Genomic DNA, 115,343 nt, shown 5'->3' on the forward strand with positions numbered 1-115,343 from the left:
CTTTCTCTGCCCCAATTCCTGCTGCTGAATTAGAGTTGGATGCGGCGTCCAAAAACTTTGTCTTTGACAATGGCTTAGCGATCAGCAATGTTCCACGGTTAAAAACAGGCTCCAAATCGACCTACATCGTGCCCGTTCCGACCCAAAAAGCTGGGACAACTTATTCATTAACTTATAAAGGCCAACCTGCCGGCACATTCACTGCGAGCACAGAGAAAATCGCCTTGAAATCGACTGCACAGGTGGCAAATGATCTGTTTGAAGTCGAATCCTTCTTGACTGATGGCGTTGCTGATTACGGCTATGTCATTGCGGCTTACAGCAAATCCCGTCCTGGCGCATTCAGCGTGGATGAAACGAATAGCTACAACGGCAAAACCTATCAAATTCTTTCCTCAATGCGGAATCGTCAAGTGCAAATCACCCCTGAGGGCGGCACACCGATGACAGCGAGCTACCTGCCTTTCACACAAGCGACCGATGGACGACAAGCACCTAAGTTTATTCTTCCTAATGGTGAAAAGTTCCAACCAGGCGTTAAATATACGGTTGCTGCTGATTGGGCTACACTAGCTAATCCAACATTTACAGCCAAGGAGATCGCGCCGCTTACAATCCAATCCGCTGCCGCGGTGGATAAGAAGACGATTGCTGTGACACTTTCGCAAGATCCAAAAGATGAGATTTTCGTATCACGCCGTGTTACGCTGACTGCAGCGGATGGTACTGCTCTGACAGCCGAATACACGTTAACTTCACGCAAAGGTACTGTAGGCACTTTCGCCTTGTTGAACAAAGCTGAACTTGTTCCAGGTACAGCCTACACAGTTGCACCTGTAGGTGCTTGGTCTACGGCTTCCGGCGTAAGTGTAACTTTAGCGAAATAATCATTAGCTGCTGCGAACTGCCGCATAGATTAAACACAGAAAGGAACCTCACTTCCACTGAACAAGGGAAATTGGGGTTCCTTTTTCAACTTGTTTAACAGCTCCATAACTCCATATATCCCGAGGTGAAGATAAGATGATAATTCCTAATAAAATCCGAGCTTGGTTAACTCCGATAACGCTGCTGCTTCTGTTGACAGGCTGCACTGCTCCATCCGTGCTGCAACCTCAGTCTGAGTCTGTAACGACATCAGTGCCTTCAGGAATTCCTGCACCGATTGCCAGTCCAAATCCGGCAACTCCTCCACCAATCGCCAATCCCAATCCGGCAGCACTTCCACCAATCACCAGCCCAAACCCAGCAGCACTTCCACCAATCACCAGCCCAAACCCAGCAAGTCCTGCGCCATCTGCCACCTCCGCTTCAACCATCTTGATGGTGACTCACTCCAAAAGTGACTATATGTCATTCCTAGATCCGGCTACAGGCAGCTTCGAGAAGCTAACCGTCGGCAAGGCTCCTTTTGCCATTGCTGAGGGCCCTCAGCATCGCGCTTATGTCTCTACTGCCGAAGGTGTTGCCGTAGTGGATACGCTGCAGCGCAAACGCTTGGCGTTGGTTCCGTATCAATCCGATGTCGGGAAACCTCAGTTCGGCGAGTACCGTCCAGGAGGCATGGGCATTGCGGCATCGCCTGACGGCAAGTTCGTCTATGTCGGCGTTAATCTGCCTGGCCGCAGCCAAAGCCAATTAGAAATTCTGGATACCGGCAAGCTTGCCATGATTGGCAGTGTTGCGGTAGGCATTCGGCCTTTCGATGTGGTGACCAGTTCGGACGGTCGGGAAGTATACAGCATTGATCACGATTCCTACTCCGTGACCGCCGTTGACCCAGCTGCTCGCAAGGCTCGCACCCTGGAAGCCGCCCCCTTTGGCCGTGGCGGCTTCGAGAAGCCTCATTATGCGGCAGTTCGCACGGACGGCCGGTTGCTCTTGCCTTACCAAGGCCGCGGCCTCGTCGTCCTAGACCCTGCCAGCGGCAACTATGAGACGCAGCCGCTCACAGGCAATACGCATCAGGAAGGCGTTACCCTGACTGCTGACGGCAAGCAGTTGCTCATCATCGGCATCGGGGCTGCCGGGAGCGCAACCGGCAAACCCAACCTGACGGTGCTTGACGTGAACAATTACGCAGAGAAGATTCTTCCAATGGAGCGGATGCACCAAATGGTCACGAGCAGCGCGGACGGCCGCTACGCCTTCCTAACCGGCGGCGTCACTTACGCGGATACCGGCTGGAATGGCATGTCGGTCGTGGATTTGCAGTCCGGCGCAGTCCGTGACTTCGCGCTGCCGGACTATCCTTTGGATGTCCAGCTTTTGGGCGGCAGCCATTCATAAGCCGGCTCCCTTGTACACAAATTAAGAGCCCCTAAAGACTTCTATCTGCGGCAAAAGAAACGATTTTAGCGCAATAGGAGCCTTTCGGGACTTCTATTTGTTCCTAAACCGCGAATGGCATACGCGTTCCACGAAATAAGAGTCCCTGGAGTCTTCTATCTGCGCGAAAAGCAACAACTTTAGCGCAATAAGAGCCTCCAGGGACTTCTATTTGTTCCTATTCCTGCTTCGCCATATACCCAACGCCAGGGTAGGTGACGATCAGTTCTTGCCCATCGGTCAAGCTCTTGAGCTTCTGCCGAATCCGTGCGATCGTGACGCGCAGATACTCGACTTCGTCGCGGTATTCGCTGCCCCAAACTTCGCTGAGCAATTGCTCATGCGTCATAACTTTGCCTGCATGCTGCAAGAGCAAAGCGAACAGATTATACTCGGTTTCCGTAAACTTAACCTCCGTATCCGCTACCCAAATGCGCCGCTGCGCCAAGTTGGCTGTCACGGGTCCAAGCGTGATTTCGCTTGTTGTGACGGGCGCGGCCATGCGGCCATCCATCCGGCGAAGCACAGCATTCACGCGGGCGAACAGCTCATCCAGCGAGAAAGGCTTCGTCAAGTAATCGTCGGCCCCTTGATTCAGCCCTTGCACTTTGTCCGTCGCATTGCTCCGCGCGGTTAACATGATGACGGGTACGCTCGAGTAAGTACGCAATCTTCTCAACACTTCGAAGCCATCCATGCCTGGCATCATTAGATCCAGTAAAATCAAATCCGGATCAAACCCTTCCATTTTATCCAAGGCTTCAGCGCCGCTCTGGCAGGTCAGCGTTTCGAAATCCAACGATTTGAGATTCGCCGCTACGAAACGAAGAATTTTCGGCTCATCATCTACGATCATAATCTTCTTCTTGTTCATATCAGCTCTTCTTCCCCTCTGAACCGCGGTATGGCCAAAATAAATGTGCTTCCTTCGCCCGGCTTGCTCCTCACGTGAATCTCTCCGCCATGCGCTTCCATGATGCCTTGGCAGATGGCAAGACCGAGTCCCGTCCCGCCAGTTTGGCGACTGGAGGAGACATCTACCCGGTAGAATCTATCGAACAATTTATCCACATGCTCAGCAGCAATGCCGATTCCGTTATCTTGCACTTCCAGATGAACAAACCGTTCATCCGCCCAAGCGCTAATTTGAATAATAGGATGCTGTTCATTGTACCTGACCGCATTCGTGAACAAGTTCACGAGCACCTGCTCCAGGCGCAGCTTATCCGCATAAACCAGCGGAAGGTTCCCAGCCAGCCTCACGTCGAATTGCGTATGCGCTTCGCTCGCTTGCTGCGGCAGCCTTCTCATTGCGCTTCCCACCATAACTTCCACTCGCAGCGCCTGCGGATTGATGCGCATAGCCCCGGATTCAATCTTGGAGATGTCGAGCCAATCATCAATGAGATCCTGAATTCGCCCGATATCTTCATGAATCCCTTCCAGCAGCTCCTGCTTGAAGCTTTCGTCCCACTGCGCATCGACACGCAAGAGCGTCTCGACGCCGCCTCTAATGCTCGTAATTGGCGTTTTGAACTCATGGGAGGCCAATGAGATCAGATCATTTTTGAGCGCATCGATTTCGTGCTCCTTGGTCATATCCCGCCACACGTAGCCGCGGCCAAAAACCCGACCATCCCTCGCCACTTGGAAGGCCGACACGATCATGAACCGCTCTTTGCCATGTTCCGTCTGCACGGTAAAAGCCTCCTGCACACTGGGTTCAGCGGTCAACTTGTGAAGTTCCTCTTGGCGTTCGGGCAGCAGAACGGCAATTCGTTCAAACAGCGTATTTTCATGCATCATCGTCAGTTCAGGCATCGGAATCCCAAAAATCTCTGCCATCCGATGATTCGCATAGACCACACTTTGATTCATATCGATCAAAACGATCGCGTCTGACATACTCTCAAGCACCGCATTCAGTGTCGCATGCTCGTCCTGAAGTCGCTGGGTGCGTTCCTCAACACGTTCCTCCAGTTCACTATTAAGCTGCAGCAAAGCCCCTTGATTCTCTTTGATTTGCTCGGCCATTCGAAAAAAATGTTCAGCAAGCAGCTGCAATTCAAGCGGAGCCCCGCGCGGAACTACTTTACTATCCAACGCAACGAAGCTTCCTCCGGCCAGACGCTGCGTGTACCCGACCAACGCATGAATGGTGCCATTTAGCCGTCTAGCCAGATAGCTTCCGAGCAGCACGGTCAAGATCAGAGTAATGACGAGCAGCAGCATTGTTATGCTGAGTGATTCGGTAAAAGCAGCATTCACGGCAGCATTAGACTTGCTGACCCAGACAATCCAATCGATTTCAGGAATGACTTTATAGGTGATCAGTTCTTTTTGTGCCGATGTGCTTAACGTATATTTGCCTTCGCCCTGTTTATGAAGGAAGGCATCCACGACAACCGGTTCTTTGGATAAATCAGCCAAGGTATCCGTCAATTTCGCGTTCGGATGGTAAATGGGCTTGCCTGCGTGATCCAGCACGACTGGATAAGCCTCTTTGCCGTAATCGTATTTCGTAACCAGAGCCTTGAGTGGAGCAAGGTCGAGGACGGCCAGCACGAAGCCATCTGTTTGTTTATTCCCATTATAAATCGGCACAGCAATAGCAACTGACGGCCGATTAGCTCCTTCGGGACCTTGAAAAAGTGAGGAAACGATCGTCTTTTGCATCGCTTGCACCCGCTTGGTGTAATCCCGGTCTTGCACGTTGACACCTATTAAAGTGTTATTGGCTGTTGTGTGCGCGGCCTTGATGCTGCCATTGGGATCAACGACATAAATGCCTGTGAAGCCTTCCAGGTTCTCCCGCAAGGATTGCAGCTTCAGTGTAAGGCTCTCGCGCGTTCGGAATGCCGCATCCGATGCGGTAATCGTCGCTGCCAAGGTTTCTACCGCATTCCGGTGGTAGTACATATAATCTTGCACCGCATCCCCGAGCCGGTAGGTGGTCATTTGCTGATTCCTATTGGACTCTTGGGTGATATACGTAATTTGTGAAACTTGGAAACTGCCAAGGATTAAGATTGGGATCATCGCCATAATTGCAAAAGTCAGCGTCAAATGGGATCGCATGGAATAGTGCTTCATAATGTACCTCCACTCTGCGCAACTACATAAGATGTAGATGCCTGCTAAGCTCTATTTTACCATTAGCAAAAATGTAATGAAAATGAAATATGATTTTCATCTTCTTTTAATGAACCAGGGCTATAATAAGTCTCAACCCCCCTTTAAAATATAAATACTTAGACCCGCGGCCCGTTGCTGTGGGTCTCTTTTTTTGCCCATCACCGTAATAAAAAGAAGAACCTGCCTCATCCCTTAGGATGAAAGCAGGGTTTTCGGGCTATGCTCACACAATTTCCCACAATGTTAAGATAGGACGTCCATAATCTTTCGGTAAAGTGAAGAAGTAAGGGAAACACATTCCCCAAATTACATAAACCGAGAGGAGTTTTCAAACATGAAAACACAATTTAAACGTTACACAAGTCGAGTAAGTCTCCTAGCAGTGGTAGCAACTATGGCCTTCGGAGCTATCAGCGCTTCTGCCGCTGAAACCAATTCCGACAGCAAGAATGTTACAACCACGATCCAAGCTACTCAAGCCGTAGCGACGACTAGCGCTTTCCAACTTCGAAGCAGCGCACCTAGCTTATTATTCCAACCTGCTCACCAAAGAAATTACTTGAAACTTCTTGCCAGCACCTACACACCTGAATCATTAACTGAGTGGAAAAAAGCTCTGGAAGATCGTAAACAAGCGGATAGCGAATTGCCGCAAATGGCTGCTTTCCAAAGAGTGCTTATCAAAGATAAAGACGGCGTGACTGTACCTTCCAATACAGAGACGGTAACCATTGATGGAGCTTCAATAACGAACATGGATACCGCTTTTGTAACGGGCCGCGCAGTTGCATCTGTACCTGCAACTAAGATTGGCGAACTGCCAGAAGGCGAGCTTACACCAGGCAAAAAGTTCTTCACGGAAAGACTTAGCGAAGATGGCGCTGTTCTCAAAGATACCGTCCAAGCTCTTCCACTTGAGGGTGTGGTAACTGGTGATATAATGAAAGGTGAGCTTCCGGAATCATTCAAACGTCAGCAGAAATTAGCTGATGCCGTTGAAGCCGACGATACAGCAACTATCAAAAGCTTGCTCCCTGAACTGTTGAAAGACTACAAAGCAGAAACAGAAAATATCCGTTCCTTGGCGAAAAAACTGAAAGAAACTGCTGATAAAGCCAAAGAAAACGCCACAGATAAATAAAGCAAATTCTCATTCCTACATGCAGTGGAACCGCGCGCAAAAATGGCGAGCGGCTCCACTTTTTTCCCATCGCAGATCATAAAAAGGAGATTATGTCATGTATCACATCTATTTAGTGGAAGACGAAGAACATTTAAGAGGTCTGTTAGCCGCTTATTTGGAGAAAGAGGGGTGGCAAGTGCGTTCGTTCGCAGACGGAACCTCGGCAAGATCCGCCATCGCCGAGCGGCCGGACTTGTGGGTCCTCGATATTATGCTTCCCGGCGTAGACGGCTATCAACTGATGCGGGAAATCAAAGCCGATCAGCCGACGCAGCCGGTCATCTTCATATCCGCGCGTGATGCCGATATCGACCGTATCATTGGTCTGGAGCTGGGCAGTGACGACTATTTGGCCAAGCCTTTTCTCCCGCGGGAACTTGTTATCCGTACACGAAAACTGTTGGAGCGAGTGTATAGCGGTCATCATGCAGGTGCCTTACCCGCTTCTCAGGAGCGGCGCACCAAGCTGAACTTAGCCTCGTATCTCATCGATGAGCAAGCGCGGACCGTGACAGATGAGCAGGGCGCCAAGTTGGAGTTGACTTCCAAGGAGTTCGAGCTGCTGCTGTATCTTGTTAACCATCACGGCCAAGTCCTGGAACGTGAACAAGTCCTCACTGCGGTATGGGGAATGGATTACTTCGGAACAGATCGCGTCGTGGATGATTTGGTGCGCAGGCTTCGCCGCAAACTGCCGGATCTGCGTTTAGAAACCGTATATGGGTACGGATACAGGATGGTGAAAGCATGAAAATCAACCTCGCTCAGTGGCCGCTCGCCCTTAAACTGTGGGGAGCCTTCGCGGCTTTAGCCTTACTAATTTTCACAATGCTTGCCCTGCTGCTGCCTTGGACGTTAAAAGGCTTTTTCACAGAGCAGCTTTATGATATTCTGCTGGATACGCAAAGCGGGCTCCAAGTAGAGACCGCCACATTAACGGCAGCACCGACCTATGCGATTCCAGCTCTCCCCCAATCCGTTCTGAGCAAGTCTTTAAACACGGAATGGGCGTTGACTGACGAGCAGCGAATTATGCTTGTGCCCAAAGTCGAAATCGGCCAAGTCGCGGCAGCAGTCGGCGTTCCTGCGGATACCACCCTGGCGACACGGATCATGGCGCCGTTAACAGGTACCTGGGGCGGGCCATCCATCCGCCATTTCATGATCAGCGGCTCAGAATTGCAACAGACGGTCAGTTCTACTGCCGTGGTCAGCGAACCTTTCATGCAAGCGGTGGAGAGAGATGCGCTTGCTCAAACCATGCCCGTAGAGAGATACACGCGCAGCATCGATAACAAAAGCATCTTCTATGTCATTCGCAAAGAGCTGCTGCAAGGACAGCCGAACTTCGTCGTCTCCTATGCCTGGGGAAATTATCGCAACGATCTGGTCATGACCATGTTCGGCAGGTTGATGCTGCTGATGGTCGGCCTTATCGTCATCAGCTGGCTCCCCTGCTTATTGCTGGCTCGCTACTTCACGCGCCCGCTCATTCAAATGGAACAGCATGTGGGACGCATGGCTGAGCGCGATTGGCATGAACCGATCGAAACCGGCCGCAAGGACGAAATCGGTCGATTAGCGAAAGCGATTGAAGCGATGCGCCAGCGCTTGGTGCGGCAGGATCATGCCCAGCAGTTCTTCCTGCAGCATACTTCCCATGAGCTGAAAACGCCGGTCATGGTCATTCGCAGCTATGCGCAGTCGATTCAAGATGGCGTCTTCCCCAAGGGAACCCTAAGCGACAGTGTTGGCGTGATCATGAAAGAAGGCGAGCGGCTCGAGAAGCGTATTCGCGACTTATTGCTGCTTAATAAATTGAACTATGTCACGGCGCGGGATAAACCATTTCAAGCCTTTGAAATTCATAAAGTGATCGAGGATGTTGTCGATCGCTTGCGGTATCGCAGACCAGAAATCGAATGGGAAATGGAGCTTGCTCCTTCTACCCAGTTGGTTGGAGATCAAGAACAATGGAAAATCGCTTTGGAAAACATGCTCGACAACCAGCTTCGCTATGCGAAGAGCCGCATTCACGTTACCGTTAAATCGCAGGAACAGCCAGTCAAAGGAAACATCCTGCTCTCTGAGCTTAGAATGAGCAATGACGGTCCGCTTCTGGATTCAGCCATTGCAGACAGCATGTTCGAGCCCTTCCGCTCCGGCGGAGACGGCCAGTTCGGCCTCGGCCTGGCCATTGTGAAACAAATTATGGATCACCACGGCATGTCCATTCGGGCAGAGAATGATCGGGATGGCGTTTCGTTCTATATCGCTCCGCTGAACCTGCACCACACGAGCAACGTTCAGAATGCATCTTAAACAAACGTGCTGCCTCCGCTGTTATGAAGCGGAGGCAGCACGTTTGTTTACTTCGAGACTCTTCCCAGATAACACCCGCCTAGTTTTCCATATTGCCTTAAATATTTTCCACTTTATCCGGAAGCAGAATAGACTACGAACGAATAATTTCCAGTTATTAGGAAAAGTTAGTAAACGTAGATCTATTCTAAGGAGGCGCGTTATTATTCATATCATCGTTTCCTTTTGGGTATTCGCGGCAGCCTGGCGATGGGGGGATTGGAAAGATTTCAAGGCGTATTACCCCACCATGCTGTATATTTCGTGCTTAAAACTCCTCTATGAGCTCTTTTCGCACGAGGTTCATTATGAGTGGCATTTGGAGCCTGATTTCTTCTTAAACTACACGGGGACAATAATGATCCATACTTTTCTCATCTATCCTTTGAGTGCGTTTATCTTCCTATCAACCTTCCCGAAACTTGCCAACCTATCCAAATGTATTCATATTCTGAAATGGACCCTTATTTATTTCATCGTTGAAGCCCTTGCTTACAAAACAGGTCGAATTACGTATCATGACGGCTGGAGCCTTTGGTGGTCACTTGCCTTTGACCTGAATATGTTTTTAATGCTTCGCTTGCACTATACGCACTTTATTTGGTCAATTCCGCTTAGCTGCTTGTGTACTTTTTTTTATCTATTTCACTTTGGCTATCTGTAGGAAAGCAGTCTTTATTTCACCAGTGCGGCAAGCACATCATCGATCTTTTTGCTGTCCGCAATTTGATAGACATGACCACGGGTTGGCCAGCAATTCCTTCGTTTTGTCCTCTGCCCCGTATCCGTCGTGATGAAAATATGATCAGCGTCCAGCTGTGGGATCACTTCCAGGGAAATCGGCACGACTTTGCCATTCCCATTTCGGGAGCAAAACTGCGAAATAGAGGAACAGAGTTCCGCGTGAGGTCCAATTAGCGCGGTTTTTGACAGAATAGAGGAACGACGTTCCCTCTGGAGTGGATTTGCTACTGGTGGTGGAGTTAGATAGAGGGTTGGGAGAACGCGGAGAGTAGCTATGTGGGAAAGTAGCTGATTAGTTGAACGGTTTGGCAGCCTGCAAGAGGAACTATGATCCGCTATATGTGGCAAATCGGCCGATGTGCGCATCCTTGCGGAACTACGATCCGTTATTTCGCGTGAATCCGCCCATTTCGAGGGCGAAACTGCGAAATAGAGGAACAGAGTTCCGCGTGAGGTCCAATTAGCGCGGTTTTTGTCAGAATAGAGGAACGATGTTCCCTCTGGAGTGGATTTGCTACTGGTGGTGGAGTTAGATAGAGGGTTGGGAGAACGAGGAGAGTAGTTGTGCGGGAAAGTAGCTGATTGGTTGAACGGTTTGGCAGCCGTCAAGAGGAACTATGATCCGCTATATGTGGCAAATCGGCCGATGTGAGCAGCCTTGCGGAACTACGGTCCGCTAATTGGCGTGGATCCGCCCATTTCCGGGGCGAAACTGCGAAATAGAGGAACAGAGTTCCGCGTGAGATCCAATTAGTGCGGTTTTTGCCAGAATAGAGGAACAGAGTTCCGCGTGAGGTCCAATTAGCGCGGTTTTTGCCAGAATAGAGGAACAGAGTTCCGCGTGAGGTCCAATTAGCGTGGTTTTTGACAGAATAGAGGAAAGATGTTCCCTCTGGAGTGGATTTGCTACTGGTGGTGGAGTTAGATAGAGGGTTGGGAGAACGAGGAGAGTAGTTGTGCGGGAAAGTAGCTGATTGGTTGAACGGTTTGGCAGCCGTCAAGAGGAACTATGATCCGCTATATGCGGCAAATTGGCCGATGTGAGCAGCCTTGCGGAACTACGATCCGTTATTTCGCGTGAATCCGCCCATTTCGAGGGCAAAACAGAGAAATAGAGGAACAGAGTTCCGCGTGAGGTCCAATTAGCGCGGTTTTTGCCAGAATAGAGGAACCACGTTCCCTCTGAAATGGATTTGCTACTGGTGGTGGAGTTAGATAGAGGGTTGGGAGAACGCGGAGAGTAGCTATGTGGGAAAGTAGCTGATTAGTTAAACGGTTTGGCAGCCGTCAAGAGGAACTATGGTCCGCTATATGTGGCAAATCGGCCGATGTGCGCAGCCTTGCGGAACTACGATCCGTTATTTCGCGTGAATCCGCCCATTTCGAGGGCGAAACAGAGAAATAGAGGAACAGAGTTCCGCGTGAGGCCCAAATAGCGCGGTTTTTGCCAGAATAGAGGAACGACGTTCCCTCTGGAGTGGATTTGCTACTGGTGGTGTTGCTGTGCCGAGCTTGGCTAGGCGCGCTTAACAAAAAAACCGCCATCGATTCGCATCGATAGCGGTTCCTATACACGATTAAGCTTTCACTTTTGGCTTAATTTCTTCAAGCGGTTGGTGCTTTCCGTATTTAGGATACTCACGTGTAGATGGAGCAGCCCAATGGACCGCATTGCTGATAACGCGGCGGATTTGCTCGTTGTAGTAGGTGCGGTATGTTTCATGTCCTGGACGGAAGTAGAAGATCTTCCCGTTACCACGATTGAACGTACAGCCGCTGCGGAAAACTTCGCCGCCTTCAAACCATGAAACCATAATCAGCTCATCCGGTTGCGGAATGTCGAAGTGCTCGCCGTACATCTCCTCAGCTTCGAGATCAATGTACTCCCCAATGCCTTCCACGATCGGATGGCCTGGCGCAACAACCCAAAGACGCTCTTTCTCGTCCGCTTCGCGCCATTTAAGATCGCAGGATGTCCCCATCAGCTTTTTGAATACTTTGGAGAAATGCCCGGAATGCAGCACGATTAGTCCCATACCTTGCCATACGCGCTTTTGAACGCGGTCAACGATAGCATCTTGTACTTCATCATGGGCTTTGTGTCCCCACCAAATCAGTACATCCGTGTTGTTCAAAACTTCTTCCGACAAGCCATGCTCGGCATCATCTAAAGTCGCATACGTGACATCAACAGCTCCGGCCAACCCTTCACCAATGGCTGTATGAATACCGTCCGGATAGGCTGCACGTACAATTTCACTCTCTTTTTCATGACGAAATTCGTTCCATACCGTAACTCTCAGCTTCTGACTCATCGTCTTATTCCCTCCAAAAAAAGCGTATTCATTCATACTTCTGAGTATAGTCAGTCCCCTGTCCAAAATAAAGGCAAGATCCTGCCTACTTCTTATTCAATAGTGTCCTTTCCTAGCAAACAATGATATACTCACTCTTGATAAACCTTATCCGACAGGACCTTTGGCATATTCAAAAATGTCCTTCCACGATTAGCGAGGTGTGCATAACCATGGAATCCATCCCAAGCTCCGGTCCATTGACCGAGATTATGAATGAAGAAATCATTTACCAGAATCCGCTGCTCTTTTTGAAAATCTGGGAGCTGGGTTATGATACCCCTCAATTTGGTCCTCCTGCCCATTGGGGCTGGCATTCCCATATGCAAGTTGAATTTCTGCTCTTGATGGAAGGTCAACTGGGCGTTCAAACCCAGCATGAATATACGGTCATGTCGCAAGGCGATATTATGGTCTTCGGCTCGTTTCAACCGCATCGCACGTACAAATACTCACCGGAGCTGTTGCGACAGATCGTTTTTCAGATTGATCTCAAGCAGCATTTCGACCTTAGCACCATGCCTTACTTGCACCGGTTCTCGGAGCTTACACATCCTCTCGAGGCGTTCAATGCGTTATTCCGCAGCAATGCCGACGTTAAACAGATGGCCTATGCACTTATCATGCAGATCTATGAAGAATCGCAGTCGCGAAAAATCGGCTATGAACTGGCTATCGGCGCAGCGATCAAAAATCTGCTGCTCCTCCTGCTGCGCAACGATAACCGCGACTTCTCCAGCTTGACCGAGGACATCGGCATTTCTCGCGTGCGCCCTGCGCTGGACTACATTGATAAGCATCTCCATGAGCGGATAACGGTGGAAGATGTTTGCAGCATTCTCAATTTAAGCTATCATTACTTTATTAAGTATTTCAAAAAGGTCATGGGGATATCCTTCGTCGACTACGTAAATTACAAAAGAATCAAAAAAGCTGAGCGTCTCCTTCTTACCGGGGACCTCAGCATTATGGATGTTAGCTATGAAGTAGGCATTCTGAACATGGCGCAGTTCTACAAGCTGTTCAAGCGGCATAATCAATGCTCGCCCAAAGAGTTCAAGCAGCGGATGCGCAGCCAATCCGCTCTGATTCCGCTTCTTGCACAAGCGGATTAAGGGCTGAAAGACTAGAGCCATCAAGGCAGGAAGCCTCGCTGGCTCACAAATACCTGCTCCTGCGGAAAATGCCGCAGGAGCTGTTCGTGCACGCGCTTATACGCATCCCGACTGTACCAGTCGGGCAGCCCCAGCGCGTCGTAGATCCCGCGCACGCCGATGCGTTCCGTGCGCCGGCCCCCACTGCCATCGCCCATGAAGTAATCGTCGATGCAAACCCGCTCTACGATGCCCGAGAGCCGCTCGGCGAACTGCTCCGAGCTCGGCAGCACGGGCGCTATCGTGGCCTGCACGGGAATGCCGCGAGCGCGCAGCTCGCGCAGAGCCTTGAGCCGCGCCGGAATCGGCGGCGCGGACGGGCTGAACGCGCGGCGGACATCCTCGCGGTCCGTCTCGACCGTGATGCTGACTCGGACGCGGTCGCCGAGCAGCTCGAGAAGGTCCGCATCCCGCGTCACCAGCGGGCTGCGGGTCTGCACGAAGACGAAGTCCGGCGGATTCGCGGACATCACTTCCAGGAGCGAGCGAGTGATTCGCTCCGTGTACTCAGCCGGCTGATATGGGTCCGTCGCCGAGGACATGAAGATCGTGACCGGGCCTTTGCTTAGCGCCCGGTTCAATTCCTTCGCGAGCAGCGCTGCCGCGTTCTCCTTCACATCGACGAAGCTGCCCCACGCTTCGTCGCGGAACAACGCGACCGGCATTTGCCTCACATAGCAGTAAGAACACGCAAATGCGCAGCCGGTATAAGGATTCAGTGTATGCGTGTAGCCTTCCAGAAAACCGCTGGCTTTGGTCAGAAGCTGCTTGGCGGTTTTATGAACAATCACAACCCTGCCCGCTCTAGTTGCAGGAGCTTCTCCTTATTCGCCAGTCCGCCACGATAACCAGTAAGCGTGCCATTCTTCCCTATTACACGGTGACAAGGCACGACAATCAGCACCGGATTAGCCCCAATAGCTGTACCTACCGCTCTTACAGCACTTGACTTGTCCAACCCTTCGGCTACTTGCGTATAACTGTGGGTTTGCCCGTGAGGAATCTCATTCAGCACACGCCATACCCCTTGCTGAAACTCCGTTCCGCGCAAGTCCAAAGGAAGCGCAAATACTGTGCGTAGTCCTTTTAAATACTCCTCTATTTGATGGACGTAGGGTTGAAGCGCAACGCCATCTTTCACCCAAGTGTAAGCAGGACAATGCCGCTGTCCCCATTTGAACAGCTCCGTCTGCCCGCGCTCATTCGACTCCCCTTCGTGAAATTGCACATAACAGAGACCTTCCTCTGTTGCAGCCAGAATGAGATTGCTCGCAACAATACTAGCTTCTCCCCAGTAAATCGTCTTTGCTGCTTCCATTTGCATCTTAGCCTCCTCCTCGGTTATCTTTAAACAGATCTATGTTGACGGAATTCCGTTGGTGTTAAGCCGGTCTTTTTCTGAAATAAGGTGGCAAAATGGGCCGCATTCGAAATCCCAACCTGACTGCCAATCGCATTCACAGCATAATCCGTTTCTTGCAGAAGCCGCTTGGCCGATTCAATTCTAATTTGTTGGAGATACGTTAGTGGTGTTACACCCATCACCCTTTTGAAGGTTCGTTGTAAATGATACACACTGGCGTAAAAATGCTCAGCTAAAACTATGAGCGTCAACGGCTCAGCAAATTTTTCCTCAATATGCGTTTTCATGAGCATCACCCATTCTTCATCGGGCAGTCTGATCCCATCAGGCCTGCATCTTTTGCAGGGACGATAATTTTCGGAGAATGCTGCTTGGCGATTCACAAAAATGCGAACATTCTCACGCTTAGGTACCCTTGATTTGCAGGAAGGCCTACAGAAGATTCCGGTGGTCATCACCGCATAATAAAACGTACCGTCATAAGCCGCATCATTCGTTACAATTGCTTGCCAATACCGTTCATGCATTTCCTTCCGCTCCTCTCTGTCGCCAACCCTCACATGCTTCAGTATACCCAAACCTTGCTGATCTTGTAAGGGACTTCAGATGAGAAAGCAAGATTACGAAAGCCGCTTTCAGCGATAATAGAGGAAGAAATTTGAACGGATAGAGGAGACTTGCTTATGCAGCAGCATCACCCTTTGGACCCATCCATGCTCCAATGGAACGAAGCGACGAGTTCGCTTGCACTGCCGATCCCCGAGCCTTATCGATATGAACAAAATCTAGGCTACTTGTCCCGCTCCACCAATGAGTGTCTATTCCGTGTGGATAACTCCGAGATTTTCAAGCTTATCCCGATTGGGGATAACCCTGTATTAATCGCTGTACACAGTGAGGAGAACCGCGAATTGCGCATTCGAGTGCTTACTCCTCATGAGCTGCCTTCAACAGTGCGGGAAGAAATCGCGAGGTATGTGTGGGAGTGGTTTGATTTGGGAACTGATCTTACGCCGTTCTATGCATTAGGTGCCGCTGACCCTATTCTACAAAGGGTTACGCAAGATTTCTATGGACTGCGCTTGATGGGGATTCCTGATCTTTTTGAAGCGATGAGTTGGGGGATTATCGGACAGCAGATCAACCTGACTTTTGCCTATACGCTCAAAAGGCGTCTTGTCGAAGCCTACGGCACCAGACTCGATTGGGAGGGGCATACTTATTGGGCTTTCCCTACACCCCAGCGGATTGCCGCGCTATTGCCGGAAGCGTTGACTGCCTTGCAATTCACAGGGAAAAAGGCGGAGTACTTGATCGGCGTTGCCAAACTGATGACCGACGGGCTTTTGGCCAAAGAGGCACTGCTGGCGCTTGGCGATTATGCCGAAATGGAAAAAAAGCTGCTGCTTATTCGCGGTATCGGCCCCTGGACGGCCAACTATGTCTTGATGCGCTGCCTGCGCAACCCCGCTGCGTTCCCGCTAGCGGATGTGGGGCTGCACAATGCACTCAAGCATGTGCTTGGCCTGGAGCAGAAGCCAACCCTCGCTCAAATTCAGGAGTTAGCCGCGGGGTGGAGAGGCTGGGAGGCTTACGCCACTTTCTATTTGTGGCGAGTGCTTTATTAGTGAATTTGTGCTTTGGGCTATGGAAAGAGGCTGCCTCCTAAGGTTGAAAACCTGGAGCGCAGCCTCTTATTTGTTCTTCACAAATCAAATGAATCGTTCGTCCGCCTCAGCCAGCTCTTCAGCTCCGCTTCCAAAGCCATCACCAGTTCATCCTCCTGCGCATCCTTGATGACGCGCGGATTCAGCTGGTATGGATCCTGCTCATGGTCATACAAAAGGCGCTCCACTTCGGCCCCCGGTACATAACCTTTGTGCACGATATACGTATATTGGCTGGTGCGGATACCTCTCCAGCCATATTGCCGATTGTCCAAACCGCTGGCTGTGAAGTTCTCAATGGCCTCTTTCCGTCCCGGAAAGGCGCAGATAAAGGCGGATGGAACTTCTGCGTTGCTGTTGCCGAGAATATGGCTTGATAAATCCAAGCCCTCCACCGTGTCAGGCACGGGAATCTCTGCAAGCCCCAGCAGTGTTGGCATGATATCCACACTGTTGAAGAGCAGATCCGTGCTGCCCTTCTGAATCGTGCCCGTCCAGTTCATCAGACACGGTATCCCAATCGACTCTTCGTGCCAGGAATGCTTGGCCATTAAACCGTGGGAGCCCATTAATTCCCCATGATCCGAGGTAAGAACAATCAGCGTATTTTCCGAGATGCCAAGCTGCTGCACTTCCTGCCAAATGCGGCCGAACTGCTCATCCATACCGGACACAGCGGCGAAATAATCACGTGTATACCGCTGAAGCGCTTCATCACCGCTCTCGAAAGGCTCACCCGTATGGGCTGCAAGCCGCTCCGAGCTTACATTCGGCCGCAAGCTCAGCTCCTTATCCTTGTAGATTTCCTTGTAAACATCAGGTACAAGCTCAAAAGGGCTATGCGGCGGGTTCCAAGAAACGAATAATGCGAATGGCTCGCTGTTGTCACTCTTGGAGCGGATGTATTCAAGTGCTATACCCGTTTCATGCTCAAGCGACCATTGATCCACTTGAATCATCTCAGGCGTGTCTCTCCAATAATGGGGTTCCATATGATGATCATAGGCGCCATAAGAATACCAGAAATCAAATCCGTGTCTCTTAGGGCCAGGCGGTGTAAAAGCATCCCAATCCCTCGCTCCCGATACAGGCTCATCACAGAGATTCACTTCCGGCAAATCCAGATGCCATTTCCCAATATAGCCTGTTTGATAGCCAGCAGATTTCAATGCATCACCCACACACACTTCATCTGGACTGAGCATCACATCCGCGCCGATTTTGCAGTTCGTATAGACCCCGTTCGACTGCGGATACTTGCCTGTCATGAGGGCCGCCCGATGCGGTGAACATAATGGCGTGCACGAAAGGGCATGGTTGAACACCAAACTCTGCTCGGCGAATAGATCCATATTCGGTGTGATCACAGGGTCTTCTCCCATGAAGCCAACGGCTTGTTTCCTCCACTGATCAGCGAAAATATAAATGATATTCGGCTTTTCACTAGGCTTTTTACTAGACTTTTTACTAGCTTTTATACTAGGCTTCACTCTTCGCTCACCCTTTGACCGCGCCTGCGGAAATCCCTTCTACGAAATGGTCTTGCGCCATGAAGTAGATGATAATGGTTGGAACAATCGCACAGACGGCTGCCGCCATCAAAGGCCCATACTCTGTTGCGTGCTCCGATTGGAAGTGCTGCATCCCCAACTGGAGCGTAAACAACCGATCGGAGTTCAAATAGATCAAAGGCCCAAGGAAATCGTTCCAGGCATGCATAAACGTAAAGATTGTTAGGCTGGCAATAGCTGGTCGAATCAATGGCAGAATAATGCGGGAGTAAATGCCGAATTCACTCAAGCCGTCTATTCGGGCCGCTTCCGAAAGCTCTTCCGGAATGGACATAAAAAACTGTCTGAACAAGAATACGCCAAACGGACTGAACGCCCCAAGTAAAATTAAAGCCCAATGCGAATCCATCAAGCCCAATGTTTTCATCAGCATAAACTGTGGAATCATCATCACCTGATACGGCACCATCATCGTCGCTACGTACAGGAAAAACAATTTATCCCGCTCCGGGAATTTCACTTTGGCAAACGCGTAGGCCGCTGTCGAGCAGGTCACGATTTGCAACAGTGTTGTAAGGACGGCGATTTTAATCGTGTTCAGGTAATAGGTGAAAAAAGGAAGCTCCGTCCAGACCTTTTTATAGTTGGACCAGAAGAACTCGCTCGGTATCCACTGAATCGGGAATCCGAATATCTCTGCTTCCGATTTCACGGATGCCGAGAGCATCCATAGGAACGGAACGATCATGGATAAGGACACAACGATGACAACTGCGTACAAAACCATTTTTCTAATCAAAGCCCCGGTAGGCACCCTTTTCGGCAAGAAGATTGTCGTCTTCCCCGTGTTTGTCCATGTGCTCAAGATGACTTCTCCCTTCTTCTTCCGCCAGACCCGTTAGGAGTAATTCACCCAACGCTTCTGTCCTCTAAATTGAATCAACGTGATAACGAGGATGATCGCGAACAGCACATAAGCCATCGCAGAGGCATATCCATATTCGAATCGTTGAAACGCTGTATAGTAAATATCATAAACGAGCATATGCGTAGACCGACCAGGTCCTCCTTTGGTCAGCACAAACACCAGATCGAACACTTTAAACGAATTAATAATTCCCATAATAATGGTAAAAAAGATAACTGGCGACAGCATCGGCAGTGTGATATTGCGGAATTGGGAAACCTTCCCTGCCCCATCGATTTCTGCTGCCTCGTACAAATCCTTAGGAATTCCCTGCAATCCCGCCAAATACAAGACCATGTAGTAGCCGATGGAATGCCAGATACTGACGATAATGACTGAGATCAGCGCCCATTGCGTGGAAGCGAGCCACATCGGCGGATGATCGATGCCCAGGCTTCGGAGCATGCCGTTAATCGGGCCCATCGTCGGGTTATACAGCAGCTGCCATACAACGGCGACCGCTATCGTAGCTGTAATATGGGGTAAAAAGATAGCCGTGCGGAATATTTTAACGCCTCTCAAACCTTTATTGAGGGCGACTGCTGCCAAGATTGCCAGTAACAAGGTCACTGGAACAGAAACACCTGTCATGATTAAGCTGTTAAGCAGCGAGATACGGAACGTTTCGTCGCTCCATAAACGGATATAATTTGATAACCCGGCGAATTCAATATCGCCAAAACCGTTCCATTCGGTAAAGCTCATCAGAAAAGAGGCGCCAACTGGGAAACAGATGAAAATTAGAAATCCGATAATATTAGGAAGCAAGAACGTATAACCTGTGATCCGATTGCGCCTTAATGCTCTGCTGGAATCTTTCATATGCTTCACCCCTATTGAAGCAGCCGAACTTCACCCTAGTTGATGAAGCCCGGCCGATTCATTCATGTCTCTTACTTCTTGCCAGCCTTGAAATCCTTCGCGTATTTGTCTGCCCATTCTTTCTCTACGCGTTGTCCAATTTTCTGAATGGCCTGGTCTACGGTTTCAGCATTCGTCAAGGCCATTTCGCCTTCTTGCTTGTACACGTTGTTGACCAGAATATTTTTCACGCCAGGAAGCAGCGGATATTCCGGATATTCCTTTTGTTCCACGAAGAAGTGAATGTTCTTAGGTTTCATGCTGCCATCGCCGACGTATATTTTACGAATCTCATCGTTCACATAGCCCGTTAGGAATCCTTTGGCCGAAAACTGCTTCGCGCCTTTGGCCCCTGTCATAAACTGCAGCACCTTGAAAGCTTCCTCTTTGTGCTTGGAGTTCTTATTCACCATCAGGGATACGGGTGTTGCTAAACTCGTGTTGGCTGCTACACCTTCTGGATGCGGAACCGGAACAACGTCCCAATCGAAGCTGATTTTCTTCTCCGTTTCTGCCTGTCTGAGCTGCGCCACGTGCCAGTCACCGATCAGGTTCATCGCAACATTCCCCTTCTGGAAGGCTGAATTATAATGTGCGGATGTCGTAATTTGCTCAGCCCAGCCCATAATCGAACCGTCTTTTTCCATATCCATGCGGAATTGAAGCCCTTTTTTGAATGGCGTCAAATCCTTGTCAATAATCGAGGCTCCGGTTTGAACGCCTTGCATATACCACGTTTGCGCCCATGGATGCAGGAACGCCCCGTACACCTTGTTGGCCCCCTCGCCTTTCGTCATTTTCTTCGCCAATTCACGGAATTCGTTCCATGTCATATCTGCTTTGGGGTAGGCGACATTCGCTTGATCAAACAGTGTTTTGTTGTAGAACAGCATCCAATTCGATTTCCGGTAAGGGAGACCGTATACTTTATCGTTCACCTTCAGTGAGTCGTACAGCGGACCATATCCGGATACGTCGATGTTTTCTTTTTTGATGTAATCATCCAGTGGCTCCAGGATACCTGTGTCCAGGAAAACATCCATGTTGCCCCCGACTAAGTCGATATCCTCTCCCGAAGACAGTTGAAGACGGAGCTTCTCATAATACTGCGCTTGTGGAATCGTTTCGAACTGCACCTGAATCGTTGGATTCTCTTTACTGAATTCTGCGTACGCTGATTTAAACGTTTCCAAATCGTCGGTTAACACAGTCGCTTTTAAATTGACCTGTGCCGTTTTCGCTGCGGGGGAAGCCGAATTCTTCTCTCCAGAAGTCTGTTGCGTAGAACCGCATCCAGCAAGCAAACCCATAGCCAATGTACCTGTCACCACAAGGTGCCAATTTTTTTTCATTTGACTCTCACCCTTTTTTTGATATGATTTGTTTGCGCTTTCTATGTTTTGAATTATACGTAGCTTAGGTGTTAGCCGACAGGTGAAAGTTTTATACCCCCTTATGAGGCAACGTATAGGAAGAGGTGACATTTATGCTTTTTATCACACTATTGCTGCTGATCTTCACGATTCTCTTCACGTATAAAAAGCTAAATAATGCCTCAACCCGCTTCATGTACGGCATCATTATCGGGTGGGTACTGTCGTTCGTTGCGTTCACACTGTACTTGAGCAAGTTCAATTACTACTTCAATGTCATACATAGCTTCTTTGATTTTAGCCCAGGTACCTGGAATTATCTTGTGCTGACCAAATTCAACCCGAATTGGCTTATTCGCCTGTTGAACGCGGGTGTCAGTCTCTTCTACTGCTCCCTGCTGTGCTTCGCCGTATCGTTCACACGCAGCCTTAACCACCGCAAACAACAAGTTGTGTACGGCGGTGTTCTGGTCTTTTTTATCGTGCAAAATGCATATTATGACCCTGCGATTCATATCGCATTAACCAATTGGCATGAGAGATTCCTATCTTTTACAATGATTGAACTGTTATTAAAAAGCTTGCGCTACTTCATTCTTTTTATTGCATTTGGTCTTTTATTCAACTATTATTTGAATTATCCGAAAATTAAGTTTATAAAAAAGCTAACCTTATACCATATCCTGCTCTTCATTCCACTGGTCATTATCCATCTCTTAATCTTCTCTTGGGCGCCGAAAGTGTTGGTAAAACCAACTTATTTAGAGGGCTATTACAACTATTTGCAGCCTCCGCTCGGCTCTCAACCTATCATTCTAGCAGTATTTCCTTACGCGATATATGTAACCTTGATTTTGATGATCTTGATCGTCTACAAGTTTAATTCGATTGAAAATTACCGCAAAAACCGCGATATTCAGATCAACAAAAGCATCGATACGGCAACGCTAGGCACCAGGGCTTTCACTCACGCCCTCAAAAATCATTTGATCGCGATTCAATCGGAAGCCGCCTATCTGAAGGACCGCCATCAGCAGGATACCGAATCCCTATATAGTCTTGAGCTTATTCTGAAATCATCGCATACGGCGCTTACAAGCATTAACGATGCGGCAGATAAGTTGAAGAATATTCAACTCAATCTCCAGCCCATGTTCGTCGACCTGCCTCTGCAACAAGCTATAGCCAATTTACGCGACCAATCGAATGGCTGCCAGCTCGACTATCGGGGAAGCGCAGTTCCGGCGCGTTGTTATCTCGATCATGAGCATTTCGCGGAAGCGGTTTACAATCTCCTGATTAATGCCAGTGAATCGCTGCAAAACCGGGATGACGGTCTCATTATTGTCGAAACCAGCCAGCAAAATGGCTGGTCCTTGATCCGTATTTCTGATAATGGTCCTGGCGTCGCCGAGGAAAATTTGGAGGCGATCTTCGACCCCTTTTTCACAACGAAATCTTCGGTAAACAATTGGGGGATCGGGTTGTCCTACTGCCACAAAATCGTGCTTGCCCACGACGGCAAAATTCTTGTGGAAAGCAAAGAAGGCACAGGGACGACGTTCACCCTATGCCTGCCTATGATTTAATGCTAATGGAATGATAAAGACGGAGGTTCATACCGATGACACAGCCTAGAATGCGGATCCTCATTGCCGACGATATGGAAGCCCACATTAGAAGACTAGAGAGAACCTTCTCCCAACATGCGGATTTTGAATGTGTCGCGCGCGCAACATCCGGTTATGAAACAGTGAGTCTGGCCGCTTCGCACCAGCCCGATGTGATTTTAATGGATATCGAGATGGAAAGTCAGTATGCCGGGATACACGCGGCCAAGCTGGTACACGAGAAACACCCGCAGATTAAGATTATCGTGCTGACCGTTCATAAGGATGAGAACTTCATCTTTGCCGCCTTTCAAACGGGAATTACCGATTATTTGCTCAAGGATGCGCCTGACTCAGAAGTCATCGAAGCTGTTCGGGCAGCTTTTAACAATGAATCTCCCATCCGTCCGATGATCGCCGAGAAAATTAGGGAAGAATTCGTTCGCGTGAAAAAAGCAGAGACCAGCCTGCTGAATATCATTCAAATCATCTCCGAACTTACCCCGAGCGAGCTTCAGGTGCTTCGCCTGCTGTGCGAAGGCAAGAAGCGGAAGCAAATTGCTGACGAGCGCTGCGTGGAGTATGAAACGATTAAGAAACAGATCAATTCGATTCTAAAAAAGTTTCAAATGCCCGATGCCGCCGGAGTCGTTCGGACGATCAACGATTTGCGCATATTTGAAGTGTTGAAGAAGCTGTGAGTGTTTGATTCCTATCAACCTTGGTAGTTGGTCGCTGTGTTTCTATTCCCAACTTTAACCGTAACATTCTTCGTCTGACCATCTCGTGAGATGGTTATTTTCAGTTCGTCTCCAACGGCCGCGGCTTGCACAGCTTTGGTAAGCTCATCCGTATTGGAAATGGCGGTGCCATTCACATCCAAAATAACGTCGTACTGACGAATGCCCGCCGCAAAAGCTGGTGTACCTTGCTGCACTTCAGCAACTATGGCACCTTTGGTACTGTTGATCTTCAAATCTTCGAGCATATCGGTCGAAATATTCTGCAGAGCTACACCGATGTAGGGTGCTGGCTCTTTGGGAATCGTTTCGTTATTTTTCAGTTTATCAACAACAGAACTAATCGTACTTGCCGGAATTGCAAAGCCCATGCCTTGTGCTTCAGAGTTCACTGCTGTATTGATGCCGATCACTTCCCCATTCAAATTCAACAGCGGACCGCCCGAGTTGCCTGGGTTGATTGCGGTGTCCGTTTGCAGCAAGTGCTTATAATTTCGCGTACCCTGCTCATCATCGATGCTGATCTGGCGTTCTTTGGCGCTTAAAACACCTGTCGTTACGGAGTAATCGAAGTCATACGGATTGCCAATCGCAACAAGCCAATCCCCTACTTGCGCAGTGTCGGAGTTGCCTAATTTCAGCGAAGGGAAAGCTTTATCCCCTTGAATTTGGAGCACAGCCAAATCTAGATCATAACTGCTTCCAAGCAGCTTTGCTGTAAATGGTGTGTCATAACCTTGCACGTAAACATCTATTTCGTCTGCGCCATCAATGACATGCTCATTCGTTAAAATATAACCGCTCGAATCGAAAATGAAGCCTGATCCAATCCCATTTTCAATGGTATCTCCGCTTTCAGCACCTTGTTGCTTTGTGTTTCTTCTATTCTGTCCCCTATTTGTCTGTTTTACTTTCGTCTCTATTTTCACAATGGCGGGACTCACTGTTTTCACAATGGCTGAGACACTGTTCGTCCCAGTAGGGGTTAATGATGCCGTTTGAACGTTAGCTGCCGCCGAGTTGGCTGCACCAGCAGCGACGCCTGATTGAACAGATTGAGCATCATACCCAAACAGATTCATCTTATCCGACGTGAACATCAACCCACCGACAACGACTGCGCCAGCCATAAAAGCTGCGAACATAGATTTCACTTTGGTGCCCTGCGTCTTGTTTTCATTCATGCTATTACCGCCTTTCGTCTACCATCTATTGGATTAGTGTTGATAGATAGAAGTATAGGGCACTAACCTGAAGTATTACTTAAGTTTGGCTGATAGGCATATGAAAGTTAACTGAAAGTATGCTGAAGGTGCCGCTGTAGAATAGCTTTAAAGTTGGAGAAGCGCCGCGCGAACGGCATTCCAGGCGGGATAAGGTTGAAATTCAGCGTTAATGCAGCGCTTGACGCAAAAGCTGGGACTTTAACGCTGTAAAACAGCGTTAAGGGCAGAGAAAGTGCCGCGCGAATGGCATTTCAGGCGGGTTAAGGTTGAAATTCAGCGTTAATGCGGGGGCTGGCGCAAAAGCAGGGACTTTAACGCTGTAAAACAGCGTTAAGTGTGGAGAAGCGCCGCGCGAACGGCATTTCAGGTGGGATAAGGTTGAAATTCAGCGTTAATGCGGCGCTTGACGTAAAAGCAGGGACTTTAACGCTGTAGAACAGCGTTAAGTGTGGAAAAGCGCCGCGCGAACGGCATTTCAGGTGGGATAAGGTTGAATTTCAGCGTTACTGCGGGGGCTGGCGCAAAAGCAGGGACCTTAACGCTGTAAAACAGCGTTAAGTGTGGAAAAGCGCCGCGCGAACGGCATTTCAGGTGTGATAAGGTTGAAAATCACCGCCGGGCCGCCACAAAATCAATCGTTTATTCGAACTGTAGGTAGGCACACGATCTTCATTATCCTACCCTAGCTCCATGAGAAAGTGAAAACAATACTGATTGCTCCCTGTCCATTCTCAAGCCTGTGACGGCGAATGTTTTAAAATCTATGCCTTCCATCGTGGCCCCTCTTACATCAGCGCCCTGCAATTTCGCTTTGGACAGTATGGCCATAGTCAGATCACAATCTCTTAAATCCGCTTTTTCAAGATCGGCTCCTGACAAGTCCGCTTCATGAAATTTAACCCCACGTAAATCCTGTCTAACTAATCTAGCATGTCGCAAATTTGTATATGACCAATCGCCTTGAAAAATAGTAATTCCATCCATATTGGAGCCAGAAAAATCCGAACCGGTCATCTTGCATGTTTCAAATTTGGAAACAAAGAGGTTGGCTCCGTTAAAGTTACAATTCTCAAAAGCGGATTCTTTATGATAAGAGCCATTCAAAGCAGCTCCACGAAAATCACACTCTATGAAACGGCAATTGCTGGATGTAATCTCCTCTAGTGAACCGTTAGTGAACGAACAACGATTAAAGGTACAACTTAATAGCTCGCCGTACCTTAGATCTTGTGTGCCAAAACTTAATCCTGCATAATTTTGTTTGCTATGCTGAAACATAAGAGGCCTCCTAATGATTAGTGTGGTATTTTCCCACTCTTTAATATAGCACATGGCTGTCAAGTACCCTTATGATCTCGTTCAAAAGTCAAGCGACTTATTTTTGCGGGAGGACCCACATAGCACGTAAAAAAGCTGCCAAACATTCGGCAGCCTTACCTTAACCTTTATGATATCTGCGATAAATCATTCCGCATGGCAAATCCATCCTGCAAAAATGCCAGTAGAATAAAACCGGGTGATATTTGCAAAGCCGGATTCTGCCAACAGCCCTTCAATTTGATTCTCAGAAATGAAAGAAATTTTCATAATGCCTTTGTTTACTAACTCATTCACTTTGAGTGCATCGGATCCGGCATCCAGCCAAAAGCTTTTCCATACGTTTAATCGGTCTCGAAGTTCAGCAGAATCACGCTCTCCGTAAGCACTAACGAGTACGAATGGGGCTCCCTCTTTCATATGATCCTTAATAGTTCTGAGCAGCTTCAACTTCTCTTGGATATCATCAATGAAATGAAGAACCAAGATGCAGCTTGCTGCGTCGAACTTCGAGTCAGGAAGCGGCAGGTCGTCAATTGTTCCGTGGATGAGTTTAACACGGCTTTCCAGGCCTAGTTGAACGGATTTATTTTTAGCAATCTTAAGCATCTCTTCAGAAATGTCGATTCCCGTGAACGTCCATTGTGGGTTAGACGGTCCCCATGCGGCAAGTTCATTGCCGCCACCGGCGCCGATCACGAGCAAAGAGGCTGCTTTGTCACTTAGTTGAGCTCGATAGTAAGATTGAACCATCGTGAATAACGTATCATAGGTGGGAATCGAGATTCGACTATTTTTCTCATAAATAAGAGCCCTTTCGGAGTTGAATGTTTGCTCTTCCTTCATTTGCTACATGCCTCCTTGTTCCAATCCTCCATAATTAGTTCGTTGTTTATGCTCACACCGGCCATTGCGCCTAAGGATGCGGCGGCTATTGCTTGATACATCTCGGATGCTGAATCTCCTGCACCGTAAACACCTGGTACATTCGTTTTACCAAATTTATCAACGACGACCGTTCCTGCTTCTGTCATCTCGCAACCTAGTGCTCGCGGCAGCTCTGATCCAGTTACAAGCTTAGGTCCAAAGAAAATACCCGTGCACGGAATTGCTGTCCCATCCTCCAGTTCAACTTGTTGAACCATCCCTTCATTGGATACAATGGATTGGATGGGCGAGTCAAAGATAGGAACGTTATGTTGAGCAAGCTCCTCTTTTTCTAGGCTTGACATTTCATCAGGGCCATGGGTACAAATGGTGAAATGGTTCGTCCATCCGGACATCATTTTGGCTAAGTGAAGCGCATTCGCTCCCTTAACAATTAAGACCAGCGGCTGGTCTCTTAATTCCCAGCCATCGCAATAAGGGCATACAAAGGCGCTTATGCCATATACATCAGCCAATCCGTTAATAGCCAACGGAACATCCTTCTTTCCTACTGCAAAAAGCACCTTCTTGCTCCCATAGATCGTACCCTGAGCAGTCGTAATTTGGAAATGACCATCGGTTCCCGCGATCGAAACTGCAGTATCCGCCGCAAAATGGACAGATGGATATATGCTAATCTGTTCCTTTGCAATTCTCCGAAACTCGCTTGGACTGATACCATCTCTCGTAAGATAACCGTGAGTTTCACGAGTAACCTGATTACGCGGACGCCCTTCATCAATGACGACCACATTTTTTCTTGCTCTGCCTAAGACAAGAGCCGCATTCAATCCCGCTGGTCCTCCGCCGATAATAACACAATCATAAGTCATTCTGATCTTCCTTTCCTTCCTGTTTCATCAAGGACTTAAAAGACACTTAATATCCTTAATTATCGTTTAAAAATGACGGAGTCTACTCCGCCTTAACTACATTCGCCAAATCGGCTATTTTCTTGCTTGCCAGATACTGCTCCAAATTTCGCTCTGCGTCCATGACCACCTGTTGGATCGGACATTCGTTTCCGTGATTAAAGCTGCATTCGAACAAGGAGGCGCTGCCTTCGATCGCACGAATGATATCGAGAAAAGAAATATCCTCCTGTTTATGCCGGAGTCGATATCCGCCGTTCGCGCCCGGTGAGGACTGAATCAGTCCCGCCTTGACAATCTTGGTCATCAACTTGGATAGATAGGTCTGTGAAACGCCCAGCTTCTCAGCCAGCAATTGCACGCCAACAGGCTTATCAGGTGCTGACTTTACCAGATAAAGCATCGCGTGAAGCGCATAGTCAGTCGCTTGAGAATACTTCATTCAGCACCTCCATTAAAGAGTATATGAGTCTATAATAGCTTTAATTGAAATGAAAAACAAGGACTTATTCCATTCGTCCAAGAGAGCAGCCATAAATTCCATTTTTCTAGAGCTCATTTTATATATTGACAGCAAACCACCTAGCCTATTTAGTTATCAAATACTTAAGCATATCTCCTTCCACTTTATCCATTTCATACCAGGTGTTATCTGCAGGAGAAAAAACAAAAATCGTCGTCTTATCTTCATGCTTTGCTGCTATATAGTGTTTTCCTTGAAACTCTTTTTCCACCAACACTTTATGTTGTCGTTCCTCTTTTTGAGTTGATCTATAAGTAAAAGAATCATGCTTGATCAGTGGGTTTTTAGATAAATAGATGGCATTCAGCTGAGGTGGGGGGAATCTACCTAATAAAAAAGCTTGTCCTATAATTACTCTTTGTTCTGAATAAACGGAGTATTTCCATTCAAACCAATCCAAAGGGAATAATGGTCGTATCAAGTTTTCTGCTGATGGAATCACCTCTATCGAAGCTTCCGGTGTCAAATTAAATTGATTCTTGATTTGATACAGAAGCATTTGCTTATCTACTTCGCGTACTCCTAGATATACTATTGCAAGAGTAAGAAAAACAGATACCACTCTCTTTTGAGTAGGTTGGAAAAACATTGTACCTAAACTAATGACTAAGGGAAACAAAAACCAAGGGTCTCCTAGAAGCAGAACATCAAAGCTAATCTCAGCATCATGAAATGGATAAAAGAAAGGAACCCCATGTTCTAAGGAATCGGGTACCAAATGAGCTCCCCAAATAATGGCTACGGCTATACCAAATTGCTTACTAAAAGTCTTTTTTCTCGTAATCATTGCAAAAACTAGCCCTAAAAATAGAGAAAACAGAATGGAATGACTTAAACTAATGAGACTAGAAAGAAAATACTTAAAAAAATCAGGAGATATCGCTATCATTGCCCCGTAAATCAGCATTGGAAAATTTTGCATACGTTTATTTTGAAAACCGTTATTCAATAGATATGCCAAAATGCTACCTAGAACCGCATGCGTTAATACGTGAGAAATTAATACATACATATTATTTACCCAAACCATCCTCTCTTTTCATCTAATCAGAAATTAGACGTTACTTTATGTGTAATTATACCATAAAATAACAATTTTAATATTATCATACACTCCCCAATTTCTCAGATCGATGCCTGCAACAAGCGCAAAAAAAAGCGAATCGCGCATCTCTGCGCAGCTCACTTTTTTCAATGATAAAACTATTTCAGGATTTCATCTCGATTGAAGCGAAGAATAAGCTTCGTATTTACCTTGTTTGTTCTAGTAACCATAAATATAGCTCTTGATTACTCAATGTTTCTTGCATTATGTCATGTCCCAAATCTGGATATATAGTAAGTCTAACGTTTCCTTGATGCTGTTCTATAGCGGATACCATTTCCGTCATTTGTTCTAGTGGGACGATATCATCTTTGGCACCATGAAAAGCCCAAATCGATATGTCTTTGAGCTTCTCTGCTTTTGATACTTGCCCCCCTGAACTCAAGGGTACAATTGCTGCAAACATTTCTGGATTATGTATAGCTAAATCCCAAACACCATATCCTCCTAAACTATATCCGATCAAATAAATACGTTTCCGATCAACATTATGATTAGCCGAAAGCTCATCTATTAAAGCAGTAACTGCGTCACGCTCCATATTCCAATAGGACTCAAACGGGCATTGGGGAACCGCAATTACGAAAGGCAGCGATAATTCACCTTCATTAACCGCTTCTAGCAATCCATAATTCGATAGTTGAGTTACGTTATCTCCTCTCATATCCATACCATGTAAAAAAACAATGAGTCCCCATTCTCGAGTTTCCTCTAAATATCCGTCAGGAAGACAAATTAGATAATCAATCTCTACTTTCTTGGTTATTTCCACGCTTAGTTTACTTCGTTTTATTGTCATCTAAATAATCCTTTCAAAGCCACTATTCGTTTCTTCGACTACTTCACTCGGTGAAGGAGGTTGAATTACTGTGGGAGGGATATATTCCCACAATGTCATCCAAGTACCCGCTACATTGTGCGGTCCTGCATCACTAAGGTCAGCAGGACATAACACGGGGACGCCCTTGGATTGGAGGTGACGTGATATACGCAACTCACGATCAAGTATTTTGTATGCGTACTCTGCATTTTCTTTGGAAATGACAGTAGCTATTCGGGCCACAATCGGGTGGGGAGCCAAGTGAATGATTAGGTTCCCACCATTACTGAGTTCAATAGGTGTAATGTCAGTTAAACCATTTTTTTCGGCAATTGATAATACTTGTGAAATAAGTCCGCCTTCTCCAATATTACAACAGCTCCTTATTTGTTTGAGTTAATCGAGATAGACCTCAATCCAGACAATTGGCAAAGCGTTCCGTTACTTGAATGCCTCTGTGCCAATCCGTTCCTCCGTCTTCAATCGTCCAGCAGGCCTCAAGCACGCCTCTCACTACACCCCACATCGCGATTCGGCGAGGGTCCAGTTTAAGGCGATCGGCCATAATCGCAATTCGTCCCCGCAGCACCTGCTCACAGTCACCACCTCGATCCTCGTAGTTAAGCAGATACTGGATCGTATCGAAATGGATGTCGCCGATGATGCCTTTTGGGTCAATGACAGCCCACTTCTCTTCGTCTTGTCGAAGGATATTATCATGATGCAGATCACCATGCAATAGGAAATTCTCAGGCGTGGTCGTGATAAGGTACTCCAGACATTCTTCCGCATTTTCCACCCAGCTCTCAGGTAGTGGTGCGGCTATGCTCATGTCGTCGAAACGCTTGCGGTATCGCTCGATTGCGGCGAAGTGCTGCTTCATGGACGGGTAGAATCTGCCCGTAGGTGCCAGTAGGTGAAGGCGGCGAAATACTTCGCAGAAGATATTCGTCGCACGAGCATCATCATCAATTATCGATAACGGCGTGCCAGGGTAGGCCCCCTCCAACAGGGCCACCCCCCACTCCTCATCTGCATCAAGCACTTGAATCGCCCCACGACCCTCAAAGGCGCGAAGCACACTAACTTCTCTAGAAAGCTCCTCCTTCATGAAAGATGCTTTAATAACGACTGGCTTCCCATCGCTGCGCGTTGCGCGGAGCACGAAGTTATAGGATAAATTGGAAAATGGAGCTTGAGGACTAAAGTCAAAGCGGCTTGCGCTGTCGGCGATCAGTTTAGGCAGCGCCTCCGACCATGCGACGCCTTGCTCACCGTGAAGCTCGTACATTCTTTCAATAAATGTATCAGGAATCACTATCATGCCGCCTTGCTCCTTTCAGCAATGTAGTCATAGAAAAAACAGTTACTCCCGTCTTTCTTCCCGCACTGGCTTCACATGCTGAGGAATGTCACGTTTAGCTATGGGCACGTACTCAATATCGAAGGACCCACGGTATCCAAAAAGTGTTCCAAAAATTTTGTTGTTCACCTGTACATCAATTTGAAACTTCCCTTTTTCATCATCGTACCACTCGCAGACATCCGCATAACCGGAAAAAATCATCGGAAACCGAAAACCTAGAATCCCCTCATAAAAAAATTGTTTCCCTGACCGCAGCCCCATACCGCCATTCTCCGCAACAAACATATCTATTTCAACGGCCAAATGCTGATGAGTGCCTAGATAATCTATAATTTTACGCCGTTTATCGCTGTAAATCATAGTAGCATCAAAACGTCTAATCCGGTCTGAGAATTGATAAGTCCGAATCCAAGTAACAGTCTCTCGCCCATAACTATCCCTGTATGCGTAATTCTCGATCGAGAATGGAATATGTTTTCCTCCTTGCGGAAAAAGGATGTTTCGCCACGCACCCAAGGCCAGGAAAGGAATGGTAAACCATTTGCCATACCAAACATGTTCCATAACCCCCTTGCCGATAGACGCTATTTGATTCTCGCTTCCGAAGCCAAATCGTTTTTGGATCTGGGGGTGGAGTTTGGAGAAGTCTTCACCGAGAACCTTTTCGTAGATTGAGGTCATGCTTGGTCCCTCCCTTCACCTGAACTTCGAAGACACCTTCTGGCACTCGGAAGCTCTGTTTCACCCAGTAGACTAATTATGGATAAGACTATCATTGCAACATTCAGAGTAATTGGATTGAAAGGCGCTACATAAGTCGCTGGATGTGAAGCAGCACTTAATCCAAGAAGAATCAAGACCAATATATTGATTTTATGCAGACTCCTTCGCTTCTTTCCGCTCAAAACGAGGAACAAGAGACCAAATCCGATTTCGCCTAATCCCATCAGAGTCAGGAGAGGCCTTCCATAATCAGCGAGGCCTGGTGTGCTCTGTATAATGTCCAACTCCCCCGAATCTGCTACTAACAGCTTCGGCACAAGCCCTTGATACATCCAGATAAAAAACAAGCTTATTTTCAATACAGCCTCTATAATAGAACGTCTGATCAATACATAGGGGGAAATCCCATGCTCTAGCCATAGACGCAAACAGTCAAAACTCCATGCTGTCGCCCACCCCATTATCGGCCGGAATATGAAACGGTCGATCCAAGTGCCGAATGGGCCATAACGGGTCCTATAATCATATCTAGTTAAGAAGCGAACACCTTCAACTGTAGGCACATAACGCCAAAATCCAGCTCCTTCTAAAATGAGCGAGATCGGATTAGGTGAGCTGAATTTCAGGCTAGAAGTCATAATGCCATCTCTCTCTTTGTTACCTACCGATTCGCCCTCTCCCGCAATATTAAGTCCAAAGCCGATATTGGTTTTATATACAAAGCGCTGCGGTTGTTCTTCATGGGATTTAGGAATATATGTAATCTCTGAGAACCTTAAGTCCCATTGTTGATGCAAATTAGGCGTCTGCGTGTATTTCCACAATGTTTCAATAGACACTTTCATAAGAATTTCTACATAAATGGGTTTTCTATTAATCATGGCAATTATCCTCTGAGTAAGTTGTCATTAATTACTTCACCACTCTTTACTAACTCTTTTCCAAATAATAACACAATTTTCCTGTTCCTGTGGAAGAAAGCTTATCAGAGTCCAATTATGGATTGAAATCGGGAACATCGATGTCAGCTCCACATGTCTCAGGAGTAGCGGCACTTGTTTTAGACCGAAATAAGCATTTAAGTCTTGCTGATTTAACAAAGTTATTGTTAGATACTTCAACTCCCCTTGGAAATGAGCTAGAATACGGACATGGGCTTGTTAATGCTGATGCAGCAATAAAAGCTCTGGAGGGATTAAATACAAACTAGCTTCTCTCATCATTTAGTTTATAAATGAAATAAGGCTCTAACAGCGTCACCCTCGGGAGCAAATAGATTATCTGCCAACTAGGTCGTATCCAGTGACATAGGTCTTTAAAAAGTCAAAAGCATTTGGATCGGATGGGTCGATGAATTGATCGATAACAATACCACTTTTGGGACTGATAACGAGATGTGATTTATCCTTTTTGAGTACTAGGGCTGGCAAGTAGGCCTCCTTCCCCTGTAAAGATACAAGAGTGCCGTCCAAGTACGTGTTATCTGGCAATTTGACGTTTTTATCAGCAATACAGATGTTTCTTAGTTTCTTAAGATCTGAACCTTCCTCAGGGATGCAAGCTTCCTCTGTATGTTTGCTTAATATGACATATTGATGCTCTGGGTCCCACTTGACCTCTTTTCCCATCATTTCGGCAACTGTCCGCAGCGGAACATATGTGGTTCCATTATTAATAAACGGAAGAGCATTCTCAGGAAAAACGATCTTTTGATTATTATTAAAAATGCCTTTTATTGTATAATATACCTCTATCATCGTTCCCACTGATGCATAGGCTTGAATCGATCCGAAGAATACCGCCCCACAGATAAAGCCAATTAGTATTTTCTTCATAGGTCAATCTCCTTTCTCGCAATTTTATCTATCATTGACATCAATCTCCATTGATTACACCACATTATGGAATAAAATACAAAATGAAGGTTATACCCTTCCGCGTTTAAAAGGAGATAACAAAAAGCCAAGGAGCTACGGGCTGCGCAAGAATAGGAACAGTGAAAAATAATCATCTGTTCCGTTTCATGGCTACCTTTGTGTCCTTGGCTTTATCAGTTGGCTGTGAACGCCCTATTATACTTTATGTTTGGCGACTATTTGGAAATCTCTCGTCAACGCGAGCGGCTGGCTCCCTTTCAGATAAAAGCCATCTTTCGCCCGCCAGGTGTGGCTTTGCTTATCTTTACGACGAATATACACGTAGTTGAAGGGTGTCGTTGCAAATGTTTTAAAGCCATTGTGGCTACATGCCCTGAGGAAAATCACGTCTTCTCCCAGTGAACGGTCAGGAAACCGCACCTTTCGAAGCACACGTCTGTGGAATAAAAGTGTACCCCCCTGCACAAACTGGGCCTCTTTGTTCCGCTCGTGGGGCGATCGAATGAGGAGCTGTTTGGTGGCCGCAAGAAAGACCAGGCATGCGTGCTTGCCAACAATATCGCTTTTCGTCCGGCGTATTGCTTTCATTTGCTCTTTTAAGTAGAAGGGCGAATAATAGTCATCATCATCGAATTTGGCGATATACAGGAACTTCGACTTGGAGATTCCGCAGTTGAGGCATTGACCTAACGAGGTCATCTCGTTAACTTGATACACACGGACATTGCCAACCTGTCGTGCTTTTCGGCGATAATCGTCGAGATTCATTCGGTCATGATTTAAAATAATGATGAGCTCTTTCTGCGGAAATTGCTGTCTTTGAAAATTGTACAGGATATTATCGAAAAATCTCGGGCGATTGGTACAAGTAATAATAGAAACGCCCTTTGCAGTCGCTTCTTTTCCCATTTCGCTACTCCCTTTCCTTTCAACTATTCAGCATATGCCTATAAAGGATAGTTGGTGCAGGCTAGAGACTATGGGCTGTTTTGGTTATGGCATACACCTCAAGATTGGCATACTCAGCGATTAGCGGGGCCATCTGGCGAAAGCCGATCTTCCCACCGCCAAGAGGCTTTCCGAACGATTTACCATCATCGACCCAATGAAAAATGGTCATGTCATTCACGGCGAATAAGATTTCACGCCCCCATTTAAATAATTTCATTCGGTAGGGGCCCCTGGCATCGCCAACAGAGGGGATTGGATCTCCGCCTTGCGAGACCAAATGAAAGCCATAGCTTTTGCGCAGATTGCAGGTGTGAAAGTTCCGCTCCTCTTCTTCCTTACGTCGGAAGTAGGAGACATGGAAAGCATCGATATCTCCATGGTGATATTGATCATACACGCCAGTTCTTGCGGAAAGCCGACTGTCAAACAAGTCTTCCCCATGGATTCCTCTAGCGGCAAAAAACAAGATACAAAGGCCCGGCTCACGAATCGGCCAAAAATCCCACGCAATCGCGATGTTGTCCGGAAATTCATCTGAACACCAATAGACGAAATTAGATTTCTGCCCCAGCTTGGGGTCGAGCTTGTTTTGCATTCGCATCCGATTCAGCGGAAAACTGACAACAGCCTCTCCTTCCATCTTGAAGTCACGCACATCATTCGCATCCGCCAAAGGGTTATGATAAATAAGCTCCTCCAGGGAGAATATTTCATGCCAATTCATCAACTACTTGCCTCCCCTCAATAAGCGGATAATTCCGCTCCAATCCCCGCCCATTTCCTTCCAAAACCAAGAACGTTGCTCTATAGAGAGCAACGAAGGTGGAACTCTGGAATCCCAAGGCATTCGCGAGAACGGTCTTGGATTAGATTTGGCTTCTTGCGGCCGAAACGGCATCACTTTCAATTTAGAACCCGTATCATCGAGTGCGATTTCAGGATTTCCATAGTTGATGACCCAACGAACAGCTGCCTTTTGAAGCTCATCTTTAACATCCTGAAAGTCGGGACTATCCGCCAAATCAACAAGTTCATGCGGATCATTCAGCAGATGGTACAGCTCTTCGCAGCCGCCGTTCTGATAAAAGAGATACTTCCACTCTTTGCTGCGAACATGGAGCATATAGTTAGGTGCCACATAGAATTCGGAACAGACGATCTCTCGCCTTACCGATGAAGGATCCGTAAGCAGTTCCAATAGATCCAAACCGGATCTGCCGTCAGGCTCGCGCTTCTCGCTTGTCCGATTGACAAGCGTCGGAAAAATATCAAGCAAGGTCGTCAATTCTTCACAGCGGGTCCCCGGTGCGATAACGCCAGGCCACCAGGCTAACATTGGAATGTGCAAACTACCCTCATGCCCTAGGTTTTTAAACCATAATCGGTGGTCGCCCAGCAGTTCACCATGATCCGATGTGAAAATAACGAGCGTATTGTCCGCCAGCCCCTCATCCTCCAACGTTTGCATAATCCGACCTATCTGTTCATCGATAAAAGTAATATTGGCATAATAATAGGCCCGGTTTGTACGTACGGCTTGCTCTGAGTATAGATCAGCTTCCATTGCTTGACGATGCGATGCGATATAAGGGTTTTTCGATGTTCCATCCTTATCGGACACCCAAGGCAGCGGCATGTCTTCCGGCGCATACAAATCCGTCAAGTGCGAAGGACAATCGAAAGGAGCATGTGGCTTGACGAACGATGTCCATAGGAAAAAGGGTTGGTCAGAGGGTCTTTCTTTTTGAAGCCACTCTACCGTTCGATCCCCGCACCATTGTGTGATATGAAGCTCTTTGGGCAGACCGTTCACGAGCGGCTTCAGTTCGTTATAACCAATCTCCGGAGGTTTCTCCCACCCCCAGGCATCATGCTCCATCAGGTAGCGGTCATAATCATCGAACCGGATCTCCTCTAAGCTTCCAGCCGTACGTACACCTCTCATTTCTTCTGATAAAATAAGATGGTCCATCCCATACGTTTGCTCGTCAGGTGTAAAATGCATCTTCCCGATCGCCTGAGTGTGATATCCGGCTTGGGACAAATAAGCTGCAATCGATTCATCCGCTCCAATAGCTGAGGCTGATTCGTTATTGAACACATGCGTCTTTCCCGCAGTAAACCCCGTCATGGTACAAGCTCTGGCAGGCGCACAAAGCGGATACGGAGTAATCGCGTTCTCGAAGACGGCCCCGTCCCGCCCCATGCGATCCAAATGTGGCGTTTGAATAATTTTATTTCCATAGACCCCTAACGTGTCCCATCGCTGCTGATCCGTAAAGATGAGAAGTAGATTCGGTCGGGTCTTCATGTTATTGGCATCTCGAGTAAAGATTCGAATTCTGGCATGTCGACCAGATACAAGTTGCCGTATCCCGACATATCACTAGTAAACAACACCTGTTTACCGTCCGGGCTTAGTCTTGGATGAACGTGAAGATTCTGCGTATGGAAACTGCCCCGGTGCTTGCATAATATACGCGGGCCTTGGAACCCAGTACCATCGTTCCGCCATACTTGCAGCGTATCTTGATATTGCTGCCCATGATAAGCGCTCGTTTGCTGACCGTCACCGATGACGAGCGATAGATCATTGGAATGAACATGCATATTCTGAAATGGAAATTCGTACTGCTCAATGTGACTATTATCAAAAAGGACAGATCCGATAATTTTTCCCGTATGATCCTCAAGAGAGTTCGTAAAACCGTGATAGCCGATGTGAATACCGTCTGACATCCAATATTCGTGACCGACATATTCATTGGTCATCTTATCCTTTACCTTCCAATTGCGTCCCGTTTCGATATCCAGCACCCAGATCCGATGATCAATCATTTCCCAAGGCCCTTCATGACAAAATGTTAACAGATGAGGCTGCGTTGGCGATGTATTGACGTGGCCGATCCAGAGCTGATCCTCATAAAGCTTTTTCACTTTTCCGCTCTCAGGCGATACCGCCATAATCATACTGTGCGGCTTCGCACGGAAATACTCCTCGAATCCCAAGTAACCATTCTTGGTATCCATCGCGATACTGTGCGTTAAATCCTGATTCAGACCAAAGCATAACCACTGCCCGTCTGCGGTGCAGCTCAAGCTGCCGAATTTATAATCCTGTGGAATCGTATAGAGAATCCTTTCTTCCATCGTTCCCAGGTTGATTGCCATGATTAAGTTGTCATAATAGAAATAGGCCTCATGTCCGTCTGGATGAAGAAAGGTCCCTTGAATCCGGGATTCACGGCCGCGTTCCAAATCCGTTAGTTGCGTCATACTGCCATTGTGCAAATCCATGCTGTATAGATTGGTAACATTCTCTCGATCCGATCCAAAGAGCAGCTTCCCATCCCCATAGAAGCCGTTATTCGTAAAATAGATATGGTGACTGTGCGAGCAGTGATTCGTTAGCTGAGTTACGGTTACACCCGTGATCAAATCTGTATAACTGCGCTGTTCCGAAGGCCAAACCGTACCTTTACCGCCTCTGGATCTTGCCATTGTCATCGCAATCGCTCCTTTGGGTCCAGTCCTATTGAGCGACTGGACCTATCCTCAAGTGTAGGTTCACTTACTTGCCTTACTTCCTTACTTAACCTTGCTTGCAGCGAAAGCTTCACTTATTTCTTTCGTATAGTCATCGCCACCGCTCTTTTTCCACAAATCCATGTCGGCTTTATAGCCGGCCTCATCCGTTTTGCCGACAATGAATTTAATTCTTGCATCTTCCACCATTTGATCCAATTGCGCGCCTTTTTGCGTGTAGGTTGTCGTTGTGAATGGCTCTCCTGGATTTGTGACAATGATCTTCTCATTTGCTTTTTGCACATCGACCGACTTCGTGCGAAGCGGTGTAGATGGTTTGAACATATCAGGTATAATGTACGGAATCGAAGATAAGATCTGGTTCATATTCTTGTTATTAATATCAGGAGCCATAGGGTCAGTCGGAACGATAAGAATAACCTGTTTGCCGTCCTCTACTTTATAGTGAACACCTTCAATACCAAAGTTGAGCAGCGCTTGCATGTCTTTATCATTGGTTTTATCCAAGAAAGTCAGCACTTTCTTCAGATCAGCTTCGGTTTTAACAGTGGATTTCGAGATCAGAAACATGCCGTTGTGTCCAGCTGTCGGTTGGTTATGAAGACCGGTAGGTCCGCTAACTGCTCCAATTAAATCAATACTGCCCTTCGGATTGACTTGCTTCATTTTCTCTTCAATTTGATAAGAGCGTTCTGTGACGTCAACCGCTACACCCGCTTGTCCGTTAATGATCGGATCATTCCATTTCGCGGAATCATAAACGGCAAAATCTTGATTGATTAGCTTCTCATCATACAGCTTTTTAAAAAACTTGAGAGCCTCCATATATTCTGGGGTCAAATGGGCAGGTATCAGCTTGCCGTCTTTCTCAGCCCACTTATTCGGAGCCCCGAACCAAGTTTGCATAATATCAAAAGGACCCGCATATTTGGTTACGACCATGCCGTACGTATCATTTTTGCCGTTCTTATCAGGATCGTTGGTGGTGAATGCCTTTAACATGGCATAAAATTCATCAATCGTCTGCGGTTCCTTCATGCCTAAATTATCAAGCCAGTCCTTACGATAGCTGATCCCCATCCGTCCGATCGGGCGGGATACGTAGAGGCCATAGAATTTGCCATTAACTGACGTGTTGTTAAGAACAGTTGGGTTTGCTTGTTTAAGATTCGGATAATCTTTGAGATAAGGACCGATTTCCCAGAATGCGCCTCCTTTAATAGCGTTGGCAACAGCCGGCAACTTCGCGTTATTTACAAATAGAAGCGAAGGAACGGAACCGGAAGCAAGCGTTATGTTCAGTTTATCGTTATAGCTTGCATCAGGAACAAATTGGAAATCGAGTTTCGTTTTCGTGTATTCTTCGACTTTTTTCCACACTTTACTTTCCGGGGTAGCCGTATCATTGTAGTAGCTCTTCAACATAATACTAATCGGGAAAGGCTTTTCATTGGCAACCGGCGTCGTCCCTGCAGTCGTCTTAGGTGTCGATTTAGATCCTCCAGTATCCGAGCTGCACCCCGCAATAACTGTAACTGCCAATATCACGCTGGTTGTTGCAAATAATGGTTTTTTCTTTTTATCCCAATTCATCGTCTATTTCCTCCCTTTGTCAATTCAAAATGTACTTGTTTATGATGAAGCAGCCCTCTGTCTTCAACCCTTTTCCGATCTAGGACGAATACTGCGACAATCCGAAAATAGTCACCGCTAACACGATAGCGTTTAACCTTTTACCGCACCGATTAAAACACCTTTGGCAAAATACTTTTGAATAAACGGGTATACCATCAAAATCGGCAATGTGCCCACGACGATGATCGCCATTTTAATCGATTGATCCGGTGGTTTTACGTAAGTAGGATCGTAAGTTCCCATTTCAAGCGCTCCCGTTGCCATAAGAACAATTTGCCGCAAGAGAACCTGCATCGGCCACTTCTTGGCGTCAGATAGATAAATCAAAGCATTGAAGAAATCATTCCAATGGGCAACGGCGTAGAAAAGAGCAAATGTTGCGATAACCGGTTTAGAGAGCGGCAGCACAATTCGCCACAGCACACCAATATCGTTGCACCCATCAATGCGGGCTGATTCAATCAGTTCGTTCGGGATTTCTTGAAAAAATGATTTCACGACAATTAAATTAAAGGCGTTGATCGCGACAGGCAGCATGACCGCCCAGTAGGTGTTCAATAGTCCTAAACTTTTTACAACCAGATAAGTAGGAATAATCCCGCCGCTAAACACCATCGTAAAGATGATCATATTCAAGACGATATTCCGGCCAATCATCTGCTTCCGCGATAACGCATAGGCCATCGTAAAGGTGAAAAATAGATTTACAAGGGTCCCTCCCACCGTTATAAATACGGATACGACCAAACTACGTGGCAGCGTATTATCTTTAAAAACAAATTTATAAGCATCAAATGTAATGTCCTTGGGGATGAGGAAAAAAGATCTGCTTCCGATCTCCAGATCGCTTGCGAACGATCCCGCCACGATATACATAACCGGAAGAATCATGGCAAGAGCAACAATCGCAAGAAACAAATAGTTGGCGATATCAAAGCATTTTTCGCCTACAGACATATGACGAGTGTTCATCGTGATCTCCTCCTTTCAATCAGAATATACCGGAATGCCCAGCCCTTTTGGCCAAATAATTGGTTGTGAACACGAGAATGACACTGATAATGGCTTTAAATAGCCCTACTGCGGCACTATAGCTGAAAGCGCCCTGAATGATCCCCGCCGTGTAAACATAGGTGTCAAATACTTCGGCAACCGGCCTATTTAGCGGGTTAATCATTAATAAAACCTGTTCAAATCCACGATCCATAAAGTGGCCCATACGCAAAATCAGCACGACAATGATAGTCCCCTGAATAGCTGGCAGCGTAATGTGCCAAAGCTGGCGAAATCGATTCGCTCCATCCACGATGGCGGCTTCATATTGCTCTTGATCCACCCCTGCAAGCGCTGCGAGGAAGATGATCGTTCCCCAGCCCATCTCTTTCCAAATACTCTGTGTAATGATCATGGGACGAAACCAGCTCTCACTAGTTAGAAAGTCGATTTTATGCCCGAATAGCTTCAGCACCCATTCATTGATGACCCCACCTTCGGTCGTTAGAAGAAGATAAGAAATACTGGCAACGATAACCATCGAAATAAAATGCGGAATATAAATCAGCGATTGAATAAACCGTTTGTAGAAAGATTTGCGGACTTCGTTTAGCAATATAGCCAGGATAATTGGCGCCGGGAAGAAAAACACCATGTCATACAAACCAAGCAAAAGCGTATTGCGTATCAATTGAAAAAAGACAGGATCTTGAAAAAATTGTTTGAAATTAGCTAGCCCGACCCACTCGCTCTCCAAAAAACCAACATAAGGCTGATAATTTTTGAAGGCTAACAGGACCCCCCACATCGGAACATATTTAAATAGTAGGAAGTAGGCCAATCCCGGCAGCAGCAGCAACAGCAAGTATTTATCTCTAACTACTTTGGCTATCCATGTGCTTCGCTTGGAAGTTCTTACGGTTGGGACAGGCACGATGTACTGTTCAGCTTCCGATGTTTTGATCATGTTCTCACTCCTTCGCAATTGCGATTTCAGCTTGTGGCTTTGTAGGTTAAACACTATAAGATTCGAAAATTTCTGACAATAACACTATTTCGAAAGCGCTTTAGCAAAAAAGTATGAATCTAGAAAAAAATGATTAGCATGAAATCCTTACTCCATCTGCGAGTTATCCGTTGCCCATTTGTACGTTAGAAGTGAAGATAGGAAGACTAATGCCAGACCCTGCCCCCAGCCTTGAATCCGCCCATGTGCCACCCCTTTATAGCCCTCGACACCCTTCATTACCGCTGTTCCAGCCGATACATCTAACACAGTACCGTTATGCGAAACTTTCGATACTATGGCAGGCACAGCCTTCTGAATATATTTATTGTACATCGGCGCGCCGATGGCTTCATTATACCGTATCAATCCCGCAGCAAGACCCGCGGAGCCCGATGTCTCCTCATAGGCCGTTGGATCGTTCAGTACCGTGTGCCAAAGTCCCTGATCGGATTGCAGCCGAACGATGCTGCTGAGTTGATCACGCAAGGAATCGTAAATTTTCATGTAGGATGGATGTGTAACTTCTACAAGATGCAGCGCTTCGGACATGGTATAAGCCGCCCATGAATTGCCCCTCGCCCAATAAACGCCGGACATGTTATTCTGGGCGATATGGTCCCAACCGTGTAGATACAAATTCGTTTCCCGATCCTGCAAGAAACGCTCATGGGCATGGTACTGGAGCAAGCCATCCTCCAGCCAATCGTTTCTGCGCAGCAGCGTTCCGATACGAATCAGAAAATAGCCGGCCATAAACATCGTATCCACCCAAGCTTGCTGCGGAAAATCGTAATTTTGGGAGACCGTATGCTGAAACACGCCATCAGCGAATCGAACAGCATCCGTTCTCAGGAATTCCGCCATCTGAACAGCCGTTTCCAGATAACGTTCGCATTGGGTTTGCTCGTAAAGGGTAAGCAAGGTATGACCGATGGATACCGCGTTAACCGTTAATGGCGGAATGCCATCCTCGAACTGCTCATCGATCCATGCCCGTAGTGGTTCCAAATACGTCGTTTCACCCGTAGCCAGAAATGCTTGTCCTACTCCATAGAAAGCGACACCGGCTGGCCAATCCCATGTCATATCCATCTGAAACGTTCTCGTAACGATCCGGTCGATCGCTTGTTTAATCTCCAATTCATTCATCGTTACGTATTTCAAAACCGTTCATCTCCCATCGGTAGTTCGTTCCCAATCAGCTCCAGGCATATAATTGCATTCAATGACCATTGCGATGTGACGTTCGTCGTGATGTTCGGCCGTTCATGAATAGGTCGCACATAGGCGAGCTCAGGCACTGGATACGTGCGTGTTGCGTCCTCGCTTTCACCCGGCAGACGATTCTCCATAAGGATACGCCATGTTTTCACTGCCAATTCCGTATTGCCGCGCCTATTGGCAGCGTAAGCAGCCATCCCTGCCGCAAACATCGGCCAGCTGAACTTGTCAGCATGCATAATACCATTCGTGCGAGCTAACCTCTCTTCAGGTTCCAGGTAATAGAATTCCCCAAATTCTACGAGCATGTCGTCCCATTCCGGATCGGAGAGCAGATGTGCAAGCTCGATCCACACTTGCGGAGCGCCGAAAGAAACGACCATGTGATAAGCGTAATTACCGTCGCTGATATGGGTAAGAATCCCGCTGTTGGGATCGTATCCGAATGTAGTCCCTGAGAGAAGCCGGAAGGGTGCAGCCTTCAAATTCTTAATCCCTTGCAGGATCTTATCGCGGTATTCGGAAGTCTCGAAGCGCTCCCATTGCGACATCCAATTGGAACTGAAGGCCGCCCAGTCCGGGCCGCTCCTGACGTGGGTTGGATGTTCATCCTTCGGGAAATAGGCTCGCATCGGGTCAATGACTACGGTCGCGAAGTCGGCGTCGGCCACTTCCGCCAAAATATCGCCAATTCGTTCATCTGCTGTCAAGAAGTAATAATACCGGTGCAGTCCTGCCATAGCGATACGCGCTTCCTTGCATCCGCAGCCCCAGTGAACGACGTTATGTCGAGAACCAAGCCCGGCATATTCGCCCAAATGATACATATCGACTTCACTCGTATGACGCGTCATAGCTTCAGCTATGCGGAACAAATCGGCTCGTCCCGACCGCAGGAAGGAAAGCCATAGCCAGATATTCGGCACAAGCTCCGTATTCTGCCAGGCAAATCCGCCTACGTCGTATCTCCATTCATGTCGTACGTCATCATACGTATGCATGAAATCTCCATAATCCCAGAAACCGTACCACCTTCGTTGTTCGATCTCCTGCTTGTAGAAGCTCAGGCAAGCGTCGAGTTGCTCTTCCATCCAAGCTTTAGCAGGCGTACTGCGGTCAGGCAGGCTCCAGATACCGAATACGTTCGTATCATGATAACGTGCTGGCTCGCAGATGAGCTGCGGCGGGGCTTGAACTTGTTCGGTCATATCGGCAAGTTCCGCAGCAGTCGGAGTCGCCTCGCAGCACCAAAGCATTAGCTCGTTCGTATTTCCGATTCCATAAGGTGTGCTGCCCAGCTCTTCCGCTCCTTCATAGGCGGATTCCACATGTGTTGCCGTATCATAATGACGCATATCCATAGCCGCCGCATCCGGCGACCAGAACCAGAGTGTTAGCTTGGCCTCATCTGTCGTCATCCCGTTTAATTCTAGAGATGCAGGGTGCTTCTGCCAAAAATTGCGCAGCCCGGCTGCAAGTCCGCCGTAAGCGTCTCCGGCATATACGAGCCCTCTCGAACGATTGCCGCTGACGGCTTTCACCCAACTGCATGCTTCATTGGTTTGTTTGACGACAGTATAGGAGTCGGCGGAAAGCTGATTTAACTTGTAATTGTCCCATGCAGCGGAATCATCCAGCAGCATCTTGAACTTGGCATCCTTCTCTTGATCGAAGGCAATCGGTTCACCGGCTTGCTGCTGCCGGAACATATCCATATAGACGCCCTTCGTTCGCCATGTTGACAAGTGACGGGGCGATTCACTGAAAAAGCCCGTATCGCCAGCAAAACGAACATACCTGTTATAAAGGGGCGCAGTCAGCGGCAAACCAAACGAGATGCCAAGCCCTTTCACGAAATCCTCCTGCGGATTTCCATTGAATAGGAAGGTATGAACGATCCGAATCGATGCTTGGTTGGCATAGAAATATAGACGCAGTCTGAAGGGGAGCCACGAACGATCGCCTGCCCTGGAGAGATGCTCGCCCTCCACCCTGAGTACGACGCGCGAAGGACCCATCTGTTCAATCGTTACGGATGTGACCTCGCCGGTGAATGATTCTTCCTGGTAAACACGGCCGCTCGCTGTCGTCCGTCGCTCCTCGCGCATACAAACGAGCGAACCTTCCGAGCTGATTAACTTCTCTCCATGATAGAGAGCGCGGATTAATGCCTTTCCCTGCTTAGCTACGATACATCGGATGACACCGGTATCGACGGTCACTTCATCAGCAGATTGTGTAACCTTCAGGTCTGAGCCTGTCTGCTTCGCTTTAGACTCTTCATCCGCAGCTTGCAGTAAATAGCCTTTACTTTCTGGCTTGTTGAACGACGTAGCGTGCGCTGTCCACTTCACACTCCCGTCAGGCCAATAGGCGGTTGGCCAACTCTGAAGCTTCAGCGGATCTCCTGATGGATTGATCAGGGTGAACGAACTGGCTTTCAGCCGATCCAATTCACCTTGAGGCCAAGGTACTCCCCATGTAACGCCGCAAGAATTCGGAAGCGCTTGTTCCAGCCAATGCACGCGGACTTGCTTTATCTGTTCCATTTCTCTTGTACCCCTTTCCCAATTTATTTGGTTCCTTGGTTCCAGATTAATATCTGGGGGAATTTCCATCAATGACACTTTCTAACGCCCTATAGGATGGGATATTTCACTTTTTTGCGGGATTAAGACTTTTTTTCAAACTCAAAAAAACCGCCTCTATGGGCGGTTTTGCAGGATGAAGCGATTAGTTTCTGTTTAACTCCCGATATCGGCTTGGCGTTATGCCTTCTTGTTTCTTGAAAATTCGGTTAAAATAGCTTGGCTGATAGCCAGCCATTTCGGCAATGTCATTGATTTTCATATCCGTATCACGTAAAAGCTCCTTCGCTTTTCCGATTCGAAGCTCGGTTAAATAGTCAATAAAATTTTTGCCGCTGACCTGCTTGAATACTTTGCTTAGCGCAACCGTATTCGTACCCGCGTAGTCGGCGCAGCTGTCCAGCGATATATCCTTCATGTAATTGGTCTGCAGATAGATCATTGTCATTTCTACTGTCTTCTTCATTTGTGCGTCAGATCGCGATTCCAGCTCCGCCATGATTGTGCTTATTACTTTATCGTGGAACCAGGCGATCATTTTCAGCGGGTCTCCGATTTGCATAAGTTGTTCGTATAAATTGACCGATTTAAATATTCGGTTTGGATCCAAGTTTGCAAGCCGAATCGCATGCAAGATACTCCCTAGCAATTGAAGATTGCCTTGCTGAATGTCGATCACCTTGGCTCCGCGTTCGAGCAATTCGTCCATAAAAGCCTGAATAAGCTGCTTCGCTTCTTCATTGTGACCGACCCGAATCGCTTGAATAATCTCTCTTTCGAGTGCGAATGGATAATGAATTTCATGGTTCTCTTTCTCGAGTTCATCCAGCGTTTCCAGGTCAATAATTTGGTTGCGGCTTTCGAAACGGCGTCTGCTGGATGCCTGCATCGCTTCCTCGAAACGGGAGGGCACATGGACGACAGACAAAGCAAGATTGCCGATGGTGACCGATACGTACATTTTCAGCGTGTTATGAATTCCTTGAGTCAGTTCTTGACTGAACGTTCTGATTACTTCTGGCTTCTCAATTCCTTCTGATAGAATGATGAGGATACCAATGGACAAATCGTGAAAATTCAACACTTCTGCTTGTTCGAAACGACTCGACGCCAGCTCCTTCGTAATATTGGCAGCAGCGAAAGTGACCAGCCCTTCATCGCCGGACGAGAAGCGCCCCTCCAAATTTTCAAACCCGCTCAGTTGAATATACAGCATGGCGTATTGCCGATTGTCCACTGACCAGCCAAAATTGCGCATTCGCTCCAGGAGAGCTTGCTCGGAGTATGAGTAGAGATACCCTTGAACAAGTTGCAGCAGGAAGCCTTCCTTCAGATGCGGGAGCTGCTCCTCCAGCTTATTCTGAAGCGTCATACTCTCTCGGGTTAAATTCAGCCATTCTTTCTCAATAATTTTAAAATCATCATTTTGTTCTTTCCGGAGCGCCGCTATGCCTGTCTTTCCCGTTAGCAAGTTGACTAACTGTGCGATAGGTGAATAGATACGCCGGGAAGCCAGCCAAGATAAAACGAACGCGAGCAGCAGCATCCCGATGCTTAGCGTCAAAACCAATTGAGAAATAAAAACGACCGGCTTGGTAATTGCGCTGATCGGCGATGCCGTGACATACGTCCAAGTGGTACCGACGCGGGACATGGTGCCGAACGCTACCGTATACGTCGCTTCGTTCCATTCAAACAGGAATGAGCCTGATTGGGTCTTCCTGGCCAGCACCTCACTCTTAATAGCTTCATCCAATTGCGATGCTGGCCCTCTCCCCGAGCTAGACAGCAATCGATCGCCATTTTCCTCCAATAGAAACGTCCCCCCGTCGGTATACGGGGCTAACGTTTGCAGCAATTTGGCGACCTTCTCGGTGTTGAGCCGAACCGCAATGACGCCAAATGGGTTCTCGTTGGTTTCAGGTATTTTCACCATTAACGACAGGGCGTTGTCACGTGGAAAACCGGATTCCGAAGTATGCTGAGACCAGAAAACCTTCTTATCAATCGCTAGCAAATCCCTATATCCTTCGATCTGTACAGCACTCGTTATTGCTTCGTACTGCGGATGAAACCGCACCGGGGCTGCCCCCTCCAAGAATAACTCGGTTTCCAAAGCCAGCGGATTCGCGCCTTTCATATTGGCTAGCGTCTGCGTCATGTTGCGAGCAATCTCGAAATCACGCGATAGAGTTAGACTTGCTAATGAGTAACTGAAACTTGGATCGAAGGCCCAATGCATAACCGACGTCTCCAAATAAGCGAACTGCTCGTCAATGTTAGCTGCTCTCAGCTGAATCTGTTTATTATGCATTTGGAGCAGCTCATTTTCCAGACGCCCTCCAGCCAGCCAATAAATGAAACCTCCGAAGATAAGCCCAGGAATACTGGAAATAAGGAGAATCATAATCCAATTATTTCGAAAGCGCTTACTTTTGAACACAAAATCACTTCCCCTGATATCCGTATGTCTGAACTTTACAATGTGTCTTTATCTGGCAGGTATGCTTAATATTTAATAATTCGCCTAATTCGATCATTTCCCTTTATTGTTTTAAATAAGCTGATCTTGGGATATGATCCAGACCGCTATAACGTTCACCCCCCTGCTTGTTACGAAGGTTGGTTCGGACGCTCTATCGGGTCCAGCCAAGGATAGCCACTGGCTTTGGGAATAGTGAGCGACTGAGTGAGTGAATGAGTGACTAAGTGGGAACTATGATCCTCTATTTCCCATAAAGTCGACACTTCCGCAGGCAATAGGAAACTATGATCCTCTATTTTACGCAATTCAGCCAAGATGGAAGCATTTAGGGGCAAATAAGACCCTGTAGTTCCCTCTCAAGTCAAAATCAGCTCATTTCGCTCAAATAGCGCCCTGTAGTTCCCCTTCACGATGGCTTCAATCTCGTTTTTGTTGCCAAGCAGCTTACCCAGCGCAATGAGGGATGAAACAGCCTTATTTCCTTCCATACTTGGAGATGAATAGGCAAGCTACATGATCGACTTTCCGCTAAATTGCTCCCTCTCGCTAACTGGAGTATTCCGAACAAATTCGCGCTTGGGAGTAGGCGTAGCTACGGATTAGAGCCTCCAAAGACCCCTATTCCCCAAAACGAGCCGATTTGGGCACGTATAAGAGCTTCCATGAGCTCTTAATTCTTGGGTTGGAGGAGTTTCGGGGGTTAAATCGGGATTTATTGGATGGTTGGCAATGAAAAAAAGGCTGCCCTTGAATAACCATTCTAGCCGCCAAATTAGTCACTTCTTTTTTCGCTCAGTGATCTTGAAAGTCTCCAAACGCGATGCGGTATGCAATCAGAAAAGTAGACGCTATTCGTCACATTATTTATTTGAGCCCAATATTCTCCCTCTATGCTCACAATCTTGGTTGGTACGTGCCGTAGGGTTCCGTCTGGGTCGATCACGACGGCTGTCGTGATTTGGCCTGCATCGGCTCGTAATTCCAGCACAGCATTCTTTTGCTCCATGCTTTTAACCATTTGCCCGGTCAGTTTACCAATAAACGCATCGGTTTTATCCGAAGTCGACAAAATAATAACACTGTTTCCTCCACCTGCGGATAAGCGTTGTTCCAGCTTTTGTGCATCCCCGGTATAGGTTGTTGTGGATTTGCCGCCTAGTTCATCCTTGGCTGTGGTACCAAATATTCGTTCGATTCATTATATCAACTCGTTCCTTTGGTTATAATGCGGTAAGATCCATTTCAAGGGCAGATTTTTATTGATCATGACGGGGACACAAAAAAAGCTGCCGCATACGATCTAGAAAGATCGCAATGCAGCAGCTTGTGGTTTAAGACTGTTGAGCTGGAGCTGAGGGTCCACCCGGCTTGTCATGGTGTTGTTTCGGCCCCTCATTATGTGGCGGCGCGCTTGGGCGTTCCCCGCCTTTGCGTTCGACGAAGCTTTTGAGCTCGTCGGTTAAGCTGTCTTTCAGCTTGGCTATCAGCTGATCTTCCGTTATCCCTTTGGCAGCGGCGATTTCGGCAATCGATTTCCCTGCTTTGCGCTCGCTGTTCAGTTCATCTTCGGTGATGCCCAGCATAGCTGCAAGCTGATGCGGATCTCCCCAGATGCCGCCAGGCATACTGCCCGGGCGAGGCCCCTGGTTCGGTTTCCCTTTGAAATCCATCACCCTAGGTTTGGCTTCAATGGCTTTCTTCAAGCGTTCAGCCAGACCAGACTTAAGCTTATCGGCCTGTTCCTGCTTAATTTTACCTGCGCTTAGCGCATCGTCAATCTTCTTCGTCTCGGATGCGGTCAACTTGCTGAGGAGCTCATCTTCCGTTAAATTGGCTTTCTCTTTGGCAATCTCAACGAGTGTCTTTCCCAGCTTGATTTGTTCTTTCAAAACAGACGGGTCGATGCCGAGAATGGCCGCGTAATCTTGCGGTCCTTTGCCAAATTCGAAGCCGCCTTTTACGGGTCCATGACCTTCGAAACCTTTATGATTGCGGTCTTGGAATGTATCTTTCTTAGGTGCAGATGTGGCTGTGCTCGTTTCATTAGCGAATACTTGATTATGCTGCAGCGCAAAGCCGCCGCCGACCAGCAAGCCGGCTGCGAGAGTACCGATCACCATTTTTTTATGAAGCTGCTTCATCTAGGATTCCACCTTTTTCATGAATTGGTCGTATTTTCTTCAGTATAGAGCTTAATTGTGAAGGAAATTAGAACACTTTCCAAATTCATAAAAAGATATGGCTACCGCTTCGAACGTGCTATTAGAACGAAACAAAGAATCGCGCCAACTTCCATCACAGCGATGATGATGCCTAGCGGAACCGCGGTTTGGCTGCCCCAAATCCCAACGAGCGGAGCAATAATACCGCCTATAATGAAAGAAAGCAAGCCCAGCAAGGCTGCCGCACTGCCCGCGGTCTTCCCTTGGCTTTGGAGCGCCAGCGAAGATGTGGCTACAGAAACAGGACCGACACTTGCAACAATGAAGAAAAAAGCCGTCAAAATGACATATAGCCCCGCTCCGGCAAGGGTCGCAACGAGTAAGAGCAGACCGCCAAAGGCAGCCATAACAAGGCCGCTGGCAAGCAATCGCTCATCGCTCACTTTCCCTGCGAGTCTGCCCGTCACTTGTCCGGCAATAATGACGCCGATACCGTTCACGGCAAAGACGAGACTGAACATTTGCGGCGATACCCCAAAAATGTCCTGCAAGACGAACGGCGAGCCTGAAATATAGGCAAACATGCCCGCGAACACGAGACCCTGCGTGAGCGCATAGCCCATGAATAGACGATCTGCCAACAGTCCGCCAAATATGCGCAGGGTGTTAGGCAAGCCGCCTTTGGAACGGCGTTCAGGCAGATGTGTTTCTTTGAGCCCAAACACAACTGCCAGCAACATCACGACACCAATTAAGCTCAGCACCAGGAAAACACCGCGCCATGATGTGAACTCAAGCAGTTGTCCCCCGAGAATGGGAGCAAGAATAGGAGCAGCCCCGTTCACCAGCATGAGCAGAGCAAAAAACTTCGTCAGCTCCACCCCTTCATACATATCGCGAACAATCGCTCTAGAAATAACGATGCCGGCAGCCCCTGCCATGCCCTGAATAAATCGCAATCCTAGAAACATCCAGATGGACGGAGCAAACATACATAGAATAGAAGCAAGCGCATAAATAATAAGTCCCACGATCAGCGGCATTCGTCTCCCGCGCACATCACTGACCGAACCTGCGATCAGTTGACCGATGGAGAGGCCGATCATACAGGCCGTTAAACTCATCTGCGCCAGCGAGGTTGTCGTTTGCAAATCACCCGCGATGACAGGCAGCGCCGGCAAGTACATATCCAAGGAAAGCGGGCCAAAAGACGCCAGTGCCCCCAACACAAGCACGATCCATAGCCTGCGCGAGCGGGCTGAGGACAAAGTGGCTTGAGAAGCTATAGGATTAGACATTCGTTATCACAAACTTTCCTTAGTCTTTCATTTCAAGCTAACATTGGCCGCTGAATTTGTCTAGAAGAAATGGCTAATTCCCATTTTTGTGTTTTCCAAGCTATGGCGCTTGGATCGGACTAATCAGTTTAAGGAGTTGTTTCACATCTTCTTGCCTAATTGGTTTGAGCGAACTTGTGATGACAGAAACGACATGGCTAATATTGATACTTGAAACTCCTTGGAAATAGGCGGATTTCAACTGTGATTCTACTTGAGCGGTGGTGGAATTATTGGTTAAAGGTACGCTCACATATTCTACCGCTTCATAGTCTTCTCCCGAATTTGTCTGATACGCGTAAATTAGAAGCTCAGTAGACCCATCAGAAACAGCTTCTTGAGAGATAGCAATGGCCATAGCTGCTGCTTTGGGAACCTTGCCAATTAGATGCTTGCCTGCGCTGCCTCCATTCGCATAGACGGCATAGCCAAAAACGGTTGATGAATTGGGTGGATTACTCCACGTTAGATACCCATGCCTAAGCTCATCAGAGGCATCCCAGTCTATGAAATTCGAATTCGCAGCCTTAACGGTTGGATACTTGACTGGAAGTGTATAGTAGACGGGCAGACTTTCTACTCCCTGTGAGGAGACGGCATAAACGGCTACCATCTTAGCCCCGGTCGGAACGACAATATCTTCTAGGAAATCCGTAAAGTTGATATTCCAGCGTTTAGGAAGTCTTATCGAACGAATCGGTTGAATTTTATTGCCAGCAGCATCTGCGAAATAAATAGTATGCCCTTTGATAGTCTCTGGCGATGTCCCCACATTCCAGCCAAGACTTCCTCGAATTGTAGTCGGATGCGTGTAGTTGAAATAACTGTTAAAGAAACTTGGTGTAGGCAAACTTGAAGAATAGGTAACCGAGGTAACCGAATCCGATAATCTATTGTCAAATACAATCACTTGCTTAGGAAAGCCTACTTCCTCTCCGGAAGGATTAACAACAGCTTTGATAACGAGAATCGCCGCGTCTTCTGGTAAGGTGGAAATGGCTATTTGATAGGACTTATCCTCTCTTTTGGCAAAGGAACCTAGGTAGTGCTCATCTTCGGAATAGTCGTCATTTTTGATCACATAAAAAACAGTATAGCCAGCAATGCCTGTCTCATCTGATGCTCCAGACCATTTTAATAAACCATCTATTGCATCGCCATAAGGATTATTATCAATAAATTGAGCCGCAACGGGTTCAAAAAAAGGCTGCTTCCAGAGTTTCTTCGTTTGGTTTTCTACAAAGTTATTATTGTTTACAAGTTCAATGCCAATTCTGGTAGCACCAGGAGGTATGGGGGTTGCAGGTATTGTGATGGAGTTATATAAATTATAGTTGACTGTAAGGTTTGACATAAAAGGAGAACCGATCATGGCATCTTGATCATTATAAAAGGCTACATTAGCTTTGGTTCCCGCACTTGGATTGCCAACATAAAAAGTAACAAAGCCGTTAAATTCCGTTGGCGTCCAGTAGCTGTTATCCGCATAGGTAAGATTCTGAATGAAAGCCGTATTCGGAATGATCATATTAACCGTCTGCGCATAATTGCCACTAACTTGTACATCCGACAATACAATAGGTTCTTTGTTATTGGCACTAATGACCATCTGATAGGAGCCGGGAAGAAGGCCTTCAATCTTCGCAACACCGCTATAATTCGCCCGAATGGTCACTGGAACCTGCAAATTGACTGAGCTAAGCACGACCTTCACATTGTTGGCGGGCAAATTATTCGCATCATAGACCGTTAAAGTGACCGACGCGCTTTCCACCACTTCAGCTTTTACCGGTTTATCCCCCATGGACAACGCGAACAGCAGCCAAAAGGTTACCAAAACCAGTGTTGAAACAACCCTCACACTGCTTAATTTCATGCATATGCACCCCTTATACCTAGATCTATTGTCATGCATATTCGACACAATGTGACATTCCCCTTTTTTTGAGTATATAAAAGCCCAACTAGCCAGATATAGACGGCTTCGCTGCCCTCCGACTATCAACCTTCATCATTGCAGCAGCTCCCAGCAAAGCCGCGCCAGTAATCAGAAATACGAACTGGATGCTGATCCAGCCGCCTAGAAGGCCACCGATCATAGGTCCTGCCATCATGCCGAATTGGCTTGCGGTTTGGTTTAAGCTGATTGCCCTGCCACGGAACTCGTTGTCGGCATATTGGACAATTAGCGCATTCAAAGCCGGGTAAACGGCAGCAAAAAACAGGCCATAACTAAACCGCAGCACACCAAACGCGATCAAATTATGCGTGCCGAGCTGCAGCAGATTGCCAATACCTCCACCGATTAATCCAATGTAGAGAGTCTTGTCATAGCCGATTCGCTGACCGATGATTCCCCATCGCGATCCCATTATAACGGTAGCCACGCCTACGGCTGAGAAAATAATGCCCGAGCTCAGCGAGGCCCCCTTGGCGCTGCCGCCAATCTCGATCACATATAGCGTCAACAGCGGCTCTAAAATCATAACCGACGTCGCCACTAACAGCGTCATGCTAAAAACCCGCATCAAACGCTTATTGCCTGCCGCTTGTTTCATATCTTCCCAAACACTGGGCCGAGTCCCCTTCGGTTTCTCGTGAACTTCCTTCACCCAGATAACCGCAATTGCCGCGGATATGAGCATAACGCAGCCCGACACTACGAAGCATTCTCGCGTCCCAACCCAGTGGCTCAGCACGCCGCCGACCAAAGGACCAAGTATGCCTCCGGTTGCTGTAGCCGTTGACATCACGCCCAAGGCGTAGCCAACCTGCTTATCCGGCGTATTCGTCCCCACCAAGGCAATAGCAGCAGGAATAAACCCTGCCATTAGCCCCTGCAGAATCCTAACAGCAATAAACGTATAAGGATCATGCACAAAGAAAGTGATAAAGTATACGGCACATAAGCTAAATCCAGAGCGGATTAACATCGGCTTCCTGCCATATTTATCTGCGAGTGAGCCCCAATACGGGGCGATCAAAGCGCTCGATAGAAAGCCAACCGAGAAAGTGACCCCTGACCATGCCTCCAGCTCACTCTGAATGCCCAGCTCCTCCTGCAAAAATAGCGGGATAAAAGGGATTGAAAGCGTGTAAGCCATCCCACAAAAAAAGACGCCGATCCATAAAATAAACAGATTACGTTTCCAGCGGAATTCCATGCTTTCACCACCTTCCGAATCAATTAGTTGCATATGCCACTAAATTTACCATTGCTTTCTGGAGACTGTCAAACATGGATCGATAGATTTTTTCTATGCAAAAGGCCCCTTAATAGCCTGCTGCTCCAAGCGAATGGAAACCTGAGGCAAGCACCCTTCCGTAGCGCATCCCCAACAAAAAAAAGCCCCCAACCGCTCCATTCGGAGTTGGTTAGAGGCTCTGCCACTTTACTTCGTAACTTTAACCGTCAACTTGTCACTCGAGGTAACTCCGGCTGCGTTGACCAACTCGCTGCGGTACTCGTACACGCCAACCGCTTTGCCAGTAATCTTCGTTACAGCACTTTGCGCACTTGGAGAAGCTGCGTTCAAGCTTTTCGTATCGACCAGAACACCATTCTCGTACAACCGATACTCGGTTGCATTCGTGCCCCACCACATGTTCATGCTCACTTGGTAGTTGCCGTCTCCATCCCAATTATCTTGGGAAAGCACCGGTTTGCCTGGGGATGCTTCTGTTATCGAAACGACAAGCGGACTGCTTGTTGTCGTCCCGAAGGAATTGATAAGTTCACTAGTATACGTATAAGTGCCATTAGCTTTACCCTTCACATCAACTTTAGCCACTTGCGCTGCCGGAGATGCGTCTGTCAAAGCTTGCGTACTGATGAGCACGCCATTTTCGTACAATTTGAGAATAGAGCCGTTATTGCCCCACCACATATTCATGGTGATTGTGTAATTGCCATCCTTGATACCGGATTGACCGTTGTTATCAGATAATACTGGCTTGCCTGGCGCTCCTACCGACAACGGATTCGATACCGTAATGGTAACTGCATTCGTTTGTACCGTTTGTCCATTCAACGTTACGGATGCTGTAATTTGCGCAGTACCATTGGCAACTGCACTAACTAAGCCATGCGTGTCTACAGCAGCTACTGCCGCATTCGTTGTACTATACAGAACTACTGCGCCGCTTAAATCAGCGGGTGCCCCATTGCTTAATTTGCCTGTCAAATGGGTAGCTGTCGTTTCACTTGGTTTCAGGGATGTTTTGTCCGCTGAGAGCGCAGCTTGACTGAACGTCACACTCGTTCCAACGATGAACGTTTGTGAGGCTTGCGCCACATTGCCGGCAGCATCAACTACGCGATAGGCGACTGTGTGATTGCCAAGCGCCAAGCTTCCTGCTGGGATGGTTTGGCCGCTGAGAATCGCGCCGCCATCCAAAGTCAGAGTTTGTTCAGCTACGCCGGAAAGCGCATCTGAACCGGCCAAATCAAATCTCAAAGCAGCCGCATCGGTGACATTCCCCACTGCATGACCAGATTCTGTTAATACAGCCGTAGGTGCTGTTTTATCCAATTTGACTTGCAAGGATTGAGCTGTTTCTGCATTCCCTGCCGCATCTGTGGAGGAAAACCCAATCGTGTTGACGCCTTGCGATTGAATCGCAAACGGGCTTGTATATGCTGATCTTGCCCCACTATTAATCGTATATGCCGTTGTGACTGTGCCAGCTTGATTATCCACTGCACTTAACGTTACTGTCACGTCATCTTTGAACCATCCTTGGGCATTCGGCGCGCTGGATAAGGTTGCTGTAGTTACCGGTGCAGTCGTATCCGCTGCCGCCGAGAAATCACTCAACCCTCGTGGCTTCAACTGATAGACGCCTTTGAAAATAGCCGCTACACCTTTGATGCTCACCGTTTGTCCCGCTTGATACGGGAACGTGGTTTGCGATAATCCAGTTCGTGTATCCACGCGAATATGGTTGCTCACTGCGCCATTCACCGCATCAAACTCAAAAGAACCTGCTGGCGTTGCGCTGATTATATTGCTGATAGTCACATGATCCAATTGGACTAACTGCCCCTGATTGTCGGCTCCAACCGCTGACACAACAGATGGTGCTGGCACTGCTCCCACACCGGTTTTCTCAATGGCAACCGGATCTGTCAACTCCAGTTCCGTATTGTACAGAGCCGTTGGCGCTGTTACCTTCACCGTGTCGCCTACGTGGAACCCGCTCAGGTTTTGGAACACATAAATACCGCTTGTAGCATCCTGCAAATAGAAAGCTTGTCCGCCAAAAGCTCCTGGTTCTGTCGTGACGACACCTTCCACCGTTACCACGGTGCCTGCTGTTTTCACGCGAGCATCCGAGATGGCAATTTTGGCCGGGATCGGATTCTGCTCTTCCGGTAAAGGCTCGGCAGGCACATTTCCGATGCTTACGCCTTCTGTTTTTAAGTTTGTGCCGTTTTGGCGCAGGCGCAAGTTCGCTGCTGCCGCTGTACCCGGCTTAATTCGAACGGTTAAATCCTTGTAAGCATGACCATTGATATCCGAGGTCAAGCTGAAAGTCGAACTGTAGCCATAGGCAGTCGGCCATGTGCCGTCCGCATTTTGCACCATCGCCACTTGCGCGCCTCCGGTTACCAGATAAATGCCTGCGCTGAAGCCCGATACGGTCGTTGCGGCAGGCAAGTTATCAATGACTACGCGGACTTGGAAGTCCTGGGCATTAGGCAGTGTCGCTTGGTGCACGAAGCTGTAAGCAGCGCTTGCCGTGGCCGTCGGTCCGCCATACGAGCCTGCTTTGAACGTGCTGCGATCATACCACTTGTAGCCTGCATTTGGTGCCGCCCAAGGCTCCGGCTGCGGCTCTGTCGAAGCTGCGGGAGCTTCAAACGGCAGCAAGGCTGTCGGTTGGTCGAGCTGCAAGCCGCTCACTTCAGTGAAGCTCGTGTAGCTTTCTTTCTTCGAAAGCCAGTTCACCATATTGACGAGCAATATACCGTCATTCACCTCTTTAAAACCATCATAGGTCGTTTTCTTCGCGCCTGTGTCTTCACGCAAATATTTCGGTGTAGCATCCTCAACCGGTGAGGAATCTCCAATGAAGGCAGCCTTCCCTGCGCCAGCTTTGGACACTGCTACATATGGACCTTCTGCGATTCCGCCTCCATTATAGACACCTTGATCGACCGCATTCGCCCAAGCTGCGTTTGTTTGCGGCAAGTATACGATCCCTTTGGCCTTGGTTGGATCAATGATTGCAAGTGTTGAGCCAGCATGCATCGCAACCTTGGAAACGCCCGTCGTTATGCCGAAGGCTTGTTCAGGTGCTACAATTTGATTCGCATCAATATCGCCTAGAGCGTTGTAGCGGAAACGCAAACCGAACTGTGTAGCGAGCCAATCCGAGCTGGCGACATCCTGCATAGCGGGCGAAGCAATCTCTTCTGCGCTCATGCCGCTGGCTGGGTTCGTCCATGCTCCGCGACGGTAGCCGTTAAATACTTCTGAACCGTCCCAACGGTTCTTATTGCGGTCTGCATTGTAATGATCTCCGATGAAGAAAATGCTTCCGCCGCCTTGTACATATTGGGCAAGAGCAGCTTGTTCACTTGTTTTGTAAGGGACATTCGATTCCGCGACGACGAATACATCATAGCCGCTTAAATCGCTTAATGTGAGTGGTGTTGTTTTACGAAGCTCTTTGACATAATAACCATCGTTCGCCAAAGCATTGGCAAAATCCGAAAAGGCCCCGTCAATGACCCAATCCGCTGCACCAGCGGTTTGTTCATGCGTGTTGTCGAACAGCACTTTCTTGCCGGCATTTTGATTGACTATTTTTGCTTCAATGAATGGGGCCGGATCACTGGGTCCCTCCGCCATTACAACCTGCAATGGACTTGTAATCAAAGCCTGGAACGGTAATGCTACGGACAAAGCGAGTACTGATTTAACTAATTTTGCTTTCCATCTTGGCAACCTACTCAATACGATTCCTCCTTAGCGTGGGCTGAGTCAAAAACTGAGATAAGACTTTAACGATAGACAAGCCAGGTGACGCCCTTTATTTTACCATGGTTCAAATAGCAACAGTGAGTTTTTTTTGTAAAGATAAGGAAATTTGTGCAGAATGCCAATTGTTTTGTGACCTTGGAAGGCATCCTCGAAAAAGTCTTCATCCGCGTTGAACCCGGTTCGGCCAGTTCGTCGGCTGTGAAAAGCGGCGTGACGTTTACGCGCTCTAGCTTCTAATGCGAAAAGGCTGCTCAAAGGTCCCTTTTGGGATCTTGGAGCAGCCTTTTTTTTGGGGCAGTGAGCGGCCGGGATGATGATTTCATTGGATTTATTCCAATGAAATCGACAGTACATCTGCTAAATTCGTTCTTCCATTGGATTTTATCCATTGGAATTTATTGAAATGAAGTCCTGAGCAGCTAAATTTGAAATTCTACTGGATAAAATCCAGTGAAATCGAATTTCTAACCGCTTAGGCCGGATTCCATTGGATTTATTCCAATCAAATCTAGCTTAGGACGTCTTGTCTTGGCGACACGGAACGCACGGTCTCGATCACGCAGATCGTAGATCCGTTATTTGTGTCTAAACCGCCCTGATCCCCTTGCTCGGGGATTGTAGATTCTCTATTTAGCTGTTTTTCGCGCCAAATGCCCGTTTTCCTAACAAATAAGGGGTCCTCGATCCACGACTCTCCCCTTTTTGGCCATCTTGCCGGAAATAGCGAATCGTCGTTCCCTTTGGCAGCCTTTTTGGGAGAGCCGCGGCCGGGATGATGATTTGATTTGATTGGATTTACTCCAATCAAATCGACAGTACATCTGCTAAATTCGTTCTTCCATTGGATTTTATCCATTGGAATTTATTGAAATGAAGTCCTGAGCAGCTAAATTCGAAGTTCTACTGGATAAAATCCAGTGAAATCGAATTTCTAAGCGCTTAGGCCGGATTCCATTGGATTTATTCCAATCAAATCTAGCTTAGGACGTCTTGTCTTGGCGACACGGAACGCGCGTCCCGATCACGCGGATCGTAGATCCGTTATTTGTGTCTAAACCGCCCTGATCCCCATGCTCGGGGATCGTAGATTCTCTATTTAGCTGTTTTTCGCGCCAAATGCCCGTTTTCCTAACAAATACGGGCTCCTCGATCCGCGCCTCTCCCCTTTTTGGCCATCTTGCCGGAAATAGCGAATCGCCGTTCCCTTTCACATATGCGAACTACTCGGAGTCGGCCTGGCGGACGACTCAAGGGAATTTGGCTGCTCCTTCCCTGCTAAGGCGGAAGTTGCAGCCGATCGGTGTTCAGGTGTTCATTACCCGCGGTCATCAAACTAGCTTCTTCAGCCCAACCCTCAGCTAGGCTGAACGCCCTTCGACTGGCCGCGGAAGGCGTTGGGCACAAAGCCGGTATGGGCTTTGAACAATTTGCCGAAGTAGTTTTTGTTTTCGTAACCGAGCATGTCCGAAATCTGCTCGACTGTTTTATCGGTGATTTCGAGCAGTTCTTTGGCTTTCTCCATTTTCATCCGGGTTACGTATTCGATGAAATTCTCGCCGGTTTCCTTCTTGAATAGGCGGCTGAGATAACTCGGATGCAGATGCAGGTGGGCCGCGGCATCCTCGAGGGAGACCTTCGTATGCAAGTTGTGATAGACGAAGCGCTGACACTCCAGAATTTCACGATTGTGAGATTCGCGGTACACTTGTCCAGCCCATTGAATGGCTTGTTGGAGGTAATCTTTCAGCCACAGCTCGAGCTCGCGGATCGAGGACAATTCATGTACATCATGATGCAGCAGCTCCGATGAGAATGTAGACTGGTAATGCTGCAGCGACTTCAGCCGCATCCGCACGTCGAGGATCATTTTGAGCAGCCACTCCTTGACTTCCATCGGACGAAACCGGTGATACTGGATGAAATCAATCCATTTGGATACATGCACATCAATTAAATCCAGCCGTTCATCGAACACAACGCTCCGAAACTCATCCAAGGTTGTAGCGTATTGCGCCAGCAATAATCCCCCGTCGCCGAAGCCTTCTCTGATGCTTTCCAGGGACAGCACTGTGGATTCAGGCAAATAAAACCGCATCGTTTTGACTTCGGCCATTCGGATTAACTGATCTTTCAAAGAGCGCGGGTCTTTGGCCGGTTTTCCCGTCAGGAATGAGAAAGACATCTTCACATACTGCTGCAAGCAGCCTTGCAAATGCCTTAATGTTTGTTCGACTTTCTGGCTATTGTTCACATGCAGCTTGGCGTAGTGGGGGAACAGGATAATAATTTCGCCGGTATCATACGTGAAAAGAACTGTATCCTTCTGATCGACCAGCAGTTCCTCAACAATATTCTCGATCGTATATTCAAAAAGATCCTTGGATTGAAAGCGATGATCCGCTTCTTTCAAACGGTTCACATAACCATAAACGGGCAGCACCCCCTGCTGACCCAAATGAATGCCAAAACCATCCGCCTTAAGGCTCCACTCTTCAGAGTCAAACAGCGGTTCATTCACCGTACTGCGGATAAAATGTCGCTTGGACGAACTGCGGTTCAAAGCGGCTTCTTTTTCGAGCTTTTGGCTCTTGGAAAGCTGCCCTATTTCGACGTCCAACTGATCTTTGAGTCTCTTGAGCATCTCGGATATGTTGGTGACATTCATCGTTTCTTTCAGTACATATTCACTCACCGATAGTTTCACGGCTGCTTGCGCATAGTGAAAATCATCGTGACAGGAAAGGATAACGGCCTTGACGTGGGGATGTGCTTCCCGTATGCCGCCAATGAGTTCCAGCCCATTGATATCAGGCATACCAATGTCACTAATCAGCACATCCAATTTGCCTCCCCGGCCGGCAGCAAGCGCATCTAATGGATTCTCATAGGCACCGGCCAGATGAAATCCAAGCTTTTTCCACTCAATGGCTGAACTTAGGAATTCAAGCACCGGTAAATCGTCGTCCACAATTATGACTTCGTACATGTTAGCCCTCCGTTCGCGCCTGTTGTGGGAAACGCAGCATAATCTGCGTTCCTTGGCCTTGCTCGCTGATGATTTCATAATCGAAATGATGGCCATAAATCAACCGCAACCGTTCAAATACATTATGGAGACCGATGCCCGACAAGGCTGGGCTAGTCGCGTCTTCCACCTGCTGGATGGGACCCAAATAATTGCGCAGCGCAGCCAATCGCTCTGGCGACATGCCAAGCCCCGAGTCTCTTACTTCGACCTGCAGCCTGCCATCCTCGCAAATTCGGGAAGCTATGGTGATTTCGCCCGATTTGCTTTTCAACCCATGAATATAAGCATTTTCAATAAGCGGCTGCAGCATGAATCGGGGGATTTCAATAAACAGCGTGTCAGAAGCAGCTGAAATCCGCAAGCTCACTCGGTCCCCGTGCCGCGAGTTAAGCAGTTTGACATAGTGCTCGTTAATCTCGATCTCCTCATGCAGGGGAATATAAGCGTTATTCCGATTGATCGTCATTCGCAGAAGCGAGGATAACGAGCTGATCAGCTCCGCGTTCTCGGAATCCCCTTTCATCATGATTTTCAAACGGATCGAATTGAGCACATTAAACAAGAAGTGTGGATTAATTTGCGCCTGCAGCATCGCGAGTTCGGCCTCCCGCTTCAATTCTTGCTCGTGGCGGTTTTCAACAATCATATCCTCAATGCGGTCAATCATACGATCGAACACATAGCCCAGACGACCAACCTCATCGCCTCCGCTAATATTGGAGCGCTCCCCAAGCTGACCGGATTCGATCCGGACGACCGTTTGGACAAGTCGCGCAATCGGTTTGGTCAAAGTACGCACCATATAGAGCAGAATGACAGCAAATAGGAGTAAAAAGAAGATCTGAATGAAGAAATCCGTCTTGCGGAATGACTCAATTTTATGAGCCGCCGTCTTATAAGGGCTCATGCTCACAAGCCGCCAATCCGGCGTGACTTGATTGCTAAGCAGAATATAATCTTCCCCAGCTACCTTCACGAAGGAAGAACCATCCTCCTGAGGAAGCTGATCCTGATAAGCGAATTGCGTACCGATCTTATCTGAATCCTTATCGACGATGATGCGCCCATTTTGGTCAATGATGACCATGGATTCATTGTTTTTATATTGATCAAACAACTGCTGGAGCGTGTTCATTTCCAGTCCTACAATTACATACCCATAGGTGATATCATTTATGCGGATCGGCTTGGCGGCTGCCAGCAAATAAGGCTGACTTGTCGTGCGACTGTAGTTGGGCTCGGCCCCAATCCATTTCACGTTATACCCGGAAATTTGCTCCACGGCAGGAAACCACTCTTTTTTCAGAAAATCATTAGGATTAAAGGAAAATGTCGTGTAAGAAGCCACATACTCATGGTTCGGAAGCAGCAGGGTCACATTCAGATTGCCGAACGTATCGATAACCGTGCTGATTCGATTCATAATCGTTTGCTTGTACTGTATAATATCGCCTTGCTTCGTTTCAGCGTTCGCTCTGCCTAGTTCACGAATCGAGGGCTGCAGTTTTTCATCGAATTGAATGAAATTCATCACATAAATCATATTTCTTAATTGTCCGTTGACAATCTGATTTACAATACGCATAGATTCGATGGAATTGTCCGTCACTTGCGACTTCACCGCATCCCGCGTCAAGAGATTGGAGACGTTCATGGAAACCAGAGATGGCAGAACGAGACAGATCAGAATCGTCAGTACCAATTTATTGCGAAGCGATAAGGTTCGAATCCATTTGGGCACTGCCGTACACGCCTTCCTTTCGACTATAGCAGAATGAAAATAGGAAAAAGAGGAGCCTTGGGCCTCCTCTTTTCAGTATACCAATAATCGTTACCGATTACTTGGCATTGCTTTTACGGATATCTTCTAATTTGGTTTTAGCTGTCGTAATCGTTTTCTCCAAATCTTGCTTGCCTGTCAAGAACAGCTCCACTTGCGTTAAATATTCTTTCTCTTGTTGAAGCGCGTAAGTTGGAGGCACAACCAATTTCGTTGCTTTGTTCATTTTTAATGTAGCCAGCAAGGAATCTTTATCTATCATAGCCACTTGGTCTGGTTTGCCGCTTTTCAAGATTGCGTCTACGTTCTTGCCGATGTCGGCTTTTTTCCAACCGGAGAAGAACAAACCTTGTGTTTGGATACCTTCTGTTGTATACCATTTCACGAAATCATAAGCCGCTTGCTTATTCTTCGAATTGGCAGCAACACCCATGAAGTCAGCGCCAACTTCCGTTAAACCATTCGTATCTTTGGCATCATACTTCGGATATGGAGCAAAGACGGTTTTGAACTTCGCGTTCAGCGCCAGCTCGCCAACCATCCAGTTGCCTGTTGCCAGCATCGCTGTTTTGCCGCCGTAGAAGACGTCGCGGTAAGCCATTTTTTGCGAAACAACTTCAAAGTAAGGAACGGATGTTTTATCTACGTTTTCCAATTTGTTGCGCAAGTCAAGGGAATAACGTACTTTAGGATTGTCGATGTTTTGCGTGCCATCGGATTTCACGAGATACGGGTTATCCATATCATTGCTCAAAGCTAAGAGGGCATATTCTTTCCAGCTGTGGAAATAGGAACCATACGTTTTGGTAGCCCCTTCGCCTTTAGTCAGCTTTTTAGCGTACTCCGCGTAATCATTCCAAGTCCAGTCCGTAGGAACAGGCAATTTGGCTTCGTCCAATTTGTCCTTGTTCAAGAGAACGAACCATTCAATCATTTTACCTGGCAGCCCATAGTATTTCCCGTTTACAACCGGATCAATTTTATATTCATCTTTGACGACAATGTTATCTTTCTTCAAATACTCATCGAGCGGTTCCAAAATGCCTGCGCCCACACGTTGAGCGAAATCGGATGCGCTGGAGTACATAACAACGTCCATTTGCTCACCGGAAGCCGCTAACAAATCTAGCTTTTTCATACCTTCTTGCGAATCGCCTTTTTCAGACATTCCTTCATATACAACTTTCACGTTCGGGTGTGTTTTATTGTAAGCTTCAACGGTGGCATTCCAGTTCCCTTGTGCTTCGGTGTACCAAGCTTGTACTTTAATTGTAACTGGTGCTTTATTAGGAGCTGTACTTGCTGCTGCGGTAGCTGTCCCAGCACCTTTATCTGTTGCAGCTGGCGTTTCTGATTTGCCGCAGCCTGCAAGCGCTGTACTGATGGCCAAGATACCACTTAGAACTAATAAACTCTTTTTCATAGGATCCCCTCCAAAATGATTATCGTTTTATGAAAACCTTTACATCACGATCGTAACAAACCTGTATCCCACAAACGAGGCACTATTTTGACCTCATCTGCACATTTTTTGACATCCTGCTAAAAGAAGCGTGAATCAGCCTTTAACGCCGCCCATCGAAATTCCTTCGATAACTTGCTTTTGACCGATAATGAAAATAATAAGCAGAGGAACGATAGCAGATACGGAAGCAGCCATAATGAGAGAGTAGAAATTACCGTTCATATCTGCAAAGGAGCTAATCCCCAGCGGGAGTGTGAATAAATCCTTGGATCTTAAGAAAATCAGCGGATTCTGGTAATCGTTCCACGTCCAGATAAAACGTAGAATCGCATAAGTCGCAATCGCCGGACGAACAAGCGGTGTACAGATGGAGAAGAAAATTCTAATATGTCCAGCTCCATCTATTCTGGCTGATTCAATAAACTCTTCATGAATCCCCATATAGAATTGGCGCAGCATGAACGTTCCTAATACACTGAAGGACCCTAATAAAATTAAGCCAAAATGACTATCGTACAGGCCGATCCAGCGAAACAGCAGGAATTGTGGAACAAGAATCGCTTGGCTCGGAATCATATAGATGGCAAGAACAACAATAAAGAGTACGTGACGGCCGCGGAATTTGATTTTCGAAAACGCATAAGCCGCCATCGAGGAAAGAAGTACGGATAAAGCCGTGGTTCCAACCGTAACCTTAATGGAATTCCAATAAAATAAAGCAAACTTCGTCTCTGTCCATACTTTGGTATAATTCTCAATTACATTCCAATGCTTAGGTATCCACTGAATCGGATATATAAACACATCGGCTTCCGGTTTCATAGAGGCTGAAATCATCCACAGGAAGGGTGACATGAACAATATGCCAAGTAGGCACATTAGTATAGTTAGAAGCGTTTTTTTGGCAGCATGATACTTGTTCATCCGTTATTCCTCCCTACTTTTTAATAATTAACCCATTTCCGTTGCCCGATCCATTGCAGCAAAGTAATTAGAAGAACAAAAATCAACAGAACAACGGCCATCGCAGAAGCATAACCCGATTGAAGATTAACAAAAGCAGTCTCATATAGTCGATAAACGACGACCGTCGTAGAATTCGCTGGCCCACCGCCGGTTAGTACCGATATCACGTCGAATACTTTGAAGGTTCCAATGATGCCGGTAACGAGCAAGAAGAACGTCGTTGGCGAAAGCAATGGCACCGTGATACTGTAAAATTGCTTCCATTTTGAAGCGCCGTCAATATCAGCGGCTTCGTAAAGATCGTTCGGAATGGATTGAAGTCCTGCCATGAAAATAATCATGTTATAGCCAATTTGCACCCACACCAAGAGCCCCATGACACAATACAAGGCAAAATCTGGATCAGCCAGCCACTTCGGCGGATTGTCCATCCCCCAGGACATCAGGATTTGGTTAATCGGCCCATAAGTTGGGTGAAATAATACTTGAAATACAATCGCTACAGCAACAATGCTTGAGATATACGGTATGAAAAAAACAACCTTCAATAAACTTTTAAGATGAATCTTTTTGTCAATAATGACAGCCAAAGTGACTGAAATCGCCAGCGTTACGGGTACTACAATCATTAAAATCAAATTATTTTTTAGGGATAAGAGAAATACGGAATCATGGATAAGCTTGATAAAATTATCTAAACCGAGAAATTTCGTTTTCGAAAATCCGGCAACAAAATTCCAATCCGTAAAACTGAGAAAAAAGGAAGCTATGATTGGAAACAGTGTGAAAATAACCAAGCCCAGCACCATCGGACTGACGAAAGCGTAACCCATCAAATCCTCGCGTATTTGTCGCATCGAACTTTTCCGCTTCACTTTTACGGATGAAAGGGTGCCCGTTTCTGTATGTGTTTTCGTAGCCATGAAATTCACCCCATGTCGTGTTTTCTCTAGTCTACCTTTGTACGCTAGTAATCGTAAGTCACAGAATTGACTCGTTTGAGTAATATTTTAACCTTGAGAAAGCAAAATATCCGACAAGTCACTTGGACCCCGTCGGATAGTAAAGTTACTTATTCGCTTCATGTACTTTCAGCAGCTTGCCTTTAATCGTTGTATTTCGCATGATTTTGAGCACCAAAGGCCCTTTGCCATTCAGAATATCCACATACGAAACGTTGTCTTGAATCGTAATGATCCCGATATCCTCTGCCGATACGCCTTCGATTTTGGCAAGTGTGCCCACAAAGTCCACCGCTCTGATCTTCTTCTTTTTGCCGCCGTTGAAATAAAGCTTCATAATTCCTTTATTCAAATGGTCGCTGCGATCCCTTTTGATCACTGGCGTAGCCTGCATCTTCTGATCAAAAGCAGCTTGTCCCTGTTCCACCGCCGCTGCGGATGGCGTATCTCTGCGCGGGATCTCGAAACCCAGATAGCCTTCAATCTCGGCTAGAAATTTATCTTCATTCGGCGTGACGAAGGAGATGGCTTTGCCGGTTTTGCCTGCTCGTCCGGTTCTTCCGATCCGGTGGACGTAGCTTTCTTTTTCAAGCGGAATATCATAGTTGATGACATGGGTGATGTCTTCTACATCAATGCCCCGCGCCGCGACATCCGTGGCCACCAGGAAACGGAACTCGCCTCGTTTGAACGCATTCATCACAAGGAAACGATCGTCCTGCATCATGCCGCCATGAATTTTATCACACGGAAAATCCAGTTGATCCAACTGTCGGAATACATAATCGACATGTTCTTGTGTCCGGCAGAAAATGATACAGTTGTCGGGATTCTCAACAACGAAAACATCCTTCAGCACATTGAATTTGTCGCTTTCCCTTACCGTCATCAGCGCGTGTTCAATCTGAACCTTCGCTGCTTCCGGCGTTTGAATCTCGATATCAATCGGATTCTTCATATATTGATGGCACAGCTTCTCCACATCCACTGGCAGTGTCGCCGAAAACAGCATCGTCATGCGGTCTGTCGGCAGCTCATCAATAATCGCACCCACCTGCTCAATGAAGCCCATACGCAGCATCTCATCTGCCTCATCAATGACCAAATATTTCAGCCGCTCCAGATCAAGAGTCCCTTTCTGAATATGATCAAGCACGCGCCCCGGTGTGCCCACGACCACGTGGCACTTCTGATGCAGCTCCAACTTCTGCTTGGCAAATGGCTGCTTCCCGTACAAAGCTACGGCTTTAATCCGCTTAAACCGTCCGATATTCGTGATATCCTGCTTCACCTGATCAGCCAGTTCTCTCGTCGGTGTCAGAATCAGCGCCTGCGGCCTGTTCTCCTCCCATTCCACCAACTCACAAATCGGAATGCCGAACGCCGCCGTCTTCCCGCTCCCCGTTCTCGACTTCACGGTAAGATCCTTCTCCTGAAGCGCAATCGGAATCACTTCATTCTGCACATCCGTTGCCTTCTCGTACCCTAAACTATGAAGCGCCCGGACGATATCCTCACTTAACTTATAATCCGTAAACTGCCTTGTACTCACTGCAAAACTCCCCTTCTACTTGCCGTTCCTTCTATATTACTACATGTTGGCCTGCAGGCAAATGATGGCTGCCGCTACCGCCCAGCCAATCAGCTACTTTTCCTTGCAACTACTCTCCGCGTTCTCCCAACCATCTATCTAACTCCACCACCAGTAGCTGATCCACCAGTAGCAGATCTACTCCAGAGGGAACGTCGTTCCTCTATTTTGGCAAAAACCGCGCTATATGGGCTTCGCGCGGAACTCTGTTCCTCTATTTCGCTGTTTCGCCCCCGAAGTGGGCGGATTCGCACGAAATAGGGGATCGTAGTTCCGCATGGATGCGCACATCGGCCGATTTGCCACATATAGAGGATCGTAGTTCCTCTAGCCACTGACGCCTGCCGCTCCCGCCTAACTAATCAGCTACTTTTCCTTACAGCTACTTCTCCGCGTTCTCCCAACCATCTATCTAACTCCACCATCAGTAGCTGATCCACCAGTAGCAAATCCACTCCAGAGGGAACGTCGTTCCTCTATTTTGGTAAAGACCGCGCTAAATGGGCTTCGCGCGGAACTCTGTTCCTCTATTTCGTTGTTTCGCCCCCCAAATGGGCGGATTCGCACGAAATAGGGGATCGTAGTTCCGCATGGTTGCGCACATCGGCCGATTTGTCACATATAGCGGATCGTAGTTCCTCTAACCACTGACGGCTGCCGCTCCCGCCTAACTAATCAGCTACTTTTCCTTACAGCTACTTCTCCGCGTTCTCCCAACCATCTATCTAACTCCGCCACCAGTAGCTTCACCACCAGTAGCAGATCCACTTCAGAGGGAACGTCGTTCCTCTATTTTGGTAAAAAACACGCTAAATGGACCTCAAGCGGAACTCTGTTCCTCTATTTCGCTGTTTCGCCCCCGAAATGGGCGGATTCGCACGAAATAGGGGATCGTAGTTCCGCATGGTTGCACACATCGGCCGATTTGTCACATATAGCGGATCGTAGTTCCTCTAGCCACTGACGGCTGCCGCTCCCGCCTAACTAATCAGCTACTTTTCCTTACAGCTACTCTCTGCGTTCTCCCAACCATCTATCTAACTCCACCACCAGTAGCTGATCTACTCCAGAGGGAACGTCGTTCCTCTATTTTGGCAAAGACCGCGCTAAATGGGCTTCGCGCGGAACTCTGTTCCTCTATTTCGCTGTTTCGCCCCCTAAATGGGCGGATTCGCACGAAATAGGGGATCGTAGTTCCGCATGGATGCGCACATCGGCCGATTTGCCACATATAGAGGATCGTAGTTCCTCTAGCCACTGACGGCTGCCGCTCCCGCCTAACTAATCAGCTACTTTTCCTTGCAGCTACTCTCCGCGTTCTCCCAACCGTCTATCTAACTCCACCATCAGTAGCTGATCTACTCCAGAGGGAACGTCGTTCCTCTATTTTGGGAAAAAACACGCTAAATGGACCTCACACGGAACTCTGTTCCTCTATTTCGCTGTTTCGCCCCCGAAATGGGCAGATTCGCACGAAATAGGGGATCGTAGTTCCGCATGGTTGCACACATCGGCCCATTTGTCACATATAGCGGATCGTAGTTCCTCTAGCCACTGACGGCTGCCGCTCCCGCCTAACTAATCAGCTACTTTTCCTTGCAGCTACTCTCCGCGTTCTCCCAACCGTCTATCTAACTCCACCATCAGTAGCTGATCTACTCCAGAGGGAACGTCGTTCCTCTATTTTGGGAAAAAACACGCTAAATGGACCTCACACGGAACTCTGTTCCTCTATTTCGCTGTTTCGCCCCCCAAATGGGCGGATTCGCACGAAATAGCGGAACGTAGTTCCGCATGGTTGCGCACATCGGCCGATTTGTCACATATAGAGGATCGTAGTTCCTCTAGCTATTGACGGCTGCCGCTCCCGCCTAACTAATCAGCTACTTTTCCTTACAGCTACTTCTCCGCGTTCTCCCAACCATCTATCTAACACCGCCACCAGTAGCAGATCCACTTCAGAGGGAACGTCGTTCCTCTATTTTGGTAAAAAACACGCTAAATGGACCTCAAGCGGAACTCTGTTCCTCTATTTCGCTGTTTCGCCCCCGAAATGGGCGGATTCGCACGAAATAGGGGATCGTAGTTCCGCATGGTTGCATACATCGGCCGATTTGTCACATATAGCGGATCGTAGTTCCTCTAGTCACTGACGGCTGCCGCTCCCGCCCAACTAATCAGCTACTTTTCCTTGCAACTACTCTCTGCGCTCTCCCAACCATCTATCTAACTCCACCACCAGTAGCTTCACCACCAGTAGCAGATCTACTCAAGAGGGAACGTCGTTCCTCTATTTTGGCAAAGAACACGCTAAATGAACCTCACGCGGAACTCTGTTCCTCTATTTCGCTGTTTCGCCCCCGAAATGGACGGATTCGCACGAAATAGGGGATCGTAGTTCCGCATGGTTGCACACATCGGCCGATTTGCCACATATAGCGGATCGTAGTTCCTCTAGCCACTGACGGCTGCCGCTACCGACCAACTAATCAATTCGCTAATTTACATCCTAAACAATCGCCGCTCACAGCGCTCCCCCTCCCCATTCAAAGCTTCCAAGCATTCATAAAGCGATGTATCCCAAAATCCACTAAGCTCGAATTCAAAATAGCTTCCCGCAAAGGATGCAGGCTCGGTGTGAAACGAATCTCTACATCTAAAGCGATAATTCTCTCAATTAAGTTCGTAAGTGGATCCATCCGTATGGGATCAACGGCATTTTCAGAAATATAATAGCCTGCCGTTTCATCAAATAAAACGAAGCTGTCCCCCGGAAGCGTATAGCGGTAGATGGTTGCGTCACGAATCGCTTGGTACCAATGTGTTTCAACCGTCATGATGATTTCCGCGGGGCTTGCGCCAAAAAATAGAGCGTGATCTGCATCACTTAATCCTTCGGACCTGCGATACACAATTCTGGGGCAGTCTCTGGGCACATAGAAGGTAAATTCATGTTCTTGATCAATCGCCCAAACCACGGGAGGCATATCTGTTCGATTGGATTTCACTCTTGGCTCAAAATGTATAATCGTAGAATCCTCGCTAAAATGAAATAATTCCATGGGACGCCTCCACATAAACTAATTTTCGTAATATTAAAAAAAGTGCTCTTCACCTTCGTGAATGCACCTCTGGATGTCATAATAGCACTGGACTGATTCGCTCTAATAAGTATTTAGCCGTAAATTGGTCCGTGACCAGCACGTTCGCATACCTGCCTTGAAGGGCACCATAGATGCCGTCTACTTTCTTAGCACCACCGGCGACCAGAATGGATTGTTCTTTCCATTTTAATTCTTCCAATTCGATGCCAATTGTTCTTTGATTCAACTCTTCCGCACAAATATTTCCGTTTATATCAATATAACGAGAACAAATATCTCCCGCGCCTTTTTCATAAATGACTTTCAAATCGGATTCGGTAAAATAATTGGCTTTAATCAGTACGGAATCTTCCGTAGGCGCCCCTACCGTTACAATAGCAATGTTGGATTGTTTGCCCAAATTAAGAATGTTGCGAATATGGCGATCCGCTTCGATCGCTTGCTTCACGACGGCATGATCGACAATCGCCGGAAGCGGTATGAAATATGGCGAAGTATGGAAGGCTTTGCCGAATAAATTAACGATTTCATAAGCATACGTATTCGTTGCTGAGTGGCTGACGCCCCCGTTTAGCTGGACAACCTTAACATCCTTCAGATGCTTGTCTTTCAGATTGAGCGCGACCTCATAGAGTGTCGTCCCCCAAGTTGTGGAAATAATATCGCCATCCTTGACCGTTTCATATACATATTGTGCAGCACCTTCACCCAAGTACTTTTTGACAATCGCATCCTGATATTGCGGAACAGATACGACAACCGCTTTCTTCAGCTGAAATTTCTTTTCGATTTCCCTTGCTAAATGCTCGTTGTTCTCCCTAGGGTCGTTAATCTTAATTTGAACATAACCCTCATCCTTCGCTTGTTGCAAAAAACGGGACACGGTCGGGCGAGAGATTCCGAACGTTTCGGCAATCTCCTGCTGGCTGTAATCCAACTGATAATACATTTTGGCAGCATCAATCATTCTCGCTAATTTATCATCGGTGCGTTCCTCAGACACTTGCAACCCACACTTTCTACTTCTCACATTAAAGTATGAGCAAACAAATTGCACATAATTTCAGCTAATTATATCCATATATGTCCAATATGACAACTTCATTTTATCGTAAAAGTACCTGTCGCCTTATGGTCGCCAACCGTGTACGTATAAGTGCCAGGCTGCGGATTGTTCAGCAGAAATACATTGTCGCCTTTCTTCAATACGGCATCGATATGCAAGTCCGTCGACTTCAACTTTAAACCTTCATCGCTCAACGCGGATACGACGAAGACGGCTTTAATCATGGTCGCTTTTTTAAAATTGACATTCTTCGGGTTAAAGCCCCCTGCATTCAACTCAATTCTGACGGTTTGCAGATCGTTCGATTCCTCATAAACGGCTTCCTGAGTCTCTTTTTGTCCAATGTGACCAACGGCGATCTGATCTTTCTGGACAAGCAAGGCAATAGCCGCTCCTGCCACGATCAAAGAAAGGCACAGAGTCCCAATCCTTACTGAAAGTAGGCTCCGTTTAGCGTTTTTTGTTTGAGGAGAACGACCTGCCTGCCACTCCATCCCTTTTAAGAGTAGAAATAGCAGTATCATCACGATGACATCCGTAACAAATATCACCTTGCCAGATAAATAGAAGGTCATGCCACAACGAACACCCACGATAGCTCCAAATATCCCCGTCAACACAGTGTTCCATATCGCGTACGCGCCCCATAATCTGCCCGCCATGTAACCTAAAACCAACATCAATAAGATGGACAGACTAAGCGATAAATAAACTTGGTAGGCAAACATTTGAATGGTCAGCATCCCTACCGACAAGCCAGCAATAGCTGCGAGCAGGGTGATGATCGTCTTGCCAGCCAACTTGGATAGCGCAGACTTCCATTTATAAAGATTTATAAGGAAATAACTTAGAGCTAAACCGATAAGAACCAAACTGCCAATACTGAGCGCCATACAGGGCACCTCCATAGAAGACTAGAAATTCACTTACAATTCAGAGGCAAAATTCCAATCCGGATACACGTAAGGCACCGCATTAGCCACTGCTGGCTCAATTTGCTCAATGTTAATCTTCATTACTTTCTGCCCGTGGTATTCTGTGTGATCAATCGTTCCTGTAATGGTTAGCCATGTATCGTTGGGATACTGGCCCGCATCCGGTGTCTCCGTAATGATCCCATAGGGGGAGATGTCCGCTATACAATGCGTCATCGCCATACGCCCAATAATAAATTGGGAGGCAGGAAGTCCTTCTTCGCGATAAACAAAACCTGTAATCTTGATACTCTTCCCTTGAAAGTTATCCACAAAGGTATTAATCGCTTGCAGCTTTTCGATAAACCATTGATCTTTCATTTCAATCATTTCTTGATTGTACAAACGCATGCCCAGTTTCGCGTAATCTCGATTGTACACGTTCGTTTTGAACATGTTTTGTACGGCCGGATCTACGCCGCCCCTCATGCTGACCAATTCAACGGGGCCATCTTTCCCTTTGGCGGATATGCCGCTAACATTCATCCCTTTGCCTTGAGCCATTGAACCGGCTAGAGCTGTATTCGGCAAGATGGTGGCCAGAATAAGCGGAAAGATAAATAGGCTGTAGATGCCTGCCTGCAACCAAGATGAGCGCGCAGGCTCATGAGAATGACTATGGGAATGATCATGCCCGCAATCGCAGACAATAACATTTTTCTTAAGAGATAGGAAAGCGACATAGATTTGGAACGCAGTCATGATCACTAAGCCGCACACTGCGATGTCGACATAGAGCATTAAGTGCGGCGCGATATACAGCAGCATGTCCCCTGTAAGGAGCAGCTTCAGCAAGACTCCTGCAAACCCTGCCAGAATGCCGGACTTGATAAAATGATGAATGGCTTTTATGTTCCATTTTTTCGGCATAGGTCTTTCCTCATTTCAGCACTGTATATTCTAGAATGATAGAGCCTGCATAGACGAACACAATAACTAACAGACTTAATAGAACAACAAATTTTGTTTTAAATACGGCCAGCATCATGAGAAGACCTTTGAGATTCAGCATCGGCCCAAAGACCATGAAGGCAATCAACGATCCTTTGGAGAAGGTGGTCATGAATGATTGGGCCACAAAGGCATCCGAGGTCGAGCATAATGACAGAAGAAAGCCGAGACCCATCATCATGAAATTGGAGCTCCATGTGCCCTGTCCGAGTGATACCAAGCTCTCTTGGCTGATGAAAGTTATCAATATTGCAACCAGACACGCGCCAAACAATAAATATTTGCCCATTTCAAAAAATTCTTCAATCGCATGACCCATGACACTTAAGACTTTATTGCTTGCATGTGGATGAGGATGATCCTCTTCATGACCATGGCTGTGCAGATCGCTTGCCGTTTGACGCAGCGGGTTGCCTTTAACAAACCGATATACGATCAACCCGATGAGCAGGGCACAAAGGAACGCCAGTCCCATGCGTGAAAAGGCCATTTCCGGCCGATTGCGGAAAGCTGTCCAAGTGGACCAGAACACAACCGGATTCAGAATAGGACCGACAAGAATAAACGTTGTCGCCACATGAACGGGCATGCCTTTGCGAATCAGCTTGCGGATCGCAGGCACCATGCCGCATTCGCAAATGGGAAAGATGATGCCAAGTAGACTGGCCGTTAGAATGCCCAGCACAGGATGGCGAGGAATCATTCTGCGAATCATTTGCTCCGATACATACACCTGCAAAAGCGCGGATACAAACACGCCTATCAAAATAAACGGCATCGCCTCGATGATCATGGAAATGAACACCGTTTTGAACACTTGGAGCTTGGGACTGCTCAGGAAAGTCCCAGGTGATTCATACGTAAACACATAGAGAGAAACGATGCCTAGAAGAAACAGTAGAGCAAATAGGTTAGCATTGGACTTGTTTGTTTTTTTCGTTACTGCCATTTGCTGCAACAGGACCCTCTCCTAACGTAATGGTCAAACGTGGATCATGTTACGTTTCGAACACTCTTTGGACCAGCCAGATCCCGCCTAACAGCAAAGCCAGCGCAGATCCGGAAATCACAATTTTCCTCGCATATTTGACCCGGTGCATCATGTACAAGAGCGGAATGAAGATAGCAACGATAATCAGCTGCACGGTTTCGATCCCTAGGTTAAAGCTGATTAAATCCGTAGCCAGCTCGGTCTTCGGAATGTTCATCCCTTTCAAAATATCAGCAAAGCCCATCCCATGAATCAAGCCAAATAGGAACGTGAGCAGCCAGCGATAGCTGACGGATTTGCGTACTATATTATCAATAGCCACATAGCAAATGCTAAGCGCAATTAGCGGCTCCACGATGGAAGGAGGAACTGCGATAATATTTAAGACAGTAAGGGTTAAGGTAAGACTATGGGCGATCGTAAAAGCCGTAATCATAGTGGCGTATTGCTTGTAAGTTTGTCTGGCGATAAGCAATGAGAATAAGAACAGCAAATGGTCATAACCGCCAAGAATATGATGGATGCCGAGCATAAAAAAGGAGTACCAGCCGGATATCGCGTCCGTTTCCACTTCACTATCGACCGATTTCCCTGCGTCTGTGGCGAAAGAAGCTTTCTGGGAAGCATCCGTTGGCATGCTTTGCAGATCAGGCGGCAATTTGGCAAAATCAGCATCCGTCAGCTGCATCGCCCAGCTGCGGTTCTCTGCCGACAAGGCCGCTGTGCTGCTCTGCGTCCCGTAATGAATCGTCAATAAATTAACATAATTCGTTTTCGTGTCATGCTGATACAGGGTATCCTTCAATGAAATGTTCTGTGAAGCGAGTACTGGCGGATAAATCGCAGTTAGCAGCACTTTGGAGGCATCGCCTTCCCGATCCAGGACAATGCTTTGAAGCTGCTGCATAGCCTGAATTTGACCGCCGATTTTCAGCGTTAATTGAGGTTTAATGACATCTGCAAATGTATCGCGAATCCGCTCAAACTCCGTTTGGTCCAGCATCTTATTGTTATCTGTATCCCCACCGGCCAATTCGATAACAGAGAGCTCATCAATGGCGAACGTTAAGCGGGTTTGTGATTGGGTTAGATCAAGCGTCGCATAACTTGCACTATACGCATGGGCATAAGCCGCTTGCTTGAATGGCAGGAATAAAAGCAAAGCTAAAGCGATCAAACACACCGCCAACCGGCCTTTAGACACTGATTGCCTATACATGAAAATCCCCCATTTTAGTTAAAATAATGTAGAGAAAAGGAAGAGGGATGCCATCCTCTCGGAATGGTCCCTCTCTCCCTTTCGGTAAAATGATTTATTTATTGCCAAGTAAGTTATAAATAATTTGTGCCGCTTCTGCGCGGGAAGTCATGCCCGAAGGATCAAATTGCCCTTGCGCCCTTCCTTGAATGAGGCCCAGTTTAGCAGCCTTCTGCACATGCTCTTGGGCCCATGAAGAAACGAGATTCATATCGTCAAATCTGGTGTCCTTTTGAACCTGAGCCTTCGTACCGCCAAACTTCTCGTAGGCTCTCATCGTCATCGTAATCATTTCCTCACGCGTGATGAGACCATTAGGATCGAATTGGGTGGCGCTTTTGCCTGTAACAATGCCTGCTTGATTAGCACTTGCTACAGCTTTCGCATACCAAGCCGTTGCAGGCACATCGGAGAAGACCGCCTGTGTGCTCGCGTCACTCCATTTCATTACGTTTTGGAGCATCGTTGTAAACTCAGCACGCGTGATTGAGCGAGAAGGTTCAAACGTTGACTCCCCAGTTCCGCTTAACATCTGCTTAGCCGTGAGCTCCGAAATCACATTGAATGCCCAGTGACTCACAGGCACATCTTTGAATGTTTTCTTCAATTCCAGCACGGCATATTTACTAAAATGGCTGATGGATGCTGTGATCTCGCCATCTTTGTATTCGCCGCCCGTATACGTCAATTCTCCAGAATCAGAGATATAGAATATACCTGCCAGCTTTTGATTAACACTCACATCTACCTTCAAACGAATCACCATTGGTTGATCGAACTTCGATAGCTGCTCCACTTTGCCGTTTGCCGAGGTGATCGACAGACTGAATTCATACACCTCGCCTGCCAGCTTAATTGTCGCAGAAGACGTGCGCTCGCTTTGAGCGATAATCGTCTTGGCCTCCGCCGAGTTGATTGGGCTCCATTTCAACGAAATCGCGCTATCCTTAAGATCTTCCGAAGTAAGCTTGCTCTCCAGCTGTTTCAGAATACTAGCCGGCACTTCCACCGCCAGCTTGTCTGACTTAATCACCAGATTTCCGCTGCCAAGCAGTTCAGAAGCATGGGATGGCAATTTCACTTCTGTCGTATCGGATTTAACCGTTACCGTTGTTTTTCCGCTTTCTTGTGATTTAAGCTGTTCCGCAGAAATGACTACTTTCCCCGGCTGCTCAGGGGTTGGTGTTGGCGTAGAAGGAATGGAAGTACCGCTGTTGCCGCTATTGCCGCCATCACCACCAGTGCCGCCGCTTCCTTCGTTCTTACTGCTAACCGTTACAACCGTCGAAGCTTCGAATGATCCGTCCTCCGTTTGCACCGTGATCGTCGCTGTTCCTGCGCTTACCGCAGTCACAACTCCGTCCACTACGGTGGCGACTTTGCTATCGCTCGTGCTCCACTTCACAGCTTTGTTCGCCGCATCCGTTGGCGCTACTGCCTCCGTCAACGTTTCTTGCGCTCCCGCTGTTAAGCTAACCGCTGCTTTGTCCAGCGTTACTCCGGTTACTTTCACTGGCGGTATCACTACCGCCTTAACCGTCACAACCGTCGAAGCTGCGAATGATCCGTCCTCCGTTTGCACCGTGATCGTCGCTGTTCCTGCGCTTACCGCAGTCACAACTCCGCCCACTACGGTGGCGACTTTGCTATCGCTCGTGCTCCACTTCACAGCTTTGTTCGCCGCATCCGTTGGCGCTACTGCCGCCGTCAACGTTTCTTGCGCTCCCGCTGTTAAGCTAACCGCTGCTTTGTCCAGCGTTACTCCGGTTACTTTCACTGGCGCGGACGTGACTTTCTTCAATTCCTTCGTATCCCGTACCCGGATCCGGTCACCTTGCGAGTACTTGCCTGAGAGACCAACGGCCTCCAGGATTTCACCCACTTGCAGCTGAGGAATCGGTCCGCTTTGATTAATAATGTAGCCATCCACGAAAACCATAACTTCGCCAGAACCATCGTTCACTACATACGTTGTAGCATCTGGTCTTGCGACGACATTACCCTTTACCTTGACTAATTGGCCTTGGTAAGCATCGGAGATTGAATCCTTTGTACTCACAGCTTTAGGAACAAGCGGAGTACCTGAACTAACCTTCACAATACTGTTATCAAATTTATCAAATTCGAGCTCTGTATTATTTTCAAAAATTTTGATGTGTCCATACACTCGAACGACATCGCCTAGTTGAAGAGTGCCAACGGGCACTTCATTAAACGCCATAATACCGCCGGTCTCATCTTGTACATAAGCGGAATCGAAGAAGTTCCCTGCTGCTGTCGTTACCTTGCCTTGAACCAAAACGGTTGTACCTTCGGCTAAATTACGTGCATCACCGATTGGCGCTACTTTGAGTTCCAAGTGCGATAACCAGTTCATCACATTCAGGGCAAACGGATCATTTCCTTTGGCATTAAATGTTTGATCCATTTGTTTATCATTGAAAATATTCATACCGGAAACGATTATTCTGCCCTTGCCGACAACTTCTGATGCAACGAGAGGAATGGCTGACCCGCCTGTTACATCCGTTAACGCTGGACCCGTTTTCCCATTTGGTGTGCGAGGATTATAAGCGACCCCATCTGCTTTGATTTGAGCCGCATCTTGGAAGGTGGATTCATTCCCGCGTACTAGAATCGTCAAAGCATCCGTATCGGTCAAGGCAACTTTATTGCCGTTCCCATCATTTTTCGCCACACTGGACCCACTATAGTATTCAATTGTAGGAACAAAATCGGTTAAGTTATTGCTAACCGGCTTCGGATGAGAACGAACTGAGAAATTAGAAGTCAGTGGTGTTCCCCAGAAGTTCCCATCGGCCGTTTCATCGAACACGCCATCATTATTGACCATGAGACTTGAGCCAGCACCCGCTAAAATGGCATTCAGATTTTGATTGGAACCGCCATAATTGCTCTTCTCCGCTAAGTAGAGAGATCCGCCTTGTGCGACAAATTTAGTGATAGCGGCAATCTCTGCAGAGCCATAACTGGACGATGGGTGTGAAATATACAAGACAGCCGCAGACTTAAGCGTATCGTCTGTAATAGCCGCCGTATTCTCGGCTACCGTATATCCCTGTTGTCTCATCATCGTTGTAAACAGCTTCAAGTTATCTTTGTACGTCCCTGTATCTTTGGTCGTATTTTCATTGTTCTTGGAAGCATCGATCAAGATTGTTTTTCCAAGGGGAGGTTTTACAGTAAACCCTTGTTCGAATTTATTGTCTCCCAGATCTTGATCCGTCGAATTCATAACGACGATGACGCGATGATCTCCGGCTGGAGGCTTGCTCCAAACCACACTAGCTGTAGTTGAACTATTCGTTTTCAGAGAAGCGACTTGCGCATCACCGATAAGATGAGCCGCATCTACTTGATCATAGTAAAAGTGAGCCGTGAGGTTAGTAACATCCACTGTCCCCATGTTGCTGATTCCTGCTTTGAGCGGTGCATCATAGCCACCTACAATGGCTCCCTCAACGGCAGAAACATTGCTTACTTTAACCGCAATAGGCTCAACTGGCGACCAAATCGGCGACGAATAGATGCGATCTCCATCCTTTTGCGTTACCCGTGTCACAAACCATTGCTGTCCGCCGATTACATTAACGGTAGGCGACCAAGTAAAGGAAGTACTATCTGTTGTAGGCACATAAGTGTCTATCACTCTTCCACCATTTGTAATCAACTCCACCTTAGCAATAGTGTCATTGCTTACGGTTTTCAGATAGCTGTAAGCAGGATCAGATTTCTGTTCCAGAACAGAATCACTGCCAGCAATTTGAAATTCCATTTTCTTGGAATCTGTTGTTGAGCCCATGTACCAGCCACTGGCGGATACTTCTAGTTTGGCGTTTGGATCTTCTGTAAAGTAAACTCTTTTCTTGCGCATAGCATCCATTAGCGAGTCTTGCGTAAGATCCTTAGCGACGATAACCGTACGCTGCTTAGTTTCTCCCCATGTCGCATCATGGTTGTCTTCTCCGTACGTCGGAGCGACATGCCATCCTAGATCAAGCGCACTGAAAAACTTATCCTGCGCGTTGGCATACGAATACTTACCTGAACCGTTGCCTACTTCTAACATTGTAAAGAGTCGATCGACATTTTTATCATACGGAATAAAATTATCGAAAGCATTGGCTGACATAGCCGGGTGATTGAATTGAGCCACGATATTATCGTAAGTCAGTACCCAAGCATAGTAGCTCTGTAAATTTTGATACTTGCCGCCGCTTTCAACCCGGTCGATAAAATTCGATGTTCCAAATACATTGGAATGTCCCCAAGTTGTTGAAGTCATCTCGAAGGCAGGGAATACAACGAAACTTCCATCCTTCGTATAATCTTTAGCGAGGTTCTTGGTCAATGCCCAGTTCGATCCGCCTGTCCGTTCTGGCATCCCATTGTGATCCACATTATCCGAGCCGACTAAGGAAGAATCGATATCATGAGAGTGATCAGAAAAAGCGAAAAAGTCATAATGGTGCGCTTTCGCTGCAAGCAAGGCACTTTCCGGCGAACCATCCGCATCATGTGAGATGTTCGTATGGTTATGCGTTGTTCCGTAGTAATGATTGCCACCGACGAATCTTTCCGCAATTTTGAACTTCCATGATTTTGTGGAGGCATTGCCAAGTTTATCTTGGCCTTTAAGAATAATGGTATGCTCTCCAGCACTCAAATCATCAGCTGTCGTTAAGACCAGCTTAATTCTCGTCTCTGTAATTACGGCCTTAGATGTAAATTCATGTGCTAAATCATCGATATAAATCCGAATGGACGCAGGATCAACACCATTCGCATCATCCAGAGTAGCTGATATTGCCGGATGTTTGGTTTCCAGCTCATCTCCTTCTAGAGGAAGCAGATCTGTATACTCCGGTCCATCTTTATCTTCCACAATATCCACAGTAATAGGGGCTGAACTGCTGCCTACACTTTTGGTGGTACTCTGGTTTACAGCTTCCATATAATACAATAGCTTTCCGGTTGGCATGCTGCCCGCAGCAATTTTGCCGTTGTAATTCAGCTTATCTGCTGAAGCTAATGCAACTGGTGTATACGCAGCATCGAGCTGCCCTTTGTACCAAACCGTTACACGATCCGCAAACTTCACGGAAGCTTTGAAGCTCGTATCGACACCGATATACGCTTTCGTTAACGGCATGTGAGCAATTTGCAACTCTCCCAAAATGTCAGAAGCTGCTCTAGGCGTTACCATATAACCGCTTGTATAAGGGGACGTCATCTTGGCTTGTTTGACAATCCCTGTGAAGGTGTAGGTTTCACCAAGAGTCACAGCCCCGCCAGCCACATCAATGCCTGAAGTGCTTAAGAGACTCACGATAGCTGTGTTGTCTGATTCATCTGTAACCGTCACGTTGTAATCCGGACCAGTTGCAGGAATATTTGTAACTTTCGCTTTAAAAGAAACGAGTTTTCCTTCCAATTGTTCCGCCGTCGCGTAACTGCTCAGGGCCGTTAGTGGAATAGATACAGGCACTAGAGCCCTGTCATCTCCTAATTCCGTTACCTTTGAAAGAACGAATTGTGTTGTACCGCTTGTCATGACAACATGACCTGTCAGACGCAATTTTTTGCCAACTTTAACTTCATAAGTAGGAGAAATAGGGCTAATCATATTCATAGCGCCTGTAGCATCCTGCACGTAATAGTTTGTTAATTCGCTGCCCAGCGCGCCATTCGTTGAGGTAACAACCCCTTCGATCGTAGCGGTGTAGCCTAGACTAAGCGGAAATCCGTTTGTATCGTTTTTACGCAAATTAGCAATTGTAGTCGTCAGAGTGTTAGATCCAGCTGCTTGAATCTGTGTGTATTTGCTTTCTTGTGTATCCGTATGTGTGAGATAAACAGTAGGGTTATTGGTGGAATTCGTGTAGCTCAGTGTAAAAGATCCATCTGCAGCAGCTGCAGCTTGAGCTGCACTTGTGACTACACCACTGTTTTCGAGATAGGCTTTTACAGTTGAAGCGCCTGGAACCGCTCCTGCTGTACCCACTACCTGACTTGTGTTTCCACTTGTGGAAAGCGTAATTTTGGAAGCAACTGGTGAAATCATATAGCTTGAATTGCGAATAATGATTTCAGCCGGATTGCTGGTGGAAGCAGGTGCATTCACAATAAAATCCTTGGATGGATCTTTCGTAAACCAGCCATTATTTGAACCAACCGCACCTCTCGGATCCGATCCTTCCATCGTTTTCCGTAAGATCGTACCGCTTCCTAGATTCGTAGCCACAAAAGGTTGTCCCCAATATAGCGGGTTTTTAAATGTCGTTGTTGAAGCGTTCGTAAAAGCCAACAAGTCGATAACATCCGTATCGGCTGCGCCTGTTACAGCATCCGTCTTCTTGGCAAGAACAATGGCTCCTCCCGTTGACGCGCTTGGGTTTATCCCGCTTCCCAAATCGATGTCGGCTTTCACAGGCAAAGCTGCACCTGTTGCTCCGGTGTTCCCGGCAATCAAGTAGTAGCCATGCGCTTTGATCATACCTGACAGTGGTTTGCCTGCCGCAAAAGCCATCGTAGAGGCTGATGAGTAAGCAACAGACCAGCCATTCAAATTAATATCTTGGTCTGTCGTGTTATACAGTTCAAAAAATTTGGTTTTATAGAAAGCTCCGCTATTACCGCCATTTACATACAATTGACTAAAGACAATGTCTCCAGCTTTGTAAGAGTTTGCAAGGGTCGCAAGCGAAATAGCTACCTTGTCGCTGCTCGCTTTCCCTTGCTCTTGCACAGTAACATATACAACGGAGTTCGAGTTTGGATTTGTGAGGCTTATGGCAAATGAACCATCTGCTCCTGCCGTGCCTGAACCAGCTAACGAATTATCCGCCAAGTTGATCGTGACGGAACTGTTTGCTGTAACAGCTCCTGCGGCACCATTGATCGTTAACACATTTGGAAATGTGATTTTCGATGCAATAGGAAGGGCTGTCTTAGGTGCTACCGCAAGGATAATCTGAACCTTACTGCTTGGATCTTTGCCATTTTCAGTCGCTGTGATAAATACAGAGCCTTTGGACTGCGCGTTGGTGATCGCTAGATCAAACGAACCGTCTGCCGCAGCTGCTGCTGCTCCAGCCAAGGCATTGTCGTCATAATATACAGCGACCTGCACACTGCTTCCTACCGCTCCAGCTGTTCCCTTTACATTAGTTAATGTAGGAAAAGAAATTTTGGCTGCGACTGGAGCTGCTGTTTGCAGCGTATTCGAAGGGTTTGTAGAGATTCCTGTGATGACAATATCATCAATTTTGCTCGTCCCTCCACTCGCGATCGCCGCACCGTTAACAGCTAATCCGGAGTTAACGACCCATCTCACGTAAACGATGCTTTTATTTTCTACCTCTGAAGGCAAGCTAAGATTACTTAACACGCCTGAAGTAAAATTGTTAGCAGATGCAACAACGCCATTGGATACATCCGTCCATGAGGAATGGTCCAAACTATACTGGACTTTAAAATCTTTGGGACCTGTATTGGAACTTCCTTGTTTGGATGATAATTGAATACCTGTGTATCCCGTAGTCACAAATGGGGCTTCCCAATAGGAAGTACCCGGCGACCAGGCTGATGTCGAAGCAGCCTTATCTGAAGCTCCCGCGACATACCCTAAGGCGCCCGTCCCAACTACAGATATTTGCTTGTTGAGGTTCTCCGATATCCCCTCCGTCGCGGCTAGCGTTGAGTTGGCAAAATCCCATTTTACTAACGTTGTAGAAACCGCTTCCGCTCCAATGGGTTGAAGTGGAAGCGCCATTGTTACTAACATAACAAGGGTCATCATAAGGCTGTACCACTTCTTATGCTTACTTATATATTGAAACATGAATAAAATTCGCCTCCCTGAAATCGGTAGATGTGTCTAACATCTATCTTGCTGTCCGTTCTTCTAATGATGATTTGCATCCAGATTCCAATTTCTGTTACATTATACAGTAGAACTTCCTAACGAAAGAGTATTCTCATTCGCCAAGAAGCCTCATCAGTCGTCTATCCATGCGCCCCGCCAAAAGCTAATGGATAGCGGCTTTTTTGATATTTTTTTATCTGCGCCCCTCCCTTGCTCCGATACTTGCCACTCACTTATGCTCAGAACAAAAGGAATTATATCATGATTTAATTCTACGTTTGTCAGGCGAATGTAAACTTTAGAAAAAAAGATCAAATCCAAATGAACATAATTTCAAAAAGGAAATCTTTTCAAATTACTTTTTCAAACTCGCACGTTATTTAAGAAAAACGGCTTCGCCGCCCTGGTAGATCCGTCTCTTCTTAGCAGCAAAACCTAGTAAGGGAACTAGGGGACGCTAATTAGGCAAAAAGTAGGCATGCGAGGGTCATAGCGGAACTACAGGGTCTTATTTCCATAAAAAGTGTTGAAATTCCCATGAAACAGCAAAATAGCGGACTGTAGTTCCCTCAACCTCCCGATACTGACACTTTTGGCTAGAATAGCGGACTGTAGTTCCCTTACGCCCCCGCGAGGCAGCTGGAGCAACTCCGCTTTCACATATAAACTCTTATATTTGAACAAAAAAAAGAACGCCATAACCAACAACGGTCACAGCGTTCTTCCTCGGTCCAGCATTTCCTTATTCTTTGACTGCCCCAATCGTAATCCCTTTAACAAAGTACCGCTGCAGAAAAGGATATACCAGCAAAATTGGCAAAGCTCCAATAAAGATCTGCGATGCCCGAACGGTTCGTTCGGACAGATTGGCAACCGTTCCCGGATCCAACTTCGTCATATCCCTCTGCACGATAATCGTCTGCATAAAACTTGCAAGCGGCAGGTTCTTCGAATCCTTCATATAAATCAAGCCATCGAAATAGGCATTCCAATGCCCGACCATCGTAAATAAGGCAACCGTCGCAATCGCTGGCAGCGAGATCGGCAAGTAGATCAAAATGAAAGAGCGAAAATGTCCAGCTCCATCTATAAATGCGGCTTCCTCCAGATCTTTAGGCACTGTGCGGAAGAAGTTGAGCAGCAGGATGATGTTATAGACCGCAACTAATCCTGGCAGAATCAGGGCCATTAATGTATTCATCAGACCGAGCTTCAGGATAAGAATATAGGTCGGAATCAGACCTCCACTGAACAGCATGGTTATGACAAAATACCAAAGATAGATATTGCGAGCGCGAAAGATTCGGCTATCTTTCGAGAGTGCATAAGCCGCAAGGGCATTAACGAACATGGCAAGTGCTGTCCCAAGGACTGTACGTTGTACGGAAACCCAAAGGGAGGAAAGGAAATTCGCGTTGTTGAAGGTTTTGGCGTAGGCCTCAAAGGTAAACCCAATCGGCCAAAACGTAACTAATCCGGCGTTAGCAGGAGCGCTCGCGCTCAAAGATACCATCAGCAAGTGGAACAATGGCAGCAAGCAAAGAATAGAGGCAGCGACCAAGATGATATTATTTATGATAGAAAATATACGATATGACAGCGTTTTGTGATACATAAGCGGCTCCCCCTAGAAGATTCGATATCCAGCAAATTTATAAGCAAGACGGTAGGATATGACGATCAAAATTAAGCTGATCATGGATTTGAATAGACCAACTGCCGTCGCAAAGCTGAATTGTCCGCCAAGAAGGCCTTCCCGGTATACAAACGTGTCAATAATATCACCCTGTTGATAGATCAAAGGACTATACAAGTTAAACACTTGGTCGAAGTTGGCGTTTAGAACGTTTCCTAATGCCAAAGTCGCAACGACGATGGCGATGGGAATAAGCGATGGTATGGTAATATGCATGGTTTGCTTTAGCCGCGTAGCTCCGTCGACTTCTGCTGCTTCGTACAAGGCTGGATTGATACCGGCTAACGCAGCCAGGAAAATAATCATATTGAATCCAAATTCCTTCCATACATCGCTGAAAATAATCGTGAATCGGAACCAATTTCCGTCGCCGAGGAAGAAGATGGGTTTGATGCCGAACACATTCGTAATGAACTGGTTGATCAGCCCTGTCTGGGCTAACATATCAATCAGAATCCCAGCAAGCGTGACCCAGGAAAGGAAATGCGGTAGATAGACCAGCGTTTGGATGGATCTTTTGAGCCCCATGTTCCTTACTTCATTCAAAAACAGAGCAAAAATAAAAGGAATAACTAAGTTCATCACGATTTTGGAACAAGCAAAAAACAATGTATTCCACGTGATTTTCAGAAAATATTCATTTTCAAACATATATCGAAAATGCTTCAAGCCGACCCACGGAGAACCGGTTACGCCCAAAGCTGCCTTATAATCCTGAAAGGCCATAACGATACCCGACATGGGCAGATAAGCAAAAACGAATACCAATATAACAGCTGGCAATACCATGAAATGAAGCATCCAAGGCTGCTTGTAGCCGCTTATCTTTTTCGCGCGTTTAGTGTTCTTTTGGGATACTTGTTGTACCGTGTTCGCATCCATAGCTCTCTACCCCGTTCCATAAAAACTCATTTGTGTATTTGGAGAAACCCTGATATATATAGTATCAACAAACTTTGCCTTGAAACTATAAGACATTCTTAGGATTGATAGGGTTTTGTTAGGGATATCTTCCGGGGGGATCGATGATGGCGCTTAGAACGGGCATTGCATTCATGAAAAGAAGGATCGGCACCAAATTTAGTCTATTCGCCAAAATGAACGGTCTGATCATCCTTTTGTTCATACCGATTATCCTTGTATTTACCTATTCCAACAGAACTGCTTTCGATGTTATTGGGAAAGAACTTCAAGTGTCCAACATCAAACAGCTCTCTTTTCTATCCAGCCAAATTGATTCCAGGATCAATCAGATGACGGACTTTGTCAGTACCTTCTCCAAGGACCCCAATGTTCAGAAATTCAACGGGTTAAACCTCTGGGAAGATCGCTATGATCGGATGCAGACTAGATTTGTTGTTCAAGAAAAGATGGTGCTGCAGTCTGGCGTTATGAACATCTGGCCGGTTAAATATACGGTTTATTCCCAACAGAACAAAGAGGCCATTTCAAATGCCATTAAAGCATCTGAATATAATGAGGATTACCTGAAGAGGAATATGACTGGAAAATGGACCTATGGCGACGGGGAAACCTTGCTCCAAGGTGGTCTGAAATCCTTTTATTGGTTCTACACAGACTCCTTCGGCCAACGGGATACGCTTAGCGGAAGCAATCTGGTGGTAGAAGCCAGCTTTGGTCCCGAGAATATTCAAAACATGCTGGACACGTACAAGTCAGGGGGGCAAGGCGACCCCTTCTTCTATCACAAAGGCGAAGCTCCGATTCTGAATCGCAGCGCATCCCTGCAGCTGTCGAGTGACCTCATCCATTACTTGGACGGCCAGACTCTGGCAGATACGATGCAGCAGGTCATTCGGCTAGAAAGCAAAAATTACTTGGTCAGTGCTGTGAAATCTCCCCAATTAGATTGGTATTTGGTTGATATTGCACCACTCGATCAAATTTTGGGGCCCATATCGTTTAGTCGCAATCTATTCTACTTAGCAATGGTGTTGTTGTTTGTGGTTGGCATATCGGCCTCCGTACTGCTATATCGCAATGTTCAGCGACCTATCAGAAAGCTGATTCGCGGATTGCAGAGCGTCCAGCGGGGAGATTTCTCCGTCAGGATCAATGCCAATGTGAACAATGAGTTCTCGTTTCTGTTTTATCGATTCAATGATATGTCTCAGCAAATTCAAAGTTTAATTGAGAACGTACTCAATGAGAAGCTCCGGGCTAGGGATGCGACGCTCAAGCAGCTGCAGGCCCAAATTAATCCTCATTTCCTGTACAACTGCCTTGGCTACATTGTCAATATGGCCCAGATGAAGAACGAGGAAGCTGTCGTTTCTATGGCCTTTAATTTAAGCGCCTACTACCGTTACACGACTCGTATGGAGAAGCAAACGGCTAGTCTGGACGAAGAAATTCGGCTGATCGTCAACTATTTGGACATTCAGAAGCTGCGTAACGGCAGAATTGAGTATCATATCGATATTCCTGCCGAGATGCTGAACCAACAAGTGCCACGCTTGATGCTCCAGCCGATTGTAGAAAATGCCATCATCCATGGCGTTGCCAAATCCTATTCATCCGGGGAGATTCGCATTAGCGGCGAGATGTCGGACGGTTTCTGCCGGATTTACATCGATGACGATGGTCCTGGCATGCCGGATGAGTTGCAAGAGGCCTTGAATCGCAAATTAAGGGAGCCTTTGCAAGATCAAATGGGCTGCGGGCTGTGGAATACCAACCAGCGGATCCTTCACCAATTCGGAGAACAATCTTACCTGTCTTTCAAGAAGTCGCTGCTTGGCGGATTCCGGACAGAAATCATTTGGGAACTAACGACCGGAGACGAGCATCGCCACCATCCATTCATACAAGGGGGCACCTAACATGCAAATGATTATTGTAGACGATGAAGCTCACTGGGTAGAGAACCTATCCATGAATAAACCATGGCATACGCTCGGCATCGAGCAGGTTCATAAAGCTTATTCTGCTCATGAGGCGCTTCAAATCCTCGAAACGCATCCGATCGATATTGTCATATCCGATATTCTGATGCCCGAAATGACGGGCATTGAGCTGATCGAGCGAATTCGCAAGTTTGACAAAAAAATTAAGTGCATCATTTTATCCGGTCATTCTGACTTTGAATTCACCCAAGAAGCCGTCCGGAATAAGGCCGTAGATTACTTGCTTAAACCGCCGACTGACAATGAATTGTTCGGTGCAGTCCGCGCTGCAATTGATCAACTGACGAATGAATGGGAAAGCGTTAGCTCCTACGAACGCACCCAGTTCACGCTGCGGGAAAATTTGCCGCTGCTTCGCGGCCAGTTGCTGCTTGACGCATTGCGCGGTCATCGAATGCCAGCCGAAGAGTGGAGCAGGAAGCTAGAAAATTACGGTTTGCCGTTTCACGATGGAGACTGCGCTTTGATGCTAGTGCGTATGGAAGAAGAATTCGGACAATATAAAAACAATGGTCAGCAATTAATGGAATACGCGATCATCAACATGGCGGAAGAGATATTCGGAGAATATACGGAGGTCTGGGGCGTTAAGGAAGAGCTTGGATATCTCGCTTTTCTGTTTCAGCTAAAGGGAGATCATTCGGATGCCGGGAAAGAAACCATTCTAGAAAAGCTTGCCATCCAGCTCCAGTATAAGGTCAAACAATTCTTGAAAGGCTCTCTGTCCATCGTCATGACCGAGTGGTTCCACTTCCCGGACAAGCTATCGGACCATTATCGGCAGGCTTCCGCTTATTTCCGGCAAATTGTCGGGGATGAGCGGGAATTTATCATGCGTGTTGGCGACTTAGAGCAGAATGTCACGAAGGGCATCTTGGAAGCTATCCATATCCCTCCTACCTTGATTAACCTGCTTGAGGTTGGTCGCTGGGATGCCGCGGAAGACAAGCTCGTGAACGTATTCGCAGAATTAGACGAGAGATGGGCTGAATCCTGGGAGCATTGTATGGAGGCTGGCTATATCATCGCCTCTTCGTTCACTCATCTCGCGCATCGGAACGGCTATACATTGGCCAAATTACTTGGAAGTGAGATTGATCTTCTGCAAAGTGGAGAAGCTTTCAGCTCCATTAGCAAGCTAAGAAAATGGTCGCTGGGCGCGCTCGATAAATTCAAGGAAAGCACCTCGAATGAAGTGAAAGATAATCGCTCGTTGTATGTCCAGAAAGTGCAAGACTTTGCCGAGAAAAACCTGCATCTGGATGTTTCGCTGCGGGCACTGGCCGATCATGTGAACCTGCATCCGACACATTTATCCAAAATCTATAAGATTGAAACCGGTCAAGGAATCAGCGATTACATGTCCTCGCTCCGTATGGAACGTGCCTGCCATTTGCTCAGGACAACCGACAAAAAGGTGTATGAAATCAGCATGGACGTCGGCTACCTGGACCCTGCTTACTTTATCAAAGTGTTCAAACGCCAATTTGGCCTAACGCCGCAAGAATTTAGAGACAGCCTGTAATTGCCTAACAAAGTCTTACGGAAACTAAAATAATCATATAGATACCTTCCCCAATAAGTTGGTAGAGTTAACAAGGTAGTAATCTTACACCGTAGGGGGAAATCAAAAATGGGTAAATCCAAAAAATCATGGATGCTGCTTGCAGTTACGGCACTCATGGTCATTACGGCCTGTACCGGGAAGTCCGGCGAGGATGCGAAGTCAGCCAACAGCGGTTCCAAAGACGTCACAGCAGCTTCCGATGCTGCCTTCAGCAAAGGCAAATACGATCCGCCAATTGATATCAGCACAGTTGTCATGTTCACCCCGCCGAAGAAATATGTCAAAGGCGACACCCAAGAAAACAATGTACACGACCGTTGGATGTTGGAGCAGCTCGGTATCAAGCACAAAGATACCTGGTACCCTGCTGGCGGGGATCAATATAAGCAGAAACTTCAGCTCGCGATTGCTTCCGGCGAGAAACTGCCTGATTTCGTATTCGTACCAACGGACCCGGTATTAACGAATCAACTGATCGATTCCGGACAGTTTGTGGCCATCGATACGTTATTTGATAAATATGCCAACAAAACTTGGAAGGACCATGCCACTCAACATCCGGAACTATGGTACCCTTTCACACGGAATGGCAAGAAATACAACCTGCCTATCCTTGAATATACGGACAACGATGATACGTTGTTATGGCTGCGGGAAGATTGGATGGAAAAGCTGAATCTGCAAGCTCCCAAAACAATCGCAGAATTAGAGAACGTCATGGACAAATTCAAGAACCAGAACCCGGACGGGCTTGCGTCCAAGGACGTCTATCCGCTCGCGATTTCCTTGAAAGGGAATACGAACACTTGGTTAGGCGGGCTCGACTGGCTATTCGGGGCTTATGGAACGATCGAGGAGCAATGGAACAAGGACGCCAAAGGCAATCTGGAATACGGCTCCATCAACCCTGGTTCTAAGCAAGCGCTTGCCAAACTGCAAGAATGGATGAACAAAGGCTATATTCATCCTGACTCTGCTTTGTGGGACGAGAATAAGACAGCTGAATTCTGGACAAAAGGGAATGCAGGCGTTCTGCCAGGTGCTAACTGGATTCCGGATTGGCCAGGTCCAGATTTGCTGAAAACCGTAAAAGGTTCTAAGTTTAAAGCCTATCCGGTTCCTGCGGGTCCAGATGGACTGGCTGGTACCAAATGGCAAAATACTGGCGTGAACAGCAGCTTCATGATTAATAAAGATGCGAAACATCCGGAAGCCATCTTCATGTATTACAACTACATGTTGGATAACTTGGCTAACCCTCCGACCGGCAGCAAATTCGAAAACGGCTTTGCTCAAGGCTACGACTGGGATATGGTGGATGGTAAACCAACCAGCAACAAAGACAAAATTAAAGACTTCAGCAATGATTTCACCTTCATCACAGGACCGGCGCGTATTCCAGACCTTTATATGAAGACCCTGGTTAAACTAGCAGATGGCAATAAACCAGAAACGCCTTACGAAAAGCAGCTCGCTGACTTCCGCAAACCGGAAAATTGGTACGCCGCGAAGATCGTTATGTCGCAAATGAACATCCGCAAGCAAAACTATTTCACGGGTGCAGCGACGCCAACCATGATTTCCAAATGGAACCTCCTGCGTCAGTCCGAAATGGAAACCTTCAACAAAATTATTTATGGCAAATTGCCAGTTACAGCATTTGATGAATTCGTTGCGAGTTGGAAAGCCAATGGCGGCGATCAGGTCACGAAAGAAGTCAACGAGTGGTTCACGTCAGTAACCAAGAAGTAAAGCAGTAGTAGACAACGAAAAAGGCGTCTCATCAGGTTGAATACCTGGTGCGACGCCTTTTTTTGTTATCTGGAGCAGGTTATAGGCCTCTCGCGGTTGAATAGGCACGCTAAATGTATTTATTTCCCGCAGCCAACCATCCAAACACATCAAGAAAAGCGACCTTGCCGCCCTAAGATGAGTGTCTTCATAACGGTTTTCAACAATCTAGCGGATCCTAGTTCCCTTTGGGCTTTGCAATGACAGTGAGCGTCGTATGAAAAGGAACTATGATCCGCTAAATGGCGGGAACTGGGGTAAACGTAGTATGAAAGGGAACTGCGATCCGCTATTTAAGCGGAAACTGCTGATTCCAACCGGGAAATGGTGATATAGCGGATCGTAGTTCCCTCTGGCGTGCAATATGGCGGTTTTCAGCATTATAGCGCACTGTAGTTCCCTCAAACTCGCGATCCTGACACATTCTGCTATCATCGCGGCTTGACGTTCCTTGATCTCCGCGCAATAGCTAAGCTAGAGGATGGATCTCATTCGGCCAAAATCCACCCAAAAACTATACTTTCTGTTATTACAAAAAAGGAGCTGCCGCCGCAGCTCCTCCTCTCGTTGTTTCGCCTTCAAGACTCTATACTCATTTTAAACAACCGAATGGCACGCTCCAGTTCGTCCTGGGCAACGCTGTTCTCCGGCAGCGGATTAGCCGATCTTACGGCTTGAACCACATGATGCAGCAGATTCTCCGGCATATCAACATCTGCCGATTCCGCTGTCATGGCGACAACTAGCTGCAAATCCGGCACAACAAAAATGCGTCTTCCGCCTGAGCCTGAGGCGTAGTACATGTCGTAGGCTTTTTTATCACCTTTTATCAAGCCCGGAGGCAGCGTCTTGGACCACCAGTAGAAGCCGTAGCCGCCCTGTGTGCCATTACTGTAGTTCAGAGTTATCTTCCTAGTCAGAGATTCACGGATCCATGGCTGAGGAATAAGCGTCTTGTCTTCCCACTGTCCTTCGTTCAAGTACAGATAGCCCAGCTTCGCCATATCTCTGAGCGTTAGCGCCATCGCCCATGCACCGATGGTATGCTCTTGGGGATCTTGGTTCCAGTTCATTTCCTTTATGCCGAGGGGGCCGAACAATCGCGACACGGCATAGTCGAACATGGACTCTCCCGTTGCTTGGGTCATGATCGCTGAGAGAAGATGAGCATCGCCGTTGCTGTAATTGAAGGAAGCCCCTGGCTCAGCTTGTGCCGGACGTTCCAGGATGTACTGTACCCAATCTTCAGCGTACATCATCTCAGTAGACGAGCGTTCGTTAGCGTTATCCCAGGAAGTACCTGAGGTCATGGACAGCAAGTGTTTGAGCATAATTCTGGACTTCACAGGATCGGTCGCCAGTTCCGGGAAAAAGTCTGCGGCTTTTTGATCAATACTGCTTAGTTTAAACTCGGATAAAGCTATGCCAACTAACGCGGATGTTATGCTTTTGGTCACTGATTTCATATCTTGCAGGATATCCGTACCCGTTTCTTCGTTATAGGCCTCGGCTACCAAATGCCCGTTGCGAATAACGGCTACACTATGTACGGCTTGATGGCGAAATATTTTGAGCATCTTCGCAAGTCCTGACGAGTGCAAGCCCTGCGCTTCTGGTGTTGTTAATTCCCATCCTTCCGTTGGCCAATTCGTCTGTGTTGTCATGGCACTGTCCGAATGCGGCATCATGGGTGAAAACGATGTATTCGTAGCTGGCACTTGCTTTTTTGGGGCTCCAGATGCTGCCAAAGCTAGGGTTGAGGTGCCCTGTCCACTTCCGACAAGTGGATTCTTTTTATTATTCATCTTTATCGAATCCCTCCAATTTGGTTTAGCTCTCCCCTATATGACATAATTTTACACGGAATTTATGAACCAATTATGGCCTAAACCTTAATATAACATAAAAATTAGCTTAAAATTAGCTTAAAAATTGGGGTGCAACCCCCCTTATGTTACAATCCTTTTACAATATCCCTATAGGTTCTCTAGTCTGGAGGTTAGGTATGCGAAAGCTTATATTTTTCTTAGGTCCTGCTGGTGCAGGCAAAACGACGTTGGCCAAAGCATGGGCCCGCAAGCATGGCGGCGCTTTTCTGGACATGGATACGCTGCTGCGTCCCGCGGCAGAAACGGTTATGACCCTTCTCGGACTGGATCCAGATGATCGAGATTCACCCACTTACAAGAAGCACTGTCGCGATCTGGGCTACCGGATTACGATGGATGCCGCTCTTGAGAACCTGGAGCTCGGCTTGGATGCGCTTGTTATTGGCCCTTTCACCCGCGAAATCTCGGAGCCATTCTGGCTTGAGCATGAACTATCACGTATTGGGGCTACGCTTCAAGATGTCTGTATCAAAGCCCTTTTCGTCTATCTCCCTGACGAAACCAGCTATCAGGAGCGAATTCGCGCGCGAGGTTCTGCGCTGGATCTGTGGAAACTGGACCATTGGCAGCAATTCAGCCTGTCCCTTGCTCGAAGAGATATTCGATGGGACGTGGAACCGTCCTCCATTCTCTATTTCGACAACGCCGGACCGTGGTCTCCTGAGAAATTGGAGCGTCTGGAAAGCTTCATTCTGTAAATTAATTTCTCACATTACAATCACTTTACAAATCCCGATTTCACTTATAAAATCAAGTAGATTCCACAACACATTTAGGGGGGACCCACTCCATGCATTCGAAAACCTCCATGCAAGACATCGCTGATCGTCTGGGCATTTCCAAAAATGCGGTTTCGCTCGCGCTCAATCACAAAGCCGGTGTCAGCGAGGAACTGCGCGCGCGCGTTTTTGAGGCGGCCAACCTTTTGAACTATCGCACTGAACCCAGGAATAGGAGAAAGCCGCAACACCTGCTCGTCCTCATCCCTGAATTCATTCGCAACGATACCATTTTCTACTACGAAGTGTTCTGGTCTATCGAGAAAAGAGCCAAGGAGCATGGTTATACCGCTATTCTATGTGGCGTTACCAAGGATATGGAACAGCAATTCATCCTGCCTGAACTCTATCATGAGATGGTATTTCATGGCATGCTGATGATTGGCGTGTTCCACACCGATTATGCTCGTATGCTCCACGAATTAGGAGCGCCGCTTGTGACCGTAGACCATTATTACGACAGCCTGCAATTGGATGCCGTTGTGACAGCAAACGCCGAAGAGGCCTACAAGCTAACTTCGCATCTCATCGCCAGAGGCCACAAGCGCATTGGTTTTATTGGGTCCGAGAGTATGACCAAGAGCTTCAAAGAACGCTGGACAGGCTTTCAAAATGCCATGTCGGACGCTCGGCTGACCATCGATATGAACCACTGTATCGCAGGTTTTGCACCGCTCGAAACGCTGCATGCAAGTCCGGATGACAGCGCACTGGCAGAGTTTGTGCATAAAAGGCAATCGCTGCCTACAGCCATAATCTGCGCCAATGACCGCATCGCGATATCGCTGATTCAGATCTTGCTCGCTCAAGGCTATCAAGTGCCTGACGATATTTCCGTGGCAGGGTTCGATGATATAGAAGCAGCTCAAATGATCACACCTCGCCTCACGACGATTCAAGTACAGCGCGAGCTGCTAGGCTGCGAGGCCGTCGATTTCCTCATTCGCAAAATCGACTTTGGCGGGAGCCCCTCCAAAATCTCCATCTACGGCCAGTTGATAGAGCGGGACTCTTGCAAACCGCTTGAAGCGGCAAGCGAAGAGGCTGTCTCGAAAGGTTAATAACCTAACGAGCAGCCTCTTTCTCTTCTTACAACTTCGTAATCTCACGAATTTTCTCCAAAGCAATCTTCGGCTCGCGCTCAATCGTCAACAGGCCATTCAACTCCTGCTGCACATCCGTAAGCTGTGTATAGCAGTAGCCGCATACGTAGTCCAAGTCCCGGATAGCCTGCGTAATATTGCGGTAACGAGTCAAGAATTCTTCCTCGGTTTTCACTTGATTGCCGTAGCCCCAGCCCTCTTCCGTAGTAAAGGCGATGCCTCCATACTCACTGATAATTACAGGCTGCCCCTTGTAGGCATATCCATCAGCGAATGGAAATTTAAAATCATTATGAATGATATCATTGCTCAGCAGGAGATCTTTATCTTGATACCGCTCATAGAAAATTTGACCGAGCTCTTCATAATCATGCAGCGTAATAATGTCCGATATGGTATGCTCCCAACCATCATTTACAATCACGGGTCTCATGGGATCAAAAGATTTGGTCAAGTAATAGATCGCCTCGGTGAACTGCTGCTGCGTCCGATCCATCTTGATATTCGGGACACCCCACGACTCGTTAAAAGGTACCCATGTCACGATGCAAGGATGGTTGTAATGCTGTTGAACAACCTCCATCCACTCGCGCGTAAAGCTTTCGACAGCCTCATCCCCGAATTCATAAGCCGCCCCCATCTCGGACCAAACAAGCAAGCCCTTGCGGTCACACCAGTACAGGAATCTTGGATCTTCCAGCTTCTGATGCTTGCGCACGCCATTGAAGCCTAGTGCCATCGTCTTCTCAATATCTTCAATGAGCGCCTCTTCGGAGGGAGGGGTCAAATGCGTTTCTTTCCAGTAGCCTTGATCTAGCAAAAGCTTCTGATAATAAGGCATATTGTTAATCAGCACTTTCCCTTTCTCAATCGAAACCTTGCGGAATCCGAAGTAGGAATTCACCCTATCCAGCGGCTCGCCATCCTTCAGCAGAACAAATTCAATATCGTACAAGTTAGGGTGATTGGGGTGCCAATGCTTGATTTTCCATTCGCCGATCCGATCGCTGTAGAGATGAATATCCGCACTTAATTTCGCGCGATCCACCGCTAAATAAGATTCTTTGATAAGCTGACCCTCAAAGCGAACGATCGTTTTCAGAAGCAGTCCCTCTTGCTGCTCCACGCCTTGCAACTGATACTGAATGTTCAACTGATGCTTATCGATATCCGGGGTCATTTTCACCGACTTCACATACTGCGGCGCTACATACTCCAGCCATACAGACTGCCAAATCCCCGTCGTCTGCACATACCAACAGCCGAAATTATCCTTAACCCAGCGCTGCTTCCCGCGCGGCTGCATACAATTGTCGCTATCCTGAGCGCGGACAACAATCCGATTCTCGCCGGAAACATCCATATAATCCGTGATATCGAACTGGAAGGCCGCATACCCGCCCGTATGTTCGCCTACGCTCTGTCCATTCACCCAAACTTGCGCATGATAATCCACCGCTTGGAAGTGAAGGATAGTCCGCTTATTCTGCTGATCCTTAGGGAGCGAAATCGATCTTTCATACCATACATAGGGGTGAAAAGCAGGTTCATTGATGCCGCTTGCTTCCGTTTCGTATGTAAAAGGAACCGTAATGGTTAGCGCGGCAGGAAGCTGTTCAAACCACTTCTCCCCTACCCCCGCATTCAAGTCGTCAAAACAGAAATTCCATGTGCCGTTCAAATCTGTCCATGCTTCCCGCACAAACTGCGGTCGAGGATAATTGGGAATATAAGAATGCGATGTCATCCGTCCAACTCCTTTAATATTAACTTTTATATTAACTAAATAACTTATTTTAACACAATATTACTGTAATACTCGTGAAAAAATAAGTCAATACCTGTTGTTTAATTAACTTCAAAGTTATAGAATAAACAAAAACAGATAACCGAGGTCCCTCTATGCAAATCGATGTTTCCACGAAAAATATGGCCTTCCTCGAATGTTTCTCCTCCGAAACCAGAGTGAAGATCATCGAACTCTTACAGCAAGAATCCTTAAATATTAAACAGCTTTCCCAGCGGCTAGAGATTTCTTCGGCCATTGTGACCAAACATATTCAGAAGCTCGAGCATGCTGGTATCGTCGCTTCTGAGAATTCGACCGGCATTCGCGGCACGCAGAAAATTTGCCGTTTGAAATTAGATCAGGCTGTGCTGCAATTCATCCCCAAGAAACAGCCGGAGCTTCCCGCCAACAGAGCCAATACGCTGTCAATCCCGGTTGGCCAATACGCATCCTTCGAGGTGAAGCCTACCTGCGGACTTGCCTCGCCAACCCAGCTCATTGGCGTACTGGATGATCCGCGCTATTTCGCCGATCCCGGCCATGTGCAGGCGAGCATCATTTGGTTCAGCAGCGGTTATGTCGAATACCGGATTCCTAACTTTCTGCACAGCAACCAAAAGCTGCGCGCCTTGGAAATTTCCTTCGAGATTTGCTCCGAAGCGCCTGGCTACAATGAAAACTGGCCTTCCGATATCTCCTTTTTCATCAATGAGATCCCGCTCGGCATATGGACGAGCCCTGGCGATTTCGGGGCACAGCGAGGCGTGCTCTCCCCCGAATGGTGGAGCAGCAGCAACACGCAGCATGGCTTGTTGAAGGTTATTAACATTGGGCCAACCGGCTCCTACCTCGATGGCACTCAAATCTCCGATGTCACCATCGAGGATCTCTCTGTCACCTTCGCCAAAGAGATTAACTTCCGCATTGCCTCGTTGGAAAGCTCATCCAACTGTGGCGGTATTACCTTGTTCGGAAAGCATTTCGGGAATTATGCGCAGGATATTGTCGTTACCATGCATGAGGATAAGTAAGTTTAAAACAGCAAACGGGCCTCCGCCCCCGAGCCCTGCACAATCAATCTGCTATTCTAATGAACTGGAGGATGCTTATAGACGAGAAAATGGCTACTTTGGCGATCTAATGAACTGTATTGGCGTTATCGAGTCATTTATAGGCGGAATGGTGATCATTTTCATGAAATAGCGCTTCTGGAATTCATTAGATTTTCAAAATGGACTATTTTGATCAAATAGAGGTTATTGAGTTCGTAAGGGTTTGCCCCTTGTCCTAATTTACAAAAAAAAATTTGTAAATATGGTTTACCTATCAGTATCTATTAACCAAGGATATCTAACTTGACAAATAACTTGACAATACAAACAACAAAAAAGCACCCGTACCTTTTAGATAAAAAGTACGATGCTTTTTCAGGGTAAAAAGAGGGATAAAGCGTTAGCTGTTCGCATAGGCAAGCTGCATGCCCTCGGTGAGCGGGACGAAATGATGGCGCGTCTCGAAGATGGCATTCAGCGTGTGGAGGACGTCTTGGTTCTGCTGATGTAATTTCACATTGTTTTTCAAGTTGGATAACAGCGATTGGTTCGCTATGATGGCCAGCAGCTGATTTTTCAACTCTGCCGCATTCTTCACTTCAATCGCCGCTCCCAAGCCAACCAAATACTTTGCGTTCGCCTGTTCTTGTCCCGGTATCGGCTTGTACAGCATCATCGGGAGTTCCAGCGCGAGCGCCTCCGAAATGGTAAGTCCCCCTGGTTTGGTCACAATGAGATCCGACAAAGCCATCAGTTCATGCACATGATCAACGAATCCGGTTACCTTGACGTGATGGCGGGTTTTCTCTCCGCTCAATTCTTCTTCCAGCTGAAGCTTGAGCTTCTCGTTACGTCCGCAGACGAAAACAAACTGTACCGGTTCCGCCAAATCATCGGACTGCAGCACCGACTTGAATTGCTTGCCGATTAAACCATGCCCGCCTCCCATGACGAGTACCGTCGGCATATCCCGGTGCAAACCATGCTTATCCCGCAGCGCCATTCGATCATATTCTCTCGTAAACGGCATCCGGATCGGAATGCCGGTCACCACAATACGCTGCTCCGGAATACGGTATCTCAGCAGCGCTTGCTTCACATGCTCAGCGCCAACCAGATAGCGATCTGTGCCGGGATGAATCCAATAACTATGATCGGTGTAATCCGTCATTATGGTCACGGTAGGCACCGTTGTTAATCCGTTGCATTTCAGATACGACATCGCCGCGGCAGCACCTGGGAAGGTGCAGACCACCTCGGTCGGCTTCTCCTCGTGCAGCAGTTCCAGCATCCGGTCGGTGCTGAACGATTTCATCTTTTTAAACATATGCGAGAACGTATTATCATCCCTTGTCTTCCGATACAAATAACCATACACGGATGGCAGGCTTTTCACCCACTGCATGTAGCAATATTTGCCCACTGAGTGCAGATAAGGATGCGTCCACTCCAGAAAATCCACCACTTTTACTTCCACACCTGGTTTATAGAAACGTGTCGCCTCCAGAATCGCCTGTGCCGCTTTATTATGTCCGTCCCCTAAGCTGCCTGTCAGGATTAATAGTTTGTCCCTCTGTTTCATCTTCTAAGCCCCCTGTCAAGATTGTGCTGTTGCGCATGCACCTTTATTGCTTCTGTTCCCCAGTTTCTGCGAATACGTTCCACGACGTACAGGACGCCCTCTGCCACCACAACTGCACCCACGATGTCCAAGAGCACATGCTGCTTCACGAACTGTGTAGACACGATGATGAGCAGTGACATGCTCGAAATTGCTATTTTATAACCTATTGCCACACGATTTGTACGCAGATAGGCTCTCATCAAGACATAAGAAGTTAATACATGTGTACTCGGAAAACAGTTAAATGGTTGATCCGAGCGATACACCCACTCTACCATCCGCAGCAGCCAATCGGTTTCGGTTAGCTCCGGCCGAGGGACAGTGGTTTGATATATAGCATATACCCCATAACACAGAAGAAGACCCATTACCATCTCTAAAATTGTAAAATAATAGTTGCGGCGATCTTTATGCGCCAAATACAGGAATCCAATCAAGAGAAAGCCGTACCATGATAAGTATGGGACAATAAAGCCTTTGATAAACGGAATTTGCCGATCCAGGTCAGTAACCAGATTATAAGCCCTGCCATCCGCTTGATTCAAATGAACGTAGATTAGACCTACCAAAGGAATCAACAGCAATGCACTGCATGCCATGACGTAGGACCACCACGACGCTTTTCTCACATGAACTCCTCGCTCTCCTTTACGTTATCTTCATCTTACAGGAGATTCGAGTTTTGCCAAACGCTCTAAGGTACTGTCTTTTGTTAGCCAAAGGTCGTGAAAAAACCTAGACTAAAGGCTAAGTTCTAATTTCTTATATGTATCGTTCCTCGCCCTTTTGTATATCATATGTATATACATTATAAGCGAAGTGAGCTATAGTTGGGTAATAATGATCGAAAGGACTTGATCTTCATGACAACGGTCACACTAAGTAAATGGGGGAACAGCACCGCCATCCGGATTCCAAACCAAATCTTAAAAAGACTGAACTTGGATGAAGGTGCCGAACTTCAGATAATCCTGACACCAGACAATGCGATCCTGCTTCGTCCTACCGGGGAACCACAAGAATCCAATCTTGAATTAAGAGCTCACATGAAGATGCTTTTATCGAAAATAAAACGGGATACCTCTCATCACGCAGAGATTGATCTAGGCATTGAAGGAGACGAATTAATTTGACTATTCCCTCACGCGGTGACCTCGTTTGGCTTGATTTCGACCCTCAGGCAGGGCGAGAGCAAGCTGGGCGACGTCCTGCTATTGTAGTATCTGAATCTGACTTCAATGAACTTACTGGATTTGCAGTTGTTTGTCCGATTACTCCTCAAGTGAAAGACTACGCCTTTGAAGTGCAGCTTCCAGACCAACTCCCGTTCACTGGCGTCGTTCTCACGGATCAGTTAAAGAGTCTCGATATAAGAAAACGGAAGATTAAAATCGTTGGTCATATCCCCCCCGAGACATCAACCATGAAAGAAATTCTGCGTAATACTCGAGCCATCCTAGCGTGAAAATAGCCATCAACACCACTTTCCTTCAAGCAATGTTGATGGCTTCTTGAATCCCTTACTCAATCCTTATTTCTCCGTGATCTAACCACATAAACGGAATATCCAATACCTGCGCCCACAGCGCCAAGCAAGAAGATTGAGATCGCAATGACGGCCCAATTCGTCTTATTCGTTTCTGCCGGGACAACCTTTTGCTTGAGCGTAATCTCTTTGTCTTTCAGATAGCTTAGAGACGTATAGGAATTGACAGCCTTTTGCATGGGCGAGCACAACGGATTCTCCCAGCCGCCATCTTTCTTCATCAAATAGTACAGATACTGTTCACCCTTCTGACTTGTACCCCAGGTCAAATCCTCTGCGACCGTAAGCTTCCGTTCCTCCACCCCTTTGAAGCTATTCAGGATGGTTAATTGGAGCTCATTATGTTGTTTTCTTCGAATGATCTCATCCACCGTAGCCACAACGACTGCGTCATATCGATCATACGCTTGATCGACAGCAAGCGGCTGAGCACAGGACAATCCGTAAGTATTCGCAGGAAAGAAACCCACTAACACGAAGAAGCACAGCCATGCGGTTATGATTCGTTTTTTCATCCACACTCCCCCTCTATAGTAAAGACGCAGGATTCCATCCAATGTTGCAGTATAACTGGATTTATTTGGTATGTTGGTCAGAAGCGCAGAACGTACAGCCTTATTCCGGCGTTGGGCGTGATCCCTATTTCAATTGGACGTGCCACCGCACAGTCCGGGTATTTCAGCTACTTTCCCTTGCAGCTGCTCTCAGCGTTCTACCAACCATCTGTCTAAACTAGCTAACTTCAAGATTCTACTCCAGCGGGATCGGGAGCTTGGAGCCTCAACCATAAACAAAAAGTGGCGGCTCCAAGAATGCACAAAAGGCTGCCCACAGGTTATTCACCTCGTGAAGCAGCCTCCGCCCTTACCGCAAACCAAGAAACCTACGAAATCAATTTCGTCTTCTTTGCTTTCTCCGCCACCCGCGCCGTATAGCCGCTGAGCGGCTTTTTCAGCGCCAGGGCTACCACATAACAAAGCCCGATGAACATGAAGAGGAACAGCACATCTTTCAGCACGACGGACCACTGCATCCCGCCAACCGTCTCGCGCAGCACCCCAACCGCATACGTGAAGGGCACAGCCGGATTGATCTTTTGGAAAAAGGGCGACGCCGTACTGATCGGGAACGTTCCGCCTGAGCTTGAGAACTGCAAGACCAGGAAGATAATCGCGATTCCCTTCCCTATGTTGCCAAAGACAGACACCAGCGTATAGGTGATCGAGATGAACACCGCGCTGATGAGCACAGCAAACACCACGAACCAAACCTTATCTACCACATAGGTGCCAAGCAGGAATAAATCGCCTAACGTCACGATCAGAGCTTGGAAGAATCCAACCGTCAGGAAGATCATCATCCGCCCAAAATACACATGATACGACTTCAGTGGCGCGCCTTCCGGGTTATCCACATCGACTCTCATCAGAGAGACGAGCAGCATAGCCCCGACCCACAGGGACAGTGTGGTGTAAAAAGGCGACATCGCCGAGCCATAGTTCGGGATGGGAAATCTCTTGTCTTCTTTAATCAGAACAGGATTGGATAAGAAATCGCTCTGCTTCTGAATATCGTTCTGAAGCAGACGAAGTATTTCCTCGATGCTGCCGCCACCCTCGACCTTGCGGATCTGATCAGCCGCTTTGTGCACAGCCGCTTCGAATTCCGGCAGATCGCTGCGCACCAAATTCGCTGCCAAGTGGACCGCGTCCTCGACTTCTGGAAACTTCGTCTCGTACAGATCAGCAACCTTGCGGATTTCATCCTCTGCCGCCGGCAGATCGTTCCGCACGAAGTTCGACGCTTCGTGCAGCTTCTGCTCCACTTTGGGCAAATCATTCTGAATGAACGGCGCCGCTTCGTTAATCCCGTTCGTGAACGCATCGAGCTTCGTCTGAAGCGTTGCAGACGCCTCGTGCACCTTCGCACGAATGTCCGGCAGTTCCTTCTGCAGCGCATCCAGCTGCGTCTGGGCGAAATGGATTCCACTCTGCGCATCCAGCAAAATCCCCTTGATATTCGGCAGCTGCGACTTCAGCGTTTGCAGTACACTGGCCGAATTCTGGGCTACCGATTTGATTTGGGCCAAAGCCTTTTTCATATTCGGCACAATTTCCGAATCGTATCTGGCAAGCAGACTTCCGATAGCGCTGCTCGCCTCTTTGGACAAGGCATTCAGGTTATTCACTAAATCCGTGGCCGGCTTCTCACCGCGCTCAATGGCGCTTTGAAGTTTGCTTAATGTCTGAATTTGGTTATTCATATTCGTCTTGATTGTCGTTAGCCGCGTAATATTATCGCTGAATGGGCTATTCGGCAAATACGTATTCAAACGTGTATACAAGTCAATCGTTCTGTCGATAACGGCAACACCTATCGTCAATTGGCTCTTCAAGACAGCCATAACCGCTAACACTTTCTGCGGGTCCGGATTCACTTCCTGCAGCAAGCCCGTGAGCTGTGTAACGGCATCCGCCGTTTGCTGAAGCAGGGTCAAGTTCATCTTCACCACAGGAATCAGCGCCTCGAATGCGGCATCATTCTTTTGCAGGAAGTCAGCCAATTGCTCAGCAAAAGCTCCGCCCTGCGTAGCGATAGCGTCAATTTTCGGTAAGGCGGCTAGCGCTGCATTGACAATCTCATCCGCTTTCCGCGATGTCTCTATTGCTGTATTCAACGCTGATTCGACCTTGTCGAAATTCTGATCCAGCTCAGCGATTCGATCCGCAGCCTTCTGGATTTCAGGCAGCTTCTGCTGAATAAGCAACACTTCCTGCGCGACCGACTGAATCTTGGGCCAGCGTTCCTCGATCTTCAGAATGGTATCCGCGGCGCGATTAATATCGGGAATTTTCTGCTCGAGCTCGACAATTTTCTGCCCTTTTTGCTTAATTTCAGGCAGCTTTTGCTCAATTTCCAAAGCTTTGGCTCCCATGGCTTCAACATCCGGCAACCGCTTCTCAAGCTCGAACACCTTCGTTTCCATATTGCGAATCGTCGGCAGTTCTTTTTCAAAATCGATCCCCAGCTCTTTCATCCGAGTAAGAATGGAGCTGCTAACAGTCTTAACGAAGTTCTCGCTGATCTGTTGGGTAACACTGGAGGCCCCTTTGCTTGTAATTTTGGGCGCGACCGCATTAATTTTCTCATTCACCGTGTACAGAATTTCCGGTTTTTCCATGGTCCCGTCTACGATGCTCGTTATTTTTCGAGAAAAATCCGCCGGTATGATTAGGCTGGCATAGTAATCGCCACGTTCAACTCCGCTCAGCGCATCCTCCTCATTCACAAAGGTCCAACCGAGTGTATGATTGTTTTTCAGATTATCCACCACTTCGGCGCCAATGTTTATGGACTTATTTTCGACCGTTGCCCCCAAATCGTTGCTCGTCACGGCAATTTTGATCCCCGATGTATTCGCATAGGGGTCCCACATCGCCTCTAGATTAATCCATGCATACACAGAAGGTAAAATAGCTAGTGCAATCATAAGTAACAAACCTGTGGGCACTTTCCACAAGTTGATAAGATCAGTTCGATAAATACGGAAAATTTGCTTCATTGATGCCCCACCCGGCCCTTCACATTTGGTACTTAATGTCTCCTGACAATCCTTTAACCATACAAAATACTTCCAAAGACTGCAAGCTTAATCTTGCACCTTTGTGGATAACTAGTGCTGTGGATATGTGCACAAGGATCCCTTGATCTTATGCACAGCATGAACTGTGGACATGTTGATATTGTGGGTAACTGTGTGGATAACTAGAATTAGCTGGGTATAACACGAAAAACGCCGTGAATTTTCATACCTCTTTTTTATCCGAACACAACATCGCATTTACATTTATAAAAAGTCATGGTATTCTTATTTCGATAACGCTAGAAACACCAAAACAACACGAAAGGAGTCCTTTACATGGTTGACGTCAGTTTGGAAGCCAAGCAAGCGGTGAAAGTTCATAAAGCTTTGGGCGAGCCTACGCGCTACAAGATTCTCGAGATGCTCATTAAAGAAAGCAATTTATGTCCTGCCGAGCTTGAAAACCGTTTGAATTCGGTGGCTTTATCCACACTGTCTCATCATCTAAAACAATTAACCGATTGCGGCCTGCTGGACTCCGAGAAAAAAGGAACCTTCATTCACTTCAGCATAAACTGGGAGACCGTGAAAAAATACGTACCTTATCTGATACAGTAGTTTATTTTTATTTTCAATATTTCTATGTATCTAGAATTATCGAATTATTGTAGTGAGATGAACTTAACTTGCTTGATTAGTTTGAATAGCTGCGTCTTATATTTCTATGTTTTTAGAAAAATGAAAATAATATTTGAAAAGAGGTACTTGCATGTCAAGAACATGGCAAATCTATGTGTTAGCCCTACTCAGTTTTCTAGTCGGAACATCGGAGTTTATCATTGCCGGAATTTTGGATAAAATCTCGGACACTCTGCACATTTCCTTAGTAGCCGCCGGCCAGCTCATCACTGTCTTTTCACTCGTTTATGCACTCGGAACTCCCGTGATCATGGCCTTCACCTCGGGGTGGAATCGGCGTAAATTACTCCTCTTCGGACTCAGCCTTTTCGTCATAGCGAATGCGCTCGCCTTCGTCATGCCCGGATTCGGCTTATTCATCAGCGCTCGCGTCCTGATGGCGCTCGGCGCAGGTGTTGTCGTCGTAACATCATTAAGCATCGCCGCTATGATCGCCCCCCAAGGCAAGCAGGCGAGCGCCATCGCAACCGTCATTACAGGTTTCACTGCCGCACTGATTGTAGGCGTGCCACTCGGCAGAATGCTGGCTGCTGCTTATGACTGGAAAGTCGTTTTTGGCGGAATAGCCGCCCTTGGTTTATTGGCTATGGTCGTGATTTCCCTCACGATTCCCGCTTTGCAAGGCGAAGCCGCCATTCCGCTGCGCAAACAACTAGCTCTCTTGAAAAATCCAAAACTGACCCTGGCTTTAGCCGTAAGCTTTTTCTGGCTGGGCGGTTACTCCATCGCTTACACTTACATTTCCCCCTACTTGCTAACCATCACCGGTATGGGTGAGAAAACATTGAGCACTGCCCTTTTCGCCTTCGGTATCGCCAGTCTCGTCGGTTCCAAGCTCGGTGGCTTCAGCACAGACCGTTGGGGTGTCCAACGCACACTGCTCTCAGGCATGCTTTTGCACATGATCACACTCATTCTCTTAACTATGGCCGCGCACTCGCCAAGCGTCGTTTTCCTGCTGCTGCTCCTATGGTCCTTCTCGGCATGGTCATCGGGTCCTACGCAGCAATATAATTTGGTCGCCCTCGCCCCCGAATCATCAGGCATTATGCTCAGCCTAAACAGCTCCGTAATGCAGTTGGCCATGGCAGGAGGAGCCGGCGTCGGCGGTGTTGTCGTGAGCCAGATTTCCCTCACATCCGTCACTTGGATTGGCGCAATCGGCGTGGGCATCGCGCTGGCTATCACCATCTTTTCATCTAGGCGATCCACTGTTGCTGATGATACGAAAGCTGAAGCTTTGCAGCACGCTTAAAAGCGTGCGCGTTGCATAGACGACAGATAGAGAGGGATAGACGAAGGAAAGGCGAAGGATAGAGAAGGATAGAGAAGGATAGACGAAGGATAGAGAGGGATAGACGAAGGATAGAGAGGGATAGACGAAGGATAGAGAAGGATAGACGAAGGATAGAGAGGGATAGACGAAGGATAGAGAGGGATAGACGAAGGATAGAGAGGGATGATCCGGCTGCCTAGCCTTGGATTATCCTTTTTTTATTAAAACAGGGACAGCCTTTACGTGCTAGCGCGGAAGTCAAGATACGCTACTGGCGGGGGAGTTAGCTTGGAGGGTTGGGAGAACGCGGAGAGTAGCTGCACGGGAAAGTAGCTGATTGGTTGGACGGGACGGCAGCCGTCAGTCGTAAATCGGTCCATGTGCGCAGCCTCGCGGAACTACGTTCCGCTATTTGTGACAAATTGGCCGATGTAAGCGCCCAACGGGAACTACGTTCCGCTATTTTGCCTCAATTCGCCCAATTTGAGGGCAAAACTGCGAAATAGAGGAACAGAGTTCCGCGGGAAGTCCATTTAGCCTGGTTTTGCCAAAATAGCGGAACGACGTTCCCTCCGAAAGTCGAAGCTACTGGTGGTGGGGTTGGGCTGGAGGGTTGGGAGAACGTGGAGAGTAGCTGCAAGGGAAAGTAGCTGATTGGTTGGACGGGGCCGCAGCCGTCAGTCGGTAAATCGGTCGATGTGCGCAGCCTCGCGGAACTACGTTCCGCTATATGTGACAAATTGACCGATGTGCGCAGCCCAGGGGAACTACGTTCCGCTATTTCGCCTCAATTCGCCCATTTCGAGTGCAAAACTGCGAAATAGAGGAACAGAGTTCCGCGGGAAGTCCATTTAGCCTGGTTTTTACCAAAATAGCGGAACGACGTTCCCTCTGAAAGTTGAAGCTACTCCGCAAAAAGCGAAATAGAGGATCGTCGCCCCCACCTCTCGGTGGAAGGAGCAACGATCCTCTGCTTCCAGGCGGGCCGGAGCACCCGCCTTATAAAGGCACCACTTGGCGCCAGCCGCCAAGGGAAGTAACATCTTCCGCGCCTGCGGCCGCGTAAGCTTCACAAACGAAACCCGGGACTTCCGTGCCGTCCCGGAGCTCAACCTTGCCGATCCCCAGCGGAGCTGGGATCGCCGCCGCGAAGCCGCCGAACGCCTCCAGCGGCATCTCCCAAATCTCCAGCCGGATGGCGGAGCCGCCCTGCTGCCGCTTGATCAACCCCGGCTTCGCCGGTGTGGTTGGCAGTTTCACGAGGCTGTAAGCCGCCGCAGTTTCATCCTCACGGATGAAACGCGCCCCACAGCCAAGCATCTGCTTCTCCAGCGGATAGCCGCGCATGTGCAACCCACAGACCGCAACCAGCGTCGTGGCCCGCTCAGAAGCTGCACTTTCTCTCGCAGCCCCGCTCGCCTTCTCACTCACCGACTCGCTCTCACTCACGCCCTCACTCGCCACAAAACCCACCAAACTGCCCACGAACTGCTCCGCCGCGCCGCAGATCAACCCCTCCTCTTCAGCAAGCCCGAAGAAGGTAATCCCAAAAGGCGTCCGCTCAGCCGCATCCGCTGCCGGAACCGCAACCGCGCACAAATCAAGCAAGTTGCAATGATTGGTGTAGCGTCCCATATCCCGATTCGTGCTGATCGGATCAGCGAGCACTTGCTCACGCGACCACGTACCGCCGCAGGTTGGCATGACGAGCACCGCGTCCTTGAGCAGTTTACGCGCTTCGAGCTTAAACTGCTGAAGCTTATGCATCGCTGTGAAGACAGACGCAGCATCATACTCGACCGCAGCGCCCGAGCGGAGAATCCGCTCCGTCACCGGATACGCAATCCCTGGATGGGCCTCAATAAAACTACCCAACGCTGCCCAACGTTCAGCCACCCACGGCCCTTCATATAGAATCGCCGCCGCTTGGGCGAATAACGTAACATCTACATATTCAATGGAGATATCAGGGTTCATCTTCTTCAGAGCAGCAACCGCCGCCTCCCAAGCAGCCTGATACTCAGCAGCAAAAGGACCATAGAAATCCAGCGCCCCTTCCGGAAGCAGCACTTTGCCCGGAAGGGAAGATACCCCTCTTGTCACATAGCGTGACCAAGGGTCTTCCGCATGAACCCCCCGCGCCACATGATCCACGGCCAGCGCATCTTCCAAACTGTGCGCGAACACGGTGACACAGTCCAGACTCGCGCAAGCCGGAACTACCCCTTTGGTTGGCCAAGCGCCGAGGCTCGGCTTATAGCCAACCAAGCGGTTCAAAGCCGCAGGCACGCGGCCCGAGCCTGCGGTATCCGTGCCCAGCGAGAAGACCGCTTGCCCGCGGGCCACCGAGACAGCGGAGCCGGAGCTCGAGCCGCCGCTAATCAGTTCCGGGCGCAGCGCGTTATGCGTGTCGCCATAAGGGCTTCTCGCGCCGACAAGTCCTGTCGCGAATTGATCCAAGTTCGTTTTGCCGACCGGAATAGCTCCTGCGGCAATCAACCTTTCCACGACGCCTGCATGTTCCGACGGCGTATAAGCATACTCCGCGCAGCCAGCCGTCGTCGGCACCCCTGCCAGATCAATGTTATCTTTGATCGCAAAAGGAATTCCCCAAAGCGGAGCATCCGCCATCGCGATTTTATCCAATCTGTCTAAGTAAGGCTGCATTAGCTCCAGCGAAGGCGGGGTAATCCAGATATGCATCGTTGCGTCCTCCGAGGACCGCTGAACGATAGTCGCTGCGATATCCTGCGGTGTTAACTCCCGCTTTGCATACTTGTCCCGCAACCAGGATAGCGTCAACTCGCTCGGAATTTCGATTTCATCTTTTTTGATCTCGTTCATACCTATGTCCCCTCCTCTATGCAGATTGCGCAATCCCTAGAATCAGCTGCCCCGCGTGAATTTGATCCCCCGGCTTCACCTGAATTATCGACACAATGCCATCACACGGCGCATGCTGCGGGAACTCCATTTTCATACTTTCCAGGATTGCTAATGGATCGCCTTTCTTCACTTGCTCACCCGGCGACACGAGGACTTTCCACACACTGCCTGGCATGATGCCGCGCACCGCAATGGTCCCTGCTGGCAATTCATCCTCCGGCGCTTCGCTCACCGCTTCCTGCTCTGACACGTATTCGGCCAGTCCCTTGGCCTTCCAGCTCTCGCGCTCTTCTTTGAACGCTATTTGCTGTTGGGTACGGAATGTAGCAGCATCTCCCTCAATCTCACTGAGGAACTGCAAATACTCGCCTAAATCGAAGGTCGTCTCTTGAATATCCGCTTCATACCGCCCTCTTGGGAAGTCCTCCCGCAATTGCAACAGTTCTTCCGCGCTGACCTCATAGAACTGAATTTGATCAAAAAATCTCAATAACCAAGGTTTGCCTGCCTTAAAACTCTCCGTTGAGCGCAGACGATTCCACATTTGAATGGTACGCCCTACGAACTGATATCCGCCTGGGCCTTCCATCCCGTACACACACATGTAGGCTCCGCCGATACCAACGGCATTTTCCGGTGTCCATGTGCGGGCCGGATTATATTTGGTCGTGACCAAACGGTGGCGAGGATCAACCGGCGTAGCGACCGGAGCCCCGAGATACACATCTCCCAAACCAAGCACCAGGTAGTTGGCGTCAAACACAATCTTTTTCACATCATCTATCGTATCTAAGCCGTTAATGCGCTGAATGAATGCTAGATTGCTAGGACACCAAGGCGCATCAGGCCGCACTCCTTGTTGGTAGCGTTCAATCGCAAGCTGTGTTGCCGGATCATCCCAGGACAGCGGCAAGCGCACAATTCGCGAAGGCACGCGGAACTCTTCTAACGGAGGCAGCGCTGCATCAATAGCAACTACTCTCTCACAAGCTTCAATTACGGTAATTCGGGAAGGGTCAATATGAATTTGCAGGGAGCGAATCCCCGGTGTCAGATCCAAGACCGGGATCGAGCCACTCACCACAATCGCTTGCAGCAAAGCCTGAACTTGGAAACGCAGCAGCAAATCGAGCTCCAACTCGCCATATTCAACAAGCAAGTTCTGATCCCCGCAACAGCGAATTGTGATTGGGAACCTGCGATTGTCTACCTCGTGGAAAAGACGCGGATACTCCGGCGTGATTTCCGCATTAACAGCAGGCAGCTCCGCTTGCTCCAAACGTGCCAATTCCCCTTTGCCAATCGCTTGCAAGTTACGTTCCTGCATATCTCGCAGAGCTTCCGCTTCCGAAAGTGTCAGCAGATGAAACCGAACGGAATCGCCAGGATGCAGCTGACCCAGCTTCCAGAATTCCGCCGACGCCGTCGTCACCGGACAGACGAACCCTCCCAAACTCGGCCCGTCAGGACCCAGCAAAATCGGCATATCTCCGGTCAAATCCAGCGTTCCGATGGCATAAGCATTATCGTGAATATTCGAAGGATGCAGCCCTGCCTCTCCCCCATCCTCACGTGTCCACAACGGAGCAGGCCCTTTCAAGCGAACACCCGTCCTCGAGGAATTGAAATGAACTTCCCAACTCGTTTCCGTCAATTGATCCAAGTATTTGGCATCCAAAAATTCACCCGTACAATGCGGCCCGGGAATAACGCCAATCGTCCACTCGCGCGTCATCGCCGGGCGATGAGGCACAGCAAGTTCCACCGCTTCTTGCACAGGGCTTCCACCTCTGTTCACGCCCAGCACATCACCCGGCCGCAAGGCACGGCCGCCATGCCCACCAAAACCGCCCAGCGTAAATGTGGCAGAGCTGCCGAGAATCCGCGGCATATCCAAGCCGCCGCTGATGAGCAGATACGCGCGCATGCCTTCTTTGGCTTCGCCAAAGCTCAGGATTTGCCCGCGTGCGGCGAACACTGGCTTATAGGTTGCGATGGCTGAACCATCCAGCTCCGCTTGCATATCCGCGCCAGTAACACAGAACCACATGTCGCTGCGGAACTTGTAGGCGCCTCCGCGCAGCGTCATTTCCAAACCGGGGGCATCGTCAGCGTTGCCCAGCAGTTTGTTGCCGATTCGGAACGAGAACGGATCCATCGGGCCGCAAGGCGGCACACCCACGTCCCAGTGGCCGATTCGGCCCGGGAAATCCTGCACAGTGGTTTGGATGCCGCCATCCACAACTTCCAGAGCCCGTTCTGTCGGCTCGAATGTATGCAACAATTGCGTGTAGACGTTGCCGTCTACGCAATCCTTCTCTTGCAAGAGAGCCTGCAGATATTGCAGATTCGTCGTCAGACCATACATGCGCGTTTCACTTAACGCATCAATCAATTTCCCGATCGCATCCTCACGGTCAGTGCCATGAACAATGATTTTGGCCAGCATCGGATCGTATAACGTTGTTACCGTCAGCCCATCCCGCACCCAAGTCTCGTTGCGCGATCGGTTCGAAAACACCGCACGGTCCAACTGCCCCGCGCTCGGACGGAACTGCTGAAGGCAGTCCTCCGCATAGATCCGCGCTTGTATGCTGTGGCCTTGCGGCTTGCGAATGAGAGACTGAATGTCACGCAGCTCATCCGCCGCTTCGCGCACCATCCACTCAACAAGATCAACACCCAGCACTTCCTCCGTTACGCCATGCTCAACTTGAAGTCGGGTATTCACTTCCAGGAAATAGAACTCGCACGTTTCCGGGTCATACAAGTATTCGATTGTCCCTGCACTGCGATAGCCCACTTCGGCAGCCAGCCGCTTCGCAGAGGCAAACATCGCTTCGCGTACTTCATCAGACAAGTTTGGCGCCGGGCTTTCTTCAATGACCTTTTGATTGCGGCGTTGTATGGAGCAATCCCGTTCTCCCAGAGTAACGACTTCACCGAAGTTATTGCCGAATATTTGCACCTCGACATGACGCGCTCTGGCGATATATTTCTCCAGAAACATCCCGCCGTTCTTGAAATTCGTCTCCGCCAAATGACGCACGCTATCGAAAGCAGCTCTCAACGAAGCCTCATCTGCGCATACGCGCATCCCGATGCCTCCCCCACCCGCTGTGCTTTTGAGAATAACAGGGTAGCCAATACGGCTTGCTTCGGAGATCGCCTCTTCGAGTTCTGTAATCAGCGGAGTTCCCGGCAGCATGGGCACGCCAGCTCTTTCCGCGATTTCACGAGCCGAATGCTTGAGTCCGAACATCTCCATTTGCTCCGGCGTAGGGCCGATAAACACGATGCCGTTGTCGCGACAAGCACGGGCGAACTCGGCATTTTCGCTCAAAAAGCCATAGCCGGGATGAATCGCTTGCGCACCGGTTTCCAGCGCTGTTTGCATAATCAACTCTGTATTCAAATAGCTTTCCTTCGCCGGACCGTCACCGATCAGAACCGCCTCATCGGCGCCATCGACGTGCAAGCTATCTTGATCCGCTCCTGTATACACAGCTACTGAGGCTACTCCGAGCTTGCGTAAAGTACGTTCAATTCGTACGGCGATCGCACCGCGATTGGCGATTAGCACTTTGGTGAACATCGTAACCACACTCCTTCGAATATCTTGAACGGCTATGCCGTAAACTCGCTCACTTTTCCCAAATTAGAACTTGAATCGGTGTCGGATTGTAGGCATTGCATGGATTATTGAGCTGCGGACAGTTGCTGATCAGCACCATCGAGCTTCCCAAAGACTCCATCTCCACATAACAGCCTGGCGCAGATACCCCATCATCGAACTTCAGCCCGCCATCGGCGCTGACCGGTACGTTCATAAAGAAATTAATATTCGGCGCCAAATCACGCTTCGTATACGCCCCGTCCTGTCCCGCCAACTGCAGCATGAAAGTGTCCCGGCAATTGTGCATCGAAAGCTTATCGTGCGAGTAGCGTACAGTATTGCTTTGCGCTGAACACGAACCCCCAACCGTATCATGGCGGCCGCACGTATCCGCTACGATTCGCAGCAGCGCCTTGCCGGATTCCGCCCGCAGCACCGATCCTGTGCTCAGATAAATATTGCTTTGCCCCGCA

The 115,343-nt window shown here is 47.8% G+C and carries 82 protein-coding genes (2 of these 82 running past the window's edge); 21 read left to right on the top strand and 61 right to left on the bottom strand.

Annotation, left to right across the window (positions count from 1 at the left end; genetic code table 11):
• Both IEY34_RS09705 and IEY34_RS09710 read left to right on the top strand, forming a co-directional pair.
• Positions 1 to 887, top strand: the 3' portion of a protein-coding gene (locus IEY34_RS09705; protein ID WP_189010791.1) for an S-layer homology domain-containing protein. It extends 580 nt beyond the left edge of the window; only the last 887 of its 1,467 coding nucleotides appear in the window; its start codon lies off the left edge, out of view; it ends in the stop codon at positions 885 to 887.
• Positions 888 to 1,023: 136 nt separating this feature from the next.
• A complete protein-coding gene (locus tag IEY34_RS09710) occupies positions 1,024 to 2,289 on the top strand; it encodes a YncE family protein (RefSeq protein ID WP_189010793.1) in 1,266 nt (421 codons plus the stop codon).
• A 217-nt stretch (positions 2,290 to 2,506) separates the two neighbouring features.
• On the opposite strand, the gene IEY34_RS09715 is transcribed toward IEY34_RS09710, so the two are convergent.
• Together IEY34_RS09715 and IEY34_RS09720 are read right to left on the bottom strand one after the other, a co-directional pair.
• Positions 2,507 to 3,202, bottom strand: coding sequence for a response regulator transcription factor (locus IEY34_RS09715; protein WP_189010795.1), 696 nt, complete (start codon positions 3,200 to 3,202; stop codon positions 2,507 to 2,509).
• On the bottom strand, positions 3,199 to 5,421 hold the full coding sequence (locus tag IEY34_RS09720; protein WP_189010797.1) for a sensor histidine kinase: 2,223 nt from the start codon (positions 5,419 to 5,421) through the stop codon (positions 3,199 to 3,201). The genes IEY34_RS09715 and IEY34_RS09720 overlap by 4 nt, the downstream gene beginning before the upstream one ends.
• Before the next feature lie 376 nt (positions 5,422 to 5,797).
• Between IEY34_RS09720 and IEY34_RS09725 the strand changes: the two genes are divergently transcribed.
• From IEY34_RS09725 to IEY34_RS37760, 4 genes are all read left to right on the top strand, one after another.
• Positions 5,798 to 6,604, top strand: a complete 807-nt coding sequence (locus IEY34_RS09725; RefSeq protein ID WP_189010799.1) for a hypothetical protein — start codon at positions 5,798 to 5,800, stop codon at positions 6,602 to 6,604.
• Positions 6,605 to 6,701: 97 nt separating this feature from the next.
• The gene (locus IEY34_RS09730; RefSeq protein WP_189010801.1) at positions 6,702 to 7,397 is read left to right on the top strand and encodes a response regulator transcription factor; all 696 of its coding nucleotides are present in this window, start codon (positions 6,702 to 6,704) and stop codon (positions 7,395 to 7,397) included.
• The gene (locus IEY34_RS09735) at positions 7,394 to 8,968 is read left to right on the top strand and encodes a sensor histidine kinase (RefSeq protein WP_229757550.1); all 1,575 of its coding nucleotides are present in this window, start codon (positions 7,394 to 7,396) and stop codon (positions 8,966 to 8,968) included. The genes IEY34_RS09730 and IEY34_RS09735 overlap by 4 nt, the downstream gene beginning before the upstream one ends.
• Entirely contained in the window at positions 8,958 to 9,671 is a 714-nt protein-coding gene (locus IEY34_RS37760; protein WP_373291214.1) for a CBO0543 family protein, read from the top strand. The genes IEY34_RS09735 and IEY34_RS37760 overlap by 11 nt, the downstream gene beginning before the upstream one ends.
• Positions 9,672 to 9,682: 11 nt before the next feature.
• On the opposite strand, the gene IEY34_RS09740 is transcribed toward IEY34_RS37760, so the two are convergent.
• The gene (locus tag IEY34_RS09740) at positions 9,683 to 9,853 is read right to left on the bottom strand and encodes a hypothetical protein (protein ID WP_189010803.1); all 171 of its coding nucleotides are present in this window, start codon (positions 9,851 to 9,853) and stop codon (positions 9,683 to 9,685) included.
• Positions 9,854 to 11,328: 1,475 nt separating this feature from the next.
• Positions 11,329 to 12,066, bottom strand: a complete 738-nt coding sequence (locus IEY34_RS09745) for a ThuA domain-containing protein (protein WP_189010805.1) — start codon at positions 12,064 to 12,066, stop codon at positions 11,329 to 11,331.
• Positions 12,067 to 12,278: 212 nt separating this feature from the next.
• On the opposite strand from IEY34_RS09745, the gene IEY34_RS09750 reads away from it, so the two are divergent.
• Positions 12,279 to 13,220, top strand: coding sequence for a helix-turn-helix domain-containing protein (locus IEY34_RS09750; RefSeq protein ID WP_189010807.1), 942 nt, complete (start codon positions 12,279 to 12,281; stop codon positions 13,218 to 13,220).
• Positions 13,221 to 13,240: 20 nt separating this feature from the next.
• Here IEY34_RS09750 and IEY34_RS09755 read toward each other — a convergent pair whose 3' ends face one another.
• From IEY34_RS09755 to IEY34_RS09765, 3 genes are read right to left on the bottom strand one after another with little or no spacing between them, the layout of a single operon-like run.
• Positions 13,241 to 14,050, bottom strand: coding sequence for an SPL family radical SAM protein (locus tag IEY34_RS09755; RefSeq protein WP_189010809.1), 810 nt, complete (start codon positions 14,048 to 14,050; stop codon positions 13,241 to 13,243).
• Positions 14,047 to 14,583 (bottom strand): methylated-DNA--[protein]-cysteine S-methyltransferase, encoded by a 537-nt coding sequence (locus tag IEY34_RS09760; RefSeq protein WP_189010811.1) that lies wholly within the window; start codon positions 14,581 to 14,583, stop codon positions 14,047 to 14,049. Before IEY34_RS09760 ends, IEY34_RS09755 begins: the two co-directional genes overlap by 4 nt.
• Positions 14,584 to 14,606: 23 nt before the next feature.
• A complete protein-coding gene (locus IEY34_RS09765) occupies positions 14,607 to 15,149 on the bottom strand; it encodes a bifunctional transcriptional activator/DNA repair enzyme AdaA (RefSeq protein ID WP_189010813.1) in 543 nt (180 codons plus the stop codon).
• 156 nt (positions 15,150 to 15,305) lie between these two features.
• On the opposite strand from IEY34_RS09765, the gene IEY34_RS09770 reads away from it, so the two are divergent.
• Complete coding sequence (locus IEY34_RS09770) at positions 15,306 to 16,250, top strand: DNA-3-methyladenine glycosylase family protein (protein WP_229757551.1); 945 nt, start codon at positions 15,306 to 15,308, stop codon at positions 16,248 to 16,250.
• Positions 16,251 to 16,327: 77 nt separating this feature from the next.
• Here IEY34_RS09770 and IEY34_RS09775 read toward each other — a convergent pair whose 3' ends face one another.
• From IEY34_RS09775 to IEY34_RS09790, 4 genes are all read right to left on the bottom strand, one after another.
• Entirely contained in the window at positions 16,328 to 17,779 is a 1,452-nt protein-coding gene (locus tag IEY34_RS09775) for a sulfatase family protein (RefSeq protein WP_229757552.1), read from the bottom strand.
• 7 nt (positions 17,780 to 17,786) lie between these two features.
• The gene (locus IEY34_RS09780) at positions 17,787 to 18,665 is read right to left on the bottom strand and encodes a carbohydrate ABC transporter permease (protein WP_229757553.1); all 879 of its coding nucleotides are present in this window, start codon (positions 18,663 to 18,665) and stop codon (positions 17,787 to 17,789) included.
• Positions 18,666 to 18,698: 33 nt separating this feature from the next.
• Complete coding sequence (locus IEY34_RS09785; protein ID WP_189010815.1) at positions 18,699 to 19,589, bottom strand: carbohydrate ABC transporter permease; 891 nt, start codon at positions 19,587 to 19,589, stop codon at positions 18,699 to 18,701.
• 71 nt (positions 19,590 to 19,660) lie between these two features.
• Positions 19,661 to 20,980 (bottom strand): ABC transporter substrate-binding protein, encoded by a 1,320-nt coding sequence (locus IEY34_RS09790; protein WP_229757554.1) that lies wholly within the window; start codon positions 20,978 to 20,980, stop codon positions 19,661 to 19,663.
• Positions 20,981 to 21,114: 134 nt separating this feature from the next.
• Between IEY34_RS09790 and IEY34_RS09795 the strand changes: the two genes are divergently transcribed.
• Both IEY34_RS09795 and IEY34_RS09800 read left to right on the top strand, forming a co-directional pair.
• Positions 21,115 to 22,590, top strand: a complete 1,476-nt coding sequence (locus tag IEY34_RS09795; protein ID WP_189010817.1) for a sensor histidine kinase — start codon at positions 21,115 to 21,117, stop codon at positions 22,588 to 22,590.
• Positions 22,591 to 22,625: 35 nt separating this feature from the next.
• Entirely contained in the window at positions 22,626 to 23,312 is a 687-nt protein-coding gene (locus tag IEY34_RS09800) for a response regulator transcription factor (RefSeq protein ID WP_189010819.1), read from the top strand.
• 14 nt (positions 23,313 to 23,326) lie between these two features.
• Here the strand turns inward: IEY34_RS09800 and IEY34_RS09805 are convergent, their stop codons facing one another.
• The 10 genes from IEY34_RS09805 to IEY34_RS09850 form a co-directional block, all read right to left on the bottom strand.
• Entirely contained in the window at positions 23,327 to 24,535 is a 1,209-nt protein-coding gene (locus IEY34_RS09805; protein WP_189010821.1) for a S1C family serine protease, read from the bottom strand.
• Between the two features lie 714 nt (positions 24,536 to 25,249).
• Positions 25,250 to 25,855, bottom strand: coding sequence for a pentapeptide repeat-containing protein (locus IEY34_RS09810; protein ID WP_189010823.1), 606 nt, complete (start codon positions 25,853 to 25,855; stop codon positions 25,250 to 25,252).
• 186 nt (positions 25,856 to 26,041) lie between these two features.
• The gene (locus IEY34_RS09815; RefSeq protein ID WP_189010825.1) at positions 26,042 to 26,740 is read right to left on the bottom strand and encodes a class I SAM-dependent methyltransferase; all 699 of its coding nucleotides are present in this window, start codon (positions 26,738 to 26,740) and stop codon (positions 26,042 to 26,044) included.
• Positions 26,737 to 27,654: an NAD(P)/FAD-dependent oxidoreductase gene (locus IEY34_RS09820; protein ID WP_189010827.1), complete on the bottom strand. Its 918-nt coding sequence runs from the start codon at positions 27,652 to 27,654 to the stop codon at positions 26,737 to 26,739. Before IEY34_RS09820 ends, IEY34_RS09815 begins: the two co-directional genes overlap by 4 nt.
• An 82-nt stretch (positions 27,655 to 27,736) precedes the next feature.
• Positions 27,737 to 28,135 (bottom strand): RrF2 family transcriptional regulator, encoded by a 399-nt coding sequence (locus IEY34_RS09825; RefSeq protein ID WP_189010829.1) that lies wholly within the window; start codon positions 28,133 to 28,135, stop codon positions 27,737 to 27,739.
• 145 nt (positions 28,136 to 28,280) lie between these two features.
• Positions 28,281 to 29,246: a metal-dependent hydrolase gene (locus IEY34_RS09830; RefSeq protein ID WP_189010831.1), complete on the bottom strand. Its 966-nt coding sequence runs from the start codon at positions 29,244 to 29,246 to the stop codon at positions 28,281 to 28,283.
• A 220-nt stretch (positions 29,247 to 29,466) separates the two neighbouring features.
• Positions 29,467 to 30,120 (bottom strand): carboxylesterase family protein, encoded by a 654-nt coding sequence (locus IEY34_RS09835; protein ID WP_189010833.1) that lies wholly within the window; start codon positions 30,118 to 30,120, stop codon positions 29,467 to 29,469.
• Between the two features lie 433 nt (positions 30,121 to 30,553).
• Positions 30,554 to 31,465 (bottom strand): aminoglycoside phosphotransferase family protein, encoded by a 912-nt coding sequence (locus IEY34_RS09840; protein ID WP_189010835.1) that lies wholly within the window; start codon positions 31,463 to 31,465, stop codon positions 30,554 to 30,556.
• Positions 31,466 to 31,507: 42 nt separating this feature from the next.
• Complete coding sequence (locus IEY34_RS09845) at positions 31,508 to 32,188, bottom strand: DUF4166 domain-containing protein (protein ID WP_189010837.1); 681 nt, start codon at positions 32,186 to 32,188, stop codon at positions 31,508 to 31,510.
• Positions 32,185 to 33,111, bottom strand: coding sequence for a DoxX-like family protein (locus tag IEY34_RS09850; protein ID WP_229757555.1), 927 nt, complete (start codon positions 33,109 to 33,111; stop codon positions 32,185 to 32,187). Before IEY34_RS09850 ends, IEY34_RS09845 begins: the two co-directional genes overlap by 4 nt.
• Before the next feature lie 89 nt (positions 33,112 to 33,200).
• Between IEY34_RS09850 and IEY34_RS37765 the strand changes: the two genes are divergently transcribed.
• Complete coding sequence (locus IEY34_RS37765; RefSeq protein WP_373291215.1) at positions 33,201 to 33,440, top strand: S8 family serine peptidase; 240 nt, start codon at positions 33,201 to 33,203, stop codon at positions 33,438 to 33,440.
• A 67-nt stretch (positions 33,441 to 33,507) separates the two neighbouring features.
• Here IEY34_RS37765 and IEY34_RS09860 read toward each other — a convergent pair whose 3' ends face one another.
• The 31 genes from IEY34_RS09860 to IEY34_RS10010 form a co-directional block, all read right to left on the bottom strand.
• A complete protein-coding gene (locus IEY34_RS09860) occupies positions 33,508 to 34,065 on the bottom strand; it encodes a stalk domain-containing protein (protein ID WP_189010841.1) in 558 nt (185 codons plus the stop codon).
• 237 nt (positions 34,066 to 34,302) lie between these two features.
• Positions 34,303 to 35,016: a glycosyltransferase family 2 protein gene (locus tag IEY34_RS09865; RefSeq protein ID WP_189010843.1), complete on the bottom strand. Its 714-nt coding sequence runs from the start codon at positions 35,014 to 35,016 to the stop codon at positions 34,303 to 34,305.
• 61 nt (positions 35,017 to 35,077) lie between these two features.
• Positions 35,078 to 35,782, bottom strand: a complete 705-nt coding sequence (locus IEY34_RS09870; protein ID WP_189010845.1) for a DUF1961 family protein — start codon at positions 35,780 to 35,782, stop codon at positions 35,078 to 35,080.
• A gap of 3 nt (positions 35,783 to 35,785) precedes the next feature.
• Positions 35,786 to 37,369 (bottom strand): sulfatase family protein, encoded by a 1,584-nt coding sequence (locus IEY34_RS09875; protein WP_189010847.1) that lies wholly within the window; start codon positions 37,367 to 37,369, stop codon positions 35,786 to 35,788.
• A complete protein-coding gene (locus IEY34_RS09880; protein WP_189010848.1) occupies positions 37,366 to 38,565 on the bottom strand; it encodes an oligogalacturonate lyase family protein in 1,200 nt (399 codons plus the stop codon). The genes IEY34_RS09875 and IEY34_RS09880 overlap by 4 nt, the downstream gene beginning before the upstream one ends.
• Positions 38,566 to 38,646: 81 nt before the next feature.
• Positions 38,647 to 40,197 (bottom strand): extracellular solute-binding protein, encoded by a 1,551-nt coding sequence (locus IEY34_RS09885; protein ID WP_189010850.1) that lies wholly within the window; start codon positions 40,195 to 40,197, stop codon positions 38,647 to 38,649.
• 132 nt (positions 40,198 to 40,329) lie between these two features.
• Complete coding sequence (locus tag IEY34_RS09890; RefSeq protein WP_189010852.1) at positions 40,330 to 41,211, bottom strand: carbohydrate ABC transporter permease; 882 nt, start codon at positions 41,209 to 41,211, stop codon at positions 40,330 to 40,332.
• Positions 41,212 to 41,230: 19 nt separating this feature from the next.
• Positions 41,231 to 42,199, bottom strand: coding sequence for an ABC transporter permease (locus IEY34_RS09895; RefSeq protein WP_189010854.1), 969 nt, complete (start codon positions 42,197 to 42,199; stop codon positions 41,231 to 41,233).
• Positions 42,200 to 42,346: 147 nt separating this feature from the next.
• Positions 42,347 to 43,390: a glycoside hydrolase family 88/105 protein gene (locus IEY34_RS09900; protein ID WP_189011008.1), complete on the bottom strand. Its 1,044-nt coding sequence runs from the start codon at positions 43,388 to 43,390 to the stop codon at positions 42,347 to 42,349.
• 11 nt (positions 43,391 to 43,401) lie between these two features.
• On the bottom strand, positions 43,402 to 46,011 hold the full coding sequence (locus IEY34_RS09905) for an exo-rhamnogalacturonan lyase family protein (protein WP_189010856.1): 2,610 nt from the start codon (positions 46,009 to 46,011) through the stop codon (positions 43,402 to 43,404).
• A 184-nt stretch (positions 46,012 to 46,195) separates the two neighbouring features.
• Entirely contained in the window at positions 46,196 to 48,493 is a 2,298-nt protein-coding gene (locus IEY34_RS09910) for an AraC family transcriptional regulator (protein ID WP_189010858.1), read from the bottom strand.
• Between the two features lie 1,373 nt (positions 48,494 to 49,866).
• A complete protein-coding gene (locus IEY34_RS09915; protein WP_189010860.1) occupies positions 49,867 to 50,676 on the bottom strand; it encodes a hypothetical protein in 810 nt (269 codons plus the stop codon).
• Positions 50,677 to 50,777: 101 nt separating this feature from the next.
• Positions 50,778 to 51,995 (bottom strand): multidrug effflux MFS transporter, encoded by a 1,218-nt coding sequence (locus IEY34_RS09920; RefSeq protein ID WP_189010862.1) that lies wholly within the window; start codon positions 51,993 to 51,995, stop codon positions 50,778 to 50,780.
• A 100-nt stretch (positions 51,996 to 52,095) separates the two neighbouring features.
• Positions 52,096 to 53,910 carry a carboxypeptidase-like regulatory domain-containing protein gene (locus IEY34_RS09925; RefSeq protein ID WP_189010864.1) on the bottom strand — a complete coding sequence of 605 codons (1,815 nt, stop codon included), beginning with the start codon at positions 53,908 to 53,910 and terminating at the stop codon, positions 52,096 to 52,098.
• 88 nt (positions 53,911 to 53,998) lie between these two features.
• Positions 53,999 to 55,198 (bottom strand): MFS transporter, encoded by a 1,200-nt coding sequence (locus IEY34_RS09930; protein WP_189010866.1) that lies wholly within the window; start codon positions 55,196 to 55,198, stop codon positions 53,999 to 54,001.
• 228 nt (positions 55,199 to 55,426) lie between these two features.
• Positions 55,427 to 58,945, bottom strand: coding sequence for an OmpL47-type beta-barrel domain-containing protein (locus IEY34_RS09935; RefSeq protein WP_229757560.1), 3,519 nt, complete (start codon positions 58,943 to 58,945; stop codon positions 55,427 to 55,429).
• 1,432 nt (positions 58,946 to 60,377) lie between these two features.
• Positions 60,378 to 62,009 carry a helix-turn-helix domain-containing protein gene (locus IEY34_RS09940; RefSeq protein WP_189010870.1) on the bottom strand — a complete coding sequence of 544 codons (1,632 nt, stop codon included), beginning with the start codon at positions 62,007 to 62,009 and terminating at the stop codon, positions 60,378 to 60,380.
• 1 nt (position 62,010) lies between these two features.
• Entirely contained in the window at positions 62,011 to 63,792 is a 1,782-nt protein-coding gene (locus IEY34_RS09945; protein ID WP_189010872.1) for a cache domain-containing sensor histidine kinase, read from the bottom strand.
• 97 nt (positions 63,793 to 63,889) lie between these two features.
• Positions 63,890 to 65,254, bottom strand: coding sequence for an ABC transporter substrate-binding protein (locus IEY34_RS09950; protein WP_189010880.1), 1,365 nt, complete (start codon positions 65,252 to 65,254; stop codon positions 63,890 to 63,892).
• Between the two features lie 135 nt (positions 65,255 to 65,389).
• Entirely contained in the window at positions 65,390 to 66,220 is an 831-nt protein-coding gene (locus tag IEY34_RS09955) for a carbohydrate ABC transporter permease (protein WP_189010882.1), read from the bottom strand.
• 20 nt (positions 66,221 to 66,240) lie between these two features.
• Positions 66,241 to 67,185, bottom strand: a complete 945-nt coding sequence (locus IEY34_RS09960) for a carbohydrate ABC transporter permease (protein WP_189010884.1) — start codon at positions 67,183 to 67,185, stop codon at positions 66,241 to 66,243.
• 145 nt (positions 67,186 to 67,330) lie between these two features.
• Positions 67,331 to 68,776, bottom strand: coding sequence for a DEAD/DEAH box helicase (locus IEY34_RS09965; RefSeq protein ID WP_189010886.1), 1,446 nt, complete (start codon positions 68,774 to 68,776; stop codon positions 67,331 to 67,333).
• A gap of 2,585 nt (positions 68,777 to 71,361) precedes the next feature.
• Complete coding sequence (locus IEY34_RS09970) at positions 71,362 to 71,877, bottom strand: DUF6886 family protein (protein ID WP_189010888.1); 516 nt, start codon at positions 71,875 to 71,877, stop codon at positions 71,362 to 71,364.
• Positions 71,878 to 71,953: 76 nt separating this feature from the next.
• The gene (deoR, locus tag IEY34_RS09975; RefSeq protein ID WP_505816577.1) at positions 71,954 to 72,922 is read right to left on the bottom strand and encodes a DNA-binding transcriptional repressor DeoR; all 969 of its coding nucleotides are present in this window, start codon (positions 72,920 to 72,922) and stop codon (positions 71,954 to 71,956) included.
• A 98-nt stretch (positions 72,923 to 73,020) separates the two neighbouring features.
• Positions 73,021 to 73,878 carry a cupredoxin domain-containing protein gene (locus IEY34_RS09980; RefSeq protein WP_189010890.1) on the bottom strand — a complete coding sequence of 286 codons (858 nt, stop codon included), beginning with the start codon at positions 73,876 to 73,878 and terminating at the stop codon, positions 73,021 to 73,023.
• A gap of 33 nt (positions 73,879 to 73,911) precedes the next feature.
• Positions 73,912 to 74,829: a TIGR03943 family putative permease subunit gene (locus IEY34_RS09985; protein WP_189010892.1), complete on the bottom strand. Its 918-nt coding sequence runs from the start codon at positions 74,827 to 74,829 to the stop codon at positions 73,912 to 73,914.
• 10 nt (positions 74,830 to 74,839) lie between these two features.
• A complete protein-coding gene (locus IEY34_RS09990) occupies positions 74,840 to 75,859 on the bottom strand; it encodes a permease (RefSeq protein ID WP_189011012.1) in 1,020 nt (339 codons plus the stop codon).
• Positions 75,860 to 75,908: 49 nt separating this feature from the next.
• Positions 75,909 to 77,120: a HupE/UreJ family protein gene (locus IEY34_RS09995; RefSeq protein WP_189010894.1), complete on the bottom strand. Its 1,212-nt coding sequence runs from the start codon at positions 77,118 to 77,120 to the stop codon at positions 75,909 to 75,911.
• Between the two features lie 94 nt (positions 77,121 to 77,214).
• Entirely contained in the window at positions 77,215 to 85,023 is a 7,809-nt protein-coding gene (locus IEY34_RS10000; protein ID WP_189010896.1) for an S-layer homology domain-containing protein, read from the bottom strand.
• A gap of 766 nt (positions 85,024 to 85,789) precedes the next feature.
• The gene (locus tag IEY34_RS10005; protein ID WP_189010898.1) at positions 85,790 to 86,662 is read right to left on the bottom strand and encodes a carbohydrate ABC transporter permease; all 873 of its coding nucleotides are present in this window, start codon (positions 86,660 to 86,662) and stop codon (positions 85,790 to 85,792) included.
• A gap of 12 nt (positions 86,663 to 86,674) precedes the next feature.
• A complete protein-coding gene (locus tag IEY34_RS10010) occupies positions 86,675 to 87,625 on the bottom strand; it encodes an ABC transporter permease (protein ID WP_189010900.1) in 951 nt (316 codons plus the stop codon).
• 146 nt (positions 87,626 to 87,771) lie between these two features.
• On the opposite strand from IEY34_RS10010, the gene IEY34_RS10015 reads away from it, so the two are divergent.
• From IEY34_RS10015 to IEY34_RS10025, 3 genes are all read left to right on the top strand, one after another.
• Positions 87,772 to 89,586: a sensor histidine kinase gene (locus tag IEY34_RS10015; RefSeq protein WP_229757556.1), complete on the top strand. Its 1,815-nt coding sequence runs from the start codon at positions 87,772 to 87,774 to the stop codon at positions 89,584 to 89,586.
• 1 nt (position 89,587) lies between these two features.
• A complete protein-coding gene (locus IEY34_RS10020) occupies positions 89,588 to 91,195 on the top strand; it encodes a response regulator transcription factor (RefSeq protein ID WP_189010902.1) in 1,608 nt (535 codons plus the stop codon).
• 108 nt (positions 91,196 to 91,303) lie between these two features.
• Complete coding sequence (locus IEY34_RS10025; protein WP_189010912.1) at positions 91,304 to 92,989, top strand: type 2 periplasmic-binding domain-containing protein; 1,686 nt, start codon at positions 91,304 to 91,306, stop codon at positions 92,987 to 92,989.
• Between the two features lie 617 nt (positions 92,990 to 93,606).
• Here IEY34_RS10025 and IEY34_RS10030 read toward each other — a convergent pair.
• A complete protein-coding gene (locus IEY34_RS10030; RefSeq protein WP_189010914.1) occupies positions 93,607 to 94,833 on the bottom strand; it encodes a serine hydrolase domain-containing protein in 1,227 nt (408 codons plus the stop codon).
• A 200-nt stretch (positions 94,834 to 95,033) separates the two neighbouring features.
• Here IEY34_RS10030 and IEY34_RS10035 point away from each other — a divergent pair, with 200 nt between their 5' ends.
• Both IEY34_RS10035 and IEY34_RS10040 read left to right on the top strand, forming a co-directional pair.
• Positions 95,034 to 95,615: a P-loop nucleotide/nucleoside kinase family protein gene (locus IEY34_RS10035; RefSeq protein ID WP_189010917.1), complete on the top strand. Its 582-nt coding sequence runs from the start codon at positions 95,034 to 95,036 to the stop codon at positions 95,613 to 95,615.
• A gap of 92 nt (positions 95,616 to 95,707) precedes the next feature.
• Entirely contained in the window at positions 95,708 to 96,757 is a 1,050-nt protein-coding gene (locus tag IEY34_RS10040; RefSeq protein ID WP_189010919.1) for a LacI family DNA-binding transcriptional regulator, read from the top strand.
• A 28-nt stretch (positions 96,758 to 96,785) separates the two neighbouring features.
• Here IEY34_RS10040 and IEY34_RS10045 read toward each other — a convergent pair whose 3' ends face one another.
• Positions 96,786 to 98,546: a glycoside hydrolase family 2 protein gene (locus IEY34_RS10045; RefSeq protein WP_189010921.1), complete on the bottom strand. Its 1,761-nt coding sequence runs from the start codon at positions 98,544 to 98,546 to the stop codon at positions 96,786 to 96,788.
• A gap of 155 nt (positions 98,547 to 98,701) precedes the next feature.
• On the opposite strand from IEY34_RS10045, the gene IEY34_RS10050 reads away from it, so the two are divergent.
• Entirely contained in the window at positions 98,702 to 99,619 is a 918-nt protein-coding gene (locus tag IEY34_RS10050) for an ArsR/SmtB family transcription factor (protein ID WP_189010923.1), read from the top strand.
• A 421-nt stretch (positions 99,620 to 100,040) separates the two neighbouring features.
• On the opposite strand, the gene IEY34_RS10055 is transcribed toward IEY34_RS10050, so the two are convergent.
• Together IEY34_RS10055 and IEY34_RS10060 are read right to left on the bottom strand one after the other, a co-directional pair.
• Positions 100,041 to 101,222, bottom strand: a complete 1,182-nt coding sequence (locus IEY34_RS10055; RefSeq protein ID WP_189010925.1) for an MGDG synthase family glycosyltransferase — start codon at positions 101,220 to 101,222, stop codon at positions 100,041 to 100,043.
• Positions 101,219 to 101,893, bottom strand: coding sequence for a phosphatase PAP2 family protein (locus IEY34_RS10060; protein WP_189010927.1), 675 nt, complete (start codon positions 101,891 to 101,893; stop codon positions 101,219 to 101,221). Before IEY34_RS10060 ends, IEY34_RS10055 begins: the two co-directional genes overlap by 4 nt.
• 234 nt (positions 101,894 to 102,127) lie before the next feature.
• Between IEY34_RS10060 and IEY34_RS10065 the strand changes: the two genes are divergently transcribed.
• Together IEY34_RS10065 and IEY34_RS10070 are read left to right on the top strand one after the other, a co-directional pair.
• Positions 102,128 to 102,397, top strand: coding sequence for an AbrB/MazE/SpoVT family DNA-binding domain-containing protein (locus IEY34_RS10065; protein WP_189010929.1), 270 nt, complete (start codon positions 102,128 to 102,130; stop codon positions 102,395 to 102,397).
• Positions 102,394 to 102,729 carry a type II toxin-antitoxin system PemK/MazF family toxin gene (locus IEY34_RS10070; protein ID WP_189010931.1) on the top strand — a complete coding sequence of 112 codons (336 nt, stop codon included), beginning with the start codon at positions 102,394 to 102,396 and terminating at the stop codon, positions 102,727 to 102,729. The genes IEY34_RS10065 and IEY34_RS10070 overlap by 4 nt, the downstream gene beginning before the upstream one ends.
• A 59-nt stretch (positions 102,730 to 102,788) precedes the next feature.
• On the opposite strand, the gene IEY34_RS10075 is transcribed toward IEY34_RS10070, so the two are convergent.
• Both IEY34_RS10075 and IEY34_RS10080 read right to left on the bottom strand, forming a co-directional pair.
• Positions 102,789 to 103,325 (bottom strand): hypothetical protein, encoded by a 537-nt coding sequence (locus IEY34_RS10075; RefSeq protein ID WP_189010934.1) that lies wholly within the window; start codon positions 103,323 to 103,325, stop codon positions 102,789 to 102,791.
• Positions 103,326 to 103,693: 368 nt separating this feature from the next.
• Positions 103,694 to 106,372 (bottom strand): YhgE/Pip domain-containing protein, encoded by a 2,679-nt coding sequence (locus tag IEY34_RS10080; protein ID WP_189010936.1) that lies wholly within the window; start codon positions 106,370 to 106,372, stop codon positions 103,694 to 103,696.
• Positions 106,373 to 106,729: 357 nt separating this feature from the next.
• Here IEY34_RS10080 and IEY34_RS10085 point away from each other — a divergent pair, with 357 nt between their 5' ends.
• Entirely contained in the window at positions 106,730 to 107,011 is a 282-nt protein-coding gene (locus IEY34_RS10085) for an ArsR/SmtB family transcription factor (RefSeq protein ID WP_189010938.1), read from the top strand.
• Positions 107,012 to 107,162: 151 nt separating this feature from the next.
• Positions 107,163 to 108,347: an MFS transporter gene (locus IEY34_RS10090; protein ID WP_189010940.1), complete on the top strand. Its 1,185-nt coding sequence runs from the start codon at positions 107,163 to 107,165 to the stop codon at positions 108,345 to 108,347.
• A 1,020-nt stretch (positions 108,348 to 109,367) separates the two neighbouring features.
• On the opposite strand, the gene atzF is transcribed toward IEY34_RS10090, so the two are convergent.
• The 3 genes in view from atzF to IEY34_RS10105 are tightly spaced (at most 49 nt apart) and all read right to left on the bottom strand, a layout consistent with a single transcriptional unit that may run on beyond the window.
• On the bottom strand, positions 109,368 to 111,212 hold the full coding sequence (gene atzF, locus IEY34_RS10095; RefSeq protein ID WP_189010942.1) for an allophanate hydrolase: 1,845 nt from the start codon (positions 111,210 to 111,212) through the stop codon (positions 109,368 to 109,370).
• A gap of 16 nt (positions 111,213 to 111,228) precedes the next feature.
• Positions 111,229 to 114,849: an urea carboxylase gene (gene uca / locus IEY34_RS10100; protein WP_189010944.1), complete on the bottom strand. Its 3,621-nt coding sequence runs from the start codon at positions 114,847 to 114,849 to the stop codon at positions 111,229 to 111,231.
• Between the two features lie 49 nt (positions 114,850 to 114,898).
• Positions 114,899 to 115,343 carry the 3' portion of an urea amidolyase associated protein UAAP2 gene (locus IEY34_RS10105; RefSeq protein ID WP_189010946.1) on the bottom strand. The gene runs 206 nt beyond the window's last position, so the window shows 445 of its 651 coding nt (coding positions 207-651); the start codon falls outside the window, past its right edge; its stop codon occupies positions 114,899 to 114,901.

The organism is Paenibacillus marchantiophytorum (genome assembly GCF_014640555.1).
GTDB lineage: Bacteria > Bacillota > Bacilli > Paenibacillales > NBRC-103111 > Paenibacillus_E > Paenibacillus_E marchantiophytorum.

Bases quoted from the DNA above. Each gene is read 5' to 3' on its own strand.
- IEY34_RS09710 (WP_189010793.1), top strand. From the start codon at position 1,024: ATGATAATTCCTAATAAAATCCGAGCTTGGTTAACTCCGATAACGCTG.
- IEY34_RS09715 (WP_189010795.1), bottom strand. From the start codon at position 3,202: ATGAACAAGAAGAAGATTATGATCGTAGATGATGAGCCGAAAATTCTT.
- IEY34_RS09720 (WP_189010797.1), bottom strand. From the start codon at position 5,421: ATGAAGCACTATTCCATGCGATCCCATTTGACGCTGACTTTTGCAATT.
- IEY34_RS09725 (WP_189010799.1), top strand. From the start codon at position 5,798: ATGAAAACACAATTTAAACGTTACACAAGTCGAGTAAGTCTCCTAGCA.
- IEY34_RS09730 (WP_189010801.1), top strand. From the start codon at position 6,702: ATGTATCACATCTATTTAGTGGAAGACGAAGAACATTTAAGAGGTCTG.
- IEY34_RS09735 (WP_229757550.1), top strand. From the start codon at position 7,394: ATGAAAATCAACCTCGCTCAGTGGCCGCTCGCCCTTAAACTGTGGGGA.
- IEY34_RS37760 (WP_373291214.1), top strand. From the start codon at position 8,958: ATGCATCTTAAACAAACGTGCTGCCTCCGCTGTTATGAAGCGGAGGCA.
- IEY34_RS09745 (WP_189010805.1), bottom strand. From the start codon at position 12,066: ATGAGTCAGAAGCTGAGAGTTACGGTATGGAACGAATTTCGTCATGAA.
- IEY34_RS09750 (WP_189010807.1), top strand. From the start codon at position 12,279: ATGGAATCCATCCCAAGCTCCGGTCCATTGACCGAGATTATGAATGAA.
- IEY34_RS09760 (WP_189010811.1), bottom strand. From the start codon at position 14,583: ATGCAAATGGAAGCAGCAAAGACGATTTACTGGGGAGAAGCTAGTATT.
- IEY34_RS09765 (WP_189010813.1), bottom strand. From the start codon at position 15,149: ATGCATGAACGGTATTGGCAAGCAATTGTAACGAATGATGCGGCTTAT.
- IEY34_RS09770 (WP_229757551.1), top strand. From the start codon at position 15,306: ATGCAGCAGCATCACCCTTTGGACCCATCCATGCTCCAATGGAACGAA.
- IEY34_RS09785 (WP_189010815.1), bottom strand. From the start codon at position 19,589: ATGAAAGATTCCAGCAGAGCATTAAGGCGCAATCGGATCACAGGTTAT.
- IEY34_RS09790 (WP_229757554.1), bottom strand. From the start codon at position 20,980: ATGAAAAAAAATTGGCACCTTGTGGTGACAGGTACATTGGCTATGGGT.
- IEY34_RS09795 (WP_189010817.1), top strand. From the start codon at position 21,115: ATGCTTTTTATCACACTATTGCTGCTGATCTTCACGATTCTCTTCACG.
- IEY34_RS09800 (WP_189010819.1), top strand. From the start codon at position 22,626: ATGACACAGCCTAGAATGCGGATCCTCATTGCCGACGATATGGAAGCC.
- IEY34_RS09805 (WP_189010821.1), bottom strand. From the start codon at position 24,535: ATGAATGAAAACAAGACGCAGGGCACCAAAGTGAAATCTATGTTCGCA.
- IEY34_RS09810 (WP_189010823.1), bottom strand. From the start codon at position 25,855: ATGTTTCAGCATAGCAAACAAAATTATGCAGGATTAAGTTTTGGCACA.
- IEY34_RS09815 (WP_189010825.1), bottom strand. From the start codon at position 26,740: ATGAAGGAAGAGCAAACATTCAACTCCGAAAGGGCTCTTATTTATGAG.
- IEY34_RS09820 (WP_189010827.1), bottom strand. From the start codon at position 27,654: ATGACTTATGATTGTGTTATTATCGGCGGAGGACCAGCGGGATTGAAT.
- IEY34_RS09825 (WP_189010829.1), bottom strand. From the start codon at position 28,135: ATGAAGTATTCTCAAGCGACTGACTATGCGCTTCACGCGATGCTTTAT.
- IEY34_RS09830 (WP_189010831.1), bottom strand. From the start codon at position 29,246: ATGGTTTGGGTAAATAATATGTATGTATTAATTTCTCACGTATTAACG.
- IEY34_RS09835 (WP_189010833.1), bottom strand. From the start codon at position 30,120: ATGACAATAAAACGAAGTAAACTAAGCGTGGAAATAACCAAGAAAGTA.
- IEY34_RS09840 (WP_189010835.1), bottom strand. From the start codon at position 31,465: ATGATAGTGATTCCTGATACATTTATTGAAAGAATGTACGAGCTTCAC.
- IEY34_RS09845 (WP_189010837.1), bottom strand. From the start codon at position 32,188: ATGACCTCAATCTACGAAAAGGTTCTCGGTGAAGACTTCTCCAAACTC.
- IEY34_RS09850 (WP_229757555.1), bottom strand. From the start codon at position 33,111: ATGATTAATAGAAAACCCATTTATGTAGAAATTCTTATGAAAGTGTCT.
- IEY34_RS09860 (WP_189010841.1), bottom strand. From the start codon at position 34,065: ATGAAGAAAATACTAATTGGCTTTATCTGTGGGGCGGTATTCTTCGGA.
- IEY34_RS09865 (WP_189010843.1), bottom strand. From the start codon at position 35,016: ATGGGAAAAGAAGCGACTGCAAAGGGCGTTTCTATTATTACTTGTACC.
- IEY34_RS09870 (WP_189010845.1), bottom strand. From the start codon at position 35,782: ATGAATTGGCATGAAATATTCTCCCTGGAGGAGCTTATTTATCATAAC.
- IEY34_RS09875 (WP_189010847.1), bottom strand. From the start codon at position 37,369: ATGAAGACCCGACCGAATCTACTTCTCATCTTTACGGATCAGCAGCGA.
- IEY34_RS09880 (WP_189010848.1), bottom strand. From the start codon at position 38,565: ATGACAATGGCAAGATCCAGAGGCGGTAAAGGTACGGTTTGGCCTTCG.
- IEY34_RS09885 (WP_189010850.1), bottom strand. From the start codon at position 40,197: ATGAATTGGGATAAAAAGAAAAAACCATTATTTGCAACAACCAGCGTG.
- IEY34_RS09890 (WP_189010852.1), bottom strand. From the start codon at position 41,211: ATGAACACTCGTCATATGTCTGTAGGCGAAAAATGCTTTGATATCGCC.
- IEY34_RS09895 (WP_189010854.1), bottom strand. From the start codon at position 42,199: ATGATCAAAACATCGGAAGCTGAACAGTACATCGTGCCTGTCCCAACC.
- IEY34_RS09900 (WP_189011008.1), bottom strand. From the start codon at position 43,390: ATGAATGAATTGGAGATTAAACAAGCGATCGACCGGATCGTTACGAGA.
- IEY34_RS09905 (WP_189010856.1), bottom strand. From the start codon at position 46,011: ATGGAACAGATAAAGCAAGTCCGCGTGCATTGGCTGGAACAAGCGCTT.
- IEY34_RS09915 (WP_189010860.1), bottom strand. From the start codon at position 50,676: ATGAAGCAGCTTCATAAAAAAATGGTGATCGGTACTCTCGCAGCCGGC.
- IEY34_RS09920 (WP_189010862.1), bottom strand. From the start codon at position 51,995: ATGTCTAATCCTATAGCTTCTCAAGCCACTTTGTCCTCAGCCCGCTCG.
- IEY34_RS09925 (WP_189010864.1), bottom strand. From the start codon at position 53,910: ATGAAATTAAGCAGTGTGAGGGTTGTTTCAACACTGGTTTTGGTAACC.
- IEY34_RS09930 (WP_189010866.1), bottom strand. From the start codon at position 55,198: ATGGAATTCCGCTGGAAACGTAATCTGTTTATTTTATGGATCGGCGTC.
- IEY34_RS09940 (WP_189010870.1), bottom strand. From the start codon at position 62,009: ATGTACGAAGTCATAATTGTGGACGACGATTTACCGGTGCTTGAATTC.
- IEY34_RS09950 (WP_189010880.1), bottom strand. From the start codon at position 65,254: ATGAAAAAGAGTTTATTAGTTCTAAGTGGTATCTTGGCCATCAGTACA.
- IEY34_RS09955 (WP_189010882.1), bottom strand. From the start codon at position 66,220: ATGAACAAGTATCATGCTGCCAAAAAAACGCTTCTAACTATACTAATG.
- IEY34_RS09960 (WP_189010884.1), bottom strand. From the start codon at position 67,185: ATGGCTACGAAAACACATACAGAAACGGGCACCCTTTCATCCGTAAAA.
- IEY34_RS09970 (WP_189010888.1), bottom strand. From the start codon at position 71,877: ATGGAATTATTTCATTTTAGCGAGGATTCTACGATTATACATTTTGAG.
- IEY34_RS09980 (WP_189010890.1), bottom strand. From the start codon at position 73,878: ATGGCGCTCAGTATTGGCAGTTTGGTTCTTATCGGTTTAGCTCTAAGT.
- IEY34_RS09985 (WP_189010892.1), bottom strand. From the start codon at position 74,829: ATGCCGAAAAAATGGAACATAAAAGCCATTCATCATTTTATCAAGTCC.
- IEY34_RS09990 (WP_189011012.1), bottom strand. From the start codon at position 75,859: ATGGCAGTAACGAAAAAAACAAACAAGTCCAATGCTAACCTATTTGCT.
- IEY34_RS09995 (WP_189010894.1), bottom strand. From the start codon at position 77,120: ATGTATAGGCAATCAGTGTCTAAAGGCCGGTTGGCGGTGTGTTTGATC.
- IEY34_RS10000 (WP_189010896.1), bottom strand. From the start codon at position 85,023: ATGTTTCAATATATAAGTAAGCATAAGAAGTGGTACAGCCTTATGATG.
- IEY34_RS10005 (WP_189010898.1), bottom strand. From the start codon at position 86,662: ATGTATCACAAAACGCTGTCATATCGTATATTTTCTATCATAAATAAT.
- IEY34_RS10010 (WP_189010900.1), bottom strand. From the start codon at position 87,625: ATGGATGCGAACACGGTACAACAAGTATCCCAAAAGAACACTAAACGC.
- IEY34_RS10015 (WP_229757556.1), top strand. From the start codon at position 87,772: ATGGCGCTTAGAACGGGCATTGCATTCATGAAAAGAAGGATCGGCACC.
- IEY34_RS10020 (WP_189010902.1), top strand. From the start codon at position 89,588: ATGCAAATGATTATTGTAGACGATGAAGCTCACTGGGTAGAGAACCTA.
- IEY34_RS10025 (WP_189010912.1), top strand. From the start codon at position 91,304: ATGGGTAAATCCAAAAAATCATGGATGCTGCTTGCAGTTACGGCACTC.
- IEY34_RS10030 (WP_189010914.1), bottom strand. From the start codon at position 94,833: ATGAATAATAAAAAGAATCCACTTGTCGGAAGTGGACAGGGCACCTCA.
- IEY34_RS10035 (WP_189010917.1), top strand. From the start codon at position 95,034: ATGCGAAAGCTTATATTTTTCTTAGGTCCTGCTGGTGCAGGCAAAACG.
- IEY34_RS10040 (WP_189010919.1), top strand. From the start codon at position 95,708: ATGCATTCGAAAACCTCCATGCAAGACATCGCTGATCGTCTGGGCATT.
- IEY34_RS10045 (WP_189010921.1), bottom strand. From the start codon at position 98,546: ATGACATCGCATTCTTATATTCCCAATTATCCTCGACCGCAGTTTGTG.
- IEY34_RS10050 (WP_189010923.1), top strand. From the start codon at position 98,702: ATGCAAATCGATGTTTCCACGAAAAATATGGCCTTCCTCGAATGTTTC.
- IEY34_RS10055 (WP_189010925.1), bottom strand. From the start codon at position 101,222: ATGAAACAGAGGGACAAACTATTAATCCTGACAGGCAGCTTAGGGGAC.
- IEY34_RS10065 (WP_189010929.1), top strand. From the start codon at position 102,128: ATGACAACGGTCACACTAAGTAAATGGGGGAACAGCACCGCCATCCGG.
- IEY34_RS10075 (WP_189010934.1), bottom strand. From the start codon at position 103,325: ATGAAAAAACGAATCATAACCGCATGGCTGTGCTTCTTCGTGTTAGTG.
- IEY34_RS10080 (WP_189010936.1), bottom strand. From the start codon at position 106,372: ATGAAGCAAATTTTCCGTATTTATCGAACTGATCTTATCAACTTGTGG.
- IEY34_RS10085 (WP_189010938.1), top strand. From the start codon at position 106,730: ATGGTTGACGTCAGTTTGGAAGCCAAGCAAGCGGTGAAAGTTCATAAA.
- IEY34_RS10090 (WP_189010940.1), top strand. From the start codon at position 107,163: ATGTCAAGAACATGGCAAATCTATGTGTTAGCCCTACTCAGTTTTCTA.
- atzF (WP_189010942.1), bottom strand. From the start codon at position 111,212: ATGAACGAGATCAAAAAAGATGAAATCGAAATTCCGAGCGAGTTGACG.
- uca (WP_189010944.1), bottom strand. From the start codon at position 114,849: ATGTTCACCAAAGTGCTAATCGCCAATCGCGGTGCGATCGCCGTACGA.